Source organism: Jejubacter calystegiae (assembly GCF_005671395.1).
Lineage (GTDB): Bacteria > Pseudomonadota > Gammaproteobacteria > Enterobacterales > Enterobacteriaceae > Jejubacter > Jejubacter calystegiae.
Genome location: NZ_CP040428.1, coordinates 115,343 through 230,685 on the forward strand (window position 1 = coordinate 115,343; position 115,343 = coordinate 230,685).

The 115,343-nt window shown below is 57.0% G+C and carries 100 protein-coding genes, 1 tRNA gene, 1 other RNA gene and 3 pseudogenes (2 of these 105 running past the window's edge); 37 read left to right on the forward strand and 68 right to left on the reverse strand.

The annotated features are described in order from the left end of the window. Together ptsP and rppH are read right to left on the reverse strand one after the other, a co-directional pair. Positions 1–1,458: the 5' portion of a phosphoenolpyruvate--protein phosphotransferase gene (ptsP, locus tag FEM41_RS00485; RefSeq protein WP_138093235.1), read on the reverse strand. Its footprint begins 789 nt before the window's first position; the window shows 1,458 of its 2,247 coding nt (coding positions 1–1,458); its start codon is at positions 1,456–1,458; its stop codon lies beyond the left edge, outside the window. A gap of 12 nt (positions 1,459–1,470) precedes the next feature. Continuing rightward, positions 1,471–2,001 (reverse strand): RNA pyrophosphohydrolase, encoded by a 531-nt coding sequence (gene rppH / locus FEM41_RS00490; RefSeq protein WP_138093238.1) that lies wholly within the window; start codon positions 1,999–2,001, stop codon positions 1,471–1,473. A 441-nt stretch (positions 2,002–2,442) separates the two neighbouring features. On the opposite strand from rppH, the pseudogene FEM41_RS25115 reads away from it, so the two are divergent. The 5 genes and pseudogenes from FEM41_RS25115 to FEM41_RS00510 form a co-directional block, all read left to right on the forward strand. After that, positions 2,443–2,526 (forward strand): annotated as a pseudogene (locus FEM41_RS25115) (hypothetical protein); the annotation flags it as partial. A gap of 161 nt (positions 2,527–2,687) precedes the next feature. Further along, the gene (mutH, locus tag FEM41_RS00495) at positions 2,688–3,374 is read left to right on the forward strand and encodes a DNA mismatch repair endonuclease MutH (RefSeq protein WP_138093241.1); all 687 of its coding nucleotides are present in this window, start codon (positions 2,688–2,690) and stop codon (positions 3,372–3,374) included. A 114-nt stretch (positions 3,375–3,488) separates the two neighbouring features. Then, on the forward strand, positions 3,489–4,202 hold the full coding sequence (locus tag FEM41_RS00500; RefSeq protein WP_138093244.1) for a TerC family protein: 714 nt from the start codon (positions 3,489–3,491) through the stop codon (positions 4,200–4,202). Positions 4,203–4,362: 160 nt separating this feature from the next. Then, complete coding sequence (locus tag FEM41_RS00505) at positions 4,363–4,581, forward strand: YgdI/YgdR family lipoprotein (RefSeq protein WP_138093247.1); 219 nt, start codon at positions 4,363–4,365, stop codon at positions 4,579–4,581. A 162-nt stretch (positions 4,582–4,743) separates the two neighbouring features. Then, on the forward strand, positions 4,744–5,784 hold the full coding sequence (locus FEM41_RS00510; RefSeq protein WP_138093250.1) for an NADP(H)-dependent aldo-keto reductase: 1,041 nt from the start codon (positions 4,744–4,746) through the stop codon (positions 5,782–5,784). A 47-nt stretch (positions 5,785–5,831) separates the two neighbouring features. On the opposite strand, the gene lplT is transcribed toward FEM41_RS00510, so the two are convergent. Next, the gene (gene lplT / locus FEM41_RS00515; RefSeq protein WP_138093253.1) at positions 5,832–7,025 is read right to left on the reverse strand and encodes a lysophospholipid transporter LplT; all 1,194 of its coding nucleotides are present in this window, start codon (positions 7,023–7,025) and stop codon (positions 5,832–5,834) included. Continuing rightward, on the reverse strand, positions 7,018–9,177 hold the full coding sequence (aas, locus tag FEM41_RS00520) for a bifunctional acyl-ACP--phospholipid O-acyltransferase/long-chain-fatty-acid--ACP ligase (RefSeq protein ID WP_138093256.1): 2,160 nt from the start codon (positions 9,175–9,177) through the stop codon (positions 7,018–7,020). Before aas ends, lplT begins: the two co-directional genes overlap by 8 nt. Before the next feature lie 496 nt (positions 9,178–9,673). On the opposite strand from aas, the gene galR reads away from it, so the two are divergent. Then, positions 9,674–10,681: an HTH-type transcriptional regulator GalR gene (galR, locus tag FEM41_RS00525; protein ID WP_138093259.1), complete on the forward strand. Its 1,008-nt coding sequence runs from the start codon at positions 9,674–9,676 to the stop codon at positions 10,679–10,681. 2 nt (positions 10,682–10,683) lie between these two features. Here the strand turns inward: galR and lysA are convergent, their stop codons facing one another. Then, entirely contained in the window at positions 10,684–11,934 is a 1,251-nt protein-coding gene (gene lysA, locus FEM41_RS00530; RefSeq protein WP_138093262.1) for a diaminopimelate decarboxylase, read from the reverse strand. A gap of 258 nt (positions 11,935–12,192) precedes the next feature. Between lysA and FEM41_RS00535 the strand changes: the two genes are divergently transcribed. Further along, complete coding sequence (locus FEM41_RS00535; protein ID WP_138093265.1) at positions 12,193–13,095, forward strand: LysR family transcriptional regulator; 903 nt, start codon at positions 12,193–12,195, stop codon at positions 13,093–13,095. 122 nt (positions 13,096–13,217) lie between these two features. After that, on the forward strand, positions 13,218–13,565 hold the full coding sequence (yajD, locus tag FEM41_RS00540; RefSeq protein WP_138093268.1) for an HNH nuclease YajD: 348 nt from the start codon (positions 13,218–13,220) through the stop codon (positions 13,563–13,565). A 75-nt stretch (positions 13,566–13,640) separates the two neighbouring features. On the opposite strand, the gene FEM41_RS00545 is transcribed toward yajD, so the two are convergent. Continuing rightward, entirely contained in the window at positions 13,641–14,333 is a 693-nt protein-coding gene (locus tag FEM41_RS00545) for an amino acid racemase (RefSeq protein WP_138093271.1), read from the reverse strand. Between the two features lie 155 nt (positions 14,334–14,488). On the opposite strand from FEM41_RS00545, the gene FEM41_RS00550 reads away from it, so the two are divergent. The 5 genes from FEM41_RS00550 to FEM41_RS00570 all read left to right on the forward strand — a co-directional run bounded on the left by FEM41_RS00550 (position 14,489) and on the right by FEM41_RS00570 (position 19,476). After that, on the forward strand, positions 14,489–14,815 hold the full coding sequence (locus tag FEM41_RS00550; RefSeq protein WP_138093274.1) for a cupin domain-containing protein: 327 nt from the start codon (positions 14,489–14,491) through the stop codon (positions 14,813–14,815). A gap of 425 nt (positions 14,816–15,240) precedes the next feature. Continuing rightward, a complete protein-coding gene (locus FEM41_RS00555; protein ID WP_138093277.1) occupies positions 15,241–16,131 on the forward strand; it encodes a carbohydrate ABC transporter permease in 891 nt (296 codons plus the stop codon). Beyond that, on the forward strand, positions 16,124–17,029 hold the full coding sequence (locus FEM41_RS00560; protein WP_138093280.1) for a carbohydrate ABC transporter permease: 906 nt from the start codon (positions 16,124–16,126) through the stop codon (positions 17,027–17,029). The genes FEM41_RS00555 and FEM41_RS00560 overlap by 8 nt, the downstream gene beginning before the upstream one ends. Before the next feature lie 14 nt (positions 17,030–17,043). Then, the gene (locus FEM41_RS00565; protein WP_138093283.1) at positions 17,044–18,171 is read left to right on the forward strand and encodes an ABC transporter ATP-binding protein; all 1,128 of its coding nucleotides are present in this window, start codon (positions 17,044–17,046) and stop codon (positions 18,169–18,171) included. Positions 18,172–18,186: 15 nt separating this feature from the next. Beyond that, entirely contained in the window at positions 18,187–19,476 is a 1,290-nt protein-coding gene (locus FEM41_RS00570; RefSeq protein WP_138093286.1) for an ABC transporter substrate-binding protein, read from the forward strand. A gap of 245 nt (positions 19,477–19,721) precedes the next feature. On the opposite strand, the gene kduD is transcribed toward FEM41_RS00570, so the two are convergent. Continuing rightward, positions 19,722–20,483, reverse strand: a complete 762-nt coding sequence (kduD, locus tag FEM41_RS00575; protein ID WP_138093289.1) for a 2-dehydro-3-deoxy-D-gluconate 5-dehydrogenase KduD — start codon at positions 20,481–20,483, stop codon at positions 19,722–19,724. Between the two features lie 421 nt (positions 20,484–20,904). On the opposite strand from kduD, the gene FEM41_RS00580 reads away from it, so the two are divergent. Further along, positions 20,905–22,080 (forward strand): oligogalacturonate lyase family protein, encoded by a 1,176-nt coding sequence (locus FEM41_RS00580; protein ID WP_138093292.1) that lies wholly within the window; start codon positions 20,905–20,907, stop codon positions 22,078–22,080. A 168-nt stretch (positions 22,081–22,248) separates the two neighbouring features. After that, a complete protein-coding gene (locus tag FEM41_RS00585; protein ID WP_138093293.1) occupies positions 22,249–23,484 on the forward strand; it encodes a mechanosensitive ion channel family protein in 1,236 nt (411 codons plus the stop codon). A 48-nt stretch (positions 23,485–23,532) separates the two neighbouring features. On the opposite strand, the gene FEM41_RS00590 is transcribed toward FEM41_RS00585, so the two are convergent. The 3 genes from FEM41_RS00590 to FEM41_RS00600 form a co-directional block, all read right to left on the reverse strand. Beyond that, entirely contained in the window at positions 23,533–24,216 is a 684-nt protein-coding gene (locus FEM41_RS00590; protein WP_138093296.1) for an oligogalacturonate-specific porin KdgM family protein, read from the reverse strand. Positions 24,217–24,590: 374 nt separating this feature from the next. Then, positions 24,591–25,763, reverse strand: a complete 1,173-nt coding sequence (locus tag FEM41_RS00595; protein ID WP_138093299.1) for an acetyl-CoA C-acetyltransferase — start codon at positions 25,761–25,763, stop codon at positions 24,591–24,593. A 160-nt stretch (positions 25,764–25,923) separates the two neighbouring features. Continuing rightward, complete coding sequence (locus FEM41_RS00600) at positions 25,924–27,435, reverse strand: MDR family MFS transporter (RefSeq protein ID WP_138093302.1); 1,512 nt, start codon at positions 27,433–27,435, stop codon at positions 25,924–25,926. Between the two features lie 81 nt (positions 27,436–27,516). Here FEM41_RS00600 and FEM41_RS00605 point away from each other — a divergent pair, with 81 nt between their 5' ends. From FEM41_RS00605 to FEM41_RS00625, 5 genes are all read left to right on the forward strand, one after another. Then, positions 27,517–28,167, forward strand: a complete 651-nt coding sequence (locus tag FEM41_RS00605; RefSeq protein ID WP_138093305.1) for a TetR/AcrR family transcriptional regulator — start codon at positions 27,517–27,519, stop codon at positions 28,165–28,167. 68 nt (positions 28,168–28,235) lie between these two features. Next, positions 28,236–28,589, forward strand: a complete 354-nt coding sequence (locus tag FEM41_RS00610) for a DUF1428 domain-containing protein (RefSeq protein WP_138093308.1) — start codon at positions 28,236–28,238, stop codon at positions 28,587–28,589. Positions 28,590–28,943: 354 nt separating this feature from the next. Next, positions 28,944–30,575: a sodium/sugar symporter gene (locus FEM41_RS00615; protein WP_138093311.1), complete on the forward strand. Its 1,632-nt coding sequence runs from the start codon at positions 28,944–28,946 to the stop codon at positions 30,573–30,575. A 72-nt stretch (positions 30,576–30,647) separates the two neighbouring features. After that, positions 30,648–32,516: a DUF294 nucleotidyltransferase-like domain-containing protein gene (locus FEM41_RS00620; RefSeq protein ID WP_138093314.1), complete on the forward strand. Its 1,869-nt coding sequence runs from the start codon at positions 30,648–30,650 to the stop codon at positions 32,514–32,516. A gap of 1 nt (position 32,517) precedes the next feature. Next, positions 32,518–33,231: a 3'-5' exonuclease gene (locus FEM41_RS00625; protein ID WP_206665543.1), complete on the forward strand. Its 714-nt coding sequence runs from the start codon at positions 32,518–32,520 to the stop codon at positions 33,229–33,231. A gap of 53 nt (positions 33,232–33,284) precedes the next feature. Here FEM41_RS00625 and FEM41_RS24455 read toward each other — a convergent pair whose 3' ends face one another. The 5 genes from FEM41_RS24455 to FEM41_RS00645 all read right to left on the reverse strand — a co-directional run bounded on the left by FEM41_RS24455 (position 33,285) and on the right by FEM41_RS00645 (position 38,308). Beyond that, positions 33,285–33,449 carry a hypothetical protein gene (locus FEM41_RS24455; protein WP_168198746.1) on the reverse strand — a complete coding sequence of 55 codons (165 nt, stop codon included), beginning with the start codon at positions 33,447–33,449 and terminating at the stop codon, positions 33,285–33,287. Between the two features lie 265 nt (positions 33,450–33,714). Continuing rightward, positions 33,715–34,599, reverse strand: coding sequence for a helix-turn-helix domain-containing protein (locus tag FEM41_RS00630; protein ID WP_138093317.1), 885 nt, complete (start codon positions 34,597–34,599; stop codon positions 33,715–33,717). Beyond that, on the reverse strand, positions 34,599–35,711 hold the full coding sequence (locus FEM41_RS00635; protein ID WP_138093320.1) for an NADH:flavin oxidoreductase/NADH oxidase: 1,113 nt from the start codon (positions 35,709–35,711) through the stop codon (positions 34,599–34,601). The genes FEM41_RS00630 and FEM41_RS00635 overlap by 1 nt, the downstream gene beginning before the upstream one ends. Positions 35,712–35,896: 185 nt before the next feature. Next, positions 35,897–37,078 (reverse strand): 4-hydroxybenzoate 3-monooxygenase, encoded by a 1,182-nt coding sequence (gene pobA / locus FEM41_RS00640; protein ID WP_138093323.1) that lies wholly within the window; start codon positions 37,076–37,078, stop codon positions 35,897–35,899. Positions 37,079–37,279: 201 nt separating this feature from the next. Next, positions 37,280–38,308, reverse strand: a complete 1,029-nt coding sequence (locus FEM41_RS00645) for a DUF1176 domain-containing protein (protein WP_138093326.1) — start codon at positions 38,306–38,308, stop codon at positions 37,280–37,282. Positions 38,309–38,439: 131 nt separating this feature from the next. Between FEM41_RS00645 and FEM41_RS00650 the strand changes: the two genes are divergently transcribed. Both FEM41_RS00650 and FEM41_RS00655 read left to right on the forward strand, forming a co-directional pair. Continuing rightward, entirely contained in the window at positions 38,440–39,042 is a 603-nt protein-coding gene (locus tag FEM41_RS00650; RefSeq protein WP_138093329.1) for a TetR/AcrR family transcriptional regulator, read from the forward strand. 58 nt (positions 39,043–39,100) lie between these two features. Further along, entirely contained in the window at positions 39,101–40,009 is a 909-nt protein-coding gene (locus FEM41_RS00655; RefSeq protein WP_138093332.1) for an alpha/beta fold hydrolase, read from the forward strand. A gap of 57 nt (positions 40,010–40,066) precedes the next feature. Here the strand turns inward: FEM41_RS00655 and FEM41_RS00660 are convergent, their stop codons facing one another. The 7 genes from FEM41_RS00660 to FEM41_RS24790 all read right to left on the reverse strand — a co-directional run bounded on the left by FEM41_RS00660 (position 40,067) and on the right by FEM41_RS24790 (position 56,174). Further along, on the reverse strand, positions 40,067–40,864 hold the full coding sequence (locus FEM41_RS00660) for a MetQ/NlpA family ABC transporter substrate-binding protein (protein ID WP_138093335.1): 798 nt from the start codon (positions 40,862–40,864) through the stop codon (positions 40,067–40,069). A gap of 114 nt (positions 40,865–40,978) precedes the next feature. Then, positions 40,979–44,044: a glycosyltransferase gene (locus FEM41_RS00665; RefSeq protein WP_138093338.1), complete on the reverse strand. Its 3,066-nt coding sequence runs from the start codon at positions 44,042–44,044 to the stop codon at positions 40,979–40,981. An 18-nt stretch (positions 44,045–44,062) separates the two neighbouring features. Next, positions 44,063–45,208 (reverse strand): HlyD family type I secretion periplasmic adaptor subunit, encoded by a 1,146-nt coding sequence (locus tag FEM41_RS00670; protein WP_421805379.1) that lies wholly within the window; start codon positions 45,206–45,208, stop codon positions 44,063–44,065. A gap of 37 nt (positions 45,209–45,245) precedes the next feature. Beyond that, the gene (locus FEM41_RS00675) at positions 45,246–47,420 is read right to left on the reverse strand and encodes a type I secretion system permease/ATPase (RefSeq protein WP_138093345.1); all 2,175 of its coding nucleotides are present in this window, start codon (positions 47,418–47,420) and stop codon (positions 45,246–45,248) included. Then, the gene (locus tag FEM41_RS00680; RefSeq protein WP_421805381.1) at positions 47,417–48,781 is read right to left on the reverse strand and encodes a TolC family outer membrane protein; all 1,365 of its coding nucleotides are present in this window, start codon (positions 48,779–48,781) and stop codon (positions 47,417–47,419) included. Before FEM41_RS00680 ends, FEM41_RS00675 begins: the two co-directional genes overlap by 4 nt. A gap of 172 nt (positions 48,782–48,953) precedes the next feature. After that, entirely contained in the window at positions 48,954–55,103 is a 6,150-nt protein-coding gene (locus tag FEM41_RS00685) for a BapA/Bap/LapF family large adhesin (RefSeq protein ID WP_138093351.1), read from the reverse strand. Positions 55,104–56,093: 990 nt separating this feature from the next. After that, positions 56,094–56,174, reverse strand: coding sequence for a DUF3289 family protein (locus FEM41_RS24790; RefSeq protein WP_338324515.1), 81 nt, complete (start codon positions 56,172–56,174; stop codon positions 56,094–56,096). A gap of 308 nt (positions 56,175–56,482) precedes the next feature. Between FEM41_RS24790 and FEM41_RS00700 the strand changes: the two genes are divergently transcribed. Then, complete coding sequence (locus FEM41_RS00700; protein ID WP_168198747.1) at positions 56,483–59,017, forward strand: autotransporter outer membrane beta-barrel domain-containing protein; 2,535 nt, start codon at positions 56,483–56,485, stop codon at positions 59,015–59,017. A gap of 286 nt (positions 59,018–59,303) precedes the next feature. Here the strand turns inward: FEM41_RS00700 and FEM41_RS00705 are convergent. The 8 genes and pseudogenes from FEM41_RS00705 to xerD all read right to left on the reverse strand — a co-directional run. Then, positions 59,304–59,718: pseudogene (locus FEM41_RS00705) on the reverse strand (transposase family protein); the annotation flags it as partial. 260 nt (positions 59,719–59,978) lie between these two features. After that, positions 59,979–60,052, reverse strand: a tRNA-Gly gene (locus FEM41_RS00710). Positions 60,053–60,135: 83 nt separating this feature from the next. Continuing rightward, the gene (gene actS, locus FEM41_RS00715; RefSeq protein WP_138093357.1) at positions 60,136–60,828 is read right to left on the reverse strand and encodes an amidase activator ActS; all 693 of its coding nucleotides are present in this window, start codon (positions 60,826–60,828) and stop codon (positions 60,136–60,138) included. Between the two features lie 153 nt (positions 60,829–60,981). Beyond that, the gene (gene lysS / locus FEM41_RS00720) at positions 60,982–62,499 is read right to left on the reverse strand and encodes a lysine--tRNA ligase (protein ID WP_138093360.1); all 1,518 of its coding nucleotides are present in this window, start codon (positions 62,497–62,499) and stop codon (positions 60,982–60,984) included. 8 nt (positions 62,500–62,507) lie between these two features. Continuing rightward, a protein-coding gene (gene prfB / locus FEM41_RS00725) for a peptide chain release factor 2 (protein ID WP_138093363.1) occupies positions 62,508–63,606 on the reverse strand; the annotation gives its coding sequence in 2 pieces (ribosomal slippage) (positions 62,508–63,530 and positions 63,532–63,606; 1,098 coding nt in all). 101 nt (positions 63,607–63,707) lie between these two features. Continuing rightward, positions 63,708–65,441, reverse strand: coding sequence for a single-stranded-DNA-specific exonuclease RecJ (gene recJ / locus FEM41_RS00730; protein ID WP_138093366.1), 1,734 nt, complete (start codon positions 65,439–65,441; stop codon positions 63,708–63,710). A 3-nt stretch (positions 65,442–65,444) separates the two neighbouring features. Continuing rightward, positions 65,445–66,161: a bifunctional protein-disulfide isomerase/oxidoreductase DsbC gene (dsbC, locus tag FEM41_RS00735; protein WP_138093369.1), complete on the reverse strand. Its 717-nt coding sequence runs from the start codon at positions 66,159–66,161 to the stop codon at positions 65,445–65,447. A 27-nt stretch (positions 66,162–66,188) separates the two neighbouring features. Next, on the reverse strand, positions 66,189–67,085 hold the full coding sequence (gene xerD / locus FEM41_RS00740) for a site-specific tyrosine recombinase XerD (RefSeq protein WP_138093372.1): 897 nt from the start codon (positions 67,083–67,085) through the stop codon (positions 66,189–66,191). 149 nt (positions 67,086–67,234) lie between these two features. Here xerD and fldB point away from each other — a divergent pair, with 149 nt between their 5' ends. Beyond that, positions 67,235–67,756, forward strand: coding sequence for a flavodoxin FldB (gene fldB, locus FEM41_RS00745; RefSeq protein ID WP_138093375.1), 522 nt, complete (start codon positions 67,235–67,237; stop codon positions 67,754–67,756). 38 nt (positions 67,757–67,794) lie between these two features. Here the strand turns inward: fldB and FEM41_RS00750 are convergent, their stop codons facing one another. Both FEM41_RS00750 and sdhE read right to left on the reverse strand, forming a co-directional pair. Further along, positions 67,795–68,208, reverse strand: a complete 414-nt coding sequence (locus FEM41_RS00750) for a protein YgfX (protein WP_138093378.1) — start codon at positions 68,206–68,208, stop codon at positions 67,795–67,797. Continuing rightward, the gene (gene sdhE, locus FEM41_RS00755; RefSeq protein ID WP_138093381.1) at positions 68,189–68,455 is read right to left on the reverse strand and encodes an FAD assembly factor SdhE; all 267 of its coding nucleotides are present in this window, start codon (positions 68,453–68,455) and stop codon (positions 68,189–68,191) included. Before sdhE ends, FEM41_RS00750 begins: the two co-directional genes overlap by 20 nt. 510 nt (positions 68,456–68,965) lie before the next feature. Between sdhE and ygfZ the strand changes: the two genes are divergently transcribed. After that, positions 68,966–69,952, forward strand: coding sequence for a tRNA-modifying protein YgfZ (ygfZ, locus tag FEM41_RS00760; RefSeq protein WP_138093384.1), 987 nt, complete (start codon positions 68,966–68,968; stop codon positions 69,950–69,952). A 30-nt stretch (positions 69,953–69,982) separates the two neighbouring features. Here ygfZ and trhA read toward each other — a convergent pair whose 3' ends face one another. Next, positions 69,983–70,636, reverse strand: coding sequence for a PAQR family membrane homeostasis protein TrhA (trhA, locus tag FEM41_RS00765; protein WP_138093387.1), 654 nt, complete (start codon positions 70,634–70,636; stop codon positions 69,983–69,985). Between the two features lie 191 nt (positions 70,637–70,827). Between trhA and FEM41_RS00770 the strand changes: the two genes are divergently transcribed. The 5 genes from FEM41_RS00770 (at position 70,828) to FEM41_RS25260 (ending at position 75,668) form a co-directional block, all read left to right on the forward strand. Beyond that, complete coding sequence (locus tag FEM41_RS00770; RefSeq protein WP_138093390.1) at positions 70,828–71,427, forward strand: HD domain-containing protein; 600 nt, start codon at positions 70,828–70,830, stop codon at positions 71,425–71,427. A 30-nt stretch (positions 71,428–71,457) separates the two neighbouring features. Then, positions 71,458–72,180 (forward strand): MurR/RpiR family transcriptional regulator, encoded by a 723-nt coding sequence (locus FEM41_RS00775; protein ID WP_138099070.1) that lies wholly within the window; start codon positions 71,458–71,460, stop codon positions 72,178–72,180. A 172-nt stretch (positions 72,181–72,352) separates the two neighbouring features. Further along, positions 72,353–73,786, forward strand: coding sequence for a 6-phospho-beta-glucosidase (locus FEM41_RS00780; protein WP_138093393.1), 1,434 nt, complete (start codon positions 72,353–72,355; stop codon positions 73,784–73,786). A gap of 178 nt (positions 73,787–73,964) precedes the next feature. After that, positions 73,965–75,356: a cytochrome-c peroxidase gene (locus FEM41_RS00785; protein WP_138093396.1), complete on the forward strand. Its 1,392-nt coding sequence runs from the start codon at positions 73,965–73,967 to the stop codon at positions 75,354–75,356. Positions 75,357–75,416: 60 nt separating this feature from the next. Next, positions 75,417–75,668, forward strand: a complete 252-nt coding sequence (locus FEM41_RS25260) for a putative motility protein (RefSeq protein WP_241666553.1) — start codon at positions 75,417–75,419, stop codon at positions 75,666–75,668. Between the two features lie 43 nt (positions 75,669–75,711). Here FEM41_RS25260 and FEM41_RS00795 read toward each other — a convergent pair whose 3' ends face one another. From FEM41_RS00795 to FEM41_RS00830, 8 genes are all read right to left on the reverse strand, one after another. Next, positions 75,712–76,455: an SDR family oxidoreductase gene (locus tag FEM41_RS00795; protein WP_138093399.1), complete on the reverse strand. Its 744-nt coding sequence runs from the start codon at positions 76,453–76,455 to the stop codon at positions 75,712–75,714. Positions 76,456–76,531: 76 nt separating this feature from the next. Next, positions 76,532–79,405, reverse strand: a complete 2,874-nt coding sequence (gcvP, locus tag FEM41_RS00800; protein WP_138093402.1) for an aminomethyl-transferring glycine dehydrogenase — start codon at positions 79,403–79,405, stop codon at positions 76,532–76,534. Between the two features lie 65 nt (positions 79,406–79,470). Beyond that, entirely contained in the window at positions 79,471–79,857 is a 387-nt protein-coding gene (gcvH, locus tag FEM41_RS00805) for a glycine cleavage system protein GcvH (protein WP_138093405.1), read from the reverse strand. 87 nt (positions 79,858–79,944) lie between these two features. Beyond that, positions 79,945–81,042 carry a glycine cleavage system aminomethyltransferase GcvT gene (gene gcvT / locus FEM41_RS00810; RefSeq protein WP_138093408.1) on the reverse strand — a complete coding sequence of 366 codons (1,098 nt, stop codon included), beginning with the start codon at positions 81,040–81,042 and terminating at the stop codon, positions 79,945–79,947. A gap of 405 nt (positions 81,043–81,447) precedes the next feature. Beyond that, positions 81,448–82,647 (reverse strand): FAD-dependent 2-octaprenylphenol hydroxylase, encoded by a 1,200-nt coding sequence (gene ubiI / locus FEM41_RS00815; RefSeq protein WP_138093411.1) that lies wholly within the window; start codon positions 82,645–82,647, stop codon positions 81,448–81,450. Between the two features lie 11 nt (positions 82,648–82,658). Beyond that, positions 82,659–83,837, reverse strand: a complete 1,179-nt coding sequence (gene ubiH / locus FEM41_RS00820; RefSeq protein ID WP_138093414.1) for a 2-octaprenyl-6-methoxyphenyl hydroxylase — start codon at positions 83,835–83,837, stop codon at positions 82,659–82,661. After that, positions 83,834–85,147 carry a Xaa-Pro aminopeptidase gene (gene pepP / locus FEM41_RS00825; RefSeq protein WP_138093417.1) on the reverse strand — a complete coding sequence of 438 codons (1,314 nt, stop codon included), beginning with the start codon at positions 85,145–85,147 and terminating at the stop codon, positions 83,834–83,836. Before pepP ends, ubiH begins: the two co-directional genes overlap by 4 nt. A 15-nt stretch (positions 85,148–85,162) precedes the next feature. Then, positions 85,163–85,741 (reverse strand): YecA/YgfB family protein, encoded by a 579-nt coding sequence (locus tag FEM41_RS00830; protein WP_138093420.1) that lies wholly within the window; start codon positions 85,739–85,741, stop codon positions 85,163–85,165. Between the two features lie 169 nt (positions 85,742–85,910). Between FEM41_RS00830 and zapA the strand changes: the two genes are divergently transcribed. From zapA to FEM41_RS00845, 3 genes are all read left to right on the forward strand, one after another. Next, positions 85,911–86,240: a cell division protein ZapA gene (zapA, locus tag FEM41_RS00835; protein WP_138093423.1), complete on the forward strand. Its 330-nt coding sequence runs from the start codon at positions 85,911–85,913 to the stop codon at positions 86,238–86,240. Positions 86,241–86,282: 42 nt separating this feature from the next. Then, a non-coding RNA gene (gene ssrS / locus FEM41_RS00840) (6S RNA) lies at positions 86,283–86,466 on the forward strand. Positions 86,467–86,497: 31 nt separating this feature from the next. Then, the gene (locus tag FEM41_RS00845; protein WP_138093426.1) at positions 86,498–87,082 is read left to right on the forward strand and encodes a 5-formyltetrahydrofolate cyclo-ligase; all 585 of its coding nucleotides are present in this window, start codon (positions 86,498–86,500) and stop codon (positions 87,080–87,082) included. Between the two features lie 3 nt (positions 87,083–87,085). On the opposite strand, the gene FEM41_RS00850 is transcribed toward FEM41_RS00845, so the two are convergent. Then, on the reverse strand, positions 87,086–87,970 hold the full coding sequence (locus FEM41_RS00850) for a LysR family transcriptional regulator (RefSeq protein ID WP_138093429.1): 885 nt from the start codon (positions 87,968–87,970) through the stop codon (positions 87,086–87,088). Positions 87,971–88,077: 107 nt separating this feature from the next. On the opposite strand from FEM41_RS00850, the gene FEM41_RS00855 reads away from it, so the two are divergent. Next, positions 88,078–88,521 carry a PACE efflux transporter gene (locus FEM41_RS00855; protein WP_138093432.1) on the forward strand — a complete coding sequence of 148 codons (444 nt, stop codon included), beginning with the start codon at positions 88,078–88,080 and terminating at the stop codon, positions 88,519–88,521. A gap of 46 nt (positions 88,522–88,567) precedes the next feature. On the opposite strand, the gene serA is transcribed toward FEM41_RS00855, so the two are convergent. Beyond that, on the reverse strand, positions 88,568–89,806 hold the full coding sequence (gene serA, locus FEM41_RS00860) for a phosphoglycerate dehydrogenase (protein WP_138093435.1): 1,239 nt from the start codon (positions 89,804–89,806) through the stop codon (positions 88,568–88,570). 293 nt (positions 89,807–90,099) lie between these two features. Next, positions 90,100–90,759, reverse strand: a complete 660-nt coding sequence (gene rpiA / locus FEM41_RS00865; protein ID WP_138093438.1) for a ribose-5-phosphate isomerase RpiA — start codon at positions 90,757–90,759, stop codon at positions 90,100–90,102. Positions 90,760–90,905: 146 nt separating this feature from the next. Here rpiA and argP point away from each other — a divergent pair, with 146 nt between their 5' ends. Continuing rightward, the gene (gene argP / locus FEM41_RS00870) at positions 90,906–91,796 is read left to right on the forward strand and encodes a DNA-binding transcriptional regulator ArgP (RefSeq protein ID WP_138093441.1); all 891 of its coding nucleotides are present in this window, start codon (positions 90,906–90,908) and stop codon (positions 91,794–91,796) included. Between the two features lie 80 nt (positions 91,797–91,876). Here the strand turns inward: argP and FEM41_RS00875 are convergent, their stop codons facing one another. From FEM41_RS00875 to tkt, 7 genes are all read right to left on the reverse strand, one after another. After that, on the reverse strand, positions 91,877–92,611 hold the full coding sequence (locus FEM41_RS00875) for an oxidative stress defense protein (protein ID WP_138099071.1): 735 nt from the start codon (positions 92,609–92,611) through the stop codon (positions 91,877–91,879). A 132-nt stretch (positions 92,612–92,743) separates the two neighbouring features. Then, positions 92,744–93,379: an arginine exporter ArgO gene (argO, locus tag FEM41_RS00880; RefSeq protein ID WP_138093444.1), complete on the reverse strand. Its 636-nt coding sequence runs from the start codon at positions 93,377–93,379 to the stop codon at positions 92,744–92,746. Between the two features lie 143 nt (positions 93,380–93,522). Further along, positions 93,523–94,383 carry a small-conductance mechanosensitive channel MscS gene (gene mscS / locus FEM41_RS00885; protein WP_138093447.1) on the reverse strand — a complete coding sequence of 287 codons (861 nt, stop codon included), beginning with the start codon at positions 94,381–94,383 and terminating at the stop codon, positions 93,523–93,525. Between the two features lie 177 nt (positions 94,384–94,560). Next, complete coding sequence (gene fbaA, locus FEM41_RS00890) at positions 94,561–95,640, reverse strand: class II fructose-bisphosphate aldolase (protein ID WP_138093450.1); 1,080 nt, start codon at positions 95,638–95,640, stop codon at positions 94,561–94,563. Between the two features lie 109 nt (positions 95,641–95,749). Next, positions 95,750–96,913, reverse strand: coding sequence for a phosphoglycerate kinase (pgk, locus tag FEM41_RS00895; RefSeq protein ID WP_138093453.1), 1,164 nt, complete (start codon positions 96,911–96,913; stop codon positions 95,750–95,752). A 49-nt stretch (positions 96,914–96,962) separates the two neighbouring features. Further along, on the reverse strand, positions 96,963–97,982 hold the full coding sequence (gene epd, locus FEM41_RS00900) for an erythrose-4-phosphate dehydrogenase (RefSeq protein WP_138093456.1): 1,020 nt from the start codon (positions 97,980–97,982) through the stop codon (positions 96,963–96,965). A 295-nt stretch (positions 97,983–98,277) separates the two neighbouring features. Then, positions 98,278–100,269, reverse strand: a complete 1,992-nt coding sequence (gene tkt / locus FEM41_RS00905) for a transketolase (protein WP_138093459.1) — start codon at positions 100,267–100,269, stop codon at positions 98,278–98,280. Between the two features lie 260 nt (positions 100,270–100,529). On the opposite strand from tkt, the gene loiP reads away from it, so the two are divergent. Together loiP and FEM41_RS00915 are read left to right on the forward strand one after the other, a co-directional pair. Then, positions 100,530–101,303 carry a metalloprotease LoiP gene (loiP, locus tag FEM41_RS00910; RefSeq protein ID WP_138093462.1) on the forward strand — a complete coding sequence of 258 codons (774 nt, stop codon included), beginning with the start codon at positions 100,530–100,532 and terminating at the stop codon, positions 101,301–101,303. Between the two features lie 64 nt (positions 101,304–101,367). Next, entirely contained in the window at positions 101,368–101,583 is a 216-nt protein-coding gene (locus FEM41_RS00915) for an MFS transporter (protein ID WP_206665544.1), read from the forward strand. 37 nt (positions 101,584–101,620) lie between these two features. On the opposite strand, the gene blc is transcribed toward FEM41_RS00915, so the two are convergent. The 17 genes and pseudogenes from blc to FEM41_RS00995 form a co-directional block, all read right to left on the reverse strand. Continuing rightward, positions 101,621–102,154, reverse strand: a complete 534-nt coding sequence (gene blc / locus FEM41_RS00920) for an outer membrane lipoprotein Blc (RefSeq protein ID WP_138093465.1) — start codon at positions 102,152–102,154, stop codon at positions 101,621–101,623. 33 nt (positions 102,155–102,187) lie between these two features. Then, positions 102,188–102,472 carry a NadS family protein gene (gene nadS / locus FEM41_RS00925; protein ID WP_138093468.1) on the reverse strand — a complete coding sequence of 95 codons (285 nt, stop codon included), beginning with the start codon at positions 102,470–102,472 and terminating at the stop codon, positions 102,188–102,190. A 14-nt stretch (positions 102,473–102,486) separates the two neighbouring features. Continuing rightward, positions 102,487–102,573: pseudogene (locus tag FEM41_RS25120) on the reverse strand (type II toxin-antitoxin system RelE/ParE family toxin); the annotation flags it as partial. A gap of 231 nt (positions 102,574–102,804) precedes the next feature. After that, entirely contained in the window at positions 102,805–104,445 is a 1,641-nt protein-coding gene (locus tag FEM41_RS00930; RefSeq protein ID WP_138099072.1) for a thiamine pyrophosphate-binding protein, read from the reverse strand. 14 nt (positions 104,446–104,459) lie between these two features. Beyond that, positions 104,460–105,929 carry an aldehyde dehydrogenase gene (locus FEM41_RS00935; protein ID WP_138093471.1) on the reverse strand — a complete coding sequence of 490 codons (1,470 nt, stop codon included), beginning with the start codon at positions 105,927–105,929 and terminating at the stop codon, positions 104,460–104,462. Between the two features lie 9 nt (positions 105,930–105,938). Then, a complete protein-coding gene (locus tag FEM41_RS00940) occupies positions 105,939–106,721 on the reverse strand; it encodes an aspartate dehydrogenase (RefSeq protein ID WP_138093474.1) in 783 nt (260 codons plus the stop codon). A gap of 11 nt (positions 106,722–106,732) precedes the next feature. After that, the gene (locus FEM41_RS00945; RefSeq protein WP_138093477.1) at positions 106,733–107,527 is read right to left on the reverse strand and encodes an SDR family oxidoreductase; all 795 of its coding nucleotides are present in this window, start codon (positions 107,525–107,527) and stop codon (positions 106,733–106,735) included. Next, positions 107,511–108,284: an alpha/beta fold hydrolase gene (locus FEM41_RS00950; protein WP_138093480.1), complete on the reverse strand. Its 774-nt coding sequence runs from the start codon at positions 108,282–108,284 to the stop codon at positions 107,511–107,513. Before FEM41_RS00950 ends, FEM41_RS00945 begins: the two co-directional genes overlap by 17 nt. A 10-nt stretch (positions 108,285–108,294) precedes the next feature. After that, positions 108,295–108,798 (reverse strand): cupin domain-containing protein, encoded by a 504-nt coding sequence (locus FEM41_RS00955; RefSeq protein ID WP_421805384.1) that lies wholly within the window; start codon positions 108,796–108,798, stop codon positions 108,295–108,297. Between the two features lie 46 nt (positions 108,799–108,844). Beyond that, positions 108,845–110,104, reverse strand: a complete 1,260-nt coding sequence (locus FEM41_RS00960; protein ID WP_138093486.1) for an MFS transporter — start codon at positions 110,102–110,104, stop codon at positions 108,845–108,847. A 33-nt stretch (positions 110,105–110,137) separates the two neighbouring features. Beyond that, a complete protein-coding gene (locus FEM41_RS00965) occupies positions 110,138–111,334 on the reverse strand; it encodes an NAD(P)/FAD-dependent oxidoreductase (protein ID WP_138093489.1) in 1,197 nt (398 codons plus the stop codon). Continuing rightward, positions 111,331–112,257 carry a VOC family protein gene (locus FEM41_RS00970; protein ID WP_138093492.1) on the reverse strand — a complete coding sequence of 309 codons (927 nt, stop codon included), beginning with the start codon at positions 112,255–112,257 and terminating at the stop codon, positions 111,331–111,333. Before FEM41_RS00970 ends, FEM41_RS00965 begins: the two co-directional genes overlap by 4 nt. A gap of 89 nt (positions 112,258–112,346) precedes the next feature. Next, a complete protein-coding gene (locus FEM41_RS00975) occupies positions 112,347–113,135 on the reverse strand; it encodes an IclR family transcriptional regulator (RefSeq protein WP_138093495.1) in 789 nt (262 codons plus the stop codon). A gap of 9 nt (positions 113,136–113,144) precedes the next feature. Beyond that, positions 113,145–113,894: an SDR family oxidoreductase gene (locus FEM41_RS00980; RefSeq protein ID WP_138093498.1), complete on the reverse strand. Its 750-nt coding sequence runs from the start codon at positions 113,892–113,894 to the stop codon at positions 113,145–113,147. Further along, entirely contained in the window at positions 113,894–114,913 is a 1,020-nt protein-coding gene (locus FEM41_RS00985; protein ID WP_138093501.1) for an aromatic ring-hydroxylating oxygenase subunit alpha, read from the reverse strand. The genes FEM41_RS00980 and FEM41_RS00985 overlap by 1 nt, the downstream gene beginning before the upstream one ends. A gap of 10 nt (positions 114,914–114,923) precedes the next feature. Then, positions 114,924–115,232, reverse strand: a complete 309-nt coding sequence (locus tag FEM41_RS00990) for a recombinase-like helix-turn-helix domain-containing protein (RefSeq protein WP_138093504.1) — start codon at positions 115,230–115,232, stop codon at positions 114,924–114,926. Further along, on the reverse strand, positions 115,229–115,343 hold the 3' portion of the coding sequence (locus tag FEM41_RS00995) for a Rieske (2Fe-2S) protein (RefSeq protein WP_138093507.1). It continues 209 nt past the right edge of the window; only the last 115 of its 324 coding nucleotides appear in the window; its start codon lies off the right edge, out of view — the gene reads right to left on this strand; the stop codon is at positions 115,229–115,231. The genes FEM41_RS00990 and FEM41_RS00995 overlap by 4 nt, the downstream gene beginning before the upstream one ends.

The following is a 115,343-nucleotide window of genomic DNA, read 5'->3' on the forward strand; positions in this document are numbered from 1 at the left end:
CATGCCCTGATACTGGGCTACCTGCTCCTCTTCCGAAGGAAAGCCGCTCTGCAACATAAAGGGGATTTCGGTGCGGTACAGGCCAATACCATCAATCCAGGCGCCAAGCTTCTGTTCATGTTCAGGGCTAAGCCCGGCGTTAAGCATGACATGCACCCGTTCGCCGCTGGCAAGACAGGCTGGCTGCTCTACGCCATCTTCCGCCCGACGGCTCAGTTCGTTCTCTTCGCTTATCAGACGCTGGTATTCGGCAATCAGTACCGGTTCTGGATCCACCAGCACTTCACCGCGATAGCCGTCGACGATCAGCATGCGTTCGTGCAGGAAAGTTGGCTGGATATCAGCGCCCATCACCGTGGGGATCCCCAGGGCGCGTACCATAATAGCGGCGTGGGAGTTCGATGCCCCGTCGCGCACCACTACGCCGGCCAGACGATCCTGGGGTAGCTCCGCCAGGGTGGTGGCCGAAAGCTCGTCCGCTACCAGCACAAAGCGTTCAGGCCAGGTGTTGGGCCCCTGAATAGTATCGTCCAGGAAGAATAGTAGCCGCTGGCCCAGGGTACGCAGATCGCCCGCGCGCTCCTTCAGGTAACCTTCGCTCAGGGCGGAGAACTGCTCGACGAACTTTTCAATGACTGTTTTAACCGCCCATTCAGCCACCGAGCCTTTATCCACCTCTTCATACAGTTCGCGACGCAGACGTGGATCGGAAAGCAGGTGCGAGTAGAGATCGAAGATCGCCGCCGTCTCTTTCTGGGCCCCGCCGCTGAAGCGTTTGCTGTAGCGGCGGAATTCGGCCCCCGCCTCTTCCAGCGCTTCACCCAGGCGTTCCCGCTCCCGGGCGATATCCAGCGTAGAGGCCGCCGAAACCTGTTCAATCAGCGGCAGCGTGGTGTCCATCCACCCTTCTGCGACCGCCACGCCGGGAGCCGCGGGCAGTGCACGAATCCGCGCCTGGCGGTACTGGCCAAATAAAGAGGTAAGCTGGGACTGGGAAAGAATGGCGGCCATCTGCGTGGCCAGCGTGACCAGGAAGGACTCCTCGGTCTCGTTGAACTGGCGCAGCTCGCGCTGCTGCACCACCAGCACCCCCAGTAACTGGCGGCGCTGAATAATCGGCACCCCAAGGAAGGCGCGGAAACGCTCCTCCTTAACACCTGGCACATATTTAAAGCTCGGGTGCTTTGGGGCATCGGCCAGGTTTATGGGTTCCGCCAGCCTGCCCACCAGCCCCACAATGCCTTCATCAAAGGCCAGGGTGACTATCCGGCCGCGCGGCTTTTTCAGCCCGCGCGTTGCCATCAGGTAAAAGCAGTGGCGATCGCGATCGGCGAGGTAAACCGAGCAGACCTCGGTATTCATAGCCTGGCAGATGTCATTCACCAGTATTTCCAGCGCCTCGTTCAGGCGCGGGGCGCTGGCAACCTTTTCGACAATCTCTCGTAACTGAGTGAGCATACGGGGAGTGGCTTAACCTCTTTTTCTTCGCCATCCAGAGGAAGCGTTACGCTGCGGCGCCGCATCCTGTAAGGGCATTACAACGCCCGAGAACTCTTTCATCACGCGGCGATAGACATCGCGCTTGAATGAGACCACCTGGCGCACCGGATACCAATAGCTTACCCACCGCCAGCCATCGAACTCCGGCGTGCTGCTGGTTTGCATATTGATGTCGCTGTCATTGCTAATCAGTTGCAGAAGAAACCATTTTTGCTTCTGGCCGATACAAACCGGCTTTGTATCCCAACGCACCAAACGTTTCGGTAACTTGTAACGTAACCAGTTACGGGTAGAGGCAAGCAGCCGCACGTCTTTACGTTGCAGCCCCACCTCTTCGAACAGTTCCCGATACATCGCCTGTTCCGCGGACTCGCCAGGGTTAATTCCCCCCTGGGGAAACTGCCAGGAGTGCTGGCCAAAACGTCTGGCCCACATTACCTGCCCCTGCCGGTTACAGATCACGATACCCACATTCGGGCGGTAGCCATCGTCGTCGATCACTGGACTACCCCAAAATAAACCTGAATGCTGCGATTGTTTCATACTCCCGAAAGGCGGTAAACCACTCTATGTCAGGGACGCGACAGGTATAACAATTGAATAACTCACAGATAAGATCAAGGTTATAAACAGGCAGGGGCGATTCAGAGCGGTTTTATTCACTTTTTCTGTGGATATCACTGTGTAGAACTGGCTAATTAACACGGGAAAACTTATCCTGCCACTTAAGTTGCGCAAAGCGCACTGAATAATAAATGATTATATATCATGAAATTAAAACAACAAGACATGTCTGAATGACAGATTTAGTGACGATCGTCACACTCATGGCTCCCAGAGTGATGAAAGATCGAGCAGCGCCGTTTTTATCCACAGATTGTGTCAATAAGTTAGACACAAATCGCCTGAAAATTCCTTTTTCGCCTGCCGTCAAGGCTGTAAATCGAAACAGTAGTGGCGGATTTGCCCAGTTATCCCATTTTTCTGTGGATAACCCGGTGTAAGATCCTGTTCATTGTCGGTGACCATTATTGAAAAACCCGTCTCGCCTGGCAAATCCGCTGCCGAAAAAATGGTAAAAACCTATATAAATCATCATATTGGTTTTTAAAGCCACAAAGGAGTAAACTCTTTCCACAAGCACCTGAAAGTGCGTCTATTTTTTCACCACCCGCATTGAGCCATTTATGGAATCACTACACCTGCCTGTTAGCCCCCCGGAAAATGAAGCACAGTTGCTGGAACAGGCCCGGTTACTCGCCGGTTGCAGTCTTGGGGAGCTGGGGGCCATGGCGGGCCTGCCGGTGCCGAAGGATCTGCGCCGCGATAAAGGCTGGATCGGCATTCTGCTCGAGATGTGGCTGGGCGCCAGCGCCGGCAGCAAGCCAGAGCAGGACTTCGCCGCTATTGGTGTGGAGCTAAAAACGATCCCTATCGACAGGCAGGGACGGCCGTTGGAAACCACCTTTGTCTGCGTCGCCCCACTCACCGGCAACAGCGGCGTGGTCTGGGAAACCTGCCACGTGCGCCACAAGCTAAAGCGCGTGCTTTGGGTGCCGGTGGAAGGAGAGCGCACCATTCCGCTGGCCGAGCGCCGGGTAGGATCGCCGCTGCTGTGGAGCCCTTCAGAAGAGGAAGAGATGCAGCTGCGCCGCGATTGGGAAGAGCTGATGGATATGATTGTGCTGGGCCAGGTCGAGCGTATTACCGCGCGCCACGGAGAGGTACTGCAGCTTCGTCCCAAAGCCGCAAACGGCCAGGCGCTGACCGACGCCATCGGCGCTAATGGTGAGACCATTTTGACCCGACCGCGTGGCTTTTATCTCAAGAAACCTTTTACCGCCGCGCTGTTGGCGCGCCACTTCTTGTTGTAAAAGCAAGTACAGGCGCGCTTATAATTAGGGTTTGCGCTTATCAGGAACGCCGCAAGGCCGACAGATAAAATAGCCTGATAAGCTATTGTTCTCTCTTTTTTGACAGGATAGTTAATGTTATTTGCATGGATTACGGATCCCAATGCCTGGCTGGCGCTCGGTACGCTGACGCTGCTGGAAATCGTTCTGGGGATCGACAATATCATCTTCCTTTCTCTGGTCGTCGCGAAGCTTCCAAAACATCAGCAGAATAAAGCCCGCCGTTTGGGGTTGCTGGGCGCCATGGTAATGCGTTTGGCGCTGTTGGCCTCCATTGCCTGGCTCAGCCATCTTACCCAGACGCTGTTTACCCTGTTTGGCGAAGCCATCTCGGCGCGGGATCTGATCCTGCTGATGGGGGGGCTGTTTCTGATCTGGAAGGCCAGTATGGAGGTACATGAATCGATAGAAGGCGGCGGAGAAGAGATGAAAACCAACGTCCACTCATTCTGGGGGGCGATTATCCAGATTATGCTGCTGGATATTATCTTCAGTCTTGATTCCGTCATTACCGCGGTTGGTCTTTCCGATCATCTGTTTATTATGATGGCCGCCGTAGTGATCGCTGTGGGTATGATGATGTTCGCTGCGCGCCCCATCGGCGAGTTTGTCGACAGGCACCCGTCGGTGAAGATGCTGGCGCTCTCTTTCCTGATTCTGGTGGGCTTTACCCTGATTCTGGAAAGCTTTGATGTCGAAATTCCCAAAGGCTACATCTATTTCGCCATGTTCTTCTCGATTGCGGTGGAATGTCTGAATCTGCTACGCAACAAGAAGAATCAACTGTGAATTAGCGGGTGAAACGCAGCTTTTGTTGCGTTTTACCCCACTTCCAGGGAACTTTCTTACAATAATACTCCGTTTTTAAGACTTGCCCTCTTTTTTAATTTATCTCGCCAGGTTATTACTAAAATATAGGCACATACAGAATTCGCTGAGGAAGAATAGAATGAAAAAATGGGCTGTAGCAATTTCCGCCGTCGGCATGGTATTTGCTGTTTCCGGCTGTAGCAGTGATTACGTCATGGCGACCAAAGATGGTCGGATGATTCTGACCGAAGGCAAGCCGCAGGTCGACGATGATACGGGGCTGGTCAGCTATCGCGATAATCAGGGCAATGAAATGCAGATTAACCGCGATGATGTTTCGCAAATCATTGAACGTTAAGCGATAAAAGGCCAGCCACGCTGGCTTTTTTTATAACGTCTTCCCCGCTTTCCTCTTTCCCTTTTACGCTGGCTCTGTCATGGTTACAGTACGTGCGCCGACGCGTTACGACACAACTTATCGCAACAATGTCATCACAAGAAAGAGAAAAGGAAACCGGCAATGCACTATCACCGAATCCCTCACAGCTCGCTGGAGATAAGCCGACTGGGTCTTGGCACCATGACCTTCGGCGAGCAGAATAGTGAAGCCGACGCTCACGAGCAGCTCGACTATGCCGTCGCTCAGGGGATCAACCTGATCGACGTCGCGGAGATGTATCCCGTACCGCCACGTCCCGAAACTCAGGGACTCACCGAAACTTATGTGGGCAACTGGCTGCATAAGCGCGGTAATCGTGAAAAGCTGGTTATCGCTTCCAAAGTCAGCGGCCCTGCCCGTAACAGCGACAATAGCATCCGCCCTAACCAGATTCTGGACCGCAAAAACATTCGCGAAGCGCTGGACGCCAGCCTGAAACGGCTACAGACCGACTATCTCGATCTCTATCAGGTGCACTGGCCACAGCGCGCCACTAACTGCTTTGGCAAACTCGGCTATGAGTGGAGCGATAGCACGCCGCCGGTGACCCTGCTGGAGACCCTGGAAGCGCTGGCCGACTGCCAGCGGGCCGGTAAGATTCGCTATATCGGCGTCTCCAACGAAACCGCCTGGGGCGTGATGCGCTATCTGCAACTGGCGGAAAAACACGAGCTGCCGCGTATTGTCGCCATCCAGAATCCCTACAGCCTGCTGAACCGCAGCTTCGAAGTGGGTCTGTCCGAGATAGCCCAACACGAAGGCATTGAGCTACTGGCCTATTCCTGCCTGGCCTTCGGTACCCTGACTGGAAAATACCTGAACGGCGCCCGCCCTGCCGGCGCGCGTAATACGCTGTTCAGCCGCTTTACGCGCTATAGCGGCGAACCGGCGAATCAGGCCGTGGCCGCCTATGTCGAGATTGCCGGCCGACACGGACTGGATCCGGCCCAGATGGCGCTGGCCTTCGTGCGTCAGCAGCCGTTTGTCGCCAGTACCCTGCTGGGCGCCACCACCATGGAACAGCTTAAGAGCAACATCGACAGCCAGCACCTGGAACTGAGTGACGAAGTGCGGGAAGAGCTGGAGGCGGTACACCGCAACTGGACCTATCCGGCCCCATAAAAACGAAAAGGGGCGCTCTCTGCGCCCCTTTTAATGCCAATACCCACTTAACGCAACCGCTTCCAGATCCACAATCCGGCAATCGCCAGCGCAAACAGCGTCCCGAAACCCACGCCAATAGCAACGACTGGCGCCCCGGCCTTCACCGCCAGCGAATAGAGCCCCAGCATCAGCAGCATCGCCGCATTCTCGCCCAGGTTCTGTACCGCAATAGCGTTACCGGCGCCGACGCTACGTTTGCCGCGCTCCTGCAACAGCGCGTTCAGCGGTACCACGAAGAAACCGCCCAGAATACCGATCAGCACCAGTAGCCCATAAGCGGGCAGCAGCTGATGCTGAAGCGCGAAGGCCGCCACCACTACGCCGATCAACACCCCGGCAGGCATACAGCGCGCCACGGTTTCCAGGGTCACCAGACGCGCCGCAGCACCCGCTCCCACAACGATGCCGACAGCCACCATAGCATTCAGGTAAGTCGGCGTGGCGTTATCGGTAATCCCCAGCGCCACTGGCACCCAGAGTACCAGCAGAAAGCGCAGGGTGACGCCCGCGCCCCAGAACAGGCTGGTGCCAAGCAGGGAAAAGCGGGTTTCGCCATCGCGCCACAGCGTAACGCAGGCGTTAGCAAAGCCGCGAGCCATTTCCCGCGGGCGCCAGGAGTGACCCGGACGCGCCGCAGGCAGACGCGGAATCATCAGGTTAGCCACCACGGCACCGGCATAGACCACTGCGCAAACCACCAGCGCCGCCGTCAGATGCCAGTCCGCCAGTACGCCGCCCGCCACCGAACCCAGCAGGATAGCCGCTATGGTCGAGGCCTCCATCAGTCCGTTAGCCTTTACTAACCTGTCGCCAGTGGTCAGTTCCCCCAGAATGCCGTACTTGGCCGGTGAGTATGCGGCCGCGCCAATCCCCACCAGGGTATAGCCAACAAAGGGATTCATGCCAAAGCAGATCATCCCGGCACCCAGCAGTTTGAGGGCGTTCGCCACCATCATCACCCGCCCCTTAGCGAAGCTATCCGCTACCTGGCCTACGAAGGGAGCAAACACAATGTAAGCGCCCACAAACACCATCTGCAGCACCGGTTGGCTCCACTCCGGATAGTGGAACGCCTTCAGCACCGCCAGGGTAGCGAACAGTAGCGCATTATCGCCAAAGGCCGAGAGGAACTGGGCGGCAATCACCGCCATCATGCCCCGGGACCAGATAGAGGTACTGGCGGATCCGGACTCAGTCATTGGCGATCTCCGGTTGTTCAACCATCTCTTTTAGCGTCACGAAGTCAGGCTTACCGCTGCCCAGCACCGGCAACTGCTTCATAAAGCGAATATCGCGTGGCACTGCCAGTTCCGGTACGCCGCTTTCGCGAGCATGGCGCTGCAGGTTTTCGCGCTTAAGCTCACCATCTGTCGTGAAGAGCACCAGCGCCTCGCCTTTGCTGGCATCACTCTTAACAACCGTGGCGTGCTGTTTATCCGGTGATACCGTCAGCGCCAGCTGCTCCACCATCTCCAGCGACACCATCTCGCCTGCAATCTTGGCAAAGCGCTTCGCACGCCCCTGAATGGCGCAGTAGCCCTGTTCATCAATAGCGACAATATCGCCGGTGTCATACCAGCCGTGTTCCAGCTCGCCCTGCGCATTCTCTGCCGCGGGCGCTTCCAGCACGCCGGGGTTTTCCACCCGCAGGTAGCCTTTCATAATATTCGGCCCCTTAAGATGCAGGCGCCCCCCGTGTTCAATGCCGGGAACCGCCAGCAGTCGGGCATCCATGCCTGGCAGCAGCCTTCCTACGGTCCCCGGCTTCGCCGCCATGGGAACGTTGATCGACACCACCGGCGCGCATTCAGTCACGCCATAGCCTTCAAGAATGCGCAGGCCGAATTTATCCTGATAGATCTGGCGGGTGCTCTCCTGGAGTTTTTCAGCACCGGCCACCACATAGCGCACCCGGTAGAAATCATAGGGGTTCGCGAAGCGGGCATAGTGGCCAAGGAAAGTAGAGGTCCCGAACAGCACCGTACAGTTACGGTCATAGGTGAGTTCCGGCACCACGCGATAGTGGAGCGGACTGGGATAAAGGAAGACCTCCGCCCCGGTCAGCAGCGGCGTGAACAGCCCCACCGTCAGGCCGAAAGAGTGGAACAGCGGCAGCGCCGACATAAAGCGATCGTCGGCGGTGAAGTCAGCCACAGCGCGAATCTGCTCCACGTTGGAGAGCAGGCTCTTATGGCTGTGCACCACCCCTTTGGGATTGCCCTCTGAGCCCGAAGTGAACAGCACGATGGCGGCATCTTCCGGCTCCTGCTTCACCTGAGCCAGGCGCGGCGCCAGCAGATGCCCAAAGATCCAGAGCTTATCGGCCAGGGTAATCTCTGCCTTCAGATCTTCCAGAAAGACCCAGCGCACGTGGGTTATCTGCTCCGGCAAATGCCAGAGCTTGCCCTTTTCCAGGAACTGGCGGGATGTGAATACCGTGGAGATCTGCGCCGCGCTGATGGCGCTGGTCAACCCCTTCACCCCGGCTGTGTAGTTCATCATGGCCGGAACCCGCCCACGGGAGACAGCGCCAAAAATAACCGCCGCGCTGATGGCCGCATTTGGCAGCATCAGGCCGATAGTTTCCCCCTGGCGGCTGTATTTGTCCAGAATCCGCCCGACAAACAGCGTCTTGGTTAACAGACCGCGATAGCTGTCCGGCGTGAAGTTAATATCTTCAATGCAATTTTTACGTGAGCCATAGCGTGACTTTGCTCTCAGCAGCGCCTCGAACAGCGTTTCACGCGGGCGTACCGCCATCTGCGCTTCCATCATCACCTGATGTAGCATTTCACCTGCGATACGGCGCCGATCTCTGGCTCGGGGCGCTTCCGGCATCGGGATGCCGGTTGGCGGTAAAATATGCAGGGTAATACGCGGGAACAGGCGCTGGCGTACCCGCCCTTTCAGACGGCTGAAAAAGGTGAGTTCGGCCCCTTCGATGCGCATCGGCACCACGGTGGCGCGCGATTTAGCCGCCACAAAACCGGCGCCGTCGTAGATCTTCATCAGCGAGCCCGTGACGCTAATGCGTCCTTCCGGGAAGATCACCACCGGTCTCCCCTGTTCCACCAGACGCACCAGATGTTTGATGGACATCGGTTTAGTGGGATCCAGGGGGACAAAGTCGATAAGCGACTTCAGCGCCCGCATAAACCAGCGATCGCTAATCGAAGAGTAAACGGCAAAAACGGGACGAACGGGCAGAAACAGCGCCAGCAGAACGCCATCCAGGAAGGAGACATGATTGGGCGTAATCAGCACTCGCTGCTGACTGAGCGCTCCTACATCCCCATGGATCTGCACGCGAAACAGAATCCGACAGAGGTTACGAAAAAGACGAAATAGCATCGAAATCCCTTTATAGCTGAGAACGTTATTATTTAAGTGTAGCTACGGCAGATTATACGAGTAAGGAGGGGGAGCGAAGCAAAAAAAAACCTGCGCATCCGCGCAGGTTGGTGTAACTGTTGTGACAAGCGTAAAGCTGACACCACCTATCAATACCTCTGGGATCTCAACTTTAGCAGTGTGGCTTTTCCCGACCTAAGACTGAATCGCAACAGCCCTTCGCAAAATGTAACCAAAGGTTTGAACTGAAATTGTTGAAACTACGGGTTTATTCCCCGAATGCCGGAGAGGCCGCGGGCCTGACGCCTGTTCCTTCCCACCGCAGCGCAGACACACTTCCCTGTCGGGCGATTACCCACACTCGCTGTGAAACTTTTTTCACTATTGGCATTTTTTTTATTCAGCTTTTGAACTGGGTAACAGTCATTTTCTTGAACTAACAGTGAAATTCCGCAAAACTAAGCTGTGTAAACGCTTACCCAATTAAAGGTGAACTATGGCGACCATTAAGGATGTTGCGCGACTCGCGGGGGTATCCGTCGCCACGGTCTCACGCGTGATTAACCATTCGCCCAAAGCCAGCGAAGCATCACGCCTGGCCGTGGCCGAGGCCATGGCGCAGTTGAACTACCATCCCAACGCCAATGCCCGGGCGCTGGCTCAGCAGACCACCGAAACCATCGGGCTACTGGTTTCCGATGTTTCGGATCCCTTCTTCGGCGCCATGGCGAAAGCGCTGGACCAGGTCGCCTGGCGCACGGGTAACTTTTTGCTGATCGGCAACGGTTATCATAATGAACAGAAAGAGCGTCAGGCCATTGAGCAACTGATCCGCCACCGTTGTGCGGCGCTGGTGGTGCACGCCAAAATGATTCCCGATTTGGAGCTGGCCGGACTGATGCAGCAGATCCCGGGGATGGTCATTATTAATCGCAGCCTGGCAGGGTTTGAGCATCGCTGCGTAGCTCTGGACGACCGTTACGGCGGTTGGCTGTCTACCCGTCACCTGATTCAGATGGGCCATAAACGCATCGGGTTTATCTGCTCGAATCACCCGATTTCGGATGCCGACGATCGCCTGCAGGGCTACTACGATGCCCTGAAAGAGCACGGTATGCCCCGGGATGAGCGGCTGGTCACCTTTGGCGGGCCGGACGAAAGCGGCGGCGAACAGGCCATGACCGAACTGCTGGGGCGTGCCAGCGGCGTGACCGCCGTGGCCTGCTATAACGATTCTATGGCCGCAGGGGCGATGGGCGTGCTGAACGATAACGGCATTGAGGTACCGCGGGAACTGTCGCTGATTGGCTTTGATGACGTGCTGGTATCGCGCTATGTGCGCCCGCGCCTGACCACGGTGCGCTATCCGGTCGTGACTATGGCGACCCAGGCCGCGGAACTGGCCCTGGCGCTGGCCGACGGCCTGACGCCGCCGGTGGTAACGCATCTGTTTAACCCGACTCTGGTCAGGCGCCACTCGGTGGCGCCTCCCCGGTCGGAATAGCGTCAGACGTTCTCCAGCGCCAGTAGCTCTTCAATGGTCTGGCGCCGACGGATAAGGCGCGCCTGACCGCCGTCGAACAGCACTTCCGCCAGTAGCGGACGACTGTTGTAGTTGGATGACATCGAGGCGCCGTAAGCGCCGGTATCGTGGATCACCAGCCAGTCACCCGGCGCGACCGACGGCAGCAGGCGAGTTTCCACCATGCCCCCTTCCAGCTGGGTAAAGACATCTCCTGATTCACACAGCGGCCCTGCCACCACGGTTTCCTGCGCGGGCGCGGCGCTAAGATCGCGACCATCCGCCGCCAGCGCCGAAATATCATGGTAGCTGCCATACATCGCCGGACGCATCAGATCGTTAAATCCGGCGTCCACCAGCACAAAGTGGCGCGAGCCCATCTGCTTAACGCTGCGCACCTGGGTCATCAGTACACCGGCTTCGGCTACCAGGAAGCGCCCCGGCTCGATCTCCAGCGTGACCGGGTGCCCCAGCCGTTCGGCTATCCGCTCCCGGGCCGCGCTCCACAGCCCGTAGTAGTGCCCGGTATCCACCGACGCTTCGCCGTCGCGATAGGGAATCGACAGACCGCCCCCCGCAGAGATGGCTTCCAGATCCTGACCCACAGACAACACCAGATCGACCATGGCACCGCACACCTGCTCCAGATGCCCGTAATCCACTCCGGATCCGATATGCATATGAATCCCTACCAGCCGCAGGCCGTAACGCTCAATAGCCGCCAGCGCCAGTGGAAGATCCTGATGCCAGATACCGTGCTTGCTGTTTTCACCGCCGGTGTTGGTCTTCTGGCTGTGGCCGTGACCGAAACCGGGGTTTACCCGCAGCCAGACCGGATGGCCGGAAGATACCTGACCAAGCTGCTCCAGCATATCCACCGATCCTGCGTTAACCGCAATACCCAGCTCGCTGACCCGTGCCAGAGTCGGTTCATCGATCAGATCGGCGGTGAAGACGATCTCCTCTGGGGTATACCCTGCCGCCAGCGCCCGTTCGATCTCCCCCAGGGAAACCGAATCCACCCGCACGCCCTGCTCTCGCATCAGGCGCAGAATATGGGTATTGGAGCAGGCCTTCTGGGCAAAGCGAATCACGTCGAACTGGCGCAGTTTGGCTATCTGACCACGGATAATATCCGCGTCATAAACCCAGAGCGGGCCGCCGAAGCGGGAAGGCAGCGTCAGCAGCGTAGCGGCATTAAGCGCGCTGTCGGTATGGTCAAGAGAGTGTGGCACGGAACAACCTCCGGAAATTCATTTCCTCCATTACGCCACAGCCGGAGCCTAATAAAAAATATCGTTTTCTGCCCTGTCTATGCAAAAATGATATGGTTTATAAGACCCGGCCATCAGGCGTTATTGATGCCGACAGTTGCAACACGGACAGCGCGCTGGAACCGGAGCGTACACGTAGTACGTGAGGATTCCGGGCACTGCCCAGGTTCAAAATGGCAAATAAAATAGCCTGATGGACAGTCTTAACGGAGAGAAACCATGCCTGCCATCAACCTGCGCCAGATCGAAATCTTTCACGCGGTCATGACCGCCGGAAACCTGACCGAGGCCGCACGACTGCTGCACACCTCCCAGCCGACGGTCAGCCGCGAACTGGCACGCTTTGAAACGTTGCTGGGGCTTCAGCTCTTTACCCGGGCCAGAGGGCGCCTGCATCCCACGGTACAGGGGCTGCGGCTGTTCGAAGAGGTGCAGCGTTCATGGTATGGACTGGACCGGATTCTCAGTACGGCGGAGAGTCTGCGCGACTTCCGCCAGGGCGAGCTTTCCGTTGCCTGCCTGCCGGTATTTTCCCATTCGCTGCTGCCGGAACTGGTACAGCCCTTTCTGGCCCGCTACCCGGAACTGAGTCTGAGCATTGTGCCCCAGGAGTCACCGCTGTTGGAGGAGTGGCTTTCCGCCCAGCGCCACGATCTGGGCCTGACCGAGACCGCCACGGCACCCGCCGGTACCGAGCGTATTCCTCTGCTCACGCTGAACGAGGTTTGCGTACTGCCCGCCGGGCATCCGCTGGCCGCAAAGGCGCAGCTGACGCCTGGCGATTTCAGCGGCGAAAACTATATCAGCCTGTCGCGCACCGACAGCTATCGCCAGCTACTGGATTCGCTGTTTCAGCAACACGAGGTACGGCGCCGGATGGTACTGGAAACCCACAGCGCCGCGTCGGTCTGCGCCATGGTGCGCGCCGGAGTGGGCGTGTCAGTGGTGAATCCGCTAACCGCACTGGAATACGCCGCCAGCGGCGTGGTGGTGCGGCCATTCAGCATTGAAGTGCCCTTTACCGTCAGCCTGATTCGCCCGCTGCATCGCCCGGCTTCAGCGCTGGTCGATGCCTTCTGCGCTCATCTGGCAAGCGGGGTGGCGCGGTTTTCTCAGCGCTAAAGGCGCAGAGACACACTGAAAGCCCGCACGCAATCCTTTATCCATTCTCTTTCTGTTCCATTATGGGTACATTGAGGGCACTATCGTAAAATTCTCTCTCTATCACGGGTATAATATCGGCAATGGCACTGATCCCAAAAAACTACGCGCGGCTGGAAAGCGGCTATCGTGAGAAAGCACTGAAAATCTATCCCTGGGTATGCGGGCGCTGCGCGCGGGAGTTTGTCTATTCAAACCTGCGCGAGCTCACGGTTCACCATATCGATCACGACCATACCAATAACCCGGAAGATGGCAGTAACTGGGAGTTGCTGTGCCTTTACTGCCATGACCACGAACACTCGAAGTACACCGAGGCCGACCAGTACGGCACCAGCGTAGTGGCGGGGGAAGACGCCCAGCAAGACGTTGCGGCGGCAACCTATAATCCCTTTGCCGATTTAAAGTCGATGCTGAATAACAAGAAGTAGTGGCGGGAGTGTTTGCTGCTGGCACAACCCACCTCGTCAAATAAAAATGGGCAGGCTCGACATTAGCCGCCCTCCTCAACCCAACATAAAACTCACTGCCGCTTCGGCATGCAGCGCCGCGGTATCAAAGACCGGCACCGGGCAGTCCTGCTGGTTCAGCAGCATACCTATCTCGGTGCAGCCAAAGATAACCCCCTGAGCGCCCTGGGCCACCAGCGCTGCGATAATCGCCTGGTAGTCACGCTTTGCACGTTCGCTAAACTGCCCCATGCATAGCTCGTCGAAAATCACCCGGTTGATCAGCGCCCGCTGTTGTTCGTTCGGGATCAGCGTTTCAATGGCGTAGCTGTCCTGCAACCGCCCACGGTAAAAGTCCTGTTCCATGGTATAGCGAGTGCCAAGCAGTGCGACCTTTGTTAATCCACGACCCCGAATAGCCTCGCCGGTAGCATCCGCAATGTGGATAAATGGCAGTTCACAGCCCGCCTCAATGGCCGGGGCTACCTTATGCATGGTGTTGGTACACAGCACAATGCCCTGAGCGCCAGCCTGTTGTAGACCATTCGCAGCGTCGGTCAGTATCGCCCCCGCCCGCTCCCATTCACCCGAAGCCTGGCAGGCTTCTATCTCATGGAAGTCGACGCTGTGCAGCAAAATTTGCCCCGAATGCAGTCCGCCAAGGCGTTCCCGGATGCCCTCATTAATTAGCCGGTAGTAAGGAATGGTGGATTCCCAGCTCATGCCCCCGAGCAGCCCTATCGTGTTCATGCTTTCCCCCTTCTTATCTCAGATACTCTATATAACAGCAAAACCAACACGACAGCGATCGGCTTTCTGAACTCTCGCCCCCCGCGGAGCTTGCTTTTTTCAGCCGCTTGCATAAATTAATTGAAACATTGTTTCACTAATAAGGATGACCACCGATGTTTACCTTTTACGACCAAACCACTCTGGAAGATCTGGGCGATGGCGTACAGCGTCGCATTCTGGCGCACGACGGCAAAATGATGGCGGTAGAGGTCAGCTTTGAAGCGGGTGCCGTGGGGCCGATGCATAATCATCCCCACGAACAGCTGACCTATGTGCTGTCCGGCGAGTTTGATTTCACTATTGGCGATGAAACCCACCGCGTCCGCGCCGGCGATACCCTGTATAAGGAGCCACACATCATGCACGGCTGCGTCTGCATCAGCGCAGGCAAACTGCTCGATACCTTCACGCCCGTGCGCGAAGATTTTCTGGATAAATAACGCCTCCGGCGCCAGGTCAGATCTGGCGCCTGTTTTTCCGTTTCCTCCCCGTCTGGTTCAGCATTTCCCCCCTGCCCTTTGAACGCTGATAGCGGAAAAAACCACGTCCCCATCAAATTATTGAAACAGCGTTCCGACATCGATCACATTTCCACTATCCCACGCATGACGCCGTTACAAATAGCAATAAACTGAATTAAAACGTCGTTTTATTTATTGGGAATGAGAGTTCATTTTTCCTGGCATGGTACAACGGCGGTGCCGGACAACAGAATCAGATTAAGGAACAATATCTTTGTTTTCAAAAGACTATACAAACACAGAACCACAGCTACGGCGCATGGGGCCGCTTCCAGAAGCGAAACGGCACAGGGCGCCGTCTCTTGTAACAAAAGTTTTTAAACTTAACTGCCAGGTAGGTATGTATGAATGAAAACAAGCTGCTGGGACTGGCCTGGATATCACCCTATGTCATCGGGCTGATTATCTTTACCGCCTTCCCGTTCATTTCATCCTTCGCGCTCAGCTTTACCGAGTACGATCTGATGAACCCGCCAGAATACGTCGGACTGGAAAATTACAGCTATATGCTGACCGGGGATGACCTGTTCTGGAAGTCCATGGGGGTCACCTTCGCCTACGTTTTCCTGACCATCCCGCTAAAGCTGGCGTTTGCGCTGGGTATCGCTTTTGTCCTTAACTTCAAGCTGCGGGGCATCGGCTTCTTTCGTACCGCCTACTATATCCCGTCGATTCTGGGTAGCTCAGTAGCTATTGCCGTACTGTGGCGTGCCCTGTTCGCCATCGATGGCCTGCTTAACAGCTTTATCGGCGTGCTGGGCTTTGACCCGGTGAACTGGCTGGGCGAACCCTCTCTGGCGCTGATGTCGGTCACCCTGCTGCGCGTCTGGCAGTTTGGTTCGGCGATGGTGATCTTCCTGGCCGCGCTGCAGAACGTGCCGCAGTCCCAGTACGAAGCCGCTATGATCGACGGCGCATCGAAATGGCAGATGTTTATGAAGGTAACCGTACCGCTGATCACGCCGGTTATCTTCTTCAACTTCATTATGCAGACCACTCAGGCGTTCCAGGAGTTTACCGCCCCTTACATCATTACCGGCGGCGGCCCGACCCACTACACCTATCTGTTCTCACTCTATATCTACGATACCGCATTCAAATACTTCGATATGGGTTATGGCGCTGCGCTGGCATGGGTGCTGTTCCTGGTGGTGGCGGTCTTTGCCTCCATAGCCTTTAAGTCGTCGAAATACTGGGTCTTCTACTCCGCCGATAAGGGAGGCAAAAATGGCTGATATTCAACCCATTAATGATGTGTCGGGCAGCACGGCGGAACAGGAAGTCAAACGCACCCTGAGACGCGAAAAGATCAACGCCTGGATCCGCTATACCATTCTGATCGCGGTCGGACTGCTGATGCTCTATCCGCTGGCATGGATGTTCTCGGCGGCCTTTAAGCCGAACCATGAGATCTTCACCACCCTGGGGCTGATTCCGGAAAATCCCACCACGGATGGCTTTGCCAACGGCTGGAAGACCGGTACCGAATACACCTTCGGTCACTATATGCTGAATACTTTCCAGTATGTGATCCCCAAGGTGTTGCTGACCATTATCTCTTCCACCGTGGTGGCATACGGCTTTGCCCGCTTTGAGATTCCGTGGAAGAAGTTCTGGTTCGCTACGCTTATCGCCACCATGCTGCTGCCGAGTACCGTGCTGTTGATTCCTCAGTACCTGATGTTTCGCGAAATGGGCCTGCTGGACAGCTACCTGCCGCTCTATCTGCCAATGGCGTTCGCCACCCAGGGCTTCTTTGTTTTTATGCTGATTCAGTTCCTGCGCGGCGTACCGCGCGACATGGAAGAAGCAGCGCAGATAGACGGCTGCAACTCCTTCCAGGTGCTGTGGTACGTGGTGGTGCCGATCCTCAAGCCCGCCATTATCTCGGTCGCACTGTTCCAGTTTATGTGGTCGATGAACGACTTTATCGGGCCGCTGATCTACGTCTACAGCGTGGATAAATATCCCATCGCCCTGGCGCTGAAAATGTCCATCGACGTGACTGAAGGGGCGCCGTGGAACGAAATTCTGGCAATGGCAGGCATCTCTATTCTGCCGTCCATCATCATCTTCTTCCTGGCTCAGCGCTACTTCGTACAGGGCGTGACCAGCAGTGGAATTAAAGGATAAGAGGGAACATCAACATGGCTGAAGTGATTTTCAACAAACTGCAGAAGGTCTACTCCAACGGTTTTCAGGCGGTACACGGTATTGACCTGACCATTGCCGAAGGCGAATTTATGGTGATTGTCGGCCCTTCCGGCTGCGCTAAATCCACCACCCTGCGCATGCTGGCCGGTCTGGAGACCATCAGCGGCGGCGAAGTACGCATCGGCGAGCGGGTGGTCAATAATCTGGCGCCCAAAGAGCGCGGTATCGCCATGGTGTTCCAGAACTATGCGCTCTACCCCCATATGACGGTGCGCGAAAACCTCGCTTTCGGCCTGAAGCTCAGCAAAATGCCAAAGGATGAGATCAAGCGACAGGTGGAAGAAGCGGCAAAGATCCTTGAGCTGGAAGAGCTGCTGGACAGGCTGCCGCGCCAGCTTTCTGGCGGCCAGGCCCAGCGCGTGGCAGTCGGCCGCGCCATCGTGAAAAAACCGGACGTGTTCCTGTTCGACGAACCGCTCTCCAACCTGGACGCCAAACTGCGCGCTTCCATGCGTATTCGTATCTCCGATCTGCATAAACAGCTGAAGCAGAGCGGTAAACCGGCCACCACGGTGTACGTCACTCACGATCAGACTGAAGCCATGACCATGGGCGATCGCATCTGCGTGATGAAGCTCGGCCATATCATGCAGGTGGATACCCCGGACAACCTCTACCACCACCCGAAAAACATGTTCGTTGCAGGCTTTATCGGCGCGCCGGAGATGAATATTCGCCCGTCCCGCCTGGTGGAAAAAGCAGGCCGCCTGCATATCACACTGGGCGACGAAAGCCTGGATCTGGGGGCCCGCCATCAGCAGAAGCTGGCCGGTCATCGCGATGAAGAGATTTTCTACGGCGTGCGCCCGGAATTTGTCTCTGTTTCCGATGAACCGTTCTCACAAGGCGGCATTCGCGGCGATATGGTGCGGGTGGAAAATATGGGCCATGAATTCTTCGTCTACCTGAAGGTCGCGGGTTATGAGCTGACAGCGCGAGTACCTTCCGACGAGATCCGACCGATGCTAGACAAGGGGCTAAACCGTCAGGTCTGGTTCCGATTCGATATGGATAAATGCCATATCTTCGACGCAAAAACCGAACAGAACATCTCTCTGTAAAGGAGCCCTGAGATAATGAAAAAAATAGTCTTAAGTGCGCTGGTCACCTCTGCCCTGGCACTCAGCGCCCTGCCCTCTTTTGCGGCAGAGCAGGTCGATTTACGGATGTCCTGGTGGGGCGGTAATGGCCGCCACCAACAAACCCTGAAGGCGCTGGAAGAATTCCATAAACAGCACCCCAATATTCGGGTTAAAGCGGAATACACTGGCTGGGACGGGCACCTTTCCCGTCTGACCACCCAGATAGCCGGACGCACCGAGCCGGATCTGATGCAGACCAACTGGAACTGGCTGCCGATCTTTTCGAAAAACGGCAACGGGTTTTACGACCTTAACCAGGTGGGCGATGCGCTCGATCTTAACCAGTTCGATCCCAAAGAACTGCAAACCACCACGATCGATGGCAAGCTGAACGGGATCCCGATCTCGGTGACCGCCAGGATCTTCTACTACAACGATCAGACCTGGAAGAAGGCCGGTATCAGCTACCCCAAAACCTGGGATGAACTGATGGCGGCCGGTAAAACCTTTGAACAAAAACTGGGTAAGCAGTACTACCCGGTAGTGTTGGAACACCAGGACGTGCTGGCGCTACTGAACTCCTGGATGGTACAGAAGTACAATCAGCCAGCCATTGACGAAAAGGGCAAGAAATTTGCCTGGAGCAAAGAGCAGTGGATCGAGTTCTTCCAGATGTACAAAAAGCTGGTGGATAGCCACGTGATGCCGGACAGTAAACACTACGCCTCATTCGGTAAGAACAATATGTATGAGATGCGCCCCTGGATCGAAGGCGAGTGGGCGGGTACCTACATGTGGAACTCTACCATCACCAAGTATTCCGACAACCTGAAGCCACCTGCAAAACTGGAACTGGGTGACTACCCGATGCTGCCAGACGCCAAAGATGCTGGTCTGTTCTTTAAACCGGCTCAGATGTTCTCTATCGGCCGCAGCACCAAACATCCGAAAGAGGCGGCGATTCTGATGAACTTCCTGCTCAACAGTCAGGAAGGGGTCGAGGCGCTGGGGCTTGAGCGTGGCGTACCACTAAGTAAAGCGGCGGTAGCACAGCTGACCGCAGACGGCACCATTAAAGATGAGGATCCGGCGGTGGCCGGGCTGAAGCTGGCGCAGTCGCTGCCGAACCACGTTACGACATCGCCCTACTTCGACGATCCGCAGATAGTCTCCCTGTTTGGCACCGCCATTCAGTATATCGATTATGGTAAGAAATCGGTGGAGGAGACCGCCGCCGACTTCCAGCGCCAGGGCGACCGTATTCTGCGCCGCGCCATGCGCTAATCCACTAATCCGACTGACAGACCCCGTCGATTACGGCGGGGTTTTTTAATCCCTGAATCACAGGATTATATAATCTTTTAATCTCAGACCCTTTCCGATTCCCCAATTTCGATATACCGGATGCATAGTCCGGCGTGGGCCATCATGATGGAGACACCGTCGCCTTTAATCTTCGGCTCAAACCCGCTATCCAAAAAAAAGCCCCCCTGGCGGGAGGCAGAAGCACAACAAAGGTCAAAAAGCGTTTAGCGGGCCAGCCAGCCGCCGTCAACGGCCACGGTATAGCCATTTACGTAGTCAGAAGCGCTGGACGCCAGGAATACGATGGGCCCCATCAGGTCAGACGGCAGACCCCAGCGGCCCGCCGGAATACGTTCCAGAATCTCGGCGCTACGCTGTTCATCGGCACGCAGCTGCTGGGTGTTGTTAGTGGCCATATAGCCAGGCGCGATGGCGTTAACATTGATATTGTGTTTTGCCCACTCGTTGGCCATCAGGCGGGTAATGCCCATGACGCCGCTCTTGGAAGCGGTATAGGAAGGCACCCGGATGCCGCCCTGGAATGAAAGCATTGAAGCGATGTTGATAATCTTGCCGCCATTCCCCTGAGCGATAAACTGCTTCGCCACCGCCTGGGACATAAAGAAGACCGTTTTGATGTTCAGATTCATCACATCGTCCCAGTCCTGTTCGCTGAAATCGACTGCGTCCTGGCGGCGGATAAGGCCTGCGTTATTGACCAGAATATCGATATGACCGAACTCAGCTACCGCGCGCTCAAGCAGTTCCGGAATGGCATCGATTTTACGCAGATCGGCGGTCAGGCTCAGGAAGCGACGCCCCTGGGCAGTCACCTGTTCAATGGTTTCGGTCGGCTCAACGATATTGATACCGACGATATCGCAGCCCGCCTGAGCCAGGCCCAGCGCCATGCCCTGCCCCAGACCGGTGTCGCAGCCGGTCACGATAGCCACTTTGCCCTGCAGTGAGAATGAATCCAGAATCATATGATTTTCCTTAGTATCTGTCTGACCTGCCGCCTGGCAGGTAATCTTTTACTGATGCACGGCACCCCGCGCGATATCTGGTCCAGGTTCCGTCGGCAACCCCTGCTCACCTTCCCCTGCAAACCCCCTCAGTGGCCCCGTTACGTGGAACCAATCTTAACTGACAACAGCATACTATTATTCATGAAACACGATTTCAATTTTAAATAAAACAATGTTTCATTTTATGTGAGCCAGGTTGGCGATCTTAGCTTTCCCCTGCCTCTTTAGGGTTAGCGCGCGATAGCCAGGTCCGGATAACCACATAATTTCGTATCAAAATGGTAAAGTGCGCGAACCATCACAAAAAATGAAACAATATTTCTATAAATTAATACTATCTTTTTGATTATATAATTCGACGAGCTGGAAGGAGCGTAATATGGCTAAAGGAATGCGGGTAGACCTGACTTATCACGTCAGTCGCGACCCGGATACCGGCGCGGAGGTAACCCGTTTAACTCCCCCTGAAGTAACCTGCCACCGTAATTATTTCTATCAGAAATGCTTTACCCGGGATGGCAGTCACCTGCTGTTCGCCGGGGAGTTCGATGGCCACTGGAACTATTACCTGCTGGATCTGGCGAACAGGCAGGCAGTTCAGTTAACCGAAGGCCCGGGCGACAACACCTTTGGCGGTTTCCTCTCTCCTGACGATCGCTTCCTGTACTACGTAAAAAACGATCGCACCCTGTTCGAAGTCTCTCTGGAAACCCTGGCAGAGCGCGAGGTGTACCGCGTGCCGGATGAGTGGGTGGGTTACGGCACCTGGGTTGCCAATAGCGACTGCACCAAACTGGTGGGGATCGAGATCGCCAAAAGCGACTGGGTGCCCCTGAGCGACTGGCAGATCTTCCATGACTTCTTTCATAAAGGCCCCCACTGCCGCCTGCTGCGCGTCGATCTGCAAAGCGGTGACAGCGCTACGATCCACGAAGGCAAAATATGGCTGGGGCACCCTATCTACCGGCCGTTTGACGACAGCACCGTCGCCTTCTGCCACGAAGGGCCGCACGACCTGGTCGATGCCCGTATGTGGCTGGTCAATGAAGATGGCAGCAACGTCCGTAAAGTTAAAGAGCACGCCGAAGGCGAGAGTTGCACCCATGAATTCTGGGTGCCGGATGGCTCTGCGCTGATCTACGTCTCTTATCTGAAAGGGCAACAGGGACGCACCATCTTCCGTTTCGAACCTGAAAGCGGTGTGAACGAAGCGTTGATGCAGATGCCCGCCTGTTCGCATCTGATGAGCAATTTCGACGGAACGCTGCTGGTCGGCGACGGTTCCGGCACCCCGGTAGACGTGAAGGATACCGGTGGCTACAGCATCGAAAACGATCCTTATCTGTATGTTTTTGATGTCGCGCGCAAAGCCTGGTTCCGGGTGGCGCGCCACGATACATCCTGGGAAACCTTCGCCAACAGCCGCCAGGTGACCCATCCACACCCCTCCTTTACGCCGGATGACAGTGCAGTGCTGTTTACTTCTGATAAAGACGGTAAACCGGCGCTCTATATCGCGAAGCTGCCAGCGCAGCGAGAAATGATGACTGCCTGAGTTTGCTGTTTTTTTCTGGCCTTGCCCCGTCGTGCTGCGATGGGGCTTTTTTTTGGTTCACCACCGGCAAGAAAAGTCTGAATTAGCGTCATCCCCATCTTTTGTAAAGATGATTCCTGGAAAACAGCCATCATGATGTGTCTCTCCGCCATCCAGAGGAACGCCCCTATGCACGATGCGCTATCAATATGGAACTGGGTCCTGAACCACCAAATCATTTTCTCGCTGGTGGCGATCGCCTTTATGCTGTTCGCCGGCTTTATCTCAGCAGTGGTCTGTAAATTCTTTCTGCTGAATATCGTCCGGCGCTTTATCCTGCACACCAAAAAGTCGGATCCCCACGATAAGGACATGCGCATTTCGCGCCGTCTGGCCAATATCGCGCCAGTGATTACCGTCTACTTTTTATCCCAGGTCATTAAGGGCCTGCCGGATCCCCTGCTGGATGCCATCCGTACCCTGTGCGGCGTGCTGTTTATTATTAATATCACCATGCTGGTCAATGAGATGCTGGATCTCACCAATTCAGCCTATATCAAAAAACACGGCGAGAAACACCACTCAATAAAGGGTTATATTCAGATAGCCAAAATTCTGGTTTCGTCTGTTGCCACCATTCTGGTGCTCGCTACGCTGTCCAACAAATCGCCGATTATCATTATTTCCAGTCTTGGCGCCGTGGCTGCCGTGCTGATGCTGGTGTTTCAACATACCCTGATCTCCCTGGTCGCCAATATTCAGGTTTCCTCATCCAACGTGATAAAACCGGGAGACTGGATCGAGATGCCGCAAAATAACATCAGCGGCGAAGTGACCGATATCGCCCTGCATACCATTACCATCCGCAACTGGGACAACACAGTTTCCCGGGTACCGACCAAGAATTTTATTACCGAGCCCTATACCAACTGGCAGCCAATGTTTGAGTCCGGTGGTCGTCGCATTAAGCGCAGCTTTTTTATCGATCAATCAAGCATTGTTTTCGCCACGCCCCTACTGCTTAATCAATTGCAAGAGATATCACCCGAAAAATATGTTGGGCTTGAAAACTGGCTGACCAGCCGCATGGAGGAAATTTCCGCCAGTCAGCTTATCAACCAGGGTATCACCAACCTTGGGCTGTTCCGGAAATATGTGCTGGAGTATCTGAAGCGGCGGACCGATGTGCGCAACGATATGTATCTGGTGGTGCGTCAGCTCAGCCCCACGGCGGAAGGATTACCGCTCGAAATCTACTGCTTTACCTCGAACGTGTTCTGGAGCGAATACGAAGATACCCAGTCGGAAATTTTTGAGTATATGTTCGCTACCGCCCGCTACTTTGGCCTGGAGATTTATCAGAAGCCGTCGGGCATCGATATGAAGAATATGATGGCGAAACGTAACAGGAATATCGCGGCCTGAGACCACTCCGGCGCCCCAGCGGAGAGTTCCGGGGCGCCAGGCGGAACATCAGAAGGCGTAGGCCACACCGACCCTCATACGAGTCTGGCGCTCATCAGTGGATTTACTGCCAGGTACGTTCCCCACCTGGAAATAAGGCGCCCAGTTCTGGTCGATTTTGTAGGCCAGCTTCACATCATATTCATCCGCCCACTTCTTATTGTCCGCCAGTACCTGATGTTCGCTGCGCTTGTAGAGATAGTTAAATTCAATGCGCCAGTCACCCAATACGTAACCTATCCAAAAATCGCCGCGATTGGTTTTATTATCCTCTTCATCTTTGTCGTTAGGATAACGGGTATATTCAAAACGATAACGCGCCGCCACATATAATCCGCTATTAAAGCTGTACTGTGCATGCAGATAAGGCTTGTAGATAGTACGGCTATCATTGCTTTCAATATTCGCACCGGGCGTAAGGGCAATATTTTCGGTCGCCTTCCAGCGCCAGCTAAGGGACTCTTCATGGCCATTACCGATAATATCGGTAAATGGCTGGTCTTTGTCAGTGCCGCCCGACTTCCATTTCGCTTCCACCCCGAAGCCGAGCCCATTGGCAAAACGATGTGAAACTGATACGCGATCGGCATTGCTTCCTGCATCAACATATTCATGGCGCAAATCTACGGTTACCGCCTGTGCGGCAAATGTAACCCCACAGAGCACAGCCAATCCCAGAGTTCTCTTTAACATGAAAATCCCCTAATAAAATGGCGTTTCATTTTTATGAAATGTGATTTTATTTTTTACAGAATTTTATTTTAGTGATCGCGATCGTAAATATTTATTACACAGAAACAGAGGCCCACATTCGTGACTAGCCTCACCTTTAAAATGCATTATGTGATAAATATCCTGTCAGCGATCACAGATAGATGGGCAAAGATGGGTTTAATCAGGAGGGAATTTTCCGCTGGTCAGCGGTCACGCATAAGAATTGAAATAAAATAATTTACAATGAAATTGATATGCAGCTAACTAACTTTTCACTCATTCAACTCATCGTATCTGAATAAAAAAGCCGCCGCAGAGGTTATCTGCGGCGGCTTTATACCGGGGAAGAAAGGCTAATCTCGTTCGATAGCCAACGCCACGCCCTGACCGCCGCCGATACAAAGCGTCGCCAGCCCTTTTTTGGCATTACGTTTCACCATCTCATGAACCAGTGATACCAGAATGCGGCAGCCGGAGGCGCCAATAGGGTGGCCCAGCGCAATAGCGCCGCCGTTAACGTTAACCCGCAGCTCGTCCCATTCCAGCAGCTTATTGACCGACAGCGCCTGAGCGGCAAAAGCCTCGTTGGCCTCCACCAAATCCAGATCCTCAAGCTGCCATCCCGCGCGCTCCAGGCAGCGCCGGGTAGCGTGCACGGGAGCGATGCCCATCAGCGCAGGATCGACCCCAACGCTTGCAAAAGCGCGAATGCGCGCCAGTACCGGCAGGTTCAGAGCCTCCGCCCGACTGGCGCTCATCATCATCACTGCCGCCGCGCCGTCGTTAATCGACGAAGCGTTACCTGCGGTCACGCTACTACCGGCAAAATCAAAGACCGGTTGCAGGTTCGCCAGCCCCTCACCAGAGGGATCCAACTGCGGCTGCTCGTCGGTCTCCACCTTCTCGCCCTGGTCATTCAGTACCGGCACGATCTCATCGCGAAAGCGACCGGCGTCAATGGCAGCACGCGCCTTACGCTGCGACGCCAGCGCGTAGGCATCCTGCAATTCGCGGCTGATACCGTACTCCCGGGCCAGATTCTCAGCCGTCACGCCCATATGGTAGTCGTTAAACGCATCCCAGAGGCCGTCGTGCACCAGACTGTCAATCAGCTGACCGCCCCCCGGTAGTCCCCCGTTATGGCTCTCTCTGAGCACCCGCGGCGCGCGACTCATATTCTCCTGGCCACCGGCGATAACCACTTCCGCCTCACCGCACTGAATCGCCTGGGTCGCCAGATGCAGGGACTTCAGACCCGATCCGCAGACATCGTTGATGGTGATGGCCGAAACCGACCACGGCAGTCCGCTGTTTAGCGCCGTCTGACGTGCCGGATTCTGCCCGGCGCCAGCGGTCAGCACCTGGCCGAGAATCACCTCATCCACGGACTGCGGATCCACGCCGGTACGCTCCAGCAGCGCCTTCACCACCACGCTACCCAGCTCGGTCGCCGAATGCCCGGATAAACCGCCCTTAAAGCAGCCGATAGGGGTTCGCACAGCACCGACAATCACCACATCTTTCATCTCTCTGTCCTTCTCCATTCGGCAGACAGGATTTATCTTAAACACATTGTTATCAAATTTTTCTGCAATTGTTGAAAAATTTGAGAGATATCACACGCAAAATGTTATGAATCGGTAAGAAAGAGGCGGCGCCGGCCGGCGCCGCAGCAGAAGAAAAGCGTTAGTGATGTGTTTTGAGGGGGGCTTCGCGAATCAGCCATGAGAGGACAAACGCCAGTACCATTACCGCGGCGGCGACCAGAAAGGCGGCATGAATAGCGGCGCCAAAGGACTGAAGATAGTCATGACGCAATGCCTCAGGCAGGTGATGAATCGCCGCAGGATTCAGCTCACGCGGCAGTACCGCCCCTTCAGGCAATAGTCGGGAGAGGTTATTGTTCAGCACCCGGGTAAAGATGGCGCCAAACAGCGCAACCCCGATAGAGCCCCCGACCGAGCGAAACAGCGTCACCCCGGAGGTGGCCACGCCGATCTGCCCGGCCCCTACGCTGTTCTGCACCGCCAGCACCAGAACCTGCATCACCAGACCCAGCCCCATTCCCAGCAGACCGGTATAGAGCCAGAGCGCCCAACTGGAAGAATCATTGGTCAGCCGGGTCAGCAACGCCATGCCGATCGATGCCAGCAGCGTTCCCAGTAAGGGGAAGATGCGATAGCGGCCGGTACGGCTGATAATGCGACCGCTCAGGGCCGAGGTCACCAGCAGTCCGCCCATCAGCGGCAGCAGCTGCAGCCCCGCCTCGGTCGGCGTTGAGCCTTTCACCACCTGCAGCCAGAGCGGCAGGAAGGTTACTGAACCGAATAGCGACATCCCGATGATAAAACCCACCAGACTGCACACTGCAAAGCTGCGATTACGAAACAGCGCTAGCGGAATAATCGGCTCTTTCGCCAGCCTCTCCTCATAGATAAATCCGGCAATCCCCACCAACCCGAAGGCCAGAATGCACCACAAGCGCGGCTCATCCCAGCCGTAGACGCTGCCCCCTTCGCTGGTGAACAGGATAATGCTAAGCAGCGCCAGGCTGAGCCAGAAGGCGCCCAGATAGTCGATCTCATGACGTGCCCGACGTTCGCCCCCCTGAAAAACGGCGCCGATCACGACCAATGCAAACAGCCCAAGCGGCAGGTTGATATAGAAGATCCAGCGCCAGGAAGCGTGCTGGACGATAAAGCCGCCCAGCAGTGGCCCCACAACGGTTGCCAGACCGAATACGCCACCAAACAACCCCTGGTAGCGACCGCGACTGGCGGGCGGCACCACATCCGCCACCGCCGCCATGCTGACCACCATCAGACCGCCGCCGCCCAGCCCCTGCAGGGCGCGCATCAACACCAGTTGGGTCATATTCTGCGCCAGACCGCACAGTACCGAGCCCAGCAGAAACAGCGCAATCGCAATCTGCAACACCCGCTTGCGACCGAACAGATCGCCAAACTTGCCGTACAGCGGCACCACAATGGTGGAAGAGAGAATATAGGCGGTCACCACCCAGGAGAGCTTATCCAGCCCACCCAGCTCACCAACAATGGTCGGCAGCGCGGTAGAGACAATGGTCTGATCCAGGGCGGACAGCAGCATCACCAGCAGCAGCGCGCTGAACAGCAAGCGGATCGAAGGTGCGCCGCCGGTCGCCTTACCTTGCCGGTGCGTTATACTTTGTGCGCTCATAACCCTAACTCATTTGAAATTAATTAACCGAATAATTAATATTCAGATAATGATGTCGCGGAGTCAATGGATACCGTTATTATGACAGCACTGAAAGTCAACGCGACGGCCGCAGGTCGTCGGCCAGGGCGCCCCAGGGGCCAGACCAAAAGTCACGATCGCCGGGAGCATCTGCTCGATATCGCCCTGAATCTGTTTGCCCGCCGGGGCATAGCGGAAACCTCGCTGAACGCCATTGCGAAAGAGGCCAGTGTCACTCCGGCGGTGCTTCACTACTACTTCAACACCCGCGAACAACTGCTGGATGTGATGATAGAGGAGCGTTTTTTACCGCTGCGCAGTGATATCGCCGCCGTCTTTACTGCGCATGCTAACGCCCCCCGGGAAGCCATCCGCGCGCTGGTTCATAAGATCGCCGATGCGGCCCGGCGTCATCCCTGGTTCGCACCGCTGTGGCTCCAGGAAGTCACCAGCGATGCCGGAGTGCTGCGTCAGCAGATGTACGCCCGTCACGGCAGCGCCGAGCGACAGATGGCGCTGGATACCCTGCGCCGCTGGCAGGATGAAGGCAAACTGCACCGCGATCTTGAACCCGCCCTGGTGTTCACTTCGTTGCTCAGCCTGATTCTGGTGCCGCTGGCTGCCCAGAGCCGCCCCGCCCAGCCCGCGCTATCGGCGGAGGTTATCGAACGTCATGCCCTGATCCTGCTGGAATACGGTCTGAACGCCTGACCCGGACTATACTTAGTTCGGGCCTGCCCCACCGGCCCGACCAATCCCTTTAATCCGGAGAAAAACCTATGAAGTATGTCGACGGTTTTGTCGTCGCCGTACCCGCCGCAAATAAAGAAGCCTATCGGGAGATGGCTGCCAAAGCCGCCCCGATCTTTAAGGAGTTTGGCGCTCTGCGCGTTGTGGAATGCTGGGCCGATGACGTGCCGGACGGCAATGTCACCGACTTTCGCATGGCGGTGCAGGCGCAGGAGGATGAAGAGGTGGTGTTCAGCTGGATTGAGTACCCTTCCCAGGAAGTTCGCGATGCGGCGAACCAGAAACTCATGAGCGATCCACGCATGAAAGCGCTGGGCGATGAAATGCCCTTTGACGGAAAACGCATGATCTTTGGCGGCTTTGTTCCCATTCTTGATGAATAGCTCCCAGGCGCGACCGATTTTCCCCCGGCGCGCCTTTCGTTTTTCCGCAGTGTAACCGTTATCACACACCAATGACTCTGCCATCATCGCACGGGTATCTCCGATGCCAGGCCATGATAATAGGCTTGTTCTAATCATGGATATTAATCTGAGGCAAACCACATACCACCTTATGTTTTATCGGGTTAACTATGCGGCTGAAAGTAGTCACCCAGGTTGATTCTTAAAGACTCATGTTTATCGGTATGTCAGACAATGAGAAATTTAATAAAAGTGTGAATCAGGTTACATTCAATTACAGTGGAAACGCTTACATTAGCCTCTGAATATCTGGTTGCCGTAGGAATAAAAGTCATGGCTAACATTGAACAAGGTTTAGGCCTTCTCGACATGGTGGTATTCGCAGTCTACGTTGCGATTATCATCGGCGTCGGCCTCTGGGTTTCCAGAGACAAAAAAGGCAAGCAAAAGAGTACCGAAGACTACTTCCTGGCGGGTAAATCCCTGCCGTGGTGGGCCGTCGGCGCATCGCTTATCGCCGCGAACATCTCCGCCGAGCAGTTTATCGGCATGTCCGGTTCCGGTTTCTCCATCGGCCTGGCTATCGCCTCCTACGAGTGGATGGCAGCGCTGACGCTGATTATTGTCGGCAAATACTTCCTGCCGGTGTTCATCGAAAAAGGGATCTACACCATCCCGGAATTCGTTGAGAAGCGCTTTAACAAGAACCTGAAGACCATCCTGGCTATCTTCTGGATCGCCCTGTACATCTTCGTTAACCTGACCTCCGTCCTCTACCTCGGCGGCCTGGCGCTGGAGACCATCCTCGGTATTCCGCTGATGTACTCCATCATTGGTCTGGCGCTGTTCGCCCTGGTCTACTCCATCTATGGCGGTCTTTCGGCGGTGGTCTGGACCGACGTAATCCAGGTCTTCTTCCTGGTCCTGGGCGGCCTGCTGACCACCTGGCTGGCGGTGCACTTCATCGGCGGCGACGAAGGCTGGTTCAGCGGTATCGCCAAAATGTACGAAGCAGCGCCGGGTCACTTCGAGATGATCCTCGATCAGAGCAACCCGCAGTACATGAACCTGCCGGGCATTGCGGTGCTGATCGGCGGTCTGTGGGTGGCGAACCTCTACTACTGGGGCTTCAACCAGTACATCATTCAGCGTACCCTGGCGGCGAAATCAGTGCCGGAAGCGCAGAAAGGTATTCTGTTTGCCGCATTCCTGAAGATGATTGTGCCGTTCCTGGTGGTGATTCCGGGTATTGCAGCCTACGTGATTACCTCTTCGCCGGAGCTGATGGCTAATATGGGCAGCATTGCGGGCCACAATATGCCGACCGCCGCCCATGCGGACAAAGCCTATCCGTGGCTGACCCAGTTCCTGCCGGCTGGTCTGAAAGGCGTGGTATTCGCAGCGCTGACGGCGGCTATCGTCTCTTCGCTGGCGTCGATGCTGAACTCCACCGCCACCATCTTCACCATGGATATCTATAAAGAGTACATCGACCCGAAAGCGGGCGATCACAAACTGGTCAACGTGGGCCGCGTCACTGCCGTTGTTGCGCTGATCGTCGCCTGTCTGGTAGCACCGTTGCTGGGTAACATTGGCCAGGCGTTCCAGTACATTCAGGAGTACACCGGTCTGGTGAGCCCGGGCATTCTGGCGGTCTTCCTGCTGGGTCTGTTCTGGAAGAAAACCACCAGCAAAGGGGCGATTCTGGGCGTGGTGCTCTCCATCCCGTTCGCGCTGTTCCTGAAGTTTATGCCGCTGAACATGCCGTTTATGGACCAGATGCTCTATACGCTGCTGTTTACCCTGGTGGTGATTGCGCTGACCAGCCTGAGTACCTCTGAAGCCGACGACGACGAAAAAGGGATTGTGCTGACCGCCAAAACCTTCCACACCGAGCGGAGCTTCAACATTGCCGCTTACGCCATCGTCATCGCGCTGGCGGTAATCTACGCCCTGTTCTGGTAATCTGCCTGCAGGACGTCCGGCCCCGCACTGTGACAGGTGCGGGGCCTTTTTTATTCAGGAGTGTGTGTCGTCATGACGGAAGAACTGCTACCCAACATCGTCGCCTTTTTGCAGCCCATCAAGCCCTTTAATCAGCTTCCCGTGCCGGTGCTGCATCGGGTCGCAGAGCAGATGGCGATTCTCTATCTGGGCCAGGGCGAAACCCTGGATAAACCGACTGACGGCACCGGCTATCTCTACATTATTCGCACCGGCGCCATCGAACAGCGCCACCCCGACGGCAGCCTGCGGGCCCGGCTGGGGGATGAAGATATCTTTGGTTTCGGGCTGCTGCATGAATCCTGGCAGCAGCCCGCACCGGACTACAGCGTACAGGCCATCGACAACACCCTGATCTATCGTATCGGCTATCAGGCGCTGCTCGACGCCATCGCCGACTATCCAGAAGTGGTGTCCCAACTGGCGCTCAGCGCCTGGAGCCGAATGGAATCCTCGCTGAATGTGCGCTGGTCCGATCAGGAAAAAGGGCTGTTCTTCCGGCCGGTGGGGGATGTGGCTAACCGCAATATCGCCGTCGTCACACCCCAGACCCCCATCCAGGAAGTGGCGCGAATAATGCGCGACCAGGTCCGTACCTCCTGCGCCTTTGTGGTGGATGAAAACCGCACGCTGATTGGCATGATGACCGACAAGGACATGACCAAACGGGTGGTGGCCCGCGGCCACGATATTCGCCAGCCCATCGCCAGCGTAATGACCGACCAGTTGCATACCGTCTATCAGGACGAACTGGCGATTCGCGCCACCGGCCTGATGATGCAATACAACATTCAGAACATCCCGGTCATCGACCGTCAGCACCACGTCGTGGGGCTGGTCACGCCCCAGCAACTGGTGCAGAAAAACAGCGTGCAGGCGATATTTCTGATCGACCAGATTAGCCGGGCCCATAGCAGCGCGGAGCTCCAGGCGCTAACCCCTACCCGCCAGGCGATTTTCGAAGCGCTGGTGGACGGTAACGTCTCTCCTACGGTTATCGCCCAGGTGCTGACCATGATCTACGACGCCTTTACCCGGCGCCTGACCGAACTGGCTATCAGCTACCTTGGGGAGCCGCCCTGCGCCTGGTCCTGGATGGCGGCGGGCTCCCACGCCCGGGGCGAAGTGCACCTCTCTTCCGATCAGGACAACGCCCTGCTGCTGGACGACGGCGCCACTGACAGCGATCGCCACTACTTCAACCACTTTGCGATGTACGTCTGCAAGGGGCTCGCCGACTGCGGTTATACCCTCTGTTCCGGTCGCTTTATGGCGGTCACACCCACCTGGTGCCAGCGTCTGACGGTGTGGCAGAACTACTACCGCAAATGGGCCACCAACCCGGAATACGAATGGCTGCTCAATCTGAATGTGTTTATCGAAATCCGCCACGTGGCGGGCGACGGCGGGCTGTTCCGGCAGCTTGATGACTATCGCCACCAGCAAATCAGCCGTAACGTTAAGCTACTGGCGGCGCTGTTGCGTAACGCCCTGAGGGTGCGGCCACCGCTGGGCATCTTCCATAAACTGGTGCTGGAAAAAGACGGCGACAACAAGAAGGTACTCAATATCAAGCGCGCCGCCATCCACTGTCTGGTGGATCTGGTGCGTATCTACGCCCTGCATGCGGATATTGAAACGCTGAATACCGAGGATCGCATCCTGCAACTGGAGGATCGCCAGGCGCTAAACGAAGCGTCTGTCCAGGATATGCTCGGCACCTGGCGCTACGCGACCCAGTTGCGCTACCTGCATCAGCGTCTGGCCCTGAGCCGCGGCGAACCGCCTGACAACATGCTGGATCCCGCCCGCTTCGGCAGTTTCGAGCGCCAGCACCTGAAAGACGCCTTTAGCATCGTTTCCGGCTTCCAGGAGGCCGCAAAAATGAAGTTCGGAGGCTGATGTGAACTGGTTTACGGCAAAGGATCCGCTAAAAAAGCTGGAACAGCAGCGGCAGGCGCTTGACCCCGTTCAGGCCGGATGGCCGGAGGGGATACAGGCCATTCTCCGGACGCCGCTGCCGTCGGCAGAGACGGATATTCGCCAGCTGCCGCTGTTGGTTTTTGACTTCGAAACCAGCGGCCTGAACGCCGAAAGGGATCGTATTGTCAGCATGGGCTGGGTGGAGGTGCATCAGGGCATCATCGCGCTGGAAAGCGCCCGTCATCTGCTGTTACAGGCATCGACCGATACCGACGGCAGCGCCGTCGCCCTGCACCATATCGTGCCGGAAATGCAGCAACATGGCGTCAGCGAAGCGGCAGCCTTTGATAAGCTCTGGTCGGCAATGGCGGGCAAAGTGCTGGTGGTTCACGGGGCGGTGATGGAGCGCGAATTTACCCGTCAGTACCTGCGGCGCAACGCGCTACCGGAACTGCCGCTGGTGTGGCTGGATACGTTGAAGATAGAACAGGCCTTCCCAGCGGCCAGCGAGCGCGGCGCCGTTAGCTGGCGCCTTTCCGATCTGCGCCGCCGCTACCGGCTGCCGGAATATCCGGCTCATCACGCCCTGAGCGACGCTATCGCCACCGCAGAACTGCTTCTGGCTCAGCGATTCCGTCTGTTTCGTCAGCAGCCAGCACCGCTGGGGGAATGGGTTAAGGCATCGCGCCCGTAAAGGGAAAAGAGATGTTCATGAAGAGGGAGAAAAGAGCATTGCCGTTCAGGCGCTCACTCTGACGGCGTACCATCCTCTTCGTCATCCAGCATCTCTTCGATAAAACGCCGCTGATCGGGATCCAACCCCATACGATCCATCCTGTTGCGGATCTGCCTGTGCCCTTCCGTTTCCGACTCCCCGGAATCCGGCGGTTGCTGCTTCCCCTGTGCTGTCATCAGTATACCCATATCAGAAAAAGGGTGAGCCAGAAGAGCGCTCCCAGCAGGAAGACCAGCAGCCATGCAAGGTACTTTCTTTGATGGTCCTTCAATATCTCTCTCCGGCAAATAATCAAAAACCAGATCATTCTTAACAATTTTTAGGATTATCCTTAACAATGACACTTTAGCAATTTGCAGAAAACGTGTAAATCACCCGCATCTTTACTTTGTCTGAAAGAGGCGGGTGACAGGAGACAGTATTGAGGAAAGCGCCAGAGGGCTACGCCAGGCGGCGCGCGCCGGAACGGTCGCGGAAATCTCTGGGCGTGACGCCCGTGCAGCGCCGAAAGAAACGGGAAAAGTAGGTGGCATCACTAAAGCCAAGGTAGTCGGAGACCTGACTGACCGTCATGCTGGTATAACGCAGGCTGCGCTTCGCTTCCAGTAGCAGACGCTGATGCAGCACGCTTAGCGCACTGCATCCATGATATTCACGGCACAGGGTATTAAGATGGGCGCCGGACAGGCCAATCTGGCTGGCATAATGGGCAACTGGTAGATGTTCCCGATAGTGGAGTTCGACCAGTTGGTTAAAACGCCGGATAGCCGCACGCCGCCGCTCCAGCCGGTCACTCACCGCCTTACGCGGCGCGCCCTGACGATTAAGCCAGACCAGCAGAGTGCCGAGCAGCGAGTGGATCATCATATCCCGGGCGTCATGATCCGCCCGATATTCATGCTGTAGCGTCTCAAATAACGCATTAATCCGACTACTGGACGCCCCCGGCTTCATACAGGCCGCCTGGTTCAGCACCTGCAACGGACGACCAAACTGCTGCTCAAAGCGCGCTACCAGCGGCGCCGCCAACGATAGAGAAAATCCCTGCGTCCCCGGCGCAAAGCGAAAACCATGCACGCACAGGGCCGGAACCACCTGCAGACAGGGCTCGCTGTAGCGCCGGACCACATCTTCAATCTCGATCTCCACCTCCCCCTTATGCATATAAAGCAGCTGTATAAGATCGGTATGCTGATGGGTACGAATATGCCACTCATGTAGCCTGCTACGGCTACGAATAGACTCACAGTGCAGCAGATCCGGCGTTGGCCAGTGCAGGCGTTCGCCATAGAGCTTAAAGATTGGAATATGCCGCGCCAGGGTCATTACGCCTCCTGTGGTTTATGGCCCGGCCAGCCCCGGGAACCAAAGCGATCGTAAGGTTTCGGCCAGGATGCCTTTTCACCCATGGCGATCGCGGCATGGATCGGCCAGTGAGGATCGTCAAGAATAGCGCGCCCCACCGCGATCAGATCCGCTTTGCGCTCCTGAAGGATCGCATCGGCCTGCTTCGCTTCATAGATCATGCCTACCGTAATGACGATCGCATCAGGCAGCGCCGCTTTTACCGCTGCGGCAAAGGGTACCATATAGCCCTGCTGCCCGGCGGGCGGTGTCTCGTTATAAACGTTATATCCCCCGGAAACGCTCAGATAGTCATATCCCAGACGATGCAGCTCCCGGGCAAACTGAACGGCTTCTGCCAGTTCCAGCCCTCCATCAGCAAATTCGCCACCGTTAAAGCGTACGCCTAACGGCAGCGAAGCTGGCCAGATCTCGCGCAGCGCCTGGGCCACCCGCAGTGGAAAGCGCATCCGGTTTTCCGGACTGCCGCCATAATCATCGCGACGCTGGTTACTGAGCGGCGACAAAAACTGGCTCAGCAGATAGCCGTTAGCCGCCAGCAGTTCCGCAAAATCCACGCCCGCTTCCAGCGCCCGCCTGGCGGCACTGATAAAGGCCTGAAGAATGCGATCCATCCCGGGCTCATCCAGCGCTTCTGGTACGGGCCATCCCGGCCGCCACGGGACAGCGGAAGGAGCGACCGTATGCCATCCTCCCTGTTCGCTGCCGAGCGGGGCGCCGTGCTCGATCCACGGCGGGCTGGTGCCTGCCTTGCGCCCGGCGTGATTAAGCTGCACGCCGATGGGAGTATCACTGTAAGTACGAATATCGGTCAGTAACTTCTGTAACGCCCGCGCCTGGGTATCGTTCCATAAACCCAGGCAGTGCGGCGTAATCCGGCCATCCGGCGTCACGCCCAGCGCCTCGCTAATCACCATACTGGCGCCGGAAATCGCCAGACTACCGATATGCCGCGCGTGCCACGGCGCCACCACGCCATCGCTCCCTGCGGAATATTGCGACATGGGCGGAACCACAATGCGATTTTTCAGCGTCAGCGGCCCGACCTTAAGCGGGCTGAATAACAGGGACATAATCACCTCCGGACTCAGGAAACCTGATGTTGCGGCCCTCCTGCGGTGCACACCCCACCGGAACCGACGGCAATATGCCAGAAGCTGCCGCATGCTGTGGGGATGCTCCGGTGACAAAGCCCCCCACTAAGAGTTTAATGGGGTGGCCGAATTCCTGCTCAATAAGCTGGGGCCTTTATTCTCCGTCAGCGTACCTCTTCATACGGCAGGCCGACATAATTTTCCGCAATGGTGGTCAGCCCGGCCCGGGAGGTCAGGTAATATTCGCGTTCCGCCTGTTGGATCCGGCGCTCGAAGCCGCTCTGCCCGCTGAATTCATGTAGCAGGCCGGTCATAAACCAGCTAAAGCGCTCCCCTTTCCACACCCGGCGTAACGCCAGTTCCGAATAGCGTTCCAGCAGATCGGTTCGCCCTTCGTGATATACCTTGCTGAGAATGCGCCACAGGTAATTGACGTCCGACGCGGCCAGGTTAAGGCCCTTGGCGCCGGTCGGCGGCACGATGTGTGCCGCATCCCCCACCAGAAACAGACGCCCGTACTGCATGGGCTCCGCCACAAAGCTGCGCAGCGGTGCGATGCTTTTTTCCAGCGACGGTCCGGTCTGCAACCCGGCGGTCAGTTGGGCGGGCAGGCGCTGCTCCAGCTCATCCCAGAAGCGGGCGTCCGACCACTGCTCCACCTTTTCGCTAAGCGGCACCTGAAGGTAGTAACGGCTTCGGGTCAACGAGCGCTGACTGCACAGTACAAAACCACGGGAATGATGCGCGTAGATCAACTCGTGATGCAAAGGCGGCGTGTCCGCCAGCAGCCCCAGCCAGCCGAAGGAATATGCGCGCTCATACTCGCGCAGCACCGTTTTGGGAATCGCCTGGCGCGATACGCCGTGAAAGCCGTCGCAGCCCGCCACATAGTCGCACTCGATACTGTAACGTTCCCCCGCCTGTTCGAAGGTAACCCGCGGCCTATCGGATTTAAGACTGTGCAGCTCCACCTGGCTGACGCCATAGAACGAGGCGCCCCCTTCCTGCTCCCGCGCCGCCATCAGATCCCGGGTCACTTCGGTCTGTCCATAGACCATCACCGCTTTGCCGCTCAGGGCCTTAAGAGCCACCGGAATACGCTGCCCGTCGAACAGAAATTCCACCCCCTCATGCACCAGTCCTTCGGAATCCATGCGCTGGCTGACGCCTGCTTCACGCAGTAGCTCAACCGTACCGCTTTCCAGAATACCGGCGCGAATACGGCCCAGCACATAGTCGGGGGACTGACGCTCGAGGATGATATTGCTGATTCCGGCAGCTTGCAGCAGCTGGCCAAGCAGTAGTCCGGACGGACCCGCGCCAACGATAACGACCTGGGTTTTCATAGGGTACCTCGCAGATGAATTGTTATTTATTTGTTTAATTTGTGTTTTAAAAATGATTGATATTGCATTTTTGATATGACGGAGGGAAAAAAGAAGGCCAGTTTTTCATCAAAACTTGCACTTTTCGAAAATCATCGGGAAATGTGGCGGAGTTCAAACTTCAGGAGTGCGGCGCCAGGCAAAGCCCGGCGCCGGAAATCATTAGCGCTGGACCTGGCGAGTAACCAGAGTCGGGAGCGTCCAGGCGCCACCGGGGCGAATCATCATGCAGCGGCCGGTATCGCCATCCGAACTGGCGACGAAGCGCTGGCCGTTCCAGGTCCAGCTGGAAAAGCGTATACAATCGCCCAGTCCACGTCCCTTCTGATAAAGTTCGAGGCTTCCCTGCTGGTAAGACGTAGCGCCAGTGGTCACCAGCTGCACCGGTTCGTGGTTCTCGTTGTCGATAACAAACCAGATATCGCCGCTGTTATAGGCACCGCGCCAGCAGGATGCCCCCACCAGCCCATAGCGATCGTCCAGCCGGGCGAAATACCAGTGTTCACCCATCCATTCATCGTCGCAATCGCCGCTGGCCTCAATGCGCGATATCAGATTCGGCTTTATCCGCGCGATCTCATCAGCCGTCATGGCGCGACTCTCTTTATCCGCCACCGGCGCTTTCGCGACAACGGTCGCGGGATTCGGCTGCCGTACGCCGGATTCATCTCGCGTACCTGGCCGAATCAGCGCGCCACGGGTACCCACCCTGCCCTGCAAGTCATCCATTTTGAGCAATACCGCGCTGGATCCCGCTCCGGAAAGCGGATACGTACCGCGGGCATCACGAAAACCAATAGCGCTACCGCTATGCAACGCCGCCATAAAGGCGTCGAGCTGGCGCCCATTCATCAGCCAGGCGTCATCATCAGCGGGCTGTAACATTCCGAGTGACTGGTTCGCTACCATCAATTGCGGCGCATCGCCTGCGCTCTGCCCATCTTCTGACTCAGCCAGCCGCACCCGATTGTCCAGCGGCGTACCTGGGCCCGCCTTACGCATCAACAATACGCTGGCAGCCTGCTCTGTCCCTTCCGGCGAATAGCCTGCGGCGCGACAGGTCAGGGTGTTATCGCAGACCAGATCCCAGTCCTTATGGGAAAAGCTGCTGCCATCCGCCGCCACGGCCCGGGCGGCCGACAACGCCAGACAGCACAGCGTAACTAAGCAAAGGTGATTCCTCACGATCATGACAAATTCCTTAATAGCCAGAGTCACTCCCGGACCCGGAAGCGTTTGTCAGTATAGTCGGGCACGGCTTTACTCCCGGCGCTTTCTTTGCCATCATTTAGGAAATGATCATTTTCTAATTTGGGAGCACCATGGGTCAGTCACAGGTTAAAGAGCGTGGACGACCGCGGGAATTCGACACAGACAGCGCCCTGGATCAGGCGATGCTGGTTTTCCGCAACCGGGGCTATCACGCCGCCACGATAGGCGACTTAAGCACCGCTATGGGCCTGACTTCGGGCAGTATCTATAAGGCCTTTAAGGATAAGCGTAATCTGTTTATTCAGGTTTTCGCCCGCTATTTGTCACAGCGCAGTGCAGCACTGCAGGCCCGACTGGCGCCTTTTGCCAGCGGCCGGGAGCGTATAGCCGAATGGCTGCGCTTTTATCTGGAATCCGCAGCAGATCTGGAAGGACAGCGCGGCTGTCTGGTGGTAGGCAGCACCGTGGAATCCCAGGCGCTGGATGAAGAACTGGCCGGCCTGGCGCGCCAGGCCGTCATGCGCAACCGGGCATTTATTGGCGAAATGATTCGCGAAGGCCAGCGCGATGGCTCGATCGCAGCCGGTATCGATCCGGCACTGACGGCCGATCTGCTGCTCTGCCTGACTCTGGGAATGCGCGTTATGGGCAAGGTGACGGAAATTCGCGATGGCAATGCCGCCATCGCTCAGATCATGAAGCTGCTCGACTAAAAATTTTACCCATTTAGGAATTGATCATTTCCTAAATATCACAACGGGAGAAATCACCATGCCAACAAACACGTTAAACAACGGCCCTGCATCGCGCCCGGTGGCGTCGCTTCCCGGCTTTGAACATCGTTACGCTACCGTCGATGGCCTGCGGCTCCACTACGTGGCTGGCGGCAATGAAGAAGGCGCTACCCTGGTGCTGTTCGCCGGTTTTCCGCAAAGCTGGTACGCCTGGCATAAGGTCATGAAAGCGCTGGCCTCACGCTTTTATATTATCGCGCCGGACCTGCCGGGACAGGGGGATTCCGATAAACCGCTGGATGGCTACGATACCCTGACCCTGGCCGATAAGGCCCATGGCCTGCTGGCGCAACTGGGCGTGCACCGCTACTATCTGGCCGGGCACGACGTTGGCGCCTGGGTCGCCTGGCCTTTTGCCAACCGCTATCGCGATGAAGTGAAACGCCTGGCGTTACTTGATGCCGGTATTCCCGGCATTACCCTGCCGGACGCGCTGCCACTGTCCCCCGATAAAGCCTGGAAGACATGGCACTTTGCGTTCCACATGATCGCCGATCTGCCGGAAGCCCTGATAAGCGGGCGCGAACGGCTCTATCTCGACTGGTTCCTGCGCCGCAAAACAGCCTTTCCGGACGCTTTCTCAGAACAGGATATCGATGAGTATCTGCGGGTATTTACCACCAGCGGCGGCCTGCGGGCGGGGCTGGCTTACTATCGGGCCGCCGATCTTTCCGCCCGCCAGAACCGCGAGCTACAGCAGGCGGGCCCCCTTAACGTGCCGGTACTGGCTCTTAGCTCCGATCAGGGTTCGATTCCCGATATGGCGGCACCGCTGCGCCCCTTCGTGACCAGGATAGAAGGACAGACCATCGCCCACTGCGGCCACTTTATTCCGGAAGAACAACCCCTGGCCACCGCCCGGGCATTAAGCGACTTCTTTATCTGAAAACAAAGCCCCCATCTGCCGGAGCAGTATGGGGGCTTTACTGGAAACGCCAGCCGGTTACCAGCCCTTTATGGCATCCCCTTTGTAGATCTCTTCGGTCTTTTTCACCACTTCATCAGAGCGAAACGCCTCAACCAGCTTCGCCAGTCGCGGATCGTCTTTATCTTCGCTCCGCGCCACCATCACGTTGACATAAGGCGAGGCTTTATCTTCCATAAACAGGCCGTCACGGGTGGCGGAAAGCCCAATTTGCGAGGCGAAGTTGTTGTTAATAATCGATAAATAGACGTTGCCGTCATCCAGCGTCCGGGTCAACTGCGGAGTATCCACTTCCACAAACTTCAGATGCTTAGGATTGACAGTAATGTCCAGGGTCGTGGGCAGGAAGCCAACATCCTCTTTCAGCTTAATCAGCCCTTTCGCTTCCAGCAGCAGCAGACTACGCCCCAGAGTCGTGGCTTCGTTGGAGATAGTCACCGTCGCGCCGTCCGGCAGCTCAGACAGGTTTTTCAGTTTCTTCGAATAGCCTGCGATGGGGTAAACGAAGGTGTTGGTCAGGATCGCGAACTGATAGCCGCGCTCTTTCGACTGATCCTCCAGGTAAGGAATGCTCTGGAAGGCGTTGGCGTCCACGTCTTTATTACGCAGCGCCTCGTTGGGCAACACGTAATCATTAAAGGAGACGACTTCGACATCCAGTTGATATTTTTCATGAGCGACTTTTTTCACCACATCCCAGATGGCCTGGTCCGGACCGGTGTTAATCGCCACTTTTACTTTACTGTCATCGTCCTGAGAGCAGGCGGTCAACAACAGGCAGGCGCCAGCCAGCAGGGCGGCTACAATTTTTTTCATCTTAAAATTCCTTTTAATTCACAATGATAAATAATAATGATGCCATCCATTGGAGCACAGCCCTGCATAATGAGGAAATACCGTTATTGAATAACCATATACCCATCCAGACGTCTATTCACATAAAAGCACCTGAGGCGCCTCGCTACGCGCCTGCCACCAGGTGCGCCAGTACCCGGCCACAATATCCGGATGGAAGCGCGCCGCGCTTAGCCGCGCCTGCTGGCGCATCCGGGACTGTTGCTCAGGATGGGTCAGCACCTCAATAAGCGCGTCGGCCAGCGCCTGTTCATCGCCATCCGGCACCAGGCGGCCGCAGTCGAAGTCGGCCAGCAGATCGCGCGGACCATACTTCACCGCCATACTGACCAACGGCGTCCCGTAACTTAGCGCCTCCAGACCGAACTGCGACTGCCCTTCCTGGTCGGAGCAGAGCACCGCGCAGCAGCTTTCGCTATGGAGCCGGGCGATGTCATCGGTAAAACCGTGGATCTTTATCGACGCCTCCAGCCCCAGTTGCGCCACCTGCCGCACCAGCCCCTGACGCAACGGACCGGCGCCCCAGGTGTGTAACTCCGCATCCGGCACCGCCTGTAGCACTCGCTGAAACACCCTGACCAGCAGATCGTGACGTTTTTCTGCCGAATAGCGCGCCATATAGAGCACCCGCCGGTTATCCCTGTTAGTGGGTGTAATACCAGCCAATGGAGCCTCATTCGGGATTATTCGCAGCATCTCGGGTTTTACGCCATCGCGTACCAGATCGTCATGCTGTTCCCGGGTCAGCACCAGAATTTGATCGACCGGCGCTTCCGCCACCAGCAGGTGCGCGTAGGACTGCTTCAATTTCCCATTGCGCAAACGGTGGGTATTATGAATAACCGACGTCACCGTGGCGTTAAAACGCGACCTGGGATCGGATAAGACAAAATCACGCCACGGCAGATTTTTATCGACGATAAAGTGCCAGCGCACCTCAGGCGCCAGAGTGGCATTCAGCGCCGCCGCCAGCCAGGCCGACTCGCTCAGGAAGCTGACCATGCCGCTTCCGGTCTGGTGCCAGTCGATGCGCGTCAGCACCGAACGATCGTTACGGCTCTGATAGTGTTTCAGCAGCAGCGCCTGACTGTGGCCGTCCACAAAAACCTCCAGCGCCAGGCGCTGCGGAGCGTCCTTATGGGCAAACTGCAAACGATACAGACCACCATCGCTGCGGGTACGGTTCAGTAGCGGCCCGGGCACCTGCCAGGGCAGCGCCGATAGTTCCCCGCGATCGCGCATCGCCAGCAGTCCGTCGTAAATCGACATTACCCGTACGCCCTGCGGCAGTCGGCCACTCTCTTTAAACTGCGCCACCGTCTGCCCCAGCGCCGGATTCCACGCCGACGTCATAATGCACGGCGTCTGCCCCAGCCGTTCAACGAACAGCCTGGCGCGCCGCGCCATCGCCACTTCGATGCCGTTGCCGACATTACGCAAGTTTTCCCCCAGAAACATAATCTGGGTGGCGGACCATGGCGTTAATGCCACCGGCTGGCGCTGACTGCGTCGCAGCCAGGTCAGATAAGCGACATAGCCCGACAGATAGTGCTCCACATCGTCGATCCGCACCCGATAGCCGTGATGACGAATGAAAAAGCTGCCAACAATGCGCCGGGGTCGTTTGAAATACATCGCCAGTTCCGGCCAGAAGAAGCCGTTCAGCAAGTAGCGCGCCCGGGTTTCCAGCGCCCGGTTAAATTTAGCGAGGTCGAAATCCGCCAGCAGCCCACGATGAGGAGAATTCGCCAGTCGGGTCAGGGTCTGTTGCGCCGCCATCATCAGTTCCAGCAGCGTGGGATAGGTGGTCACCCGCTCGGCAACAAAATCGAGGTGATCGCGGACGTTGTCCAGAGCAAAGCGGAAATACTTCTCTTCCGGGCAGTAGATCGTCAGCTCATTAATACAGTAGCCCAGCCAGTGATCGTGGGCGCGCCAGTGCTCCTTAACGATAAAATGATCCACCGCTTTTTTAACGCGATCCAGCCAGCGGGCTTCGGCGGTCAGGCTGTACAGACGCATCAGCGCAAAGGCCGCTTCGCCATCGTAATAGATAATGCGATGAGCCTCTTTGAGCGACAGATCCGCCGCATTCAGCACGTGCACAAAGCCGCCGCTGTGCGGATCCTGCATAAAAGCAATGCCTTCCGCCAGCCGGTTCATCTGCTCCAGATAGCGGGTTTCGCCGGTGACTTCACTGTACTTCGCCAGCGCCAGGATCGCCACGGCGTTAGCGCCGAGTTTAATTTCATCACCGACATCCACCACAAAGTCGGCGCTGCCGCCGTCAGGCAATGAAAAATTCTGAATCAGTTGTCCGGTTAAATAGTCCAGCGCCCGCTCAATGGCCGCTTTATGTTCCGGATTACGCGTCAGTGACCAGCCATCGATCAGCGCCCAGGTACTGCTGGCGTGACGCAGGGCATTATAGGTACCAATTCGCCGGTCGAAACAGGGGAACCAGCCGTACTCATACTTGCCTTGCGCCAGTACCTGGCGGGCCAGGAAATCGCAGCCCTGAGTAATGGCCTGCGGCAACGCCGTCTGCTGCCAGTTTTCTACCTGCCGGAAACCGGAATAACGGCCCTGCGAAGTGAGTTCCCATACCTGGCGGCCATCGGTAAACAGGCCGCAGGTGGTAAAGCGCCACAGCGTTTCGCTGTCGCTTTCGGGCCAGCTTAGCGCTTCGCCAAAGCGCTGTTCGCCGTAGCGCGCCAGATTACCGGCATTGGGCGTGGCGACCGGAATCTTGCCGTCGTAGAGAATAGCGTTGGCGTTGATTTCCATTTCCAGCAGCGCCCGGGAGAATTGCGCGTCAAAACTCAGGCCAAAGCGGAAGTAATTACGCTTGGTACGCGCCAGTTTTTCCTTAAGCTGACCCCAGTTCAGAGGCTCAATCTTGTTCACCACCTCCACCCGCAGCCAGCAGGGCTCCACCTGTGATTTATGGCGCTGTTTTTGCAACGCCTGAGCGCCAGCCAGCCAGGCTTCGGGAAAGCTGCGTCCCCGTGCCGTTACCACCCGGGCACGGCTTTCCGGTGACCCCAAGCTAAAAAACAGCGTCCAGCCATCGCCTTGCTTTTCTGGCACCAGGGTCTGCGCCTGCGGCCAGGCGCGCTCTAATAAATGACTTAAAGACATTGCCATCCTCCCGGAAAATTAGCGTTCCCGCAGTGCTTCTTTGGCGCGGTTAAAGGGTTTAATCAGATAATCCAGCACCGTTTTCTCGCCAGTCTTGATATCCACGTTGGCGATCATACCCGGTACGATCGAAAAGCGTTTGCCTGCTTTGTTGTGCAAAAAGTCGTGATCAGTACGAATAAAGACACGGTAATAGTAGATTTCCGGTTTGGCCTCGTCCTGTATAGTGTCCGGCGAAATGCTCTCTACCTGCCCTTCCAGACCACCGTAGATGGCGTAGTCATAGGCGGTGATTTTCACCAACGCCTTCTGCCCCGGGTGAATAAACGCAATGTCGCGCGGCGACAAACGCGTCTCGATCAACAATCTATCGTCGATCGGCACAATCTCCATCAGTTCGCCGTTAGGCGGAATCACGCCACCAATAGTGTTTACTTTAATATTTTTCACAATGCCGCGCACCGGCGAAGTCACCGTCATTCGCCGCAGGGAGTCGGCTCGTCCCTTAATAACTTCCGATAACGTGCTGGATTCGGCATTAGCTTTGGACAGTTCCTCCCGGGCCTGAACCAGATACTGGGAACGCAAATCCAGCATCTTCAGTTGCAGATCCGCCTTCTGACGCTGAAGTCGCAGAGCGTCCACATTGCTGGCAGCGCCGGTGTTCACCAGACGCTGGGTGATCTCCAGCTCCCGGCTTACCGACGCCAGAGACGCCTTAATCTGAGTCAGCGAGTCGGCATACTGACTACGTCTGGCGTGATACAAGCGGCTCTCTGCGGAAATGAGCTGCGGAGAGTCCTTAAGCGCTTCCGGGAAGGTCAGTGGAAGATCGTTCACTTCGGCATACAGGCGAGCGCTGGCGGCCAGCGCCGCCCGATAGCGGGCCTCGCTCTCCCCTACGTTGGATTGCGAACGGGTCGGATCCAGCCGGGCGATTATCTGACCGGCCTGAACCCGCTGCCCCTCTTTTACCCCCAACGCCACCAGAATGCCGCCGTCCAGTGACTGAATCACCTGCTCGCGTGTGCTGGGAATCACCTTCCCGGTTCCGGTGGACACTTCGTCCAGAGTGCCGAACCACGCCCAGACCAGAGTCACCAACAACAGCAGCGCAATTACCACCACCACCCGTTGGGAGCGGGACAGCGCGCCATCATCCATGTCGCTATCCACTCCGGCCAGCAGCGGCAGCGCCTGTTCAGGCTGACTGTTTTTCATTATCGCCTCCCGCCGGGGCCGCTGCCCGGTTAAGCACCTGTTCTTTCGGCATATCCATCACCAGTTGCCCCTCTTTGAGTACCAGCACTCTGTCTACCAGCGCCATTACCGCGGTGCGGTGAGTCGCCACCACCAGGGTGCGTCCTCCCAGCCAGCGTTCAAGACGTTGCAGGAAGTCGCGTTCAGTGTGTTCATCCAGCGCCGCGGTGGGCTCATCCAGCAGCACAATATTGGGATCGCGTAGCAGCATTCGCGCCAGTAGAATGGCCTGGCGCTGGCCGCCCGACAGACCGCTGCCCCCCTCCATCACCAGATGGTCGAGCCCCAACGGCAGACGGCGGATAAAGTCCGCGCCGCCGCACACCTCCAGCGCCGCGAAAACCTCATCGTCTCTGGCATTCGGCGCCCCCAGAGTCAGGTTTTCGCGCAGCGTGCCGTGAAACAGTCGGGCGTTTTGGGTCAGCAGCCCGACGTTACGCCGCACATCCGCCATATCAATATGCCCCAGGCTCAGATTATCCAGAGTCAGTTCCCCTTCCATCAGAGGAATACCGCCAGCCAGCGCCTGTAGCAGGGTCGATTTTCCGGCGCCGTTGCGACCCAGTACGGCGATACGCTCACCGGCCTCGATCTCAAGCTTCGCGACCCGCAGCGGTACCTGGGGATCATCCTGGTGATAGCGGAACAGCGCATTGCTGAAACGGTAGTTGCCGTGCAGCACCGGACTGGCGATACGCTGCTCATCCGGACCATTTTCCACCGGCAGACTCATAATGCTGTCCAGTCCGGCTTTGGCGGCCCGTGCCTGCTGCCAGCGCGCCAGAACGCCGCACAGCGCGGTCATGGGAGCCACCATGCGCGCAGAAAGCTGCGAAGCGGCCACCACCGCGCCGGTCGTGATGTCACCGTCGATCACCAACGGCGCTCCCAGCATGACCACGCCAGCATAGACCATGCCCTGAACGCTCATCCCCCAGGCGATTAGCCCCTGGGTCAGCTTACGGGTGCGAACCCCAGACTGGGCGGTGATCTGGATATAGCCATTCCACTGCTGCAAAAAGCGATTTTCCGCCTGCATCAGTTTAATGTCTTCCAGCCCCTGGATACTTTCGACCAGCACGGCGTTACGCAGGGTCGATTCCTGCACGTTCTGACGGGCCAGATGAGCCAGCTTTTTTTGCAGCATCAGACCCGGTGCCAGCATCAGGATCGCCGCCAGCGGCGCAATCCAGGCCAGTTGAGGCGCAATAACGCAAAGGACCACCAGAAACAGCAGGAAGAAGGGCAAATCCACCACGGCGGAAACGGTGGACGAGGTCACCATTTCACGAATCTGCTCCAGCTCGCGCAGTTGGGAGATAAAACTACCAGTAGAACGTGGCACCGCACTGTTGCGCAGTCGCAGGGCATGGCCAAACACCCGGTCGGAAATACGAATATCCGCCTGTTTGCCCAGTATGTCGGTAATGTGGCCACGCATCAGCCGTAGCGCGAAGGCAAACAGCACCGCAATCAGCACTCCAAACGCCAGAACGTACAGCGTGGGGTACGACTGAGCCGGAATGACCCGATCGTAAACCTGCATCGAAAAAATAATGCCCGCCATCGACAGCAGATTGATAAACAGCGAAGCCAGCATCACATGGCCGTAAGGGCGCAGTTTCTGTATCGCAAGCTTACGCAGCCAGTCTGGCCGGAAAGCCTCCAGATAGCGGCTGGCACGGGGATCCCGCGCCTGGGCCGACGGGCGTAGCGCCACCACCAGACAGATTTCCGACAGCAGGTCCTGAAGCGGGTAGCGATTAATGAGCTCTTCATCGCGCGTCAGGCTGACCGCCACCTGGTCCTCGCCGTCAAAGCTGAGTATGACGCCAATCTGACCGTCGCGCAGTTGGACTGCCAGCGGCAATTGCCAGCGTGAAATCTGCCCGATCTCTTCGTTCAGAATTCGCGCCTGTAGCCCGGCCTGGCGTCCCAGGTTTTTCAGTACCTGCGCCAGAGGCTGTTCGCTCTGCCAGTTAGCGGCCGCCTGCAAACTGCCCGCGGAGTATGTAATACGATAATGACGGGCCACCTGGGCGATAACCCGCTGCCAGTCGGCAATATCTTGCGCCGTTGGCGTTTCTACGTGCGGCGCTGGAAGGATGTCACTCATGAACGGATCTCCACGCCCTGGATGGCTTGTTTATCAAGAGAGAAGGCGCTACGGGTGCGCCCGGTGCTGTACAGGCAGTCGAGTTGCAGGCTTCTGAGCTGACTTCGGGTTTGCTGTTCCACGAAGCGCGACTGGAAGATCTCCTGCTCAATGTTGAGCACATCCAGTAGCGGGCGGGTGCCCAATTCAAGGTATTGCTGCTGATACAGGGTGCGGGTCTTCTCGCTCAGCGCCTGTTGGCGGGCCTGAATCAATAGCGCCTGCTGCAGACTGACCGCTTCGTTGCTGGCCTCGCTCAGTTGCTGGCGAACCTCTAACTGCGCGGTTCTTACCGCCGCCGTCGCCGCCGCCACGCTGTGCTGCGCCGCATCGCGACTGGCGGTTAGCGCTCCCCCCTGATACAGCGGCATCTGCACCCGGACCCAGGCAGAATACTGGGTCCGATCCAGGGTCTGACTGTTGGCATAGCGATCGTTCAGGTAGTGGGTAACTTCAGGTTCCAGAGAAATGGTGGGCAGCAGTTGGGCGTTCGCGCTATCCAGCTGCGCCACGGCCTGATTCATTTGGGCATGGGCTGCCAGCACTTGCGGTACCAGTTGGTCGTCGATATGCGATACCTGGCAGGCGCCATCCATCTGACGCGGGAAAACGTCACTGACTGATTGAGTCTGTTCCCACCCCAGATAAGTGGAGAGCGTGGCCCGCCAGCGTTCAAGGCTGGCCTGATACTGGGTCAGCGTCGCTCTGGCACCTTCGATACGTGCTTCGGTCTGCACCACATCCGACAGCGAACTGGCGCCTTCGCTATTGCGCTGACGCGCCAGCACGCCGATTTTATCCAGTGCCGCCAGTTGTTCCTGCGCAATGGCTACCAGCCGTTGATAGCCCTGAACCTGAACCAGCGCCGCACCGGCGTCGTGGGCGATTTTATCAATGCTCAGCAGCACCATAGCCTGCTGCTGCGCCACGGCGGCGTTCGCTTCGCGCACCGAGCTGTCGACTTTGCCGAAGTCGTACAGCATTTGTGAAATGGATAATACCAGCGACGGACTATAGCCATGATCGGTATAGGTATTGGTCACGCCGTTATTAAATCCCCCGTTGACCTGGGGATAATATTTCGCGCGTGCCACATCGACTTTCGCCGCCTGGGTAAAAAGTTTATTAATTTCTTCACTAATATCCGGATACCACTGAACGGCGCGATGTACCGCAGCGTTAATATCCAGCGGCGTGGAAGGCTGATGGCGCAGAGGCTCCATCACCTGGCCTGTTAATGCAGGTAGTTGCTGTGCCTTTAATTGCTGGGGGTCAATCGTTCGAATGTCGTCCGATTCAGATGCGGCATAGCATGGCATCATTCCCATTAGCAGGCAGACGATCCCCACATGGCAATAGCGATGTATTCCCATATTACTTCCCAAAAATTCAGTTTTATTATGATTAGCGCGATAAATAATCGTTATTTTCTCCGCCGGTATCGTTATTCAATCCGATACCTGGCGGGCACATCCCTGTGCCGCCTGTTTTCCGTTACACGTTATCCTGACTGTTGTGCTGTAGCAGTTCGTCCAGCGTGACTTCTGCCCCTTCCAGGGTAATCAGTTCCGTGGACTGGTACTGCGAACCGCTACCGTCTCTGTCGATTGAAATAACGGTGTTTCCGTCTTCCGTATGCTCCACCGACAGATACTGGCCGAAGGTATCGCTACTGCCATCCCAGTCGGTAAGCAGTCCGGCGACGTCTACGCCATCGCCATCGGCGGTGGAGAAGTCGCTCCAGACATTGTCGCTACCGTTACCGCCGGTGCTGTCCTGTGCATCCAGCAGGTTAAAGATGACCGTATCGGCCCCCGCCCCCAGCGTATAGGTATCGTCATAGGCGGTACTGGTGACCGTATCGCCCTGACTGCTACCACTCAGCATCGGATGCAGATCGACCGTCAGCGTCGCACTGGCGCTGGCGTTATCTGCGGTCTTCAACTGATAGTCAAAGGTCTCCTTCTGGGTGATGGACGTGATATCAACATCGCCATTCAGGCTGTAGCTGTAGTGACCGTCGCCATAAATGGTGAGGGCGCCGTACTTGCCTGCCAGGGTTGCCGGCTGCTCATCGTACTGATTGAGCGTGACCGACTGCTGGTCGTTACTGACGATAAGCTGCGTGTTAATATCAAGGGTTTCATCCGCCGCGCCATCGGCATCGCTGCCATCCAGGATGTTGCCCGTGACGGTCACGGCTTCACCGGTATGGAACTCATCCAGTGTGATTTCGGTGCCTGAAAGCGAGGCATCAACCGATACCGTTGGCCGTGAAATCACCGTTCCCGCCGCATCGGAGATGCTGGTGACGTGCAGAACATAATCCCCCCCTGCCAACACCAGGGAGCCCAGGCTTATCGCCTCCGGCGACGCATTGCTGTTGGTTATCAGGGGCGAGCTACTGCTTGCCACCACTTCGCCTGCCGCATTGGTAATGGTGTAGCTAATGGTCAGCCCCACGCTGCCCAACAGCAGGCTATCGTCCAGGGCGTACTGCAACGAGATCCCCGTCAGGACATGGCCTTCATCCACGTGGAAAGCGCCCTGGGCGTTCTGCGTGACGCTGCTGCTGCCGGTGGTCCAGTCGGCGCTAGCCAGGTTTACCTGACTAAACGCAGCGCTAACGTTGGCCGCAGCCGCCTCCAGCGCCACCGTATCATCAACGGCGGTAAGCTGAGGCTGGGTCAGGTTAACGGTCAGGGTCGCGGTGGACTGAGTCCCCTGCGGTCCGGTAACCGTATAGCTAAAGCGTTCGCTCGCTCCGACGTTCGCCGCTTCCTGGCCGCCATACAGGGTATAGGTGTAGTTCCCCTGATTATCGATGGTCAGTTCGCCATACAGACCGGCAATGGTGGTCGTCCCGTCGCTGGCGATGGTGACGCCGTTAACGCTACTAATCACACTGCCTTCAGGCACCGTATCGGCCCCGTCCCCTTCGTTTACCACGTTGCCCGTGACGCTGACGTTATCGGTGGATACCGAGTGGGTCACATCGGACAGCACTTTCAGGGTATATCCCGTCGCCACTGAAAGACCGCTGGTAGCATTGAGCAGGAACAGGTAGTTACCTTCCGTCAGAGTGATCGGCAGTTCATCCGAAACGCCGCCCAGCAGGACTATCCGATACCAGTCCTCCACTCGCTGCATGACCTGATACTGGCCGCTCTGTTCATCGTATTTGTAGATGTACAGATCGAACGAGGTTCCTATCGCAATGCCACCGGCATTGGCCTGCAGGTTCAGGTTGCGTACTTCATCCGCCCCTACAGAGAAGGTTGCCTGGTTATTGATATCGATCAGGCTGAGATCCAGGATATCGCCCAGTCCCAGGTTCAGCAGCACAAAGCCAGTCTTCGAACTTTCACCGTTATCGGTTTCCTGATAGACAGTTTCGACATCCAGCGTGACCCGATCGTCAACGGCCGTTACCACTTCGTCGCTGCCACCCGGCGGCGTCAGCGCTATGGCCAGGTTCGCACTGGAGCTTTGCGTTCCGTCGCTCAGGGTGTAGGTGAAGGTTTCGGTTTTACCCTGTACCGAAGTCGAGGTATCCAGCAGCGTGTAGGTCCAGCTACCGTCGGCAAACAGCGTTAGCGATCCATATTCGCCGTCAATGGTCACCCCTTCGCCGCTGGCGGGAACCTCAACGACCGTACCATCGCTATTGGTGACCTGGCTGACCAGCGTGCCTGCCGTTACGCTATCGCTACCGTGAACGCCATCATCATCGGTAATCAGGTTACCGCTGGCCGTACCGCTAACGCCCGGCCCGGTATCGGTGACATCAACCGCGACGGTGGTGGTGGAAAGCAGCCCCAGCAGCGCGTTATCACTGAGCGCTGTGACGCGATACTGTCCGGGTTCCAGGTTATCCAGGGTCAACGAAACGGTGTCGCCACCGATAATGGAGATAAGCGACGGATCGCTGGAGCTATCTGCCACGGTGACCCAGGTTTCGCTGCTGGCATCCCAACGCTGCACCGCCACATCCAGATCGCTGATGGCGGAAAGTAACGAACGACCAGTGACTGTCACATCGATACTGGCGCTGTGCCCTTCCTCGACGGTGAAGCCGGTAACGGCATTACCGCTGCCCAGATTAATTAATCCGCCCAGAAGACCGATAAAGATGCTACCGGTATCCGAATGGCTGCTGGTGGTCTGGGTTGTGGTGGACGTCAGCTCCAGTTGGATTGCATCGTCTCTGGCCTGGAGATCGGAATCGCTGTCAGAATCCGAATCGCTGTCAGAGTCCGAGTCGCTGTCAGAATCGGAATCGCTGTCGGAGTCTGAATCGCTGTCTGAATCCGAGTCGCTGTCGGAGTCCGAATCGCTGTCTGAATCGGAATCACTGTCAGAGTCAGAATCGCTGTCGGAATCCGAGTCGCTGTCAGAGTCCGAGTCGCTGTCGGAGTCAGCATCGCTGTCTGAATCCGAATCGCTGTCTGAATCCGAATCGCTGTCGGAGTCCGAGTCACTGTCGGAGTCCGAGTCACTGTCAGAATCGGAATCGCTGTCGGAGTCGGAATCGCTGTCTGAATCCGAGTCGCTGTCGGAGTCCGAATCGCTGTCTGAATCGGAATCACTGTCAGAGTCGGAATCGCTGTCAGAGTCAGAATCGCTGTCAGAGTCAGAATCGCTGTCGGAATCCGAGTCGCTGTCAGAGTCCGAGTCGCTGTCTGAATCGGAATCGCTGTCCGAATCCGAGTCGCTGTCGGAGTCGGCATCACTGTCGGAGTCTGAGTCGCTGTCCGAATCGGAATCACTGTCCGAATCCGAATCGCTGTCAGAATCGGAATCGCTGTCGGAGTCTGAATCGCTGTCTGAGTCTGAATCGCTGTCAGAGTCCGAATCGCTGTCAGAGTCCGAATCGCTGTCAGAATCGGAATCGCTGTCGGAATCCGAGTCACTGTCAGAATCTGAGTCACTGTCAGAGTCAGAATCACTGTCAGAGTCCGAATCACTGTCAGAGTCCGAATCGCTGTCCGAATCGGAATCGCTGTCGGAATCGGAGTCACTGTCCGAATCGGAGTCGCTGTCGGAATCCGAATCCGAGTCGCTGTCCGAATCGGAATCACTGTCAGCGTCAGCGTCGCTGTCGGAATCAGAGTCGCTGTCGGCGTCAGAATCACTGTCGGAGTCAGCATCGCTGTCAGAGTCTGAGTCGCTGTCGGAGTCAGCATCGCTGTCGGAGTCCGAGTCGCTGTCAGAGTCTGAATCGCTGTCGGAGTCAGCATCGCTGTCAGAGTCCGAGTCGCTGTCGGAGTCTGAGTCGCTGTCAGAGTCGGAATCACTGTCGGAGTCCGAGTCGCTGTCAGAGTCTGAGTCGCTGTCGGAGTCAGCATCGCTGTCAGAGTCCGAGTCGCTGTCGGAGTCGGAGTCGGAGTCACTGTCAGAATCGGAATCGCTGTCAGAGTCGGAATCACTGTCGGAATCCGAGTCGCTGTCAGAGTCCGAGTCGCTGTCGGAGTCAGCATCGCTGTCTGAATCGGAATCGCTGTCCGAATCCGAGTCGCTGTCGGAGTCGGCATCACTGTCGGAGTCTGAGTCGCTGTCCGAATCGGAATCACTGTCCGAATCCGAATCGCTGTCAGAATCGGAATCGCTGTCGGAGTCTGAATCGCTGTCAGAGTCCGAATCGCTGTCGGAATCGGAATCACTGTCAGAGTCCGAATCGCTGTCGGAATCGGAATCACTGTCAGAATCGGAATCGCTGTCGGAGTCCGAATCGCTGTCGGAATCGGAATCACTGTCAGAGTCAGAATCGCTGTCGGAGTCTGAATCGCTGTCGGAATCCGAGTCGCTGTCGGAGTCGGAATCGCTGTCGGAGTCGGAATCGCTGTCGGAGTCTGAGTCGCTGTCGGAGTCGGAATCGCTGTCGGAGTCTGAGTCGCTGTCGGAGTCCGAATCGCTGTCGGAGTCCGAATCGCTGTCGGAGTCCGAATCGCTGTCAGAGTCAGAATCGCTGTCTGAATCGGAATCACTATCAGAGTCAGAGTCGCTGTCGGAGTCGGAATCGCTGTCAGAATCCGAGTCGCTGTCGGAGTCGGAATCGCTGTCGGAGTCGGAATCGCTATCGGAATCCGAGTCGCTGTCAGAATCGGAATCGCTGTCAGAGTCCGAATCGCTGTCGGAATCGGAATCACTGTCAGAGTCCGAATCGCTGTCGGAATCCGAATCACTGTCAGAATCTGAGTCACTGTCCGAGTCAGAGTCACTGTCAGAGTCCGAGTCGCTGTCAGAATCAGCGTCAGAGTCTGAACCGCCGCCAGCTCCCTGTCCTTGTACATTCACGGAAAAATCCGGGGAACGGGCGCTTACGTTCCCTACCGCATCGGTGACAACCGTCGAGAAATGATGAGAACCCTTTGTCAGTTCAGAAGGGAAGGTAAAACTCCAGTTGCCATGGCTATCCGTAATCGCTTTGCCAATTAGCGTATCGCCATCATAAACAGAGATGGTACTTCCGGGCTCCGCATTACCACGTAAAGTGGGACGCGTATCGTTAACGGTTCCGCCGTTGGAAATAATCTTGATATCTTTGCCGGAATCATCGATCAGCTCCAGATTGGTGACGGCGGCAACCTGAGTATCCACGGTCACGACGAGCTCCGTCGAACGCTCACTCACGTTTCCGGCTTTATCCGTGACGGTAATGCTCAGACTGTGCTGACCATCACCCAGCGATGTCGACGGCGTAAAGCGCCAGTTGCCATTGCTGTCCGCCGTGACGCTACCCAGCACTTTATCGCCATCATAAACGGTGACCAGGCTGCCCGCTTCCGCCGTTCCGCTCAACGCGGGCAGACTGTTACTGGTTGCACTCTCACCGCTAATGGTGCCGGCTTCAGGCGCGCTGGTATCCACTGTAATCGTAAATGTCGGGGAAGGATCGCTCACGTTCCCGGCACTGTCCGTTACCGTCACGCTCAGGCTGTGCTGACCATCACCCAGCGCCGTCGATGGTTTAAAACTCCAGTTACCATTGCTGTCAGCCGTGACGCTGCCCAATACCTTTTCACCATCATAGATAGTGACCAGACTGCCCGCTTCCGCCGTTCCGTTCAGGGTCGGGCGGGCATCGTTCGTGGCGCCGCCGCGGGTAATCTCCCCGGTAACGGGTTCCTGATTATCAACAACCTTCAGATCGTCGACGACGGCGGGCGTCGTATTATCATCCTCACCAGAATCCATTTCCGGGGGGACATAGCTATGATGATTATCGTCATCGTTATTCGCCCCCAGGAACATGGCGGCGATACCCAGAGCGCCCGCACCGGCCATGATAAAAGGCGCTGCGCTGATGCCTTCATCCTCTGCGGCCAGTGCGCTGATATCTTCTATGGGCTGGAAATGCGGTACGCTTTCCGGGTTTTGCACCCACCACAATGCGCCTTGCCCATCTTCCAGTACCAGCTTGCTGGTTTCCCCTTGCTCATTTGCGATAAAAAAGTTTTTTACCACGACTTTTTCGCCATTATTTAGCGAAATTGAGAGATCATTCCCCACCCTACTGGTACCCGCAATATCCTGCGGGTTTATTTTTAATTTCACAATGCCTGGTGAAGATAAATTAATCTCATTGCCGTTGGTAGCGCGCATGGCATTACCAGCAGCATCGGTGATTGCGATGTCTACCATATTAGCTTCCATTACAAAGGTTAAGCTGACCAGAACTAATCAGCGCCGCTGTATTTATTTTTTAAAGTTATTGCTATGTGAATTGTTATTTCTGCCTGGGAGATACAACAGAGCGCAAAACTAACAACAGACGCAACTCTGGCATCCCAGGGCAGTCTCTTTTTCATCACCACCTGTAAGGGAATATGTAAAACGGTTTATGGGTATTTCGAGTCTAGCTGGATGCTCAAAAAGTGCAAAACAGGTATAAGAATAATCCACAAAGACTTTATTCACTAAAATAAATACAGCATCCACATGAAAATAAACATAAAAACAAAATCACTTTAGGATAATCGCCACAATAACCACTTGATAGTGAAGGTTAAAAAAACCAACCAATTACAAAAAAAGAGATTAAATCCGAAAAACAAAACAAATAAAGAAAAATCAAAAGACGAAAAACCAAAAACCAGAATAAAAAACCATAAAAGAGCAAAAAAATAAAAACAAACAACCAAAACAAATGAGTAGAAAAGGTAAACATCACTAATGCATCAAATCCTTCCATTAAATAATCACAGCATTTGCATGGTTATTTTTAGATATTTATCCTTAAACATAAAAAGGCTATCAACCATTATTTGACGTTGTTTTATGGCCATCAAACAAAAAATTACCAATCGATATAATTCAAATGCGTTATCAATTTGGCGTGTTATTTAACCACACAGTGATACATATATAACGGAAGATAAATAACCTGATAATTAAGTAAGGGATAGAAACTGAGCATCAGTGAATCGCCGTACTGAAATCCGTCGAGGCCAGGCAGTTGCAAAAGCGTCTTAAGTAAAGGTATTGCGTTACCCATAACTTAAAACAGCTTAGCTCCTTGTTAACTAAAAAATTCCATTGTTTTGCTTCCACCCAGGCTGCGGAAGACCCACTTTTTACCCGTTATTGACAACACTCATGCATATGGAGAATCATCTGCGCGATATACGCCCCTTACAGGCCGTATATCGCAAACATGCGGGATAAATCCCGGAACTCGTCAAAGAGGATTGCCGCGCACTGCTTCCGGGTGATTTTTTCCCTTCGCGGCGGGAGTCATAAAACCATGAATTGCGGCTGGCTGACGGAGTGATTCTGGTCAACGTGTACAAATTCTCCCTGACGGAAACGTCAGTCAGATAGAATAAAACGGTGCCTCCAGCTGGCTTTCAGAGAGTTCGCCGCAGCATATATCTCCACATACGCCTGCCTAAGCCATAGCGGTTCATGTTCACTACCTGAAAAACCTCTTTTCTCACTTTTAAGCTGGCAAAACGAACCAGGCTTGCCTATGTCTTAACCACAAGGATATTTTCCGCGAAGGTATAATGAGGCTCCCTAAAATGAAATTCCCTAAAAACCAGCTGGCATTGATGATCGCCGCTCTGAGCACGACGCCTTATGCTCAGGCAGTAAACGTAAGCGGCACATCGGTTACGGTCACGGATGATCAAAGCAATACCCCCTATCAGGTTTCCAATAATGGCGAGTTAATTGTTGATGGTGGCTCTGTCGGCTCTCTCTCCGTTAATAATTCCACACTGACCATTCACAATGGCGGAACGTATGCGGGCAGTGATATGCAAGAAGCTATTTATTCTTCTAAATCAGATATTAATCTGGATGGCGTAACTGCCACTACGTCAAACGCCCAGCAATCTATTTTATCCGTTGCAAGCAATCTCCATATTGCTGACAGTACACTGACGCAAAACGGCGGCAGTGCTGTCATCGGGATTAACAATGCCGATGCAACCGGCTCTCCGCAGACTCTGATTAGCAATTCAACATTAAATCTGGTGAACTCGACTGGCAATGGCGGAGCAGTGAATCTTGAATCCGCCTCCACATCCACAATTTCCGATTCCGTCATTAACAGCGTTTTAAGCGGGGTTAATTATATTAATTCCAGTGGCTCTCTACTGAATACTACCGTCAATGCAGAGGGATATGGCGTTCAGTCGCAGGCCATCGCCTTTAATTATCGCCCTGTTAACGTCATTGCCCGCAATGCCATCATTACAGGCAGGCAAGGCGGGGCGTTACTCTCTGACGGAACGCTTAACCTACAGTCCACGAGCGTCTCCGGCACAGGAGAAGACGCGAATGGCATTACAGCAGGCAGCAGAGGAATAACAGACTCGCCCTCCACGCTTGAGTTAATCACCTCTCAGGTTAAAGGGAATAATAATGGGATCCTGATGACGCCGACCACCCCTGACGGTAATGGTCATCAGGTTAATCTGAGCATCAATAATTCCGCGGTCACGGGAGAAACCGGCGCTGCCATCAGCGTAGAAAACATGACGGCTGATATATCTGTTCTGAATGGAAGTACGCTTTCCGGCGGCGATAATGTTTTGCTCAATAACGCCAGTAACGGCAACGCCAGCCTGCGCGTTGAGAACGCTACGCTGTTTGGCGATGTTGTGACGGATAATAGCAGTACAACGACTGTCTCCCTGCGAAAAAATGCGCAATTAACCGGCTTGCTGACCGGCGCCGCCTCCCTGAATGTAGGCGATCATTCAACCTGGAATATGACAGGAAACGACAACCCTGGAGCGCTGACTATCAATAACGGCACGGTCAATTTTGGCTCATCCGGTACAGGGTTTAAAACTCTGACGGTGTCATCCCTGTCGGGAACAGGGCGTTTTCTGATGAACACGAATCTTGCTGCGAATACCGGCGATTTACTGAACGTGACCGGTGAGGCGACGGGTACGTATGTCCTTGCGATTGCCAATACAGGGAACGAGCCTCAGGCAGGCGGCGAAGATTTACAGGTTGTGCATACGGGTTCCGGTAATGCCGCATTCTCGGTGGAGGGCGGCAAAGTCGATGCCGGAGCATGGCAATATTCGCTGTCAAAACAGGGAACGGACTGGTATCTCACCCAGGATAGCGATGACTCCCTCCCTCCCGATCCGGCCCCTGTGCCACCCAACGGCGATCGCACGACATCTCCTTCTACAGACGCCATACTCAGTCTGGCTTCCGCGCCAGTCACCATCTTTAACGCGGAAATGCAAAGCCTTCGCTTTCGTCACGGCGATATCCAGACCAATACCCTTGCTCCAGGCGGCGTCTGGGGGCGTATTCTGGGGAGTAATAACCGGATAAGCGGGCCATACGGTTCCGCTTATAAAATAGGTCAGACTGGTATGGAAACGGGTGCCGACACGGTCATTGACGTTAATTCAGGACGCGTTGCGCTAGGCGCTTTCGTCAGTTACACCAGTAATAAAATCTCTCATGCCCGCGGCGGGCAAAGCACCGTTAACAGCACCGGCGGCGGACTCTACGCCACCTGGATGGCTGACTCAGGACTTTATGTGGATGCCGTCGCAAAATATAACCATTTCAGTAATGATATAAATGCTCGAATGACGGATAACACACCGGCCAAAGGGAGTTACAGCCAGGATGCGTTTGGTGGCAGCCTGGAAACCGGCATGACCTTTACAACCGCATCCCCTGTCTGGCTTCAGCCCTATATCCGTGCGACAGCCATGCAGGCCGGAGGAGAAGACGTCAAACTGGATAACGGAATGAAGGCGAATATCGATACCACCAACTCATTCCAGGGCGAGGCGGGAGTGAATGTAGGACTTGATGTTTCCATTGCCGGAGCCACGGTAAAGCCCTATGTAAGCCTGGCCGTCAGTCATGAGTTTGTGGATAATAACCGGGTCGCTATCAATGATACCTGGAACTTTGATAATGATATTTCCGGCACGACGGGGAAGTATGGCGCAGGACTCTCCGCCCAGATAACTAAAAACGCCGGCGTCTGGCTTGAGGGGCAATATCAGAATGGTAAACATATTGAGTCGCCCATTGCGGCCAATGCCGGTTTCAGGATAACGTTCTAAGAAAATGAGCCACCGCAACGGATTAGTCGTTGGGTAAACCTCTTATGAAAACCCGTCCTTGCAGCGGGTTTTGAACCTTCTGACATGCCAGTACCGGTACATATGCAGGCGAGAAAGTCGAAGTATCACTTAACTGTTCGCCTGAATAACTTCAATAAAATGCCAAAAATGAAAGATAAGGGGGAAAAGCGGCTGGCTATCAGTAAATAGACCCGTTTTAGTTCCATGCAGTTTTTGAGAGCCTGGCCAAATAATGGTGCTGTCGGTATTCTTCCTGTGTCATATTATTCAGCGCTTCCGGCGTGGCCAGCGGTGGGGGATTTCTCACCGGCAGCCGTTGCTTGCCCTTATGGCGAAAATTCAGCTTCAGCAGGCAGTAAATACGGTGGAGCCTTTTGTGATTCCACGGGTATCCCTGCGCAAAACCTGGAAAAGTTTCGGAAAACCGTATCATGGGTATCGTTCAGTCGCTGCCTGCAGGGCGGCAATAACAGGTTCATCACACGTGGTATCCGGGCGGTAATGGTAAACCGTTCTGCTCAGGTTCAGACTCCGGCAGGCCTGACGGATACTGAGTCCGAATGTCGTTATCAGATGAGTGGCCAGCTCACGCTTAAGGGCTGGTTTTAAAGCTTTTTTTCGATAACGTCTTTCAGTGCCCTGCATTCAAGACTGAGATCAGCAAACATCTGTTTAAGGCGGATCGCGACGGCAACAGAGCGGGGGCATCGGGTAAAATGCGCTTCACTAAAAGTCTTCGGGAATTATGCCGGGTAGGTGGCTTTTGTTCGTTGTTGGGCTATCGCAGCAAGAACGTCAGCGTGGTGATATATTCCCGTGTACCACACACCAACCACGCGACAGATGCGGCGATTGTGCAATGTGTAGTTACGGTTGTACCTGGTTTAGCGGGATGATGTAATTGCTTGATAAATAAAATTTTTCTTATTCATCAATAAGTTGGAGCGGGCGAAGGGAATCGAACCCTCGTATAGAGCTTGGGAAGCTCTCGTTCTACCATTGAACTACGCCCGCATCGGAAGTGCGTATGGCATTATAGACCTTCCCCACCCTCTGGCAACCCCCGCTGCGTTAAGTGCTGGTATTTTAAGCGAAGGTCAGCACGAAGGCGGCAGATAGCGCTGGGGGTCGATGGCGGTGGCGCGATAGCGAATCTGGAAATGCAGTCCCACCTTGCTGGCGCCGCTGCTGCCCATAGTGGCGATCTGCTGTCCGGCCTTCACCTGCTGGCCTTCGGTCACCAGAATGCGCTCATTATGGCCATAGGCGGTAATGTAATCTTCACCGTGCTTCAGCAGAATCAGGTTGCCGTAGCCGCGCAGGCGATTACCGGCGTAGACCACCTTACCGGCCCCCGCCGCATAGATCGGCGCGCCGCGCTGGCCGCCGATATCAATCCCTTTATTACCACCCTGAGCGCTGGAGAACGGCAGCGCCACTTTGCCCTGAGCCGGCCAGCGCCAGCAGCGCGAACCCGCCGGCGGCGGCGCAGCCTTCGCTACAGCGCCGCTGGAGGTTTTACGGGGCGTGGCTTTAGCGGTTCGGGTAGATTTCGCCGTCGTAGCACTGCCTTTCAGGCGCAGCTTTTGTCCAACGGCCAGGGTATAAGGCGCGGAAAGATTATTCAGGCGAGCCAGCTCCTTAACGCTGCTGCCGCTGCTGTAGGCAATGCGCCACAGGGTATCGCCGCGTTTCACAGTCCAGGTTGGACCGCTATAGCTGCCCTGCTCCGGCAGAGATTTATTCGAAGAACAAGCGGTCAGCAGCAGGCTGAAGCATAGGCACAGCATGCTGAAAAATCGGGTGATTACCGGGCGTCCCCTGCTCAAATCTCGTCCTCTCGGGCCTGAATCTTAAACGACCGCTATCTTAGCATCGCCCGATGCCAGAAACAAAAACGCCCTCCGTATCAGGAGGGCGTTTGCGCACGTTATATCAACGCATTACTTCTGCGGACGCATCGCCGGGAACAGAATAACGTCGCGGATGGTGTGGCTGTTGGTAAACAGCATCACCATACGGTCGATACCAATGCCCAGACCGGCGGTCGGCGGCAGGCCGTGCTCCAGCGCGGTCACGTAGTCTTCATCGAAGAACATCGCTTCATCGTCGCCCGCATCTTTCGCCGCAACCTGGTCGGCAAAGCGCTGCGCCTGATCTTCAGCATCATTCAGCTCCGAGAAGCCGTTACCGATTTCGCGGCCGCCAATGAAGAACTCAAAGCGGTCGGTGATTTCCGGATTCTGGTCGTTACGACGCGCCAGCGGCGAAACTTCGGCCGGGTATTCGGTGATAAAGGTCGGCTGAATCAGATGGCTTTCCGCCACCTCTTCAAAGATCTCGGTCACGGTACGGCCCAGGCCCCAGCTCTTCTCAACCTTGATGCCAATGCTTTCGGCAATCGCTTTCGCTTTATCGAAGTCGTCGAGATCCGCCATCTCCGTTTCCGGACGATACTTTTTGATGGCTTCGCGCATGGTCAGCTTCTCGAACGGCTTACCGAAGTCGAAGGTTTCATCACCGTAGGCGACCTCAGTGGTGCCCAGTACTTCCTGAGCCAGCTGGCGGAACAGCGATTCGGTCAGCTCGATCAGATCTTTGTAGTCCGCGTAGGCCATATAGAGTTCCATCATAGTGAACTCGGGATTATGGCGTACGGAGATACCTTCGTTACGGAAGTTACGGTTAATTTCGAACACCCGCTCGAAACCGCCCACCACCAGACGCTTCAGGTACAGCTCCGGCGCGATACGCAGATACATATCGATATCCAGCGCATTGTGATGAGTCACAAACGGACGCGCGGAAGCGCCGCCCGGAATCACCTGCATCATCGGGGTTTCCACTTCCATAAAGCCGCGGCCCACCATGAACTGGCGAATACCGGACAGGATCTGGGAACGCACCCGGAAGGTGTGACGCGACTCTTCGTTCGCAATCAGGTCCAGATAGCGCTGGCGATAGCGGGTTTCCTGATCCGCCAGGCCGTGGAACTTGTCCGGCAGCGGGCGCAGAGCTTTGGTCAGCAGGCGCAGTTCGCTACAGTGGATAGAAAGTTCGCCGGTTTTGGTTTTAAACAGCTTACCGCGGGCGGCGATAATATCGCCCAGATCCCACTTCTTGAACTGCTCGTTATAAACCCCTTCGGCGAGATCGTCGCGCGCAACGTAAAGCTGAATGCGGCCGCCCATATCCTGCAGCGTGACGAAGGAAGCCTTACCCATGATGCGGCGGGTCATCATACGACCAGCCACGTTCACTTCGATATTCAGGGCTTCCAGCTCTTCGTTCTGTTTTTCGTCGTAGTCACGATGCAGCTGTTCGGAGGTATGGTCGCGGCGGAAATCGTTAGGAAAAGCCACGCCCTGACCGCGCAGCGCAGCCAGCTTTTCGCGACGATTTTGTAGTTCGTTATTAAGCTCGGCCGCCGCTTCAGTGCCCTGAGGCTGTTGTTCTGACATAGTGGTTTTTATAACCCCGCTTTCAAACTTGCTTCAATAAATTTATCCAGAGAGCCGTCCAGCACCGCCTGGGTGTTGCGCGTCTCGACACCGGTACGCAGATCCTTAATGCGCGAATCGTCCAGCACATAGGAGCGGATCTGGCTCCCCCAGCCGATATCAGACTTGGTGTCTTCCATCGCCTGTTTCTCGGCATTCTTCTTCTGCATTTCCAGTTCATAAAGCTTCGCTTTCATCTGCTTCATGGCCTGGTCTTTGTTCTTATGCTGCGAACGGTCGTTCTGGCACTGCGTCACCAGTCCGGTGGGGATGTGGGTGATACGCACCGCCGATTCGGTACGGTTAACGTGCTGACCACCAGCGCCGGACGCGCGGTAAACGTCGATACGCAGATCCGCCGGATTGATTTCGATATCGATATCGTCATCCACTTCCGGATAGACGAACGCGGAGCTGAACGAGGTGTGACGGCGACCGCCGGAGTCGAACGGGCTCTTACGCACCAGGCGGTGAACCCCGGTTTCGGTACGCAGCCAGCCATAGGCGTAATCACCGGCGATGCGGATAGTCGCGGACTTGAGCCCGGCCACTTCGCCTTCCGACTCTTCAATGATTTCGGTCTTAAAGCCTTTGTCTTCCGCCCAGCGCAGATACATGCGCAGCAGCATGCTGGCCCAGTCCTGCGCTTCGGTACCGCCAGAACCGGCCTGGATATCCAGGTAGCAGTCGGCGCTATCATATTCACCGGAGAACATACGGCGGAATTCAAGCTGACCGAGTTTGACTTCCAGTTGATCCAGCTCGGCGACGGCTTCGTTGAAGGTCTCTTCATCTTCGGCCTCAACGGCCAGTTCCAGCAGACCTTCTACGTCTTCCAGGCCCTGACTCATCTGGTCAAGGGTCTCAACGACCGCCTCCAGAGAAGAGCGCTCTTTCCCCAGAGCCTGGGCGCGTTCGGGCTCGTTCCAGACGTCCGGCTGTTCCAGCTCGGCGTTTACTTCTTCAAGACGCTCTTTTCTGGCATCGTAGTCAAAGATACCCCCTAAGAACGTCGGCGCGTTCACTGAGGTTCTGGATGCGGTTTTTTACCGGATTAATTTCAAACATGAGTAGTCAGTCTTTTTAGTGGACGGTTTTCGGAAATAAGGGATCGAGTTTACCGGATTTGGCGCGGTTTTTATAGCTCCGTCACGCCGACGGAGCTTCTCTTACAGCGGCCAGAGTTTATCGATCAGCAGCTGTATCGAACGGTTGCCACGGAACTCGTTAACATCAAGTTTATAGGCAAGAATCACTTCGCGCACGCCGTTATCCGGCCAGAGAGCGGTATCGATATTAAAGGCGATACCGTCCAGCAGCGGTCCGCCGCCAACCGGCTCCACCATCACCTTCAGGTGGCGTTCGCCAACAATGCGCTGCTGGAGCAGGCGGAACTGGCCGTCGAACAGCGGTTCCGGGAACATTTGCCCCCAGGGGCCGGCATCCCGCAGTAGCTCTGCCGTCTCAAGCGTCATCTCCTGCGCAGAGAGCGGGCCGTCGCTCCAGACTTCGCCCTGAAGCATCGCCGGGTCTATCCACTCCCCCACCAGCGCAGAGAAGCGCTGGCGGAACTCATCGAAGCGGGCCTCTTCCAGCGACAGGCCCGCCGCCATGGCGTGGCCGCCGAACTTCAGCATCAGCCCGGGGTGCAGGGTATCCAGACGCTCCAGAGCATCGCGCATATGCAGTCCCTGTACCGAACGGCCAGAGCCCTTCAGAGTGCCGTCGCCTGCCGGTGCAAAGGCAATCACCGGGCGGTGGAAGCGCTCTTTGATTCGCGAAGCCAGAATTCCCACCACCCCCTGGTGCCATTCGGAATGATAGAGCGCAAGCCCCGCTGGCAGCGAATCGCAGCTACGGCTCAGGGATTCGCACAGCGTCATGGCCTCGGCCTGCATCCCCTGCTCTATCTCTTTACGGGTCTGGTTCAGCGCGTCCAGCTCGTTAGCCAGTACCCGAGCTTCGCTCAGGTTATCGCACATCAACAGCGCCACGCCGACTGACATATCGTCCAGTCGACCGGCAGCGTTCAAACGCGGCCCCAGGGCAAAGCCCAGGTCGCTGGCATTCAGACGTTTAGGATCGCGGTTCGCCACTTCCAGCAAGGCGCGAATTCCCGGACGACAGTGGCCAGCGCGGATACGGCTCAGCCCCTGCCAGGTCAGAATTCGGTTGTTGGCATCGAGCGGTACCACGTCCGCTACCGTTCCCAGCGCCACCAGATCGAGGAATTCGGCCAGGTTGGGGATCGTGAGTCCCTGCTGCTCAAACCAGGCGCTATCGCGCAGATGGGCTCGCAGCGCCAGCATCAGATAAAAGGCGACCCCAACGCCCGCCAGCGATTTCGACGGGAAGTCGCAATCCGCCAGATTTGGGTTAATGATGGCATCCGCCGCCGGTAGCGTTTCGCCCGGCAGGTGGTGATCGGTCACCACCACCGGTAGCCCCAGTTCGTGAGCCCGGGCCACCCCGGAATGAGAGGAAATACCGTTATCCACGGTCACTATCATCTGCGCGCCGCGGGCATGGGCCTGATCTACCACTTCGGGGCTCAGTCCATAACCATCCTCAAAGCGATTCGGCACCAGATAGCTTATCTGTTTGCCGCCAAAAGCGCGTAGTGCAAGAACGCTCAGGGCGGTACTGGTAGCGCCGTCGGCGTCGAAATCGCCCACCACCACGATATGCAGATTATCGATGAGCGCCTGATGCAGCAGTTTTACCGCCTGGGCCATACCGTTAAGCTGCTGCCAGGGCAGCAGCCCTTTGGCGCTACGCTCCAGATCCGCCATACTGCGTACGCCTCGACTGGCATAGAGTCGCTGCAGCAAAGGTGGCACCTGCGCCGGGAAGACAACGGTCGTGTCTGACTCCCGGCGCCGAAGTTGCGTTTGTTGTTCCACCCGTTACTGCCCGCCTGCCGTCAGCTTCTTGTGCTGATCCAGGAAGGCCTTCAGCTCTTTCGGCCCCTGATAGCCCGGAATCAGCGAGCCGTCGTTCAGGACCATCGCTGGCGTGCCCTGAACCCCGAACTGAACGCCCAGCGCATAATGCTGAGTGAGGTCGATATCACAGCTGGCGGCCGCGACTTTTCCGCCCTTCATCGCGCTATCAAAGGCCTTACGCGGATCGCTGGCGCACCAGATGCTCTTCATATCGCTCTCGGCCTGACTCTGGGGCCCCTGGCGCGGGAAAGCGAGATAGCGCACCGTGATGCCCAGAGCGTTATAGTCGCTCATCTCTTCATGCAGCTTGCGGCAGTAGCCGCAGGTGATATCGGTGAAAACCGTGATAACGTACTGCTCTTTCGGCGCCTTATAGACGATCATCTCTTTGCTCAGGGCGTTCAGCTTGCCCATCAGCAGCTTATTGGTCACGTTGACCGGCTGGCCGCCGCTCACATCATACAGCGGCCCCTGTAGCAGGTGCTTGCCGTCTTCCGTGATATAGAGCGCGCCGCTGTTGGTTAATACGGTTTTCAGACCGGGCACCGGCGCGTCTTTAATCTCTGCCTGCCCCATTCCCAGTTTGCTCAGGGTCTGTTTAATGGCAGCGTCATCAGCGTGGGCGGCGCCAGCAAAGGTAGCGGCCAGCAGCGAAAAGAGTACAAGACCTTTTTTCATCAATAATCCTTTGTCGTGTTGAAGCACTCACGCCCGCGGGTGGTGCTGTTGATGCAGCTGACGCAAACGCTCGGTCGCCACATGAGTATAAATCTGAGTGGTGGAAAGGTCGCTGTGTCCCAGCAACATCTGCACCACGCGTAAATCCGCACCGTGATTGAGCAGGTGGGTGGCAAACGCATGACGTAGTACATGAGGCGATAGCTTATCACCGTCAATACCGGCCAGCGCGGCATAATGTTTGATTCGATGCCAGAAAGTCTGGCGCGTCATCTGGCGCCCCCGCTGGCTGGGAAACAGCACGTCGCTGGTCTGGCCGTTTAACAGCCAGGGGCGGCCATGGGTCAGATAGTTTTCCAGCCACCACACCGACTCTTCGCCCAGCGGCACCAGCCGTTCCTTATTCCCTTTACCAATCACCCGCACCACCCCCTGACGCAGGCTGACGTCGCTAAGCTGTAGCCCCACCAGTTCAGAAACGCGCAGTCCCGTGGCGTAGAGCAGCTCCAGCATCGCTTTGTCACGCAGCTCCAGAGGCTGCTCCACCAGCGGCGCCTGAAGCAGACGTTCCACCTGAGCCTCGCTCAAATCTTTGGGCAAACGCTGGGGAAGTTTTGGCGAAGAGAGTAGCGCGCTGGGATCGTCCGGGCGCATTTTTTCGCGATAGAGATACTGGAACAGGCGGCGCAGCGCGCTCAACAGACGGGCGGAACTGGTGGCCTTGTAGCCCCCTTCCACCCGTTCAGCCAGCAGCGCCTGAAGTTCCGGCGCACCGGCGCGCAGCAAATCGCTACCCTGATGATGCAGCCAGCAAACCACCGTTTTCAGGTCGCGGCGATAGGCGCTGAGCGTATTCTCCGCCAGGCTGCGCTCCAGCCAGAGCGCGTCGAGAAACTGTTCAATGCGGGCTAAATCCTGTTCCACTTTTGGCTCTCTTTTATACGCAGACCCGCATTATACCCAAATTTAAGCGCTATGCAGATTCACGCCCAGTCGCCTGAAGGATAAATGCATGCCGCCGGAATCTGATACACTTGCCGCCAGACACGTTGAATAACTGAGTAGTCATCGCTATGAATATCGGCCTCTTTTATGGCTCCAGCACCTGTTATACCGAGATGGCGGCAGAGAAGATCCGCGACATTATCGGCCCGGAACTGGTCACCCTGCATAATCTTAAAGACGACGCCCCTGCGCTGATGGAGCAGTACGATGTATTGATCCTTGGTATTCCCACCTGGGACTTCGGTGAAATTCAGGAGGACTGGGAAGCCGTCTGGGACCAGCTCGATAGCCTGAATTTGCAGGGTAAAATTGTGGCCCTGTATGGCATGGGCGATCAGTTGGGCTACGGGGAATGGTTCCTGGACGCACTGGGTATGCTACATGACAGGCTGGCCCCCAAAGGGGTGGATTTCATCGGTTACTGGCCGACCGAAGGCTATGAATTTACCAGCCCGAAACCGGTTATCGCTGACGGTCAGCTGTTCGTGGGGCTGGCGCTGGATGAAACCAATCAGTATGACCTGAGCGATGAACGTATTCAGGTATGGTGTGAGCAGATTCTGGGAGAGATGGCGGAACGTCTCGCCTGATGAACGGCGGCGTCAGCCGCAATGCCCGACACCTGGAATTACTCGCCCTGCAACCGACGGGTACGTAACAGACGGCGCAGATTGCGCCACTCCTCTTCCCGCAAACAATCCGCTGCCAGCCACAGCAGCTGGCGCTTGCGGGTTTCCGGACACTTAAGCCGCAACAGCATGCCGCCAGGCAGCGGCAACGGTCGGCCAGAAAATTCCCAGACCTTACCCTGCCACCTCAGACGGTCATCGTCGAGCAGCGCCAGCTCTCCCTGACAGGCATGGATACGCCGCTGGCTACGCACGCAGTCGAATACCACAAGGGCAATCAGCAGCAGCCAGATGGGCATATAGCTCAAAGGCCAGGGAAGCAGCAGAATGGCGGTCGCGACTATCCCATGCGCCAGCAGAGAGAGCCACTGCGCCTGCCAGGAGACCCGGAGATCACATTGCCACAGGACCACGTTCCTGGTTCCGCTGTTGAATCAACCGTACCATACGCAATAACTCCGCATCCGCGGGCGCACCGTGATTCATCAACCAGTTGAAGAGGTCGGGGTCATCACACTCCAGCAAACGGACGAACAGCTGTTTGTCGGTATCGCTGAGGGTGTCGTATTCGTATTCGAAGAAGGGCATGATGGAGATATCCAGTTCACGCATGCCACGACGGCAAGCCCAGTGGATTCGGGCTTTATTATTGATATCCATACTCTCTTACCTGCTTAACAGACAGTTGGGTGACGGCAGATAGTGTAACTGTTTTTTTGCTATTTCCATTACTGAATGTTGCATCCTGCGCTGAATTTCCGTGAAATATTTTCGCTACTGGCGCATTTTTGCACCACTTTGCGTACCCGGCCGCAGTATCCATGAAGGGCATTTGCCCAAGATAATTCGAGTTGCAGGACATATCTACTACAGGCAGATATGAACGTGCTTCAGCACGGCCCCGAAGGGGCGAGGCCCGCCAGGGCCTCGTAACGCGGCAAGTGAGTGACAAACCGGTTTACCGGTTTGAACCTGGCCCACAGGGTGAGCCGAAGGCTCATCATCCCTGGGAGCATAGACAACTATGTGACCAGGGTGAATGCGCATAGCCAACACACCTGCGGCTCGAAGTATGAAGGGCACAAATCGCGCTATCAAAGCGCTTGCATTGACAGGCGGCTCTTTTACCATTAGGTGATATTCATCACGAGTCAACTTTGGGACTTTGCTATGGCTTTCAATCCGTTTCCTCCCCGCCAACCCGGGGCCAGCGCGCGTCTGCCCCTTACGCTGATGACCCTTGACGACTGGGGGTTGGTGACTGTTTCCGGCCCGGACAGCGAAAAGTATCTGCAGGGGCAGGTCACTGCTGATATCGCCCTGATGACGGAAAACCAGCACTTACTGGTGGCGCACTGCGATCCCAAGGGCAAAATGTGGAGCAACCTGCGACTGTTCCGCCGCCATGATGGCTTCGCCTTTATTGAGCGCCGCAGCGTGCGTGACGCACAGCTTGCCGCCCTGAAAAAATATGCCGTTTTCTCGAAAGTCACCATCGAAGCAGACGACAACACCGTTCTGCTTGGCGTGGCCGGTTTCCAGGCGCGATCGGCGCTGACCAGTCTGTTCGGCACGCTGCCGGATGCCGATACGCCGCAGGTAAACGATGGGGATACCCAACTGATGTGGCTGCCGTGGCCCGCGGAACGTTTCCTGATCGTCACCGATGCCGCAGGCGCGGAACGGTTAACGGAATCGCTACGCGGTGAAGCCCAGCTCAATAACAGCGACCAGTGGCTGGCGTTGGATATAGAAGGCGGCCTGCCGGTGATCGACAGCGCCAACAGCGAGCAATTTATTCCCCAAGCCACCAACCTACAGGTGATGGGCGGCATCAGCTTTAAAAAAGGGTGCTATACCGGCCAGGAGATGGTGGCGCGTGCTAAATTCCGCGGCGCCAATAAACGCGCGCTGTGGCTGCTGGAAGGTCAGGCCGGGCGGGTGCCGGAATCCGGGGAAAGCATGGAGCTGAAGATGGGCGAAAACTGGCGCCGTACCGGTACCGTACTGGCTGCCGTGCGCCTGGACGACGGTCGACTGCTGGCGCAGGTGGTCATGAACAATGATATGGAAGAGGGAAGCCTGTTCCGGGTTCATGAAGACGAAGGCGGCGAACTGACCATCGCTCCCCTGCCCTATACCCTGGTTGAAGAGTAACGTAACCGCCCCCCGCAAGGGGGGCTGGTATCAGCGGACATAGAGATAAATCGCCAGGAAATGGCAGACGCTACCGCCCAGTACGAAGCCATGCCAGATGGCGTGGTTATAGGGAATACGCCGACAGACGTAAAAGATAACGCCCAGCGAATAGACCAGGCCACCTACCGCCAGTAGCGTCACGCCGCCCACGGATAGCCTGATGGCCAGTTGATAAACCACAATCAGCGACAGCCAGCCCATCACCAGATAGGTGATTACCGACAGTATCTTAAAACGGTGGGCGATAGTGAGCTTGAACAGAATTCCTAACAGCGCCAGGCTCCAGATAACGATCATCAACCCGTGAGCCAGCGGGGAATCCAGTCCCACCAGCAGAAACGGCGTGTAGGTTCCGGCAATCAACAAATAAATAGCGCAATGGTCAAACTTTTTCAGCCAGCGTTTGGCGCGCTCATGAGGTATCGCATGATAGAGTGTGGAAGCAAGAAACAGCAGGATCATGCTGCCGCCGTACAGGCTGTAGCTGGTAATAGCGGTGGCACCGGCGTTGGCATCTACCGCCTGAACCAGCAGCAGTACCAGTCCGACAATGCCGAAGACCAGGCCTATGCCGTGGCTAACGCTGTTGGCGATCTCCTCCGCCAGCGAGTATCCCTGAGCGATCAATGGTTTTCGGGCCATACGAGTTGCGACTCCGCGGGTATGATGACGAAAAAATCAGCGCCCCCAGCATAACCGCAAATAATTCCAGCGAACAACTGTTAGCTCAAAATAATTGTGTGACTGCCTGTAACTGTCAGCGCTCCGCATCGCGTCAGCCTGCCTTTTCCTTTACAATCAGACCATTGTAGACCCTAACCGGAGACCCCGAAATGACCGCCACCGCCACCCCCGATGCCCTGCACCAGGTTATCGCCTTCCTGATGGAGCTGGATAAGCTCAAACAGGTGGAGCGGCGAACCCGGCTTATCGGCAACAGCCGCCATGAAAACTCCGCCGAACACAGCTGGCATCTGGCGATGGGCGCACTGAGCCTGTACCCGTTCGCGCCGCAGGGGGTCGATATTGGTCGGGTCGTGAAAATGGCGCTGCTTCACGACATCGTGGAGATCGACGTGGGTGACGTACTGGTCTACGATCTGGCAGGCCGCGAAGCGGTGGAAGAGCAGGAAGCCCGGGCCGCCGAACGTCTTTTCGGGTTACTGCCCCAGCCCATGGCGGGCGAGTTTCTGCTGCTCTGGCAGGAATACGAAGCGGGTGAAAGTCTGGATGCCCGCTTTGCCGGCGCTCTGGATCGCGTCCTGCCGGTGTTGCAGAATCTGCATAATGAAGGCCGCAGCTGGCTGGAAAATAATATTGCTCTGGAGCAGGTTATACAGCGTAACGCCCACGTAGCCGACACCCTGCCCGAGCTGTGGCACTATGTGGAAGGCCAGCTTCAGATTGCTCAGCAGAAAGGCTGGCTGCGTTAAAGCCGCCGCAAGAGGAATAGCCACGTGTCGATGTTCACCCATGCCGCCATCGCCAGCCTCAATAACCTGGAGATGACGGTCTACCACTTTGTCATTAAAAATCGCGACAAAGTGATGTACATGACCATTCGCGAGCTGGCGGAAGCGGCAGGGGTTTCCACCACCACGGTGTTACGCTTCTGCCGTAAGCTTAACTGCGATGGCTATTCCGAATTCCGTATTCGCTATAAGCTCTGGCTGGAGCAGAATACGCCACAGCAGGATATTTTCGCCGTGGGTGAAATCATCCGCTATTTTAACAGCATCAATACCGCCGAATTTGATACCCTGCTCGATCGCGCCGCCGAGATTATTCTTGCTTCTGAGCGCATTATTTTCGTTGGCGTAGGCACTTCTGGCGCCATGGCGAAATATGGCGCCCGCTACTTTTCTAATATGGGGAAATTCAGTAATCATATTGATGACCCTTATTTCCCGATCACCAGCGATATGGCCCGTAATGCGCTGGCTATCGTGCTGTCGGTTTCCGGCGAAACCGAAGAGATTCTGCGCTTCGCCAGCCAGTTCAGCCTGCACCACTGCAAGGTGCTCTCGGTCACCAGCCACGACGGTTCACGACTGGCAAAGCTGGCCGATTTTAATATCTCGTGGCACATCCCCCAGACCCGCCTTGACGGCGGTTATGACATCACCACCCAGATCCCGGTTATCTATATCCTGGAATCGCTTGGCCGCCGACTGGTCAGAAAATAGCGAATAAAAAAACAGGGTGTTTTTTATAAGTAACATGTCACTTTTTCTGCTATTTGTTATAGCGTGACTTTTTATTTCTCTTTGCTAGACTCGGCCTCAACAGCAATAATCAGGCTGGTTTATCACCTTATAATTTAATTATATTTACGGTATCTGAAAGAGAATGAAGAATATGAAAAAACTGACCCTTGCGAAAGACTTTCTGTGGGGCGGCGCGGTCGCCGCGCACCAGGTAGAAGGCGGCTGGAACAAAGGCGGAAAGGGGCCGAGCATCTGCGACGTACTAACCGGCGGCGCTCACGGCGTTCCCCGCGAAATCACCCAAACCGTTGAGCCGGGTAAGTACTACCCGAACCACGAAGCCATCGACTTTCACGGTCGCTATAAAGAAGACGTAAAGCTGTTCGCCGAAATGGGGTTTAAGTGCTTTCGCACCTCCATTGCCTGGACCCGCATTTTCCCGAAAGGCGACGAGCAGGAGCCCAATGAAGAGGGCCTGCAGTTCTACGACGATTTATTCGACGAACTGTTAAAATACAATATCGAACCGGTGGTGACCCTTTCCCACTTTGAAATGCCGCTGCACCTGGTACAGCAGTACGGCGCCTGGACTAACCGTAAGGTGGTGGATTTCTTCGTGAACTTCGCCCGGGTGGTGTTCGAGCGCTATAAGAACAAAGTGAAGTACTGGATGACCTTTAACGAGATCAATAACCAGCGTAACTGGCGGGCGCCGCTGTTTGGCTACTGCTGTTCCGGCGTGGTCTATACCGAACATGAAAATCCGCAACAGACCATGTACCAGGTGATGCATCACCAGTTTGTCGCCAGCGCCATGGCGGTGAAGATTGGCCACCAGATCAATCCGGAGATGAAAATTGGCTGCATGCTGGCCATGGTGCCGCTCTATCCGTTCTCCTGTAAGCCAGAGGATGTGATGTTCGCCCAGGAGGCCATGCGCGAGCGCTACGTCTTTACCGACGTGCAGATGCGCGGCTACTACCCCTCTTACGTGCTGAATGAATGGCAGCGCCGCGGATTTACTATCCAGATGGAGCCTGGTGACGAGCAGGTACTGCGCGAAGGCTGCTGTGACTATCTGGGTCTCAGCTACTACATGACCAACGCGGTACAGGCGGAAGGCGGCAGCGGCGACGCGCTTTCCGGCTTCCAGGGAAGCGTGCCTAACCCGCACGTTAAGGCCTCCGACTGGGGCTGGCAGATTGACCCGGTAGGCCTGCGCTACGCGCTGTGCGAACTGTGGGAACGCTATCAGAAGCCGCTGTTCATCGTGGAAAACGGCTTCGGCGCGGTGGATACCCCAGAAGCGGACGGTACCATCAACGACGACTACCGCATCGACTATCTGCGTGCCCACGTGGAAGAGATGAAAAAGGCCGTCACTTACGACGGCGTGGAGCTGATGGGCTACACCCCCTGGGGCTGCATCGACTGCGTCTCCTTCACCACCGGCCAGTATGATAAGCGCTACGGCTTTATCTATGTGAATAAGCACGACGAGGGCAGCGGCGATATGTCCCGTTCCCGTAAGAAGAGCTTTTACTGGTATCAGCAGGTAATCGCCAGCAACGGCGAAACGCTGTAATCCCACCGCCACGCCCTGTCGGGCGTGGCGTTATGCTATCCCTCTGATTATTCATTCGTTAAAAGCTATCACAGCGATAGAGGCGACCAGTTAAAGTTGTTGACGCTCATCAATCCTGATTATTTTTTCACCCGGCACTATGGCGAGGCACATTTGCTTCTGAAGGGATAACAGGACAATGAAAAAAATAACTAAACTCGGGGTAGGGATGCTGGCCATCGCCACCATCTGCTATTTTGGTCTGGTGGGTTATGTCTGGCAGCATGACAAACAGCGCAATGTCGCAACGCTACCAGAAAAATCCACTCCGGAAATCAACCGTAGCGTGCTGGGCATTATGCGCGAAAAAGGCTGCGACTACTGCCATACGGTATCCGCCAATTTGCCATTTTACGCCTCGCTTCCCGTGGCGAAGCAGCTGATGGAGTACGACATGACCCTGGGCTACAAATCCTTTAGCCTGGAGCCAGTTATGCGTAGCCTACGGGAAAAGGGGCCTGTCCCCCAGAGCGATCTCAGTAAGATCGAATGGGTGATGGAGCACCAGACCATGCCGCCAACCCGCTATACCGCCCTGCACTGGGCCGGTAGCTTTAGCGATAGCGAACGCGCCACCCTGCTCGAATGGGTGAAAGAGCAGCGGCTGAAATATTACGCCGCGCCGGATATGGCAAAATCACGCCTCAATGAGCCGGTACAGCCCATTCCACGCGCACTGCCGGTCGATGGGCAAAAAGTGGCTCTGGGCTTCCGCCTGTATCACGATCCGCGCCTGTCAGGTGATAACTCCATTTCGTGCGCGCACTGCCACCAGTTGGGTGCAGGCGGTGTGGATAGCAGAAAGACTTCGCTCGGGGTCAGGAATCAGATCGGCCCTATCAACGCTCCTACCGTCTTTAACGCGGTCTTTAACGTCGAACAGTTCTGGGACGGTCGTGCCGCCACGCTTCAGATCCAGGCTGGTGGGCCGCCGCTCAATCCCATCGAAATGGCGTCCGAATCCTGGCAGCAGATTATCGACAAGCTGAGCCAGGACAACGTCTTCGTCCGCGAATTTAGCGCCGTTTATCCACAGGGGCTTAGCAGCGTCACCATCACCGACGCCATCGCCGAATTTGAAAAGACGCTGATTACGCCGGACTCCCCGTTCGATAATTACCTGCGCGGCGACGACAGTGCCCTGACGGCACAACAGAAACGCGGATGGCAGCTGTTTAAAGATAACAAGTGCGCCACCTGCCATACCGGTACAATTCTGGGGGGACGCTCGTTCGAACCGCTGGGGCTGAAGCGCGATTTTGCCTTCGGTACGGTCACCGACGCCGATGTGGGGCGAATGAACGTGACGCGTGAAGTACGCGACCGGTTGCGCCAGAAGGTACCAACCCTGCGTAACGTGGCGCTGACCGCTCCTTACTTCCATCGCGGTGATGTTGCCACGCTGGATGAAGCCGTGAAGCTGATGCTGCGCTATCAGGTGGGGACATCATTACCCCAGAAGGATGTGGACGATATTGTCGCGTTCCTGGAAAGCCTGACCGGGGTTTATACGCCTTACCCCATGCCGTAACGCATTCTCTCGTAGGGGGGGGACTGATAGCGATAAAATTTTATCCAGCCCGCCCCGATAATGGTGATAACGGGTAGCAGTATTTACCGGTTATCACTCCTGTTCACTACGAAGAAACTATTATGGACGTCGCTCATATTGATTCCATGTCGGCCACGCCAGATCAGATGCAGCTACGCTGCCGGGATCGGCAATACCGTTCTCAAAAAAGCCATCAATTCGCAGTCCGGTACCGCGCTCACCCTTCTGGAATCCGAACCTGTACTACCGTCGAATCCGGCAATTAATCGCAATATTAACGTGACGGACTAATCAGAACCGGGGCGCCTGCGCCCCATTGAATGGCAGGAAAGCGCTATTTTCCCCCGGACAGGTCAATAAAACTGCCGGTGACGTAAGAGGCGCTATCGCTTAACAGCCATGCGATAGCTTCCGCGACCTCCTGCGGCTGACCCCCACGCTGCATCGGCAGCGATGCCTTAACCCGATCCACACGGCCAGGCTCGCCGCCATCACCATGCATGTCGGTATAGATAAAACCGGGACGCACGCCATTAACCCGAATGCCCTGCCCTGCAACTTCCAGCGACAGGCCGGTTGTCATGGTATCTATAGCCCCTTTAGAAGCGGCATAGTCGACATACTCTCCGGGGGATCCCAGCCGCGCTGCCGCAGACGAGACGTTAACGATAGCGCCGCCCGCCCCGCCGTGGCGATGGGACATGCGCTTTACCGCTTCACGGCAGCACAGAAAGGAGCCAGTCACGTTGGTCGCCAGCACCCGGTTTATCCGTTCGGCATCCAGCTGTTCAAGCGTTGCCTGCTGGAATAAGATACCGGCATTATTCACCAGTGCGCTGAGCGGTTCACCCGCCCGATCCAGACGTTCAAACATCGCAACCACCTGCTGCTCGTCGGCAATATCGGCCTGTACCGCGAAGGCGCTACCGCCTGCGGCAGCGATCTCCTCAACCACCTGGCTGGCCGCCGCTTCATTACGCAGATAGTTTACCGCCACGCAGTACCCCTGACGGGCCAGCAGCAGTGAGGTGGCCCGCCCAATTCCCCGGCTGGCGCCGGTGACCAGAGCCAGTGTCATAGGTTATTCCTCTGCAGATGTGCGAACATTTCCCCCTCACCCTGGCCCTCTCCCCGAGGGGAGAGGGAACTTTAGATTACTGATATTCGCTGATGGGAACACAGGAACAGAACAGATTACGGTCACCGTAAACGTCATCCAGACGTTTTACCGTCGGCCAGTATTTGTTCTGCTGCCCGGCCGGGAATACCGCCAGTTCACGGCTGTAAGGGTGACTCCACTCGCTCACCAGCTCCTGCTGAATGTGCGGCGCGTTAACCAGCGGGTTATCCTCCAGCGGCCACTCGCCGTCCGCCACCCGGTCGATTTCGCGACGAATGGTCAGCATGGCGTCGATAAAGCGATCCAGTTCCATTTGGCTTTCCGATTCCGTCGGCTCCACCATCAGGGTGCCCGCCACCGGGAAGGACATGGTCGGCGCATGGAAACCGTAATCGATCAGACGCTTGGCGATATCCATTTCACTGATACCGGTCTGCTCTTTCAGCGGACGAATATCCAGGATGCACTCATGGGCCACCCGACCATCGCGCCCGGTATAGAGCACCGGATAAGCCGACTTCAGGCGGCTGGCGATGTAGTTGGCGTTCAGAATCGCCACCTGGCTCGCCTTCTTCAGACCCTGAGCCCCCATCATCCGGATATACATCCAGCTAATGGGCAGGATCGACGCGCTGCCGAACGGCGCGGCGGAAACCGCCCCCTGAGTGGTCAGCGTTCCTTCAATCTGCACCACGCTGTGGCCCGGCACGAACGGTGCCAGATGCGCTTTCACGCCGATGGGGCCCATACCCGGACCGCCGCCGCCGTGCGGAATGCAGAAGGTTTTGTGCAGATTCAGGTGCGAAACATCCGCGCCGATATGGCCCGGGCTGGTGATCCCCACCTGGGCGTTCATATTGGCGCCATCCAGATACACCTGACCGCCAAACTGATGCACTATCTGGCAAACCTCGCGGATCGTCTCTTCATAAACGCCGTGGGTGGAAGGATAGGTCACCATGATGCAGGAAAGCTGCTCCCCCGCCTGTTCCGCCTTCGCCCGCAGATCCGCAAGATCGATATTGCCCTGTTTATCACAGGCCACTACCACCACCTGCATTCCCGCCATTTGGGCCGAGGCCGGGTTGGTGCCGTGGGCGGAGCTCGGGATCAGGCAGATATCGCGCCCGCTTTCGTTGCGGCTGGCATGATAGCGACGAATCGCCAGCAGACCGGCATATTCCCCCTGGGCGCCGGAGTTCGGCTGCATGCAAAGCGCATCATAGCCGGTCAGCTTCACCAGCCACTCGGAAAGCTGGCCTATCATCAACTGATAGCCTTCCGCCTGCTCCGGCGGGCAGAAAGGATGCAGGCTGGCGAATTCCGGCCAGGTGATGGGGATCATCTCTGCCGCCGCGTTGAGCTTCATGGTGCAGGAGCCCAACGGGATCATCGCCTGGTTAAGGGCCAGATCCTTACGCTCCAGGCCGTGCATGTAGCGCATCATCTCGGTTTCGCTATGGTAGCGATTAAAGTTGGGATGCGTCAGGATCTCGTCGTCGCGCAACATAGCCTGCGGCACGGAGCGGCTGTCGAGCGCCACCTCTTTATCCAGCGCGTCAATCTCAAAACCATGATCGTCGCCTGTCAGCACGCTAAGCAGATCGAGAACGTCCTGACGGGTGGTGGTTTCATCCAGGGTAATGCCTACCGCGCCCGGAGTATCGCTGCGCAGGTTGATTTCGCGCTGCTCCGCCCGGGCCAGAACGCCCGCCTTATCTGCCACTTCAACGCACAGAGTATCGAACCAGCTCTCGTGGCGCAGCGTTAGCCCCTTCGTCTTCAACCCGGCGGCCAGAATATCGGTGAAGCGGTGGATACGGTTCGCGATGCGCTTCAGCCCCTGCGGACCGTGCCACACGGCGTAGAAACCGGCGATATTGGCCAGCAGCACCTGTGAAGTACAGATATTGGAGTTCGCCTTTTCGCGGCGGATATGCTGCTCACGGGTCTGCATCGCCATACGCAACGCGGTCTGACCGGATGCATCACGGGATACGCCGATAATGCGTCCTGGCATTGAGCGTTTGAATTCATCGCGGGCGGCGAAGAAGGCCGCATGCGGACCGCCATAGCCCATCGGCACCCCAAAGCGCTGGGCGGAACCAAAGGCGATATCCGCCCCCTGTTTGCCGGGGGCAGTCAGCAGTACCAGCGCCATCAGATCGGCGGCGACGCTGACAATAATCTTGCGGCTCTTCAGTTCGGCGATAAGGTCGCCGTAATCGTGGACTTCACCGGTCGTACCTGCCTGCTGGAGCAGTACGCCAAACAAATCCTGGTGTTCGGTCGCGCGCCGGGCTTCGTCAACGATCACCTCAAACCCAAAGGTTTCGGCGCGGGTACGGACCACGTCCAGGGTCTGGGGATGCACGTCTGCCGCTACGAAGAAGCGGTTGGCGCCCTTAAGCTTACTGGCGCGCTTCGCCATCGCCATGGCTTCAGCGGCGGCGGTCGCTTCATCCAACAGCGAAGCAGAGGCGATATCCAGCCCGGTAAGATCCAGCGTCAGTTGCTGGAAGTTCAGCAGCGCCTCCAGGCGCCCCTGAGAGACTTCCGGCTGATACGGAGTGTAGGCGGTATACCAGCCCGGATTCTCCAGCATGTTGCGCAGAATCACGGGCGGGGTATGCACGGCGGCATAGCCCATACCAATCCAGGATTTAAAGCATTTATTGCGGCGGGCGATAGCTTTTAGCTCCGCCAGCGCGTCGTGTTCGGTGGCCGCACCAGAGGTGTTGGGCGGTTCGGCCAGTTGTATATCCGCTGGCACTATCTGCGCAATCAGCGCATCCAGGGAGTCGGCGCCCACCGCTTCCAGCATCTGCTTCTGCTGTTCGGAGGAAGGGCCAATATGCCTGTCGATAAAGGCTTCGCTGTTTTCAAGCTGGCTTAGGGTCTGATTCATGAGCTGTGCTTCCGGGTCGCAAAGGGCAAAACAACAGGGGCCGGGCGATGCCCGGCCCCTTTACTTTATTCGTCCAACAGGGCGGTATAGGCTTCGGCGTCAAGCAGCGCGGCGACTTCGGCTTCGTCGCTGGCTTTAATTTTAAAGATCCAGCCGCCAGCGTAAGGCTCGCTGTTAACCAGCTCCGGAGAGTCGCTCAGTGTATCGTTCACGGCCACGATTTCGCCGCTCACCGGCGCATAGATATCGGACGCCGCCTTAACGGATTCCGCGACCGCGCAGTCGTCTCCCGCGCTAACCGTGGCGCCCTGTTCCGGCAGGTCGATGAACACCATATCGCCCAGTAGCTCCTGCGCGTGTTCGGTAATGCCCACGGTGTAAGTGCCATCGGCTTCCTTACGCAGCCATTCATGCTCTTTGCTGTATTTCAGTTCGTTCGGCACATTGCTCATCTTTGTTCTCCTGAATTGTTCGGTATCCACTGTGGGCGGCCTCCATGGCGTCAGGCCGGCCCCGAATTGGCTAAAGCGATATCACATTCACTGCGCGACCGGTTTGCCCGCGCGCACAAAAACCGGTTTGGTGACTTTTACCGGCATCTCGCGATTACGGATCTGCACGATAGCGGTGTCGCCAATGCCTGCCGGCACCCGGGCCAGCGCAATGCTGTAACCCAGGGTCGGCGAAAATGAACCGCTGGTGATTTTCCCTTCCTGCAGATTGCCTTCGGCATCGGTAAAGCGCACAGGTAAGTCGTTACGCAGCACGCCTTTGTCGGTCATGATCAGTCCGACCAGTTGTTCGGTGCCCTGCTCGCGCTGTGCTTCCAGCACCTCACGACCGATAAAGTCGCGATCCGCCGGTTCCCAGGCGATGGTCCACCCCATATTGGCCGCCAGCGGCGATACCCCTTCGTCCATCTCCTGGCCGTACAGGTTCATACCGGCTTCAAGGCGTAGCGTATCTCTGGCACCAAGGCCGCAGGGCTTTACGCCCGCGTCCACCAACTGCTGCCAGAATGCCGCCGCCTGTTCATTAGGCAGGGCAATCTCATAGCCCGCTTCGCCGGTATAACCGGTGGTGGCAATAAAGAAGTCGCCAGCCTGAACCCCGAAGAACGGTTTCATTCCCTCAACCGCCGCACGCTGCTGGTCGTTAAACAGGCCCACCGCTTTGGCCTGGGCGTTGGGGCCCTGAACCGCAATCAGCGCCAGATCGTCACGCACGGTGATCTCTACCTCGTAATCAGCGGCGTGGCGGGTTATCCATTCAAGATCTTTTTCGCGGGTGGCGGAGTTCACCACCAGGCGGAACCCGTCATCGGCAAGGAAGTAGACAATCAGGTCGTCGATAACGCCAGCGGAGGCGTTAAGCATGGCGGTGTAGAGCGCCTTGCCCGGTTTGGTCAGTTTGGCGACGTCGTTCGCCAGCAGATAACGCAGGAACTCCCGGGTGCGACTGCCGCGCAGGTCAACGATGGTCATGTGCGAGACATCAAACATTCCAGCATCGGTACGCACCGCATGGTGCTCGTCCAACTGGGAACCGTAGTGCAGCGGCATCATCCAACCGTGGAAATCCACCATACGCGCACCGCAAAGATTATGTTGTTCAAACAAAGGGGTCTGTTGAGCCATCTCTTCCTCGTTTTCCGTTCAGATGGGCGGCGTTGTCCGCCCGCCGGATCGGCGGACGAAACCCGGCGCCGGTGCCGCAACGGGCATCGACGCAAACGTTACCTTTACATTGAACTTACCACCGAAAGGACGGCTGAACCATAAGCAGACACATTAGCGGATGAGGTTCAGGATGAACAAAGGAGACAGTGAATATGACTGGCAAAATGCGAAACAATGCACATAATCGCATCGTATTTAGGCTAAAAATCAGAATCAGATAACATTTATGATAAAAATAAGAACAATTCCACTACATCGAATTTCGCCACGGATAAATAAAACTAATGCGAAATGAGCGATGAAATTAGAATATTTCAAATGAGATATTTCTCCCGGCGGACGCCGGGAGAGGAAGAGTGGAAGCTATCGTAACCAGTCAGGCAAATCATTCAGCCCCATCGCCTGACGGATAAGCTGAGGCTTCACGCCGGGCAGCGTATCGGCCAGTTTCAGACCCACATCGCGCAGCAGCTTCTTCGCCGGATGTTGACCTGCAAATAGCTCCCGGAAGCTCTGCATGCCCGCCAGCATCAGCGCGGCGCTGTGCTTACGGCTGCGCTCGTAGCGGCGCAGATAGAGGTGCTGACCAATATCCTTACCGCCAGCGTGCAACCTGCGCAGCTCATGCATCAGCTCCGCGGCATCCATAAAGCCCAGGTTTACCCCCTGCCCCGCCAGCGGATGAATGGTGTGCGCGGCATCACCCAATAATGCCAGACGATGCGCGGCAAACTGGCGAGCGTAGCGGCCAGTTAGCGGGAAGACCTGACGTTCGCTTTCAAGCTGGCATAACCCCAGGCGCATATCGAATGCCACCGACAGCGCCTGATTAAAGGCCGCTTCATCGGCCTGCTGTAGCCGCTCTGCTTCCAGCGGCGGCAGCGACCAGACAATGGAGCACAGATGGGGATCGTTCAGAGGCAGAAATGCCAGAATACCATCGCCGTGAAACACCTGACGCGCCACAGCGCCGTGAGGCTCCGCGCTACGAATGGTGGCGACCAGTGCATGATGCCGGTAGTCCCAGAAGGTGAGAGGAATATCGGCCTGCTGGCGCAGCCAGGAGTTAGCGCCGTCGGCCCCCACCACCAGTCGGGCGGTCAGCATATTGCCATCTTTCAGGGTCAGGAAGGCTTCGTTTTCTCCCCAGGCGACCTGCTGCATTTGCGCAGGCGCCAGCAGCGTTACGTCGTTGCACTGCTGCGCCTGTTGCCACAACGCCTGGTGAATCACGGCGTTTTCGATGATGTAGCCCAGATGGCTGAAGCCAAAGCTGTTGTCATCGAAGGCAATGCGCCCGAAGCTGTCGCTGTCCCACACTTCCATACCGTGATAGCAACTGGCGCGCTGCAAAATGGTCGGCCATACGCCAAGGCGGGTCAGCAATTTCTCGCTGGCGCCGTTGATCGCCGATACCCGCAGCGCCGGAGGCGCCTGAGGGTCCAGCGCTTCCGGCGCCTGCTGTTCCAGAACGGCAACACGCAGGCCACTGCCCTCCAGACCGCAGGCAAGGGCCAGCCCCACCATGCCGCCACCGACAATTGCCACATCTACGCTTTGCACTATGACTCTCCTTAACGAACCACCCTACCCAGGGTACGATGCGCCAGCGCATCGCGCACCGGCGTAAGATAATCCATGGCCATCAAGCCAAGATTGCGCCCCACCACCAGCGGCGCCCAGCGATTGGCGAAGAGCTGCACCAGGCCGTCGGTCACACCAACGGTGGCGGCCCGGTCCTGGCGACGGCGGGACTGATAACGTTCCAGCACCGGCCACAGACCGATATCCTCGCCCTGACGCCAGGCGGCTGTCAGAGTTTCAGCCAGCGTCATCACATCGCGCATGCCCAGGTTAAATCCCTGACCGGCAATGGGATGCAGCGTCTGGGCCGCATTTCCCACCAACGCCAGGCGATGGGTGGCTTTACGATCGGCACGGGTCAGCGCCAGCGGATAACTGCTGCGCGCGCCTGCCTGCGTAATACGCCCCAGGCGCCAGCCGAAGGCGCGCTGAAGCTCATCGCAGAAGCGTTCATCGCTCCAGGCCATCACCGTTTCCTGACGGTCGCGACGGTGGCACCACACCAGCGAACAGCGATTTTGCGACATCGGCAGCATCGCCAGCGGCCCCTCGGAGGTGAAACGTTCCCAGGCGCGTCCCTGGTGCGGCAGCGCGGTGGTCACATTGGCGATCACGGCGACCTGGTCGTAATCCTGCTGGCTCCAGCGGATGCCGCAACCGGCGGCCAGCGGCGAGCGCGAACCGTCCGCCGCCACCAGCACCTGGCCGGTCAGCGTCTTCCCGCTTTCCAGCGTGACCGTCACCTCCTGCTGCGTGCGATGGCTACCCGCAACCCGGTCGGGGCAGTAGAGCGTCACACCCGGCGCCTCGCGCAAAAGATTAAACAGGCGCAGCCCGACCTCATGGAGTTCCACCACCTGGCCCAGCGCCTCGGTCTGATAGTCGCGCGCCTCCAGAATCACCGCGCCAGCATGGCCGCGATCGCTGACCTGGACCTGCTCAATGGCGGTACCACAGCCGGAAAGCGCGGGCCAGATACCGATCTGCGCCAGTAACCGGCAGGTGCCTTCGGCCAGCGCAATGGCCCGGGCATCAAACCCCGGATGAGCCTGTGACTCAGGCGCATGCGCTTCCACCAGATGCACCGGAAGCTGGCCGCCGCTTAACTGCGACAGGGCCAGCGCGAGGGTAGCGCCGGTCATCCCTCCGCCAACAATAATCACACTCATGCGCGCGCCGCCGCCATCAGGGCTTCAATATCTTCCGCCCGTTTCACCACGCTGTCCGTCAGGTTCTGATTGCCGGTTTCAGTAATCACAATATCGTCTTCGATACGAATGCCGATACCGCGATATTGAGCCGGAACATCGGCATCAGGCGCAATATAGAGCCCGGGCTCCACGGTCAGCACCATGCCAGCTTCCAGTGGGCGCGAACGATCCGGGCCATATTCGCCTACGTCGTGAACGTCCAGCCCCAGCCAGTGGCTCAGTCCGTGCATAAAGAAACGCCGGTGGGCGTTCTCTTCCATTAACTGTTCCACGCTCCCCTGCAGAATACCCAGTCGGACCAGACCGCTAAGCATAATTTTCACCACTTCGCTGGTGACATCCTGAATGGTGGTACCGGGGCGGTATAATCTGAGCGCGGTTTCCAGCGATTCCAGCACGATGTCGTAGATGGCGCGCTGCGGCGCGCTAAAACGACCGCTGACCGGGAAGGTACGGGTAATATCACCCGCATAGCCCTGATATTCGCAGCCCGCGTCAATCAACACCAGGGAACCATCGCGTAATTCGCTTTCATTCTCGGTGTAGTGCAGGATACAGCCATTTTCCCCCGAACCCACGATGGTGTTGTAAGAGGGATAACGGGCACCATGACGGTTAAATTCGTGATGAATTTCGCCTTCCAGATGGTACTCAAACATACCGGCACGGCATTTTTCCATGGCGCGGGTATGGGCCAGCGCCGAGATCTCACCGGCGCGTTTCAGTACCGCTATCTCTTCCGGCGATTTAAACAGGCGCATTTCGTGCACCCAGGGGCGCCAGTCGGTTAACGTGGCGGGGGCACTCAGATTCTGGCGCGAGCCCTGGCGCAGCTTTTCCAGCGCGCCAAACACAATCTGATCGGCATAGGGATAAAGCCCCTGCGCGTGATAGACCACATCCAGACCATTCAGCAACTGCCCGAGCTGAGCATTGACTTCACTCCAGGCCAGGGCGCGATCGACCCCTAGCTTTTGCGGTGCGGCTTCCTGACCCAGACGGCGGCCAAACCAGATCTCGGCGTTTTTGTCGCGAACGCGATTAAACAGTACGCTGTGATTGTGGCTTTCATTACTCTTAATCAGAACCAGCAGCGCTTCCGGCTCGTTAAAACCGGTGAAGTACCAGAAATCGCTGTTCTGGCGATAGGGGTACTCACTGTCAGCGCTGCGGGTAGCTTCCGCTGCAGCGAAAATCAACGCGGCGCTGCCGGGCGCCATCTGCGCCAGCAGCGCCTGACGGCGACGCAAAAACTCTTGCTGTGTCATAGCACCTCCTGAAGTTTAATGAAGCGTCGGTTTCTGTACCTCCGGCGCGGTGGGTGCCGGGCGGTTGAAGGTGTCGTGGCAGAGTAACGCAGCAACTCGCACATACTCGATGACCTCCTCCAGCGACATTTCCAGCTCTTCCTGATCTTCGTCCTCGTCATAGCCCAACTGGGCGATGCTACGCAGATCGTCGATCGCCTCGCCAGTTTCCCCTTTGACCTTGTCCAGGCCAGGCTGTGACACGCCAAGGCCCAGCAGGAAGTGGTTAACCCACCCCGCCAGCGCATCAGCGCGATCGAAGACGCTGGCCTCTTCAGCAGGAAGAAAAAGCTGAAAATTAAAGCCGTCATCCTCCAGCGTTTCACCGGTGGCAGAGTGCATCTGACCCAGGGTATCGCTAAGATCCTTACTGAAAGCCAGACCTTCGTTGGTGAGTTCGTGCAGCAGCGTCCGCCAGCTGGCGTCTTTATTGCCGCCGCATAGCATTCCGCTGATCAGACCGTGCATTTCCGCGGGAGTCAGTCCCACGCCCTGTTGGTTGAGCAGCTGGCCGAGCGCGTCGTAACCAGGCATAGCGTTGTTTTGTATAGACATGCGCATTCGTCGTCGTTGGGAGGAAGAGTTCTATGGTATGCTACCATCATGAACCCCGGAGATACCAGAAAAGGGCTTGTATCTTCGATGTGGTGTAGCTTATAGTGACGCCCCTTCGCCGCCCCGGGCGGTGGTGGAAGGCTGGCAATCAAACAGCAGGAAGGTGGGCATGTCTGTACAACCAGTCGATATCCAGATTTTTGGACGCTCCCTGCGGGTCAATTGTCCGCCCGAACAAAGGGATGCCCTGAACCGGGCTGCAGAAGAGCTCGATCAGCGGTTGCAGGATTTAAAAGAACGCACTAGAGTCACAAATACTGAGCACCTGATTTTCATCGCCGCACTTAACGTGTGCTATGAACTGGCCCAGGAAAAGGGCAAGACCCAGGAATATGCTGATAGTATGGATCAGCGAATTCGCATACTGCAGCAGACCATCGAACAGGCACTGCTTGAACAGGGTCGCAATTCAGAACGAACGGGTGCAAAGTTTGAATAACACTTCATGGTCGACTATGGTAGAGTGACCCTGAAGGAAAAAATTTCTCTGAGATGTTTGCAAGCGGGCCAGTCCCCTGAGCCGATATTTCATACCACAAGAATGTGACGATCCATGTTCGGTGAGCATGCCCGGTTCGCCCGGGAAGCCTTAAGAATATGACGATGCATTCACCTTGAACCACGGGTTCAAGGGTTACAGCCTGCGGCGGCATCTCGGAGATTCCCTCTCTTCTTTAACTACCATGACCCAACCGCATGATCACTTCCCAGACTCGTCAACAAATTCGTCAGATGGTACGTGAACGTCGTCGCGCCTTAAGCGCCGACCAACAGCAGCTTGCAGCCCGTCAGGCCACCCAGCGGCTACTGGACTACGCGCCCGTGCGTCAGGCTAAGCGCATAGCGCTGTTTCTCTCTTTTGACGGCGAACTGGATACCCGCCCGGCCATTAAGGCGCTGTGGGCCGATAATCGTGAAGTCTATCTGCCGGTTCTTCACCCGTTCAGTACCGGTAACCTGCTATTCCTGCGCTATACGCCGCAAACCGAACTCCGGGAAAACCGCCTGAAAATCGCCGAGCCTCCGCTGGACGTGCGTCAGGTGCTGGCGCTGGACGCCCTGGACGCCCTGGTCGTGCCGCTGGTCGCTTTCGACACCAGCGGTCAGCGTCTGGGCATGGGCGGCGGCTTTTACGATCGCACTTTACAAAACTGGCGCAGCCACGGCTTCGCGCCGGTGGGCTATGCGCATGATTGCCAGCAAGTGGAAAGCCTGCCGGTAGAGCACTGGGACATTCCGTTACCCGCGATGGTGACCCCTTCCCGGCTGTGGCAGTGGTAATCGCTATTCCCCGCCACGCATCAGCGCCACCAGCTCTCTGGCCCCCTGCCCCAGCGGTTGCGCCTTATTCCATATCAGGTGCACCGGCAAACGCAGCGCATTCTCGGTATTACCGAATCGCAAACGTACCAGTTCTCCCTGGGCCAGCCTGTCAGCGATAAGCGTCTGGGGGAAATTGCCCCAGCCCAGCCCGGCCTCCACCATCTCCAGCGCCATCGCGAAACTGTCAGCATACCAGCAGGAAGTCGCCACCTTCGCCCGGGCGTCCGCCAGCGGGCGATCGCGACTGGCCACCACAATCTGACGCACCTGAATTAAATCCTCCAGCCAGTGCGACGCTCCCTTTTCGGCAAGCAGCGGGTGATCCGCCGCCAGGGTTGCCACCAGCGCTTCATCATCCACCCACTGAAACTGCAGCTGCCCGTCGACCTGGAGGCCACCCCAGGCCAGCGCCAGACTGACGCGCTGCTGCTGCAACAGGTGAACAATCTCATCCTGCGCTGCCTGAATCATCTCTACCTCCAGCAGCGGATAGCGTCGGGAGAGTTGATTCACCGCCCGCAGCAACGCCTGAGGATTCACATCGGTGACCACACCGATGGACAACCGGCTCTCTAACCCCCGGGAAAGCGCCAGCGCATGGTTGTGCAACTGGGTCAGTTGGTCCTGCGTCGCTCTGACGTGCGGCGCCAGCGCCAGGGCCCGGTCGGTGGGCACCGGCTCACGGCGGCTGCGGTCAAACAACGCATAGCCCAGTTCCGCTTCCATATTCGCTACCGCCATACTGACAGCGGAAGGCACCCGCCGCAGCGCCCGGGCTGCGGCGGAAAAAGAGCCATGATCCAGCACGGCCAGAAACAGTTCGATATTGTCACGGGTAAAGTACATAGCCCAACCTGTCAGTAGAATTGATAGCTCCTGACTTTTTCTGTCAGTCACGCTGAGGCAATCTTAGCGCCTATATCATCATCACGAAACCGACTGAGAGGAATAATGTGCAGGGTGTAAAACGCAAACTGGTCTATGTCACCGCTTATGAATTGATTGGAATGACGATCTCCGCGCTGGGGCTGGCACTGCTTTCCGGCACCGCGCCCACCACCACCGGCCCGCTATCGGTGATTATTACCACCATCGCCGTATGCTGGAATTTCATCTGGAACACGCTGTTTGAGTGGTGGGAAAGCCGTCAGGCTTCGCGTACCCGCACCGTGAAGCGGCGTATTTTGCACGCGGTAGGTTTTCAGCTGACGCTGGTGATATTTCTGATCCCGCTGATCGCCTGGTGGATGGAGATTACCCTGGTGCAGGCCTTCCTGCTGGATATGGCGCTAATCGTCATCATCCCCTGCTATACCTTCATCTATAACTGGGCATTCGATAAGCTGTTCGGCGTACCGGCTTCGGCACAGCCGGAAGTGGAAAGCGCGGCCCGATAAACGGCAAAAAGGCCTCCGAAGAGGCCTTTGTTACGGATGGCGCCAATTAGTAGAGCAGGCGCGCGCGGATGGTGCCCGGAATCGCCTTCATGGCCAGCAGGGCATTTTCCGCCACCACTTCCGAGGCATCGATATCGATAACCACATAACCCATATGCGGCGTAGTCTGCAGGTACTGGGCCGAGATATTAATGCCCTCGGCGGCAAAGATCTGGTTAATGGCCGTCAGCACCCCGGGGCGGTTTTCATGAATATGCAGCAGACGGCTCACGGTCGCGCCATGATGCGGCAGGGAAACTTCCGGGAAGTTCACCGCCGAAAGCGTGGAGCCGTTATCGGAGTACTTAGCCAGCTTACCGGCCACTTCCAGGCCGATATTCTCCTGCGCTTCCTGGGTGGAGCCGCCGATATGCGGCGTCAACAGCACATTGTCGAACTCGCACAGCGGCGACAGGAAGGGATCGCTGTTGGTCGCAGGCTCGGTCGGGAAAACGTCGATAGCCGCACCGGCCAGGTGCTTACGGGAAAGCGCATCGCACAGCGCCGGGATATCCACTACGGTGCCGCGTGAGGCGTTGATCAGCAGCGAGCCCGGCTTCATCAGCGCCAGCTCATGCTCACCAATCATATCTTTGGTGCTGGCGTTTTCCGGCACGTGCAGGCTCACCACATCGCTCATATTCAGCAGATCGGAAAGATGCTGCACCTGGGTGGCGTTGCCCAGCGGCAGTTTGCTTTCGATATCGTAGAAATAAACGTGCATGCCCAGCGATTCCGCCAGAATGCCCAGTTGGGTGCCGATGTGGCCATAGCCGATAATGCCCAGCTTTTTACCGCGCGCTTCAAAGCAGCCCGCCGCCTGCTTGTTCCAGACGCCGCGATGCGCTTTGGCATTCGCCGCCGGTACGCCGCGCAGCAGCAGCAGCAGTTCGCCAATCACCAGCTCAGCAACCGAGCGCGTATTGGAGAACGGCGCGTTAAACACCGGCACACCGCGGCGGGCCGCCGCATCCAGATCCACCTGGTTGGTGCCGATACAGAAACAGCCCACCGCTACCAGCTTTTCGGCCGCAGCGAAGATCTCTTCGGTCAGTTGAGTACGGGATCGGATTCCAATGAAGTGGGCATCGCGGATCGACGCTTTCAGCGCATCGCTGTCCAGCGCCCCTTTATGATATTCAATGTTGGTGTAACCCGCGGCCCGCAGGTTATCCAGCGCTTTCTGATGCACGCCCTCCACCAGCAGGAATTTAATTTTCTCTTTCTCCAGTGATACTTTTGCCATTTCCCGACCCTGTCTTGTTGTAGATGCTGTGTCTTAACGACTGACTGAACATAAGCTCGCCTTCTGTCAACATATCAAAAATAGCGGTCCCGGCAATATGAACGTTTGCGTGGTCTTTATTTAAGAAAAGTCATGATGATGCAAAAGCAGAACAAAACGTTGTGTGATATAAATGTTACAGAACAAATGCGGGAGATGGGAAAAAGATGTGACATATGTCACTAAAAAAGCGATGTAAAAAATTTCTGGCAAACCGGAGCATCATCTGCCCCGGCTCAGACAAAAAGCGGCGTTTATTTTACGATTGTTTTTACGCCATCTTCGCGACCGATCAATGCCACATCGGCGCCACGACGCGCAAACAGTCCTACGGTCACTACGCCGGGAATGGCGTTAATCGCATCTTCCAGCGCCACAGGGTCCAAAATTTCCAGGCCATGCACATCAAGAATCACATTGCCGTTATCGGTCATCACGCCCTGACGGTATTCCGGGCGCCCCCCCAGCCTCACCAATTGACGCGCCACGCAGCTGCGAGCCATAGGAATAACCTCTACCGGCAGCGGAAAGTTACCCAGAATCGGCACCTGCTTGGAACTATCTGCGATACAGATAAACTTCCGCGCCACGGAGGCGATGATCTTTTCGCGCGTCAGCGCAGCGCCACCGCCCTTGATCATCTGCATCTGGTCGTTAATCTCATCCGCGCCATCCACGTAGATCCCCAGGGAGTCCACATCGTTGAGATCGAACACCGGAATACCCAGTCCTTTAAGCTTTTCCGTTGAGGCGTCTGAACTTGATACCGCGCCTTCAATCTGGTGCTTCATGGTACCCAGCGCATCGATAAAATGAGCGGCGGTGGAGCCGGTACCAACGCCCACAATAGTTCCCGGTTGTACGTACTGGAGAGCGGCCCAGCCGACCGCTTTTTTCAGTTCATCCTGCGTCATGATGGTTATGCCTGTTCGTGAAAGATGTCGGCATTATAGTGCATGACGACACAAAAGTGGGCAGCCCGACGGCGATCCAGTACTGGATCAAGACCGAAATTGTGTCATAGTGCTGGGCACGATAAAAACAGGAGTACAACACAACAATGAAACGCCCGGACTACAGAACATTACAGGCACTGGATGCAGTCATACGCGAGCGGGGTTTTGAGCGCGCCGCGCAGAAGCTGTGCATCACCCAGTCTGCGGTGTCACAGCGCATCAAGCAGCTGGAGAATATGTTCGGGCAACCGCTTCTGGTACGAACCGTTCCGCCGCGCCCTACCGAACAGGGGCAAAAGCTACTGGCGCTGCTGCGTCAGGTGGAGCTACTGGAAGAGGAGTGGCTGGGAGATGAATCCGGCTCCACGCCGCTGCTGCTTTCGCTGGCGGTGAACGCCGACAGTCTGGCGACCTGGCTGCTGCCTGCGCTTTCGGAAGTGCTGGCCGACTCCCCTATTCGTCTGAATCTTCAGGTCGAAGACGAAACCCGCACTCAGGAGCGCCTGCGCCGCGGTGAAGTGGTCGGCGCAGTCAGTATTCAATCCCAGGCGCTGCCGAGCTGCCTGGTGGATAAACTGGGCGCGCTGGACTATCTGTTCGTCGGTTCAAAGGCGTTTGCCGAACGCTATTTTCCCAACGGCGTCACCCGCACTGCGCTGCTTAAGGCGCCCGCAGTGGCTTTCGATCACCTGGACGATATGCATCAGGCCTTCCTGCAGCAAAATTTCGATCTGCCGCCGGGCAGCGTACCCTGCCATATCGTGAACTCATCAGAAGCCTTCGTTCAGCTGGCGCGTCAGGGCACCACCTGCTGTATGATTCCGCATCTTCAGATTGAGAGGGAGCTGGAAAGTGGCGAACTGATTGACCTGACCCCGGGTCTGTATCAGCGCCGGATGCTCTACTGGCACCGCTTCGCGCCGGAAAGCCGGATGATGCGTAAAGTGACCGATGCTCTGGTGGCATTCGGCCATAAGGTACTGCGCCAGGATTAACTCGCTTACCACCTATCCAGGTTGAAGCCGGGTTTTAGTCCCCTCTCCCCACCGGGGAGAGGGTCAGGGCGAGGGGGAAGTTACTGCTGCTGCTGCGCCCCACCCTGCGGCTGCAACTGGAATACCACATCCACCTGATCGTCAAACTGAATGGTCTGCTGATCGTAGGTTTCCTGCGCCGATACCGGCGCCGCCGCTTCGGCTTTCATCATCCGCACCATCGGCGTCGGGCGATAGTTAGCCACGTGGTAGCGAACGCTATAGACCGGCCCCAGCTTGCTGTCGAAGCCCTGAGCCAGACTACGAGCCTGACGTAAGGCATCGTCGATCGCCGCCTTACGCGCTTTTTCTTTGTACTCTTCCGGATGCGCTACACCCAGAGAGACCGAGCGGATTTCATTAAGGCCGGCCTTCAGCGCGCCGTCCAGCAGTTCGTTCAGCTTATCCAACTGGCGCAGCGTCACTTCAACTGAACGTACGGCGCGATAGCCCTTAAGCTGAGACTTGCCGTCCTTCAGATAATCATATTCCGGCTGAGTGCGCAGATTCGCGGAGCTGATATCTTTCTTCTCTACGCCGTTCTTCTGCAGAAAACCCAGATACTGGGCAACGCGATCGTCGGCCTGCTTCTTGGCGGTAGCGGCCTCTTTCGATGAAACACTCACCTCAATGGTCAGGGTGGCGATGTCGGGAACGGCATCGACGCTGGCGGTGCCAGAAGTGACGATATGCGGCCCATTCGGCAACTCGTTTGCCTGCGCGGCCACGCCGCTCAGCCCTAACACAGCCGCTAATGCTAATACTTTAAACTTCACTGTCATTCCTCCGTTCCTCATTCCACAAATGATGCCTGCCATTCAGCCGAAATCGCTGCTGCCTTGCAAGTGCTTTTCGCCTGAAAAATCACGATATCCGGCCTTTAGTGTAGTTTATCGACGGTGCCGGGGTTAGCCTGCCAGCGTTTTCAGCAAATCAATGCCTTCGCCTGCCAGACGCAGGCCGATAACGACCATCACCAGCGCCACGCCGCCATTAATAATGCGCTGGGCCAAAGCGGTACGCAACCGGGGAGCCAGCATACTGGCCATAAGCGCCAGACCGAAGAACCACAGGAAAGAGGCGCTGATAGTCCCGATAGCAAACCAGCGCTTTGGCTCTGCTTCCAGCTGGCTGCCAAGGCTTCCCAACACCACAAAGGTATCCAGATAGACATGAGGATTAAGCCAGGTGGCCGCCAGCATACTGATGATAATCCGCACTCTTCCCTGCTTGCGAGTCTCCTCACTGGTCAGTGCCACATCCGGGCTCATAGCGACCCTAAAGGCCCCCCATCCGTACCAGAACAGAAAGGACACGCCGCCCCAGGTCACCAGCGCCATCAACCAGGGTGACTGAGACAGCAGCGCGCTGCCGCCAAAAATACCGGCGCCAATCAGCGCCAGGTCACTTAAGGCGCACAGCGTCGCCACCATCAGGTGATACTGGCGGCGAATGCCCTGGTTCAGCACCAGCGCATTTTGCGGTCCCAATGGCAAAATCATGGCTGAACCTAATATAAGCCCCTGAAAATACCAGGATAACATAGCAATACAACTCCACTCTTTATCATTGTCGGCAGAGTGTAATACCGCAGAATTATTAGAGGAAATGGATAATTTTAATCAACGATAAGATGGGCTAATACAGGAGGGGATAAAAAAGCCGGCGCACTGGCCGGCCATAAAAATTATGCTTTTTCCGCAGGCTTCACCTGATTCAGATGAACATCCATCTGCGGATACGGGAAGCTGATGCCGTTGGCATCAAAGGTGCGCTTCACGTTTTCCAGGAAATCCCAGTAAACCGGCATCAGTTCGCTGCTGCGACTCCAGGCACGCACCACAAAGTTGACCGAAGAGGCACTCAGTTCATTCAGACGCACCACGATATCATGATCCTTCAGCATGCGATCGTCAGCCTGGATAAGCTCATTGAGCAGGCGTTTTACCTCATCAATATCGGCATCGTAAGAGACCTGAATAATAAATTCGTTACGGCGTACCGGCTCGCGTGAATAGTTCACGATATTGCCGCTGATAATATTGCCGTTTGGAATCACCACTATTTTGCCATCCAGGGTGCGGATGGTAGTAGAGAAAATCTGCACGTTCAGCACGGTGCCGGACTGGCCGCTGATATCGACGAATTCGCCGGTGCGGAACGGGCGGAAAGTAACCAGCAATACGCCAGCCGCCAGGTTAGAGAGCGAGCCCTGCAGCGCCAGCCCCACGGCCAGACCGGCAGCACCCAGTACTGCAATCACCGAAGCGGTCTGTACCCCAACCCGCCCCAGGGCGGCGATCAGCGTAAAGGCGATAATCCCATAGCGTACCAGTGCGGAAAGGAAATCCGCCACGGTGGAGTCTATCTTACGGGACAGCATGACTTTATTGACCGCATTAGACACCATGCGGGCCACGATCATACCGATGATGATGATAGCGATAGCGGCGGCAATATTAACCGCGTAGCCAATTAGCAGCGCCTGATTGCGCACGACCCAGTTACCGGCATTTTCAATGCCGCCAATGACGTTAATGTCTTCCATCCATAAATCCTTAATATCGTTATGGTTTAAACTCGCTTCGCCGAAGCAATCCCCTTAAAGGGTAAGCAAAGGAGGGGGATTATACCAGGGGAGAAGCAGGCAACCACAAGAGGAGAATAAAAACAAAAAAAGGGCCCGCTTGCAGCAGGCCCTGTCAACAGTGCGTTACGCGCTGATTTAGAGTACGTCGATAGCGTTCAGCTCTTTAAACGCTTTTTCCAGGCGAGTCACCATGGACTGCTGGCCGGCACGCAGCCATACGCGCGGATCGTAGTACTTCTTGTTCGGCTGATCTGCGCCTTTCGGGTTACCCAACTGGCCCTGCAGATAGGCTTCGTTTTCTTTGTAGTAGTTCAGAATACCTTCCCAGGTTGCCCACTGGGTGTCGGTATCGATGTTCATTTTGATAACACCGTAGCCTACAGACTCTTCAATCTCAGCAGCAGTAGAGCCGGAACCACCGTGGAACACGAAGTTCAGGCTGTTGTGCGGCAGGTTATGTTTTTTGGAAACATAGTCCTGAGAGTCGCGCAGAATGGTCGGAGTCAGCTTAACGTTACCCGGCTTGTAAACGCCGTGTACGTTACCGAAGGAAGCGGCGATGGTGAAACGCGGGCTGATGGCGTTCAGCTTGGTGTACGCGTAGTCCACGTCTTCCGGCTGGGTGTACAGCGCGGATTCGTCCATATGGCTGTTGTCCACGCCATCTTCTTCACCGCCGGTGCAGCCCAGTTCGATCTCCAGGGTCATGCCCATTTTGGACATACGCTGCAGATATTTAGAGCAGATCTCGATGTTCTCCTCCAGAGACTCTTCAGACAGGTCGATCATGTGGGAAGAGAACAGCGGTTTACCGGTCGCGGCAAAGTGCTTCTCACCGGCGTCCAGCAGGCCATCGATCCACGGCAGCAGTTTCTTGGCGCAGTGGTCGGTGTGCAGGATAACCGGCACGCCGTAGTGTTCAGCCATCTGGTGCACGTGATGCGCGCCAGAGATAGCGCCCATAATGGCCGCGCCCTGAGGAACGTCGGTCTTAACGCCTTTACCCGCGATAAAAGCCGCACCGCCGTTAGAGAACTGGACGATAACCGGCGATTTTACTTTCGCAGCGGTTTCCAGCACGGCGTTGATAGAGTCAGTACCCACGCAGTTAACTGCCGGCAGAGCAAAATTGTTCTCTTTTGCTACCTGGAACACCTTCTGTACGTCATCGCCAGTGATCACGCCAGGTTTTACGAAATCAAAAATTTTTGACATGTTACGTTGTCCTGTATCTTCTCGGCCTTTCATCCGTCGTCTTTCACCTGAGTGAAATCTGCCTGGATGTCATTGAAAAACAGGCGGGATTTTCCCGCCTGAAGATGCATTACTGCTTAGCACGCTCTTCGAGCATGGCGACTGCCGGCAGTACTTTGCCTTCCACGAACTCCAGGAATGCGCCACCGCCAGTGGAGATGTAGGAGATCTTATCGGCGATGCCGAACAGATCGATGGCGGCCAGGGTATCGCCGCCGCCTGCGATGGAGAAGCCTTCGCTGTCAGCGATAGCGTTGGCAACAATCTCGGTGCCTTTGCGGAAGTTCGGGAATTCGAATACGCCAACCGGGCCATTCCACAGAATGGTTTTAGCGTTTTTCAGGATTTCCGCCAGTTTTTCAGCGGAAACATCGCCCAGATCCAGAATCTGCTCATCATCTTTAATGTCGGTTACCGACTTCAGGGTTGCAGGCGCAGTTTCAGAAAACTCGGTTGCCACACGTACGTCGGTCGGAACCGGGATATCGCAGGTGCCCAGCAGGCGTTTGGCTTCATCTACCAGGTCAGCTTCGTACAGGGATTTACCCACGTTGTGGCCCTGTGCGGCAACAAAGGTATTAGCGATACCGCCGCCCACGATCAGCTGGTCAGCGATTTTAGACAGCGAGTCCAGCACGGTCAGTTTGGTAGAAACTTTGGAACCGCCAACGATGGCAACCATCGGGCGAGCCGGCTCTTTCAGCGCTTTACCCAGCGCGTCCAGCTCGGCAGCCAGCAGCGGGCCAGCACAGGCAACGTCGGCGAACTTGCCCACACCGTGGGTGGAAGCCTGGGCGCGGTGCGCAGTACCGAAAGCGTCCATCACGAACACGTCGCACAGTGCGGCATATTTCTTAGACAGGGCTTCGTCGTCTTTCTTTTCGCCCTTGTTGAAGCGAACGTTTTCCAGCACCACCAGTTCGCCAGCGTCGATTTCAACGCCGTCCAGGTAATCTTTCGCCAGACGAACCGGATTAGAGAGCTTGTCTTTCAGGTAGTTAACTACCGGCAGCAGAGAGAATTCTTCGTTGTACTCGCCTTCGGTCGGACGACCCAGGTGGGAAGTGACCATCACTTTTGCGCCCTGCTTCAGAGCCAGTTCGATGGTGGGCAGGGAGGCACGGATACGGGCATCGCTTGTCACTTTCCCATCTTTAACCGGCACGTTCAGATCCGCACGGATTAGCACGCGTTTACCAGCCAGATCCAGATCGGTCATCTTAATTACAGACATGGTGAATCCTCTCGTTGATTCTTAAAGTTTTGCAGGCGCAAACCGCGCCTTACCTGAAACCAGTGGCGGCCATCGCTAACGTTGTGTCGAGCATTCGGTTAGCAAAGCCCCATTCGTTGTCGCACCAGACCAGGGTTTTGACCAGGTGCCCACCGCTGACCCGCGTCTGGGTGCCATCAACGATGGCACTGTGCGGATCGTGGTTAAAATCTGTCGAGACCAACGGTAATTCCGTATAGTCAACTATACCATGAAATACCCCCTGTGCCGCTTTTTGCAGCAACAGGTTAACCTGTTCAACCGTCACCGCCTGGCGCAGCGTAACGCTCAGATCGATGGCAGTTACGTTGATGGTTGGCACCCTGACCGCTATCGCTTCAAAGCGGTCGCAAAACTGCGGAAAGATACGGGTAATGCCCGCCGCCAGCCGGGTATCAACCGGAATAATAGACTGGCTGGCCGCCCGGGTACGCCGCAGATCCGGGTGATATGCATCGATAACCTGCTGATCGTGCATCGCGGAGTGAATCGTGGTTACCGTTCCGGACTCAATGCCCCAGGCATCTTCCAGCAGCTTAATCACCGGGATAATGCAATTGGTGGTGCAGGAGGCGTTGGACACCATACGATCTTCCGCCCTGAGCGCCTGATGATTCACCCCGTAAACCACGGTAGCGTCCAGGTCATTCCCTCCGGGATGAGAGAACAGCACCTTCTTCGCACCTGCGGCGAGATGCAATTCGGCATCGGCCCTGCTGCCGTACACGCCGGTGCAGTCCAACACCACATCAATACCCAGATCGCGCCAGGGAAGCCGTTCGGGTTCGCGCAAATGCAGCAGGCGCACAACGTCATCGCCAATCCACAGTTGGTCACGCTCCTGACGAACGTCCCAACCGAAGCGCCCGTGGCTGGTATCGTACTTAAGCAGATGCGCCATCCCGGCGGAATCCGCCAGTTCGTTGATAGCCACCACGGCAATCTCCGCGCGGCGCCCGGATTCGTAGAGGGCGCGAACCACATTGCGTCCGATGCGGCCAAAGCCATTAATCGCGATGCGTACGGTCATATCTCTCCTGCCAGATTCCCACCAAAACGGCTGACAGAGTAATCCAGCGTGATGCCTTAAGGAATCTTTGCATGCCCAAAGGGTGACTGTTTGGTCGTTTGTCGAGCATTTTTTCTACTGAAACGAAACAACTGAAACGCTTCAGCTAGAATAAGCGAAACGGCCGCTAAAAGGAACGCCCTGGGTGCGGTACCGGGAAAATAACTTGATGTGCGTCACAAAATAACGTCACTGGAAGGAAGCCAACGAAAAAAGGCTCCCACCGGGAGCCTTTCATCAATACCCGATAATGGGGTTACAGCAGCGCTTTCGCTTTGTTAACCACGTTATCCACGGTGAAGCCAAACTCTTCGAACAGTTTCTCTGCCGGAGCAGACTCACCAAAGGTGGTCATACCCACGATATCGCCGTTCAGACCCACATACTTGAACCAGTAGTCGGCGATACCAGCTTCGATAGCCACACGAGCGCTAACGGCTTTCGGCAGTACCGATTCACGATAAGCGGCATCCTGCTTGTCGAAAGCGTCGGTGGACGGCATGGAAACCACGCGCGCCTGCACCCCTTCCGCCGTCAGGCGATCCCAGGCAGCCACGGCCAGCTCAACTTCAGAGCCGGTGGCGATCAGAATCAGCTGCGGCTGGCCTGCGCAATCTTTCAGCACATAACCGCCGCGAGCAACGTCCGCCAGCTGCTGAGCGCTACGCTCCTGCTGCGCCAGGTTCTGGCGGGAGAGGATCAGCGCGGTCGGACCGTCGTGACGCTCAACGCCATATTTCCAGGCAATGGCAGATTCCACCTGATCACAGGGGCGCCAGGTGCTCATATTCGGCGTCAGACGCAGGGAAGAGAGCTGCTCAACCGGCTGGTGAGTCGGGCCATCTTCGCCCAGACCGATAGAGTCATGGGTGTACACCATCACGTGGCGCTGCTTCATCAGTGCCGCCATACGCACCGCGTTACGGGCATATTCAACGAACATCAGGAAGGTAGAGGTGTACGGCAGGAAACCGCCGTGCAGCGCGATACCGTTGGCGATAGCGGTCATACCGAATTCACGCACGCCGTAGTGGATATAGTTACCCGCCGGATCTTCATTCAGCGCTTTAGAGCCGGACCACAGCGTCAGGTTAGACGGCGCCAGGTCGGCGGAGCCGCCCAGGAATTCAGGCAGCCAGGGACCGAAAGCTTCGATAGCGTTCTGGGAAGCTTTACGGCTGGCGATTTTCGCCGGCTCAGCCTGCAGTTTCTCGACGAAAGACTGCGCTTTTTCCGCAAAGTCGGCCGGCATTTCGCCCTTCATACGGCGGGTAAATTCTGCGGCTTCCTGCGGGAAAGCTTTCGCATAGGCGGCAAATTTCTCATTCCAGGCATGCTCTTTCGCAAGGCCCGCCTCTTTGGCGTCCCACTGCGCGTAGATATCCTGAGGAATCACAAACGGCTCATACTTCCAGCCAAGCGCTTCGCGGGTAGCGGCAACTTCGGCATCGCCCAGCGGCGCACCGTGGGAGTCATGAGAACCGGCCTTGTTCGGCGAGCCAAAACCGATAATGGTTTTGCACATCAGCAGAGAAGGCTTGTCAGTGACGCCACGCGCTTCTTCAATGGCGGCTTTAATAGCGTCAGCGTCGTGACCATCAACGCCACGAACCACGTGCCAGCCGTAAGCTTCGAAGCGCTTCGCGGTATCGTCGGTAAACCAGCCATCCACTTCGCCATCAATGGAGATACCGTTATCGTCGTAGAAAGCGACCAGTTTGCCCAGCTTCAGGGTACCCGCCAGCGAGCACACTTCGTGGGAGATCCCTTCCATCATGCAGCCATCGCCCAGGAAGGTATAGGTATGATGATCGACAATATCGTGGCCCGGACGGTTAAACTGCGCCGCCATGGTTTTTTCGGCAATCGCCATACCCACCGCGTTGGCAATCCCCTGCCCCAGCGGACCGGTGGTGGTTTCAACGCCCGGCGTGTAACCGACTTCCGGGTGGCCCGGCGTTTTCGAATGCAGCTGACGGAAGTTCTGCAGTTCGGACATCGGCAGATCGTAGCCGGTGAGGTGCAGCAGGCTGTAGATCAGCATGGAACCATGCCCGTTCGAGAGCACAAAGCGGTCGCGATCGGCCCAGTGCGGGTTGGTCGGATTGTGATTCATGTAATCGCGCCACAGAACTTCTGCGATATCCGCCATACCCATAGGGGCACCCGGGTGACCGGATTTGGCTTTCTGAACGGCGTCCATGCTGAGCGCACGAATGGCATTGGCAAGCTCTTTACGAGAAGACATTTTGACTCCAGATCGGATGGTTACAGGCTACGCCTTAGATTTGAACAAAAATGTTATCAACAATGTACCGCAAGCCGCTGGTCATGTACATGGAGCATCCTTTTGTCCACTTAGGAAATCTCCGGAACGGGCAATAAAACCGGACAATGACTCGCCCACGACAGGGGTTCTTATTTATACTCAGCCCCAGGTCGGCGCCTGATATCATCGTCGCCGCTTTTCAGATCCCTTCATTATCTTTTTAAAACGGAAGTTAACACATGAAAATGCGTCCGATGCTGTTGGGTATCGTCGCCGCAACGACACTGCTGAGTGGCTGCCAGACTCTTGATTCCGGCGGCTCGGGATCCTCTGATTCCAGTATTCTAAATCTGTTCCCGGTCAGCGATGAACAGGTCATCGAACTGAGCGACAAAGCCTGTACTGAAATGGACAGTAAATCGACTATTGCGCCAGCCAACAGCGAATACAGCCAACGCCTGAACAAAATTGCCAGCGCCCTGGGGAGCGATATTAACGGCGTGAAGACCAACTATAAGGTCTATCAGTCCAAAGAGGTCAACGCCTTCGCCATGGCCAACGGCTGTATTCGCGTCTACAGCGGGCTGATGGACATGATGAACGATAACGAGGTGGAAGCGGTTGTCGGCCACGAAATGGGCCACGTAGCGCTCGGCCATGTGAAAAAAGGAATTCAGGTCGCCATGGGCACCAATACCCTGCGAGCGATTGCCGCCTCAGCCGGGGGAATTCTGGGCAGCCTCTCCCAATCGGAACTGGGCGCGCTGGGCGGGCAGTTGGTTAACGCGCAATTCTCACGACGCCAGGAGTCCGAAGCCGACGACTACTCCTACGATCTGCTACGCAAACGAGGCATCAACCCTTCCGGGCTGGTCACCAGCTTCGAGAAACTGGCCAAAATGGAGCAGGGTCGCAGCAGCTCAATGTTTGACGATCACCCGGGCTCCGAAGAGCGTGCCGCGCACATCCGCGAACGCATGCGCGCCGACGGTCTGACGCCGCCAGCGAAATAGTCCCCACTCGCTAAGCCCTCATCCTATCGCGGCGAGGGCCTGGGGGCTGTGGCTGAGCCGTGCAATGCCTGATAATGCCGAAGCGGGCGGTGGGTTAATGGTGGCGGTGATTCAGATGGCGATTACGCTGGGTGCGGGTATTGGTGGTTTCCTGTTTGACGCCGTCGGATGGTGGAGCCCGTTCGCCTTCGGTCTGCTGCTGCTAATTTGTTCGGGGTTCGCCGCATGGGCGGCCCGTAAGGAAAACGCGGTTCTACGGGCATCCTGTCGCCACTCTTAAACGTTTCTTCGGCCCGGCGAAAATCCGGGAAGAAGAGTTACCTGGCCCGCTGATTAACCCACACCAGCTTATCAACCGGGAAGTCCAGCCCACGGGCAACAGAAAGATAGTCCTGTTTTATTGGTTCCGGAATTTCCGGCGTGCGAGCCAGAATCCACAGGTAGTCGCGGTTCGGTCCACTGACCAGGGCGTAGCGGTAGTCGTCATCCAGCGCAATCACGTTATAGCCGCCATAGAATGGTCCAAAAAATGAGACTTTCAGCGCCGCAGTCGTAGGATCGCCGGTAAAGTACGCTTTACCTTCGCTCTCCTTCCAGCGTCGCTGCACCGGATCATAACCCCGATTTAGTACGCTGAGACCGCCGTCGGGGCGCTTACCATAGGTTGCCGTCACCTGCTCCAGCCCCCGCTCGAAACGGTTTTCCAGACGGGCTATTTCGTACCATTTACCCAGGTAGCGTTCGCCATCAAAACGGGAAATGGGTTTTACACCCTTCGGCGGCGTTGGCGATTGACAGGCCACCAGCGTTAACGCCAGTGCAACGCCGCTCAACACAGGCCATAGCTTCATGCAGACTCCTTACGGGGATGTTGTCTGTCTACGTCAGTGCGCCGCAAGGGCATAAAAAAACGCGGGATCCGACTGGATGGTCGCCAGCACCTTTGCTGCTAATCCAGTCGGATTACGCCGTTTCGACTCCCAGCTTTTAATGGTATCGATGCTGGTGCCCAGCGCTTTCGCCATTTCGCTCTGAGAAATATTCAGCTGCTCGCGAATCGCTTTCACATCCGTAATGTCATAGCGGGTCACACGGCCGGGCGCTTGCGCCCCTTTCTTAATCTCCACCGCCTCTTCCAGGGACGTTTTCAGGTCGTTAAAAAAATCCATCTTATACCTCGTTTTTCAGTTGCCAGGTCAAGTAGCTCATCATCGGTGGCGATATGTTTGATCTGCCGGGTAAACATGAACGTCTCGATAAATTCCATCATCTGGCGTTCTTCCTTGTGGGGTACAAAGTACACGAAAAAAGTACCCTGTACACGATACGGTTCACTTTTTTACCATTTCATTAAGCAAGGTACGACAGCGGTGGGAGCCAGGGGAAAGCGAAATGCAGTCATTGCGTGACATATTCAGCCCTCACCCTAACCCTCTCCCGGGGGGAGAGGGGACCGTTTGGGAACCGTTTTTCTCCCTCTCCCCTGTGGGGAGAGGGGCCTTCAATACAAAGTTTTCTGCGGCGGTCCGGCAAAGCGCAGCGGGCCAATCGCCCCCATACGCACCTCCACCACCGAAGGCCCCGGCATCGCCAGCGCTTCCGCCAGCACCGCCTGGAAATCCTGCTCGCGTTCCACGGACCAGGCCTGAAGCCCCATCGCCTGAGCCAGCGCGGTAAAGTCCGGGGTATGCAGTTCGTTGTAGTACTGACGGCCGCCGAAGTATTTGTCCTGGATGCCGCGCATCACGCCATAGCCGCCATCGTTCATGATAAGCAACGTCACGTTAGCCTTCTCCTGCGCCAGAGTCGCCATCTCGCCCAGATTCAGGCTCAGGCCACCATCGCCCACCAGCCCCACCACTTTGCGTTGCGGATTGGCCAGCGCGGTACCGACCGCCATCGGCAACCCCATGCCGATGGCGCCGGCCAGCGAATGGATATTGCCCAGCGGACCGTTAGCGCGGAACAGACGGCTGCCCCACAGGCTGCCGGAAACCGTAATATCGCGCACCAGAATACCGTCGGCAGGCAGCGCCTGTTCGATGGCGTCATTCAGAGCCGCATAGGCGCCGCACTGATCGCGCAGCCCCTTCACCGCCTGGCTGAGCGCATCGCGAATCTGCGCATCCCACCGGGCATCGCCCCATATCCGCCCCTGCGCTTTTTCGGCCAGCGCCGTCAGCAGCAGCGCACTGTCCGCCACCAGGGTTTCATCCATCAGATAGTTACGACTGGCCGCCGCCGGATCGATATCGATCTGAACCCGTGGCTCAGGCAGATTCAGGGTCCATGAGCGGGTTTCATTGCTGCGCAGCCGCGATCCCACCACCAGCGTCATATCGCACTGCGCCAGTAATTCTTCCACCGACGGCGAGTTATGGAACGCCCTCAGGCTGCGCGGATGGCTGTCCGGCAAAATGCCGCGTCCGTGGGTGCTGGAAATCACCGTCACCCCGGCGTCCGCCAGGCGGGCCACCGCCTCGCCGCATTCCAGCGCGCCGCCCCCCAGCCACAGCAGCGGCTGCTTTGCCTGACGCAGGCTCTGCCACAGACGTTCTACGCTTTCAGCATCCGGCGCCTGAGCACTCAGCGGCGCCGCAGGGAGCGTTACCAGCAACGCCGGAATTTTGCTGCCCTGGATATCGATAGGAATCTCAACCGAAACCGGCCCGCAGGGCGGCGTCTGAGCCTCCTGAATCGCCCGCTGTACAATAGCCACCGCCTGATTAGCGTTGGATACCCGGTAAGCGCGCTTAGAGCTGGCCCGCAGATAGCCCATCTGGTCGCGGGTTTCATGAATAAAGCCGGTATCGGCATCCAGCCAGGCCTTTTCCACCTGGCCGGTCAGGTGCAACAGCGGCGTACTGGCGTTCATGGCCTCTACAAGCGCCCCCACCGCATTGCCCGCTCCGGCGCCGGTGCTGGTTAACGCGACACCCAGGCCGGAAAAACGTCCGTGAGCGTCGGCCATGGTGACCGCACCTGCCTCTCCGCGCGACGGGACAAAACGGATATTGCCGCGCTGCCCGATAGCATCGGCCACCGGCAGATTATGAATAGAGATCACGCCATACAGGGTATCGACGCCGTACAGTTCGAGGGTACGGGCGACGGCTTCGCCCACGGTAATCATTTCGCTCATCATCAGCCCTTTTGTTAGTCGCACCAGTGGTTAACGCCGTTACCGGTCGCCAGATAGATGCTCTTTTGCTGCATCCAGGCTTTCAGCCCCTGAATGCCCTTCTCGCGGCCCAAACCGCTCTCTTTAAAGCCGCCAAACGGCGTGGAAATAGAAAAAACTTTGTAGGTATTAATCCAGATAGTGCCCGCCTCAAGCGCCTGCGCCAGCCGCAGCGCCCTCCCGGTATCCCGGCTCCAGATACCCGCAGCCAGGCCGTAGACCGAATCATTAGCCTCGGCAATTAATTGCTGCTCGTCGTCAAAGGCCATCGCCACCAGCACCGGCCCAAAAATTTCTTCCTGGCAGACCTGAGCCGTATTCTCCAGCCCTTCAATAATGGTGGGCTGGAACCAGTTACCGGCCGCCAGTTGAGGATCGGCCGGGATCTCGCCACCGCACAGCACTTCGCCCCCTTCGTCACGGGCCATCTGAACGTAGCTCATCACCTTGTCGCGATGCTGCGGGCTAATCAGTGGCCCGATATGGGTGCCCGGCGTCAGCGGATGACCGATCCGCAAACCGCGGGTCAGTTCCAGCAGCCGGGTCATCAGCGGCTGGTAAACGCTGCTGTGAACAAAAAGGCGAGCGCCTGCGATACAGGCCTGACCGCCAGAGCTGAAAATGCCGTAGCAGATACCGCGCGCGGCCTGCTCGATATCGGCATCTTCCAGTACGATGGTGGGCGACTTGCCCCCCAGCTCCAGCGACGTGGAGATCAGTTTTTCCGCCGCCACATGGGCCAGATGACGCCCGGTGGAAGTACCGCCGGTAAACGAGATTTTGCGCACCTTCGGGTGACGGGCCAGCGCATCGCCGATTATCGATCCTTTCCCCGGCAGTACGCTGAGCAACCCGGCAGGCAGCCCGGCCTGTTCGAAGATCCTGGCCAGCTCCAGCGCCATCAGCGGCGTCGCTTCGGCAGGTTTCAGGACAACCGCATTACCGGCAGCGATGGCCGGTGCCACCTTCTGCATTTCACTGGCGATCGGCGAATTCCAGGGGGTGATTGCCGCCACCACGCCCAGAGGCTCGTAGTGACTCAGGGTCATCACCTCGGGAATACGCGGCGTCGGCAACTCCCCTTCCAGCAGTTCGCAGGCTGCCGCAAAGTAGCGGGCCGTTCCCGCCGCGCTCATGACCAGGCCGCGGGTTTCCGCCAGCGGTTTACCGTTATCACGGGTCTGAAGTTCTGCCAGCGTATCCACCCGTGATTCAATGATCTCAGCCACCCGCGAGAGGATCCGCGCCCGCTGATGCGGCAGGCTGTTGCGCCATGCAGGATCTCGCCACGCCGCTTCGCCACGCTCGACCGCCGTTTCCAGATCGGCCAGATCTGCCGCATAAAGTTCGGCATTCACGGAGCCGTCCGCCGGGAAGCGGCTGTGCATCAAATTGCCACCACCGCGGCGCCACTCTCCGCCAACAAAAATATCCAGAGATTCCATGGTTACTCCTTACTGTTGCGCCAGTTCACGGCAGGCACGCACCGCACTTAACGCCGCCAGGGTCGAGGTTTTGGGATTACTGGCTAACGGCAGCCCGCTCAGCTCCAGGCTAAATTCGCCAAAGCCCCCGGCAGCATGCAGGGTGTGAGTGTTACGGGTGGTTTGCGGATCCACCATGAGCTGAACCCGGGTTTCATCCATGCCCACGCCGCCCAGTGCCACGGTGGCCGCTACGTTGGCATTGGCCGGGAACAGTTGTGCTGCTTCACGGGCGCTGCCTTCAAAGAAGATCTGCGCTTCGCTGACCGAATCCAAGTCGATCAGCTTTTCCGCGTGGCTACCGCGCCAGCTGGCCGGACTTTTACGCGAACGGTAGGTCACCCGGTAGAGCCCCCCTTCTTTTGCGGCCTCCAGTCCGTCAATGCCCGCCACCGCACCGGCGAGCAGGGTCAGCCTGCCGTTGCCTGCGCGTCGGGCAGCCGCCAGACGCTGTTCCAGCGCCGCATCCGCCAGCGCGCCGGTGGAAATCACCGCCAGATGCCAGCCCCGGGCCAGCACCGCCGCGCCATATTGCGCCACCGCCTGCTGGCTGGCGCACTCCAGCACCAGGTCCGGGGCGCCCGTGCAATCATTCACCTCAGCCAGCGCTTCCACCTTCCCGTGAAAGCGGTCGCGGATAGCGGCATGATGGCGCTCGCGCGCCACAATCCAGCCCAGTTCCACGCCCTCTGGCAGTCGCTCAATCACCGTCTGCGCCATCGCGCCGTAACCGATTAGCATCACCTTTTTCATGGTCGCGCTCCTTACAGGTGTCGGCAAAAACCGCCGGACACATCCAGCGCCGCACCGGTAGTAAAAGACGCCAGCGGCGAAGCCAGGAACAGCAGCGCCTGGGCGGGTTCCTGGGGTTTACCCAACCGCCCCATCGGAATACCGCGCTTGCGGGCTATCTCGCCTGTCCACTGGGGCCAGCTCTGGGATTTATCGGTGCGATTTTCAAAGCGGCGTCGCCACTGCCCGGATTCCACCATCCCCAGCAGAATCGAATTCACCCGGATCCCTTTTTCGACCAGATCCTTCGAGAGCGTCAGCGTCATATTAAGCAGCGCCGCCCGCGCCGCGGAGGTCGCAATCATGTGCTCTTCCGGTTGCAGGGCCAGCAGCGAATTAACGCAGGTGACAGAGGCGATATCCGAACGTTCCAGCCACGGCAGAAACGCCTGGAGCGGATTAATCACGCCGAACAGCTTCAGTTCGGCTTCATGCAGCCAGGCTTCACGTGGCGTGTCGGCAAAATGGGCCACAAAGCCCTGACCTGCGTTGTTGATCAGCATATCCACGCCGCCAAAACGTTCGGCGACCGCGGCGGCAAACTGTTTAACCTGCTCTTCCTGCAATACATCGCAGCGCTGCGCCAGAATTTCGGCTTCCGGGTATTCCCCCTGGAGTGCCGCCAGCGCGCTGGCGAGCCGGTCGTCATCGCGACCACAGAAGGCCACCTTCGCCCCTTCGCCCAGCAGCAGGCGCAGGGTCTCAAAGCCGATTCCCGAGGAGCCGCCGGTGACCACCGCTACGCGGTCCTCAATTTGTGCATTCATAGCTCGCCTCTTGCATTACCCGTATAAGCTGTTGATTAAAAAAACTGTCATTGTCGAGATAGCTGGCATGCCCCGCCTGAGGGATGGCGACCCCTGGCGCATTCCAGCGCTGGGCCAGTCCCCAGGCGTTTTCCGGGGGGGTAATGGCATCCTGTTCGCCACACCACACTTCCAGCTCACAGCGGCAATCCCCCAGCCAGCGATGGATATCGTCATCGGCCAGCATCCGGGCCGCTGCCAGGAATCCTTCCCGACGCAGGCGGCGCATACCCTCCGCCACGGTGTCGATATCCTCAGGACGGGCACCCGGGCGCAGCAGTTTGTCCGCCCGGGTGCGGGCCAGGTTTTCCATCCCCTCCGCCGCCTGCCGTTCGCGACGGCGCCAGACCTGCTCGCGCTGCTCCGGGGCCGCCTGTCCGTATCCCTGAGCCGGATCCGCCAGGATCAGGCGCATCACCCGTCCGGGATAGCGGGCAGCGAAGGCGCTGGCGACCAGCGCCCCCAGCGAGTGGCCAAGCAGCACGGTTTTCTCTACCCCTGCCCTGTCCAGCATGACCGCCAGGGCATCGGCGTAGTCCGCCGCCATCGGTTTTTCCTCTTCAGGCATCGGGCTGTCGCCGTAACCCGGCATATCCCAGGCCAGCAGGCGGTACTCCTTCAACGCCGCCATCTGCTTATACCAGGAACGGCTGCCGGAACTGATGCCGTGCAGCAGCGTCAGCGCCGTACCGCTCCCCGTCTCGCGCCAGCAGGTCATAAGCCGCTCCTTATTTTTTATCGCGCTTCACTTTGGAGAGCGGATGATCTTCCGGATAGCTCGGAATATGCGGCTTCGGCGTACCCAGCATCACGCACATCAGCGCTTCTTCCTCGCCGTGGTTCAGCAACCCGCGGTAAATCCCCGGCGGAACCGAAATCAGGTCACGCTCGCGCAGTACCGTTTCGTAATACTGGTCACCGTCCTGAATCATCAGGGTGATGGTGCCCTTGAGCATAAAGAACACCTCTTCCACGTCGTCATGCAGATGCAGCGGCCCTTCACACTTCGACGGCAGCACCATGGTGGAAAAGGTAAAGTGTTCGGCGGGCACCGTGTTGGTGTCGCTGGCAACGCCGGTAGCACCGGTGCCGATGTAGCGCATCTGGGCGCGGCGGTATTTCGGGTCGAAATCGGCCTGGAATTTCAGGGCGTTCCAGTCATATTTACGCCCTTCGAAACGGGCGATACGCGACTCCACCCACTCTTCCATGCTCAGGTTTTCCGGCTTCATTTTGGCGCCGGACGCCAGGGTTGTGGTCTCAGACATCATCGTCTCCTTAATAGCGTTTCAGTAACGGCAGTAACAGCGCGCAGCCCAGCACCGCAATCACCACCAGAAAGATCAGACCGCTGTCCATACTGTGGGTGAAGGCGATAAGCGCCCCCATCACCGCCGGGGACAGCGCGCCGGCGAAGTTACCCAGTCCGTTAAACACACCGCCCGCCGTGGCGCTGACCGCCGGTCGGGTCGCCTTAGCCAGCAGCGCGAAGATGTTGGGCGCACCGGTACCCCACATAAAGGTGCTGAAGCTCATGGCGGCAATGACCGCCAGCGGCGTATTCAGATGCAGCACCAGCCACAGACCGATGGCGGCGCCCCCCATCGAGATAAAGCAGGCGGCGGCCCTGCGATCCACGCGATCCGACAGCCAGGCGCCGATCACTTCCCCCACCAGCATGGCGATAAAGGGCAGCGACGACATCCAGCCCGCATGCTCCAGGTGAATGCCTTTTCCCTTAATCAGATAGCCCGGCAGCCAGCCGTTAATGCCCCACAGGTAGGTCATAAACGCGATGTTAAAGATGCAGACCATCCAGAAATACGGGCTGGCGAACAGCTCACGGCGTGCGGCGCTGCGGGCTTCCGGCGTGGGAGCGCTCGCCTTGTTCTGCCCGGCTTCCATCCGTACGTGGCGCAGCCCGAACCGCACCAGAAACAGCACCGGCAGGGTCAGAATCGCCATGGTGAAAAAGGTGCTCTGCCAGCCGAAGTGGTTCAGCAGCCAGATAGACAGCGGAAAACCGATGGCGGCGCCGAGCGGCGTGCCCAGCAGCCACATCATGGTGGCGCGCGCCTGCAAATGAGACGGGAACGAGTGGCGAATAATCGCGAAGGCCAGTGAAAACAGCGGCCCTTCGGCAATGCCCAGAAGGATGCGCAATACCAGCATGGCGTTATAGGAGTGGGTAAAACCCATCAGGGCCATCAGCCCGCACCAGCTCACCATCATCCAGGTCAGCAGGCGCACCGGCGCAATGCGATCGCCCAGGCCGCTCAACAGCATGGATGAAAAGCCATAGCTGAGCAGGAAGGCGGTCATCAGCAGACCGAGTTTGGTGGTATCGAAACCGATGCCCATGGCCTGCTGGAATCCGTCGTCGGAAAACAGCGCCGCTATGCTTATCTTGTCGAAAAAGGCCAGCAGTACGCAGGCGAGAAGGGCCAGCGGAATCGACCAGCGGACCGGCATTTCGGACGTGCGCTCCCCCTCACCGCTCGCCGCCCGGGGCGCGGTGTCTGTCTCTAAAGTAGTCATGCTTGCACTCCCCCTCGCGGGTATGGCTTTCCCTTAACGCAGGGACATCAGTGAAAAGTCAGGATCGGTCAGCGGTTGCTGCGACAGATCCCGCCCGGCAGCCATCCAGCGTTTGGCGAGTTTGACGGTGCGGGGGTCATTAAAGGCCACCAGTTGCGTCAGCCGTCCCTGCGCATCCAGCGAGAAAAAGAGCGTACCGCGCGCGTCGCGCCGCACCAGGGTCCGGGTGTCGGGCTGCGGGATCCCAAGGATCTGAATGTTGTGCTGATATTGATCCGACCACAGCCATACCTCTTCGTCATAACCTGGCGCTGCGGCATCCAGCATCGCTCTGGCGGCGGCAATGGCCTGGTTTTGCGCAAAAGCCCAGGACTGGGGGCTCAGGCCAAAGCGCGGATGCTGCGCCACATCGCCTGCGGCAAAAATCGCCGGATCGCTGGTGCGCCCCTGAGCATCCACCACAATGGCGCGCTCAACCGCAAGACCGGCATCCCGCGCCAGCCCGACGTTAAGATCCACCCCGATCCCAACCACCACGGCGTCAAACGACTCGCGCCGTCCGTCACAGTGAATCACCGGCAGTCCCGCGTCATCGCTCAGCTCCAGCGGCCCGCAGCCGCAGCGGATCGCCACGCCCTGCGCTTCATGCAGCGCCTGGAGTTCGGCGGAAACCAGGGGCGACACCGAACGCTGGCACAGAGCCTGCTGCTGTTCGAACAGCGTGACCGCCACGCCGGATTTACGCGCCGAAGCGGCAATCTCCAGCCCTATCCAGCCGCCGCCCACCACGGCCAGCCGTTGAGACTGCCCCAGTCTCTGCTTCAGGCGTCGGGCATCTTCCCAGTCGCGCAGGGTGTAAACATACGGATGGGCGCGCCAGGTTTCGTCCGGCACTCTGGCCCGCCCGCCGGTGGCGATCAGCAACTGGTCGTAATGCAGCTTTTCACCGTCGTTCAGCACAACCGCCTTTTCGTCGCGCAGAATGGCTTCGGCGCGCTTCGGGCGATACCAGCGCAGGTCGAGCTGCCGTTGCACCTCTTCGCTAAACAGCCGCGGCAGAGACGGGCTCTCTTCCAGCAGCGCCCCCTTAGAAAGCGGCGGACGCTCGTAGAAATCCTGATCTTCCTGGGCCACCACGCAGATCTCTCCCTGCCAGCCGCCGTCGCGCAGGGTCTTTGCCGCCCAGCCACCAGCCTGACCGCCGCCGATAATGACAATGCGCGCCGTCATGCCGCCTCCGACTTTTTCTGCTGGCGTCGGGTTTCATAGTCGATCCCCCCTTCCACCGCCCATTCAGTGAAGGAGACCAGCGAATGTTCCAGCTCACGCGGCTGCCAGTTTTCGGTGAGGTAATCTTCGTTGGTGTAGTACTCAAAAGCGCCGCCGGTGGGGCTGTTGACGTACCAGAAGTAGGCCGAAGAGATGGGGTGACGCCCCGGACCGATAAAGGTGCTCCACTGCTGCTTGTTCATCGCCAGCCCACCACCTATCACCTCGTGAATATCGCGAACGGTAAAGGCCACGTGATTCAGGCCGCGCCCGCGATGCGGCAACTGCAACAGGAACAGATTGTGGTGACCGCCCCGGGCCTGGGTGCGCAAAAACACGGCGCGATCCACGTAGCGATCGGAAACCTGAAAGCCCAGCACGTCGCAGTAAAAACGCTCCACCGCCGCCAGATCGTCCACAAAGAACACCACGTGACCGATGTTGATAGGCTCCGCTTTTTCGTAGAGCGGGCTGGGTTTATCCACCCGACGCATATCGCCCCACTGGTTGATGGGGTCAACGTCAAGCGTCACCGGCTGCTGCTGTGTGACCTGCACCCGCAGGGTCATGCCGTTGGGATCGCGACACTCCAGCGCACCGTCCAGCTCGCGGAAGCCCGGCTGTGCGCTCAGCTTCGGGCGCAGCGCCGCCAGGGCCTGGTCGTCGGCCACGCCCCAGGTCATACGGCGCAGCGTAGAGCCCTGTTCAAACGCCGGGGGCAGTTCGCCGTCGTCCAGCGGAGACAGTTCAACCCGGGCACCGCTCAGCGTGGTGAAACGGCGCTGTGAACCGTCATCACGCAGGCCGAAATCACGCATAAAGGTGGCGCTACGCGTCATGTCTTCGACGCCGAATTCCAGCTTTTCAATTCCCGTTACGCTCATGGTTATTCGCCTCGTTATTCGTTCTGTGCCCGGATTCGGGCGTAAAAGGGTCCCGACACCATCAAGTGCCTTTATCTAAGTTATTGATTTTATGAAGCCTGCGACAGGTGCCCTAAAAAGCCGGAAATTTTGTCCGCCGCCAGTCTGACTTCATTTTGCAGACGTTCCCTGTCGCTTTTTGGTACTTCATCGGAGGGCACCATAATGCTTATCACCGCCGCCACCCGACCGTCGCGATCGTAGATGGGGTAGACAATGGAGGAGATGCCCGGCCGGAAAAAAGATTCACCGACCACAAAGCCGCGCGCCCGGTCGGCCTGAACCATCTGCCACAGCGCCTCGCGCTCCCGGGGTTGCCCGGGGGTATTACCCGGCAGGCGCTCGTCCGGAAACAGCGCCTCAAATTCGGCGCGTGAAATATCGGTCAGCAGCATTCTGCCCAGCGAAGTGCAGTGCACCGGCAACCGGGTACCGACGCTGACCTGGTTGATGCGCGCTCCGGCGGCGCTGACCCGGGCGATGTAGATAAGATCCCGGCCGTCGCGAATCGCCAGGTGACTGCTGCACTGGCTGCTGTCGCGTAGCTGCTCGATAACAGGTTGTCCCACCTGAGCCACATCCAGCGACGAAATATATTCAAAGCCCAGGCGCAGCACGTTCATCCCTAAGCGGAAGGTGTTAGTGCGAGCGTTGCGCTCCAGAAAGCCCATGTGTTCCAGCGTCTGCACCACCCGGTAGGCGGTGGCTTTCGGCATATCCACCAGCCGGTGTAGTTCGGCAAAGGTCAGATCCTGATGCTGTTCGCTAAAGGCCAGCAGCAGCTGAAGACCGCGTTCCAGTCCGGGAATCAGATACTTACAGGGTTGTGCATCCGCCATCGTCGTTCCTTAGTTAAAAACAAAACCGCCGTTAATCGGTAACAACTGTCCGGTGACAAAGCCGGAGAGATCGGAAAGCAGCCAGACAACGCTACCGGTGACGTCCTGCGGATGCTGAGCCCCCGCCAGCGCCCGTCCGTTTTCATATAGCTGGTGGCGTTCGGCGGGTACGTATTCGGTGGCTTCTACCCGGGTCAGTCCCGGCGCAATGGCGTTCACCCGAATCCGTCGTTCGCCCAGTTCGCGAGCCATGGATCGCGTCATGGCGATCACCGCGCCTTTGCTGGCAACGTAGGCCATCAGGCGCGGTGCGCCCCACAGCGCGGTGTCGGAAGCCACATTGACGATGCTTCCCCCTTCGCGCAGCAGCGGTACGGCGGCGCGAGTGGTGAGCCAGGTGCCCTTCACGTTCACCTGCATCACCCGATCCCAGAGATCCGGGTCGTACTCCATCATGTCTTTACCGCCCACGCCGGTGGCCAGCGCCGCGTTATTCACCAGCCCGTCGATGGCTCCCTGTTCGCCAATGGCGTTGAAGGTTGCCTCGATTGCAGCAGGATCGGCCAGATCGATGGGATACGATTCGATCTCACAACCGCTGGCGCTCAGGCGCTGGGCGCACTCCGCCAGCTCGCCCGCGAGGATGTCACACATCACCACCCGGGCGCCCTGGCGCGCCAGGCCTTCGGCAAAGTCCGCCCCCAGCCCGCGCGCCGCGCCGGTAACGACGATGCGCTTATCCGCCAGCAGCCCGGACATCAGGCGGCCCCCTTCTGGGCTTCGCGTTTGGCAAGCTGCTGGGTGGCCTCTTTCTGCATGACGCGGCGCAGGCGCGACATCCCGACATCGTGCTGATACAGATACTCATGGTCGCGGGCATTCGGCGCCAGGCTTTCCAGCACCACGCGATCCTGCTCCAGAACTTCCCAGTGCAGTTTTTCCAGACGATTGCGGTACATAAAGCGCCACAGGTCGCGCTGCCAGTCCTTCACCTTGCGGATACGCCAGAAGAAGACCCGGCAGTTGTCGTTGTCCTCCGGCACCACCATGCCGACTATCCAGAAGTGGCCGCCCGGCCCGAAGCGCTTCTTATACGGAATGGACAGACGCATCCAGTAAGCGCCGCTGGCGCCAAACTCCACCCAGTCGAAGTTCACGCCGCTCTGGCCTTTTTTCTCAAATATAAAACCGGTTTCAGTGGGCAGTAGCTGCATATCGGCTTTGCGATCCCCTTCCGCCATGGAGTGGGAAGAGGAGTGCAGGTAGGTGCCGTGCATCGGGTCCATCACGTTTTCCAGCGCATACTGGTAGTTACAGTTCCAGGCGGCGGTACACAGGAAGTTACTGTAGCTGTCGGTATCCGCCAGCTCCTGGGGGAACACCAGCTCAGTGGGCGCTTCGTCGGTCACGCCGAACCACAGGAAGATGGCGCCGTGTGCTTCCTGCACCGCATAACTGCGTACGCACTGCTGACCCACCAGCGGACACCTCGCCACCGCCGGAACGTCTTTCACTTCGCCGCTGCCAGCCACTTCCACACCGTGATACCAGCAGGCGATGCGATCGCCCAGGTTCCAGCCCATAGACAGGCGGGCGCCGCGGTGCGGGCAACGATCTTCCAGCGCCTGTACCTGGCCATCTTTATTGCGCCAGATAACAATCTGCTCACCCAGCCGGGTAATGCCCACCGGCGCCGACTGTACTTCCCAGCTTGCCAGAACCGGATACCACTGGCCGCGCAGCCCCTTGTCCAGATATTCACGAACTGTCGTTGTCATCTTTTCCCCCTCAGTAACCGTTAACCTGCAAAAATGCCCGGAAGCTCTGTTCGTTCCAGGGTTCACCCTGGTGATCGAAGATCCGCTGCGCATTCAGGCCATCCACCAGCGCTTCCAGGGTTTCGGCGCCCTGGTCGAATAGCTGTTCCAGGGCATCAATCAGCCGAAGTTCAAAAGGCTCCGGTACGCGGGGACGGGTCTGCCAGATAATGTTCTGATACTGGCCCGGCTGATGAATGGCGCCATTGCCGCCTTCTGCCGGTGGGGTAAACTGCCGGGTTTCCGGCAGTTGGGGGTTAAAGTCCAACGTGTCGCTCATTCTACTGTCTCCGGTATAAAGGTAATTTGGATCTGATTTTCAAATACCCGAACCGGATAACGGTTCAGGTTACGCCCGCCCGGGCCGTGCAGGCAGGTACCGGTGCGGACA

What these genes read in the sequence shown, in the direction of transcription:
- mutH (WP_138093241.1), top strand. Translation starts at nt 2,688, where the DNA reads ATGGAATCACTACACCTGCCTGTTAGCCCCCCGGAAAATGAAGCACAG.
- FEM41_RS00500 (WP_138093244.1), top strand. Translation starts at nt 3,489, where the DNA reads ATGTTATTTGCATGGATTACGGATCCCAATGCCTGGCTGGCGCTCGGT.
- FEM41_RS00505 (WP_138093247.1), top strand. Translation starts at nt 4,363, where the DNA reads ATGAAAAAATGGGCTGTAGCAATTTCCGCCGTCGGCATGGTATTTGCT.
- FEM41_RS00510 (WP_138093250.1), top strand. Translation starts at nt 4,744, where the DNA reads ATGCACTATCACCGAATCCCTCACAGCTCGCTGGAGATAAGCCGACTG.
- lplT (WP_138093253.1), bottom strand. Translation starts at nt 7,025, where the DNA reads ATGACTGAGTCCGGATCCGCCAGTACCTCTATCTGGTCCCGGGGCATG.
- aas (WP_138093256.1), bottom strand. Translation starts at nt 9,177, where the DNA reads ATGCTATTTCGTCTTTTTCGTAACCTCTGTCGGATTCTGTTTCGCGTG.
- galR (WP_138093259.1), top strand. Translation starts at nt 9,674, where the DNA reads ATGGCGACCATTAAGGATGTTGCGCGACTCGCGGGGGTATCCGTCGCC.
- FEM41_RS00535 (WP_138093265.1), top strand. Translation starts at nt 12,193, where the DNA reads ATGCCTGCCATCAACCTGCGCCAGATCGAAATCTTTCACGCGGTCATG.
- yajD (WP_138093268.1), top strand. Translation starts at nt 13,218, where the DNA reads ATGGCACTGATCCCAAAAAACTACGCGCGGCTGGAAAGCGGCTATCGT.
- FEM41_RS00545 (WP_138093271.1), bottom strand. Translation starts at nt 14,333, where the DNA reads ATGAACACGATAGGGCTGCTCGGGGGCATGAGCTGGGAATCCACCATT.
- FEM41_RS00550 (WP_138093274.1), top strand. Translation starts at nt 14,489, where the DNA reads ATGTTTACCTTTTACGACCAAACCACTCTGGAAGATCTGGGCGATGGC.
- FEM41_RS00555 (WP_138093277.1), top strand. Translation starts at nt 15,241, where the DNA reads ATGAATGAAAACAAGCTGCTGGGACTGGCCTGGATATCACCCTATGTC.
- FEM41_RS00560 (WP_138093280.1), top strand. Translation starts at nt 16,124, where the DNA reads ATGGCTGATATTCAACCCATTAATGATGTGTCGGGCAGCACGGCGGAA.
- FEM41_RS00565 (WP_138093283.1), top strand. Translation starts at nt 17,044, where the DNA reads ATGGCTGAAGTGATTTTCAACAAACTGCAGAAGGTCTACTCCAACGGT.
- FEM41_RS00570 (WP_138093286.1), top strand. Translation starts at nt 18,187, where the DNA reads ATGAAAAAAATAGTCTTAAGTGCGCTGGTCACCTCTGCCCTGGCACTC.
- kduD (WP_138093289.1), bottom strand. Translation starts at nt 20,483, where the DNA reads ATGATTCTGGATTCATTCTCACTGCAGGGCAAAGTGGCTATCGTGACC.
- FEM41_RS00580 (WP_138093292.1), top strand. Translation starts at nt 20,905, where the DNA reads ATGGCTAAAGGAATGCGGGTAGACCTGACTTATCACGTCAGTCGCGAC.
- FEM41_RS00585 (WP_138093293.1), top strand. Translation starts at nt 22,249, where the DNA reads ATGCACGATGCGCTATCAATATGGAACTGGGTCCTGAACCACCAAATC.
- FEM41_RS00590 (WP_138093296.1), bottom strand. Translation starts at nt 24,216, where the DNA reads ATGTTAAAGAGAACTCTGGGATTGGCTGTGCTCTGTGGGGTTACATTT.
- FEM41_RS00595 (WP_138093299.1), bottom strand. Translation starts at nt 25,763, where the DNA reads ATGAAAGATGTGGTGATTGTCGGTGCTGTGCGAACCCCTATCGGCTGC.
- FEM41_RS00600 (WP_138093302.1), bottom strand. Translation starts at nt 27,435, where the DNA reads ATGAGCGCACAAAGTATAACGCACCGGCAAGGTAAGGCGACCGGCGGC.
- FEM41_RS00605 (WP_138093305.1), top strand. Translation starts at nt 27,517, where the DNA reads ATGACAGCACTGAAAGTCAACGCGACGGCCGCAGGTCGTCGGCCAGGG.
- FEM41_RS00610 (WP_138093308.1), top strand. Translation starts at nt 28,236, where the DNA reads ATGAAGTATGTCGACGGTTTTGTCGTCGCCGTACCCGCCGCAAATAAA.
- FEM41_RS00615 (WP_138093311.1), top strand. Translation starts at nt 28,944, where the DNA reads ATGGCTAACATTGAACAAGGTTTAGGCCTTCTCGACATGGTGGTATTC.
- FEM41_RS00620 (WP_138093314.1), top strand. Translation starts at nt 30,648, where the DNA reads ATGACGGAAGAACTGCTACCCAACATCGTCGCCTTTTTGCAGCCCATC.
- FEM41_RS24455 (WP_168198746.1), bottom strand. Translation starts at nt 33,449, where the DNA reads ATGACAGCACAGGGGAAGCAGCAACCGCCGGATTCCGGGGAGTCGGAA.
- FEM41_RS00630 (WP_138093317.1), bottom strand. Translation starts at nt 34,599, where the DNA reads ATGACCCTGGCGCGGCATATTCCAATCTTTAAGCTCTATGGCGAACGC.
- FEM41_RS00635 (WP_138093320.1), bottom strand. Translation starts at nt 35,711, where the DNA reads ATGTCCCTGTTATTCAGCCCGCTTAAGGTCGGGCCGCTGACGCTGAAA.
- pobA (WP_138093323.1), bottom strand. Translation starts at nt 37,078, where the DNA reads ATGAAAACCCAGGTCGTTATCGTTGGCGCGGGTCCGTCCGGACTACTG.
- FEM41_RS00645 (WP_138093326.1), bottom strand. Translation starts at nt 38,308, where the DNA reads ATGATCGTGAGGAATCACCTTTGCTTAGTTACGCTGTGCTGTCTGGCG.
- FEM41_RS00650 (WP_138093329.1), top strand. Translation starts at nt 38,440, where the DNA reads ATGGGTCAGTCACAGGTTAAAGAGCGTGGACGACCGCGGGAATTCGAC.
- FEM41_RS00655 (WP_138093332.1), top strand. Translation starts at nt 39,101, where the DNA reads ATGCCAACAAACACGTTAAACAACGGCCCTGCATCGCGCCCGGTGGCG.
- FEM41_RS00660 (WP_138093335.1), bottom strand. Translation starts at nt 40,864, where the DNA reads ATGAAAAAAATTGTAGCCGCCCTGCTGGCTGGCGCCTGCCTGTTGTTG.
- FEM41_RS00665 (WP_138093338.1), bottom strand. Translation starts at nt 44,044, where the DNA reads ATGTCTTTAAGTCATTTATTAGAGCGCGCCTGGCCGCAGGCGCAGACC.
- FEM41_RS00670 (WP_421805379.1), bottom strand. Translation starts at nt 45,208, where the DNA reads ATGGATGATGGCGCGCTGTCCCGCTCCCAACGGGTGGTGGTGGTAATT.
- FEM41_RS00675 (WP_138093345.1), bottom strand. Translation starts at nt 47,420, where the DNA reads ATGAGTGACATCCTTCCAGCGCCGCACGTAGAAACGCCAACGGCGCAA.
- FEM41_RS00680 (WP_421805381.1), bottom strand. Translation starts at nt 48,781, where the DNA reads ATGATGCCATGCTATGCCGCATCTGAATCGGACGACATTCGAACGATT.
- FEM41_RS00685 (WP_138093351.1), bottom strand. Translation starts at nt 55,103, where the DNA reads ATGGTAGACATCGCAATCACCGATGCTGCTGGTAATGCCATGCGCGCT.
- FEM41_RS00700 (WP_168198747.1), top strand. Translation starts at nt 56,483, where the DNA reads ATGAAATTCCCTAAAAACCAGCTGGCATTGATGATCGCCGCTCTGAGC.
- actS (WP_138093357.1), bottom strand. Translation starts at nt 60,828, where the DNA reads ATGCTGTGCCTATGCTTCAGCCTGCTGCTGACCGCTTGTTCTTCGAAT.
- lysS (WP_138093360.1), bottom strand. Translation starts at nt 62,499, where the DNA reads ATGTCAGAACAACAGCCTCAGGGCACTGAAGCGGCGGCCGAGCTTAAT.
- dsbC (WP_138093369.1), bottom strand. Translation starts at nt 66,161, where the DNA reads ATGAAAAAAGGTCTTGTACTCTTTTCGCTGCTGGCCGCTACCTTTGCT.
- fldB (WP_138093375.1), top strand. Translation starts at nt 67,235, where the DNA reads ATGAATATCGGCCTCTTTTATGGCTCCAGCACCTGTTATACCGAGATG.
- sdhE (WP_138093381.1), bottom strand. Translation starts at nt 68,455, where the DNA reads ATGGATATCAATAATAAAGCCCGAATCCACTGGGCTTGCCGTCGTGGC.
- ygfZ (WP_138093384.1), top strand. Translation starts at nt 68,966, where the DNA reads ATGGCTTTCAATCCGTTTCCTCCCCGCCAACCCGGGGCCAGCGCGCGT.
- trhA (WP_138093387.1), bottom strand. Translation starts at nt 70,636, where the DNA reads ATGGCCCGAAAACCATTGATCGCTCAGGGATACTCGCTGGCGGAGGAG.
- FEM41_RS00770 (WP_138093390.1), top strand. Translation starts at nt 70,828, where the DNA reads ATGACCGCCACCGCCACCCCCGATGCCCTGCACCAGGTTATCGCCTTC.
- FEM41_RS00775 (WP_138099070.1), top strand. Translation starts at nt 71,458, where the DNA reads ATGTTCACCCATGCCGCCATCGCCAGCCTCAATAACCTGGAGATGACG.
- FEM41_RS00780 (WP_138093393.1), top strand. Translation starts at nt 72,353, where the DNA reads ATGAAAAAACTGACCCTTGCGAAAGACTTTCTGTGGGGCGGCGCGGTC.
- FEM41_RS00785 (WP_138093396.1), top strand. Translation starts at nt 73,965, where the DNA reads ATGAAAAAAATAACTAAACTCGGGGTAGGGATGCTGGCCATCGCCACC.
- FEM41_RS25260 (WP_241666553.1), top strand. Translation starts at nt 75,417, where the DNA reads ATGGTGATAACGGGTAGCAGTATTTACCGGTTATCACTCCTGTTCACT.
- FEM41_RS00795 (WP_138093399.1), bottom strand. Translation starts at nt 76,455, where the DNA reads ATGACACTGGCTCTGGTCACCGGCGCCAGCCGGGGAATTGGGCGGGCC.
- gcvP (WP_138093402.1), bottom strand. Translation starts at nt 79,405, where the DNA reads ATGAATCAGACCCTAAGCCAGCTTGAAAACAGCGAAGCCTTTATCGAC.
- gcvH (WP_138093405.1), bottom strand. Translation starts at nt 79,857, where the DNA reads ATGAGCAATGTGCCGAACGAACTGAAATACAGCAAAGAGCATGAATGG.
- gcvT (WP_138093408.1), bottom strand. Translation starts at nt 81,042, where the DNA reads ATGGCTCAACAGACCCCTTTGTTTGAACAACATAATCTTTGCGGTGCG.
- ubiH (WP_138093414.1), bottom strand. Translation starts at nt 83,837, where the DNA reads ATGAGTGTGATTATTGTTGGCGGAGGGATGACCGGCGCTACCCTCGCG.
- pepP (WP_138093417.1), bottom strand. Translation starts at nt 85,147, where the DNA reads ATGACACAGCAAGAGTTTTTGCGTCGCCGTCAGGCGCTGCTGGCGCAG.
- FEM41_RS00830 (WP_138093420.1), bottom strand. Translation starts at nt 85,741, where the DNA reads ATGTCTATACAAAACAACGCTATGCCTGGTTACGACGCGCTCGGCCAG.
- zapA (WP_138093423.1), top strand. Translation starts at nt 85,911, where the DNA reads ATGTCTGTACAACCAGTCGATATCCAGATTTTTGGACGCTCCCTGCGG.
- FEM41_RS00845 (WP_138093426.1), top strand. Translation starts at nt 86,498, where the DNA reads ATGATCACTTCCCAGACTCGTCAACAAATTCGTCAGATGGTACGTGAA.
- FEM41_RS00850 (WP_138093429.1), bottom strand. Translation starts at nt 87,970, where the DNA reads ATGTACTTTACCCGTGACAATATCGAACTGTTTCTGGCCGTGCTGGAT.
- serA (WP_138093435.1), bottom strand. Translation starts at nt 89,806, where the DNA reads ATGGCAAAAGTATCACTGGAGAAAGAGAAAATTAAATTCCTGCTGGTG.
- rpiA (WP_138093438.1), bottom strand. Translation starts at nt 90,759, where the DNA reads ATGACGCAGGATGAACTGAAAAAAGCGGTCGGCTGGGCCGCTCTCCAG.
- argP (WP_138093441.1), top strand. Translation starts at nt 90,906, where the DNA reads ATGAAACGCCCGGACTACAGAACATTACAGGCACTGGATGCAGTCATA.
- argO (WP_138093444.1), bottom strand. Translation starts at nt 93,379, where the DNA reads ATGTTATCCTGGTATTTTCAGGGGCTTATATTAGGTTCAGCCATGATT.
- mscS (WP_138093447.1), bottom strand. Translation starts at nt 94,383, where the DNA reads ATGGAAGACATTAACGTCATTGGCGGCATTGAAAATGCCGGTAACTGG.
- fbaA (WP_138093450.1), bottom strand. Translation starts at nt 95,640, where the DNA reads ATGTCAAAAATTTTTGATTTCGTAAAACCTGGCGTGATCACTGGCGAT.
- pgk (WP_138093453.1), bottom strand. Translation starts at nt 96,913, where the DNA reads ATGTCTGTAATTAAGATGACCGATCTGGATCTGGCTGGTAAACGCGTG.
- epd (WP_138093456.1), bottom strand. Translation starts at nt 97,982, where the DNA reads ATGACCGTACGCATCGCGATTAATGGCTTTGGCCGCATCGGACGCAAT.
- tkt (WP_138093459.1), bottom strand. Translation starts at nt 100,269, where the DNA reads ATGTCTTCTCGTAAAGAGCTTGCCAATGCCATTCGTGCGCTCAGCATG.
- loiP (WP_138093462.1), top strand. Translation starts at nt 100,530, where the DNA reads ATGAAAATGCGTCCGATGCTGTTGGGTATCGTCGCCGCAACGACACTG.
- FEM41_RS00915 (WP_206665544.1), top strand. Translation starts at nt 101,368, where the DNA reads ATGCCTGATAATGCCGAAGCGGGCGGTGGGTTAATGGTGGCGGTGATT.
- blc (WP_138093465.1), bottom strand. Translation starts at nt 102,154, where the DNA reads ATGAAGCTATGGCCTGTGTTGAGCGGCGTTGCACTGGCGTTAACGCTG.
- nadS (WP_138093468.1), bottom strand. Translation starts at nt 102,472, where the DNA reads ATGGATTTTTTTAACGACCTGAAAACGTCCCTGGAAGAGGCGGTGGAG.
- FEM41_RS00930 (WP_138099072.1), bottom strand. Translation starts at nt 104,445, where the DNA reads ATGAGCGAAATGATTACCGTGGGCGAAGCCGTCGCCCGTACCCTCGAA.
- FEM41_RS00935 (WP_138093471.1), bottom strand. Translation starts at nt 105,929, where the DNA reads ATGGAATCTCTGGATATTTTTGTTGGCGGAGAGTGGCGCCGCGGTGGT.
- FEM41_RS00940 (WP_138093474.1), bottom strand. Translation starts at nt 106,721, where the DNA reads ATGAAAAAGGTGATGCTAATCGGTTACGGCGCGATGGCGCAGACGGTG.
- FEM41_RS00945 (WP_138093477.1), bottom strand. Translation starts at nt 107,527, where the DNA reads ATGAATGCACAAATTGAGGACCGCGTAGCGGTGGTCACCGGCGGCTCC.
- FEM41_RS00950 (WP_138093480.1), bottom strand. Translation starts at nt 108,284, where the DNA reads ATGACCTGCTGGCGCGAGACGGGGAGCGGTACGGCGCTGACGCTGCTG.
- FEM41_RS00955 (WP_421805384.1), bottom strand. Translation starts at nt 108,798, where the DNA reads ATGAAGCCGGAAAACCTGAGCATGGAAGAGTGGGTGGAGTCGCGTATC.
- FEM41_RS00960 (WP_138093486.1), bottom strand. Translation starts at nt 110,104, where the DNA reads ATGACTACTTTAGAGACAGACACCGCGCCCCGGGCGGCGAGCGGTGAG.
- FEM41_RS00965 (WP_138093489.1), bottom strand. Translation starts at nt 111,334, where the DNA reads ATGACGGCGCGCATTGTCATTATCGGCGGCGGTCAGGCTGGTGGCTGG.
- FEM41_RS00970 (WP_138093492.1), bottom strand. Translation starts at nt 112,257, where the DNA reads ATGAGCGTAACGGGAATTGAAAAGCTGGAATTCGGCGTCGAAGACATG.
- FEM41_RS00975 (WP_138093495.1), bottom strand. Translation starts at nt 113,135, where the DNA reads ATGGCGGATGCACAACCCTGTAAGTATCTGATTCCCGGACTGGAACGC.
- FEM41_RS00980 (WP_138093498.1), bottom strand. Translation starts at nt 113,894, where the DNA reads ATGTCCGGGCTGCTGGCGGATAAGCGCATCGTCGTTACCGGCGCGGCG.
- FEM41_RS00985 (WP_138093501.1), bottom strand. Translation starts at nt 114,913, where the DNA reads ATGACAACGACAGTTCGTGAATATCTGGACAAGGGGCTGCGCGGCCAG.
- FEM41_RS00990 (WP_138093504.1), bottom strand. Translation starts at nt 115,232, where the DNA reads ATGAGCGACACGTTGGACTTTAACCCCCAACTGCCGGAAACCCGGCAG.